107 protein-coding genes, 1 pseudogene and 1 riboswitch (2 of these 109 cut by a window edge) are annotated in these 115,343 nt (G+C 37.7%); of the genes and pseudogenes, 15 read left to right on the top strand and 93 right to left on the bottom strand.

The window, feature by feature from the left end:
- The 22 genes from ACMW72_RS04270 to ACMW72_RS04165 all read right to left on the bottom strand — a co-directional run.
- Positions 1-870, bottom strand: the 5' portion of a protein-coding gene (locus tag ACMW72_RS04270) for an aldo/keto reductase (RefSeq protein ID WP_418367596.1). The gene continues 51 nt to the left of window position 1, outside the view; only the first 870 of its 921 coding nucleotides appear in the window; it begins with the start codon at positions 868-870; its stop codon lies off the left edge, out of view.
- A gap of 16 nt (positions 871-886) precedes the next feature.
- Positions 887-2,713: a DEAD/DEAH box helicase gene (locus tag ACMW72_RS04265; RefSeq protein WP_418367595.1), complete on the bottom strand. Its 1,827-nt coding sequence runs from the start codon at positions 2,711-2,713 to the stop codon at positions 887-889.
- 265 nt (positions 2,714-2,978) lie between these two features.
- Positions 2,979-3,824, bottom strand: coding sequence for a DegV family protein (locus tag ACMW72_RS04260; protein WP_418367594.1), 846 nt, complete (start codon positions 3,822-3,824; stop codon positions 2,979-2,981).
- 78 nt (positions 3,825-3,902) lie between these two features.
- Entirely contained in the window at positions 3,903-4,286 is a 384-nt protein-coding gene (locus ACMW72_RS04255; protein WP_418367593.1) for a DUF192 domain-containing protein, read from the bottom strand.
- Positions 4,287-4,296: 10 nt separating this feature from the next.
- The gene (locus ACMW72_RS04250; protein WP_418367592.1) at positions 4,297-5,223 is read right to left on the bottom strand and encodes a type II secretion system F family protein; all 927 of its coding nucleotides are present in this window, start codon (positions 5,221-5,223) and stop codon (positions 4,297-4,299) included.
- A 3-nt stretch (positions 5,224-5,226) separates the two neighbouring features.
- Positions 5,227-6,207, bottom strand: a complete 981-nt coding sequence (locus ACMW72_RS04245; RefSeq protein WP_418367591.1) for a type II secretion system F family protein — start codon at positions 6,205-6,207, stop codon at positions 5,227-5,229.
- Positions 6,208-6,250: 43 nt separating this feature from the next.
- Positions 6,251-7,630: a CpaF family protein gene (locus ACMW72_RS04240; protein ID WP_418367590.1), complete on the bottom strand. Its 1,380-nt coding sequence runs from the start codon at positions 7,628-7,630 to the stop codon at positions 6,251-6,253.
- A gap of 15 nt (positions 7,631-7,645) precedes the next feature.
- Positions 7,646-8,857 carry a response regulator gene (locus tag ACMW72_RS04235; protein ID WP_418367589.1) on the bottom strand — a complete coding sequence of 404 codons (1,212 nt, stop codon included), beginning with the start codon at positions 8,855-8,857 and terminating at the stop codon, positions 7,646-7,648.
- Between the two features lie 11 nt (positions 8,858-8,868).
- On the bottom strand, positions 8,869-9,603 hold the full coding sequence (gene cpaB / locus ACMW72_RS04230; protein ID WP_418367588.1) for a Flp pilus assembly protein CpaB: 735 nt from the start codon (positions 9,601-9,603) through the stop codon (positions 8,869-8,871).
- A 13-nt stretch (positions 9,604-9,616) separates the two neighbouring features.
- Entirely contained in the window at positions 9,617-10,531 is a 915-nt protein-coding gene (locus ACMW72_RS04225) for a pilus assembly protein TadG-related protein (RefSeq protein ID WP_418367587.1), read from the bottom strand.
- Positions 10,524-10,928 (bottom strand): TadE/TadG family type IV pilus assembly protein, encoded by a 405-nt coding sequence (locus ACMW72_RS04220; RefSeq protein WP_418367586.1) that lies wholly within the window; start codon positions 10,926-10,928, stop codon positions 10,524-10,526. The genes ACMW72_RS04225 and ACMW72_RS04220 overlap by 8 nt, the downstream gene beginning before the upstream one ends.
- A 101-nt stretch (positions 10,929-11,029) precedes the next feature.
- Positions 11,030-11,245 (bottom strand): Flp family type IVb pilin, encoded by a 216-nt coding sequence (locus ACMW72_RS04215; protein WP_418367585.1) that lies wholly within the window; start codon positions 11,243-11,245, stop codon positions 11,030-11,032.
- 132 nt (positions 11,246-11,377) lie between these two features.
- Positions 11,378-11,465: riboswitch (cyclic di-GMP riboswitch) on the bottom strand.
- 129 nt (positions 11,466-11,594) lie between these two features.
- Entirely contained in the window at positions 11,595-12,074 is a 480-nt protein-coding gene (locus tag ACMW72_RS04210; RefSeq protein WP_418367584.1) for a hypothetical protein, read from the bottom strand.
- A 70-nt stretch (positions 12,075-12,144) separates the two neighbouring features.
- Positions 12,145-12,849, bottom strand: a complete 705-nt coding sequence (locus tag ACMW72_RS04205) for a response regulator (RefSeq protein WP_418367583.1) — start codon at positions 12,847-12,849, stop codon at positions 12,145-12,147.
- A complete protein-coding gene (locus tag ACMW72_RS04200; protein ID WP_418367582.1) occupies positions 12,846-14,009 on the bottom strand; it encodes a sensor histidine kinase in 1,164 nt (387 codons plus the stop codon). The genes ACMW72_RS04205 and ACMW72_RS04200 overlap by 4 nt, the downstream gene beginning before the upstream one ends.
- Positions 14,010-14,231: 222 nt before the next feature.
- Positions 14,232-16,742: a S8 family serine peptidase gene (locus tag ACMW72_RS04195; protein ID WP_418367581.1), complete on the bottom strand. Its 2,511-nt coding sequence runs from the start codon at positions 16,740-16,742 to the stop codon at positions 14,232-14,234.
- Positions 16,743-16,835: 93 nt separating this feature from the next.
- Positions 16,836-17,012: a ribbon-helix-helix protein, CopG family gene (locus ACMW72_RS04190; RefSeq protein ID WP_418367580.1), complete on the bottom strand. Its 177-nt coding sequence runs from the start codon at positions 17,010-17,012 to the stop codon at positions 16,836-16,838.
- A 122-nt stretch (positions 17,013-17,134) separates the two neighbouring features.
- Complete coding sequence (locus ACMW72_RS04185) at positions 17,135-18,463, bottom strand: methyl-accepting chemotaxis protein (protein ID WP_418367579.1); 1,329 nt, start codon at positions 18,461-18,463, stop codon at positions 17,135-17,137.
- Between the two features lie 212 nt (positions 18,464-18,675).
- Positions 18,676-20,391, bottom strand: a complete 1,716-nt coding sequence (locus ACMW72_RS04180) for a cell wall-binding repeat-containing protein (RefSeq protein WP_418367578.1) — start codon at positions 20,389-20,391, stop codon at positions 18,676-18,678.
- 206 nt (positions 20,392-20,597) lie between these two features.
- Positions 20,598-22,811 carry a cell wall-binding repeat-containing protein gene (locus tag ACMW72_RS04175; RefSeq protein WP_418367577.1) on the bottom strand — a complete coding sequence of 738 codons (2,214 nt, stop codon included), beginning with the start codon at positions 22,809-22,811 and terminating at the stop codon, positions 20,598-20,600.
- A 250-nt stretch (positions 22,812-23,061) separates the two neighbouring features.
- Positions 23,062-24,273, bottom strand: coding sequence for a methionine adenosyltransferase (gene metK / locus ACMW72_RS04170; protein ID WP_418367576.1), 1,212 nt, complete (start codon positions 24,271-24,273; stop codon positions 23,062-23,064).
- Between the two features lie 222 nt (positions 24,274-24,495).
- Positions 24,496-24,723 (bottom strand): small, acid-soluble spore protein, alpha/beta type, encoded by a 228-nt coding sequence (locus ACMW72_RS04165; RefSeq protein ID WP_418367575.1) that lies wholly within the window; start codon positions 24,721-24,723, stop codon positions 24,496-24,498.
- Positions 24,724-24,913: 190 nt separating this feature from the next.
- Between ACMW72_RS04165 and ACMW72_RS04160 the strand changes: the two genes are divergently transcribed.
- Both ACMW72_RS04160 and ACMW72_RS04155 read left to right on the top strand, forming a co-directional pair.
- A complete protein-coding gene (locus ACMW72_RS04160) occupies positions 24,914-25,228 on the top strand; it encodes a DivIVA domain-containing protein (RefSeq protein ID WP_418367574.1) in 315 nt (104 codons plus the stop codon).
- An 82-nt stretch (positions 25,229-25,310) separates the two neighbouring features.
- Positions 25,311-25,958: a YigZ family protein gene (locus tag ACMW72_RS04155; protein WP_418367573.1), complete on the top strand. Its 648-nt coding sequence runs from the start codon at positions 25,311-25,313 to the stop codon at positions 25,956-25,958.
- A 30-nt stretch (positions 25,959-25,988) separates the two neighbouring features.
- On the opposite strand, the gene ACMW72_RS04150 is transcribed toward ACMW72_RS04155, so the two are convergent.
- From ACMW72_RS04150 to ACMW72_RS04085, 14 genes are all read right to left on the bottom strand, one after another.
- Positions 25,989-27,026 carry an LCP family protein gene (locus tag ACMW72_RS04150; RefSeq protein WP_418367572.1) on the bottom strand — a complete coding sequence of 346 codons (1,038 nt, stop codon included), beginning with the start codon at positions 27,024-27,026 and terminating at the stop codon, positions 25,989-25,991.
- Between the two features lie 103 nt (positions 27,027-27,129).
- Positions 27,130-29,007 carry a polysaccharide biosynthesis protein gene (locus ACMW72_RS04145; RefSeq protein ID WP_418367571.1) on the bottom strand — a complete coding sequence of 626 codons (1,878 nt, stop codon included), beginning with the start codon at positions 29,005-29,007 and terminating at the stop codon, positions 27,130-27,132.
- A 21-nt stretch (positions 29,008-29,028) separates the two neighbouring features.
- Entirely contained in the window at positions 29,029-29,742 is a 714-nt protein-coding gene (locus ACMW72_RS04140; protein WP_418367570.1) for a DapH/DapD/GlmU-related protein, read from the bottom strand.
- Between the two features lie 16 nt (positions 29,743-29,758).
- Positions 29,759-30,826, bottom strand: coding sequence for a non-hydrolyzing UDP-N-acetylglucosamine 2-epimerase (wecB, locus tag ACMW72_RS04135; protein ID WP_418367569.1), 1,068 nt, complete (start codon positions 30,824-30,826; stop codon positions 29,759-29,761).
- 14 nt (positions 30,827-30,840) lie between these two features.
- A complete protein-coding gene (locus ACMW72_RS04130) occupies positions 30,841-31,956 on the bottom strand; it encodes a DegT/DnrJ/EryC1/StrS family aminotransferase (RefSeq protein WP_418367568.1) in 1,116 nt (371 codons plus the stop codon).
- A 34-nt stretch (positions 31,957-31,990) separates the two neighbouring features.
- Complete coding sequence (locus tag ACMW72_RS04125; protein WP_418367567.1) at positions 31,991-32,620, bottom strand: sugar transferase; 630 nt, start codon at positions 32,618-32,620, stop codon at positions 31,991-31,993.
- A gap of 11 nt (positions 32,621-32,631) precedes the next feature.
- Entirely contained in the window at positions 32,632-33,786 is a 1,155-nt protein-coding gene (pseC, locus tag ACMW72_RS04120; RefSeq protein WP_418367566.1) for a UDP-4-amino-4,6-dideoxy-N-acetyl-beta-L-altrosamine transaminase, read from the bottom strand.
- Position 33,787: 1 nt separating this feature from the next.
- On the bottom strand, positions 33,788-35,014 hold the full coding sequence (locus ACMW72_RS04115; protein WP_418367565.1) for a glycosyltransferase family 4 protein: 1,227 nt from the start codon (positions 35,012-35,014) through the stop codon (positions 33,788-33,790).
- A gap of 74 nt (positions 35,015-35,088) precedes the next feature.
- Complete coding sequence (locus ACMW72_RS04110; RefSeq protein WP_418367564.1) at positions 35,089-36,435, bottom strand: nucleotide sugar dehydrogenase; 1,347 nt, start codon at positions 36,433-36,435, stop codon at positions 35,089-35,091.
- Between the two features lie 25 nt (positions 36,436-36,460).
- Positions 36,461-37,486 (bottom strand): Gfo/Idh/MocA family protein, encoded by a 1,026-nt coding sequence (locus ACMW72_RS04105; protein WP_418367563.1) that lies wholly within the window; start codon positions 37,484-37,486, stop codon positions 36,461-36,463.
- Between the two features lie 505 nt (positions 37,487-37,991).
- On the bottom strand, positions 37,992-38,864 hold the full coding sequence (locus tag ACMW72_RS04100) for an ROK family protein (protein WP_418367562.1): 873 nt from the start codon (positions 38,862-38,864) through the stop codon (positions 37,992-37,994).
- A 13-nt stretch (positions 38,865-38,877) separates the two neighbouring features.
- On the bottom strand, positions 38,878-40,308 hold the full coding sequence (locus ACMW72_RS04095; protein ID WP_418367561.1) for a glycoside hydrolase family 32 protein: 1,431 nt from the start codon (positions 40,306-40,308) through the stop codon (positions 38,878-38,880).
- Positions 40,309-40,348: 40 nt separating this feature from the next.
- The gene (locus tag ACMW72_RS04090; protein ID WP_418367560.1) at positions 40,349-41,752 is read right to left on the bottom strand and encodes a sucrose-specific PTS transporter subunit IIBC; all 1,404 of its coding nucleotides are present in this window, start codon (positions 41,750-41,752) and stop codon (positions 40,349-40,351) included.
- 144 nt (positions 41,753-41,896) lie between these two features.
- Complete coding sequence (locus tag ACMW72_RS04085) at positions 41,897-42,886, bottom strand: LacI family DNA-binding transcriptional regulator (RefSeq protein ID WP_418367720.1); 990 nt, start codon at positions 42,884-42,886, stop codon at positions 41,897-41,899.
- Between the two features lie 388 nt (positions 42,887-43,274).
- On the opposite strand from ACMW72_RS04085, the gene ACMW72_RS04080 reads away from it, so the two are divergent.
- The 6 genes from ACMW72_RS04080 to pdxA all read left to right on the top strand — a co-directional run bounded on the left by ACMW72_RS04080 (position 43,275) and on the right by pdxA (position 49,869).
- Complete coding sequence (locus ACMW72_RS04080) at positions 43,275-43,508, top strand: type II toxin-antitoxin system Phd/YefM family antitoxin (RefSeq protein WP_418367559.1); 234 nt, start codon at positions 43,275-43,277, stop codon at positions 43,506-43,508.
- Positions 43,492-43,914 (top strand): PIN domain-containing protein, encoded by a 423-nt coding sequence (locus tag ACMW72_RS04075; RefSeq protein WP_418367558.1) that lies wholly within the window; start codon positions 43,492-43,494, stop codon positions 43,912-43,914. Before ACMW72_RS04080 ends, ACMW72_RS04075 begins: the two co-directional genes overlap by 17 nt.
- Positions 43,915-44,596: 682 nt before the next feature.
- Complete coding sequence (locus ACMW72_RS04070; RefSeq protein ID WP_418367719.1) at positions 44,597-46,387, top strand: PrpR N-terminal domain-containing protein; 1,791 nt, start codon at positions 44,597-44,599, stop codon at positions 46,385-46,387.
- Positions 46,388-46,547: 160 nt separating this feature from the next.
- On the top strand, positions 46,548-47,531 hold the full coding sequence (locus ACMW72_RS04065; RefSeq protein WP_418367557.1) for a 2-keto-3-deoxygluconate permease: 984 nt from the start codon (positions 46,548-46,550) through the stop codon (positions 47,529-47,531).
- A gap of 56 nt (positions 47,532-47,587) precedes the next feature.
- Positions 47,588-48,877 (top strand): four-carbon acid sugar kinase family protein, encoded by a 1,290-nt coding sequence (locus ACMW72_RS04060; RefSeq protein ID WP_418367556.1) that lies wholly within the window; start codon positions 47,588-47,590, stop codon positions 48,875-48,877.
- Positions 48,874-49,869 (top strand): 4-hydroxythreonine-4-phosphate dehydrogenase PdxA, encoded by a 996-nt coding sequence (gene pdxA / locus ACMW72_RS04055; RefSeq protein WP_418367555.1) that lies wholly within the window; start codon positions 48,874-48,876, stop codon positions 49,867-49,869. Before ACMW72_RS04060 ends, pdxA begins: the two co-directional genes overlap by 4 nt.
- A gap of 556 nt (positions 49,870-50,425) precedes the next feature.
- On the opposite strand, the gene rfbD is transcribed toward pdxA, so the two are convergent.
- The 21 genes and pseudogenes from rfbD to ACMW72_RS03950 all read right to left on the bottom strand — a co-directional run bounded on the left by rfbD (position 50,426) and on the right by ACMW72_RS03950 (position 72,628).
- A complete protein-coding gene (rfbD, locus tag ACMW72_RS04050; protein ID WP_418367554.1) occupies positions 50,426-51,268 on the bottom strand; it encodes a dTDP-4-dehydrorhamnose reductase in 843 nt (280 codons plus the stop codon).
- A complete protein-coding gene (rfbB, locus tag ACMW72_RS04045; protein ID WP_418367553.1) occupies positions 51,265-52,278 on the bottom strand; it encodes a dTDP-glucose 4,6-dehydratase in 1,014 nt (337 codons plus the stop codon). Before rfbB ends, rfbD begins: the two co-directional genes overlap by 4 nt.
- Positions 52,275-52,829, bottom strand: a complete 555-nt coding sequence (rfbC, locus tag ACMW72_RS04040) for a dTDP-4-dehydrorhamnose 3,5-epimerase (RefSeq protein ID WP_418367718.1) — start codon at positions 52,827-52,829, stop codon at positions 52,275-52,277. The genes rfbB and rfbC overlap by 4 nt, the downstream gene beginning before the upstream one ends.
- A gap of 27 nt (positions 52,830-52,856) precedes the next feature.
- Positions 52,857-53,744 carry a glucose-1-phosphate thymidylyltransferase RfbA gene (gene rfbA / locus ACMW72_RS04035; RefSeq protein ID WP_418367552.1) on the bottom strand — a complete coding sequence of 296 codons (888 nt, stop codon included), beginning with the start codon at positions 53,742-53,744 and terminating at the stop codon, positions 52,857-52,859.
- A gap of 65 nt (positions 53,745-53,809) precedes the next feature.
- Complete coding sequence (locus ACMW72_RS04030; protein ID WP_418367551.1) at positions 53,810-55,186, bottom strand: sugar phosphate nucleotidyltransferase; 1,377 nt, start codon at positions 55,184-55,186, stop codon at positions 53,810-53,812.
- A 21-nt stretch (positions 55,187-55,207) separates the two neighbouring features.
- Positions 55,208-56,329: a glycosyltransferase family 4 protein gene (locus tag ACMW72_RS04025; RefSeq protein ID WP_418367550.1), complete on the bottom strand. Its 1,122-nt coding sequence runs from the start codon at positions 56,327-56,329 to the stop codon at positions 55,208-55,210.
- Entirely contained in the window at positions 56,326-57,417 is a 1,092-nt protein-coding gene (locus tag ACMW72_RS04020) for a glycosyltransferase family 4 protein (RefSeq protein ID WP_418367549.1), read from the bottom strand. Before ACMW72_RS04020 ends, ACMW72_RS04025 begins: the two co-directional genes overlap by 4 nt.
- Before the next feature lie 210 nt (positions 57,418-57,627).
- Positions 57,628-58,743, bottom strand: a pseudogene (locus tag ACMW72_RS04015) (IS4 family transposase).
- 172 nt (positions 58,744-58,915) lie between these two features.
- Positions 58,916-60,226: a hypothetical protein gene (locus tag ACMW72_RS04010; protein ID WP_418367548.1), complete on the bottom strand. Its 1,311-nt coding sequence runs from the start codon at positions 60,224-60,226 to the stop codon at positions 58,916-58,918.
- Between the two features lie 9 nt (positions 60,227-60,235).
- The gene (locus tag ACMW72_RS04005) at positions 60,236-61,192 is read right to left on the bottom strand and encodes a GDP-mannose 4,6-dehydratase (RefSeq protein ID WP_418367547.1); all 957 of its coding nucleotides are present in this window, start codon (positions 61,190-61,192) and stop codon (positions 60,236-60,238) included.
- An 8-nt stretch (positions 61,193-61,200) separates the two neighbouring features.
- Positions 61,201-62,559 (bottom strand): UDP-glucose dehydrogenase family protein, encoded by a 1,359-nt coding sequence (locus ACMW72_RS04000; RefSeq protein WP_418367546.1) that lies wholly within the window; start codon positions 62,557-62,559, stop codon positions 61,201-61,203.
- A 7-nt stretch (positions 62,560-62,566) separates the two neighbouring features.
- Positions 62,567-63,778, bottom strand: coding sequence for a glycosyltransferase family 4 protein (locus ACMW72_RS03995; protein WP_418367545.1), 1,212 nt, complete (start codon positions 63,776-63,778; stop codon positions 62,567-62,569).
- Positions 63,759-64,781, bottom strand: a complete 1,023-nt coding sequence (locus ACMW72_RS03990; protein WP_418367544.1) for a glycosyltransferase — start codon at positions 64,779-64,781, stop codon at positions 63,759-63,761. The genes ACMW72_RS03995 and ACMW72_RS03990 overlap by 20 nt, the downstream gene beginning before the upstream one ends.
- Positions 64,782-65,072: 291 nt before the next feature.
- Entirely contained in the window at positions 65,073-65,558 is a 486-nt protein-coding gene (locus tag ACMW72_RS03985; RefSeq protein WP_418367717.1) for a glycosyltransferase, read from the bottom strand.
- 144 nt (positions 65,559-65,702) lie between these two features.
- On the bottom strand, positions 65,703-66,767 hold the full coding sequence (locus ACMW72_RS03980; RefSeq protein ID WP_418367543.1) for a hypothetical protein: 1,065 nt from the start codon (positions 66,765-66,767) through the stop codon (positions 65,703-65,705).
- Between the two features lies 1 nt (position 66,768).
- Complete coding sequence (gene glf, locus ACMW72_RS03975) at positions 66,769-67,914, bottom strand: UDP-galactopyranose mutase (protein WP_418367542.1); 1,146 nt, start codon at positions 67,912-67,914, stop codon at positions 66,769-66,771.
- Entirely contained in the window at positions 67,907-69,202 is a 1,296-nt protein-coding gene (locus ACMW72_RS03970) for a flippase (RefSeq protein WP_418367541.1), read from the bottom strand. The genes glf and ACMW72_RS03970 overlap by 8 nt, the downstream gene beginning before the upstream one ends.
- Before the next feature lie 2 nt (positions 69,203-69,204).
- A complete protein-coding gene (locus ACMW72_RS03965) occupies positions 69,205-69,855 on the bottom strand; it encodes a sugar transferase (RefSeq protein WP_418367716.1) in 651 nt (216 codons plus the stop codon).
- Positions 69,856-69,911: 56 nt separating this feature from the next.
- Positions 69,912-70,799: a UTP--glucose-1-phosphate uridylyltransferase GalU gene (gene galU / locus ACMW72_RS03960; protein ID WP_418367540.1), complete on the bottom strand. Its 888-nt coding sequence runs from the start codon at positions 70,797-70,799 to the stop codon at positions 69,912-69,914.
- Positions 70,800-71,229: 430 nt separating this feature from the next.
- Positions 71,230-71,949 (bottom strand): CpsD/CapB family tyrosine-protein kinase, encoded by a 720-nt coding sequence (locus tag ACMW72_RS03955; protein ID WP_418367539.1) that lies wholly within the window; start codon positions 71,947-71,949, stop codon positions 71,230-71,232.
- Positions 71,939-72,628: a YveK family protein gene (locus tag ACMW72_RS03950; RefSeq protein WP_418367538.1), complete on the bottom strand. Its 690-nt coding sequence runs from the start codon at positions 72,626-72,628 to the stop codon at positions 71,939-71,941. Before ACMW72_RS03950 ends, ACMW72_RS03955 begins: the two co-directional genes overlap by 11 nt.
- 203 nt (positions 72,629-72,831) lie before the next feature.
- On the opposite strand from ACMW72_RS03950, the gene ACMW72_RS03945 reads away from it, so the two are divergent.
- From ACMW72_RS03945 to ACMW72_RS03925, 5 genes are read left to right on the top strand one after another with little or no spacing between them, the layout of a single operon-like run.
- Complete coding sequence (locus ACMW72_RS03945) at positions 72,832-73,818, top strand: Wzz/FepE/Etk N-terminal domain-containing protein (protein ID WP_418367537.1); 987 nt, start codon at positions 72,832-72,834, stop codon at positions 73,816-73,818.
- Positions 73,819-73,853: 35 nt separating this feature from the next.
- A complete protein-coding gene (locus tag ACMW72_RS03940) occupies positions 73,854-75,158 on the top strand; it encodes a lipopolysaccharide biosynthesis protein (RefSeq protein ID WP_418367536.1) in 1,305 nt (434 codons plus the stop codon).
- The gene (locus tag ACMW72_RS03935) at positions 75,136-76,443 is read left to right on the top strand and encodes an O-antigen ligase family protein (RefSeq protein ID WP_418367535.1); all 1,308 of its coding nucleotides are present in this window, start codon (positions 75,136-75,138) and stop codon (positions 76,441-76,443) included. Before ACMW72_RS03940 ends, ACMW72_RS03935 begins: the two co-directional genes overlap by 23 nt.
- The gene (locus tag ACMW72_RS03930; RefSeq protein ID WP_418367534.1) at positions 76,440-77,642 is read left to right on the top strand and encodes a glycosyltransferase; all 1,203 of its coding nucleotides are present in this window, start codon (positions 76,440-76,442) and stop codon (positions 77,640-77,642) included. Before ACMW72_RS03935 ends, ACMW72_RS03930 begins: the two co-directional genes overlap by 4 nt.
- Positions 77,629-78,741, top strand: coding sequence for a glycosyltransferase family 4 protein (locus ACMW72_RS03925; protein ID WP_418367533.1), 1,113 nt, complete (start codon positions 77,629-77,631; stop codon positions 78,739-78,741). The genes ACMW72_RS03930 and ACMW72_RS03925 overlap by 14 nt, the downstream gene beginning before the upstream one ends.
- 82 nt (positions 78,742-78,823) lie before the next feature.
- On the opposite strand, the gene ACMW72_RS03920 is transcribed toward ACMW72_RS03925, so the two are convergent.
- The 8 genes from ACMW72_RS03920 to spoIIID form a co-directional block, all read right to left on the bottom strand.
- A complete protein-coding gene (locus tag ACMW72_RS03920; RefSeq protein ID WP_418367532.1) occupies positions 78,824-79,780 on the bottom strand; it encodes an LCP family protein in 957 nt (318 codons plus the stop codon).
- Positions 79,781-79,968: 188 nt separating this feature from the next.
- On the bottom strand, positions 79,969-80,394 hold the full coding sequence (gene fabZ / locus ACMW72_RS03915; protein ID WP_418367715.1) for a 3-hydroxyacyl-ACP dehydratase FabZ: 426 nt from the start codon (positions 80,392-80,394) through the stop codon (positions 79,969-79,971).
- 391 nt (positions 80,395-80,785) lie between these two features.
- On the bottom strand, positions 80,786-81,289 hold the full coding sequence (locus tag ACMW72_RS03910) for a CDP-alcohol phosphatidyltransferase family protein (RefSeq protein ID WP_418367531.1): 504 nt from the start codon (positions 81,287-81,289) through the stop codon (positions 80,786-80,788).
- Positions 81,290-81,378: 89 nt separating this feature from the next.
- Positions 81,379-81,630 (bottom strand): DNA-directed RNA polymerase subunit beta, encoded by a 252-nt coding sequence (locus ACMW72_RS03905; RefSeq protein ID WP_418367714.1) that lies wholly within the window; start codon positions 81,628-81,630, stop codon positions 81,379-81,381.
- 25 nt (positions 81,631-81,655) lie between these two features.
- Positions 81,656-82,477: a flagellar hook-basal body protein gene (locus ACMW72_RS03900; protein WP_418367530.1), complete on the bottom strand. Its 822-nt coding sequence runs from the start codon at positions 82,475-82,477 to the stop codon at positions 81,656-81,658.
- Between the two features lie 31 nt (positions 82,478-82,508).
- The gene (locus ACMW72_RS03895) at positions 82,509-83,315 is read right to left on the bottom strand and encodes a flagellar hook-basal body protein (protein WP_418367529.1); all 807 of its coding nucleotides are present in this window, start codon (positions 83,313-83,315) and stop codon (positions 82,509-82,511) included.
- 4 nt (positions 83,316-83,319) lie between these two features.
- The gene (locus tag ACMW72_RS03890; protein ID WP_418367713.1) at positions 83,320-84,333 is read right to left on the bottom strand and encodes a rod shape-determining protein; all 1,014 of its coding nucleotides are present in this window, start codon (positions 84,331-84,333) and stop codon (positions 83,320-83,322) included.
- 117 nt (positions 84,334-84,450) lie between these two features.
- Positions 84,451-84,711 carry a sporulation transcriptional regulator SpoIIID gene (spoIIID, locus tag ACMW72_RS03885; protein WP_418367528.1) on the bottom strand — a complete coding sequence of 87 codons (261 nt, stop codon included), beginning with the start codon at positions 84,709-84,711 and terminating at the stop codon, positions 84,451-84,453.
- Positions 84,712-84,957: 246 nt separating this feature from the next.
- Here spoIIID and ACMW72_RS03880 point away from each other — a divergent pair, with 246 nt between their 5' ends.
- Entirely contained in the window at positions 84,958-85,896 is a 939-nt protein-coding gene (locus ACMW72_RS03880; protein ID WP_418367527.1) for an RluA family pseudouridine synthase, read from the top strand.
- A gap of 40 nt (positions 85,897-85,936) precedes the next feature.
- Positions 85,937-87,265 (top strand): radical SAM protein, encoded by a 1,329-nt coding sequence (locus tag ACMW72_RS03875; RefSeq protein WP_418367526.1) that lies wholly within the window; start codon positions 85,937-85,939, stop codon positions 87,263-87,265.
- A 172-nt stretch (positions 87,266-87,437) separates the two neighbouring features.
- Here the strand turns inward: ACMW72_RS03875 and ACMW72_RS03870 are convergent, their stop codons facing one another.
- The 28 genes from ACMW72_RS03870 to atpB form a co-directional block, all read right to left on the bottom strand.
- Positions 87,438-88,316 carry a peptidoglycan DD-metalloendopeptidase family protein gene (locus tag ACMW72_RS03870; RefSeq protein WP_418367525.1) on the bottom strand — a complete coding sequence of 293 codons (879 nt, stop codon included), beginning with the start codon at positions 88,314-88,316 and terminating at the stop codon, positions 87,438-87,440.
- A gap of 82 nt (positions 88,317-88,398) precedes the next feature.
- Positions 88,399-89,400, bottom strand: a complete 1,002-nt coding sequence (gene spoIID / locus ACMW72_RS03865; RefSeq protein ID WP_418367524.1) for a stage II sporulation protein D — start codon at positions 89,398-89,400, stop codon at positions 88,399-88,401.
- A gap of 120 nt (positions 89,401-89,520) precedes the next feature.
- Entirely contained in the window at positions 89,521-90,093 is a 573-nt protein-coding gene (locus ACMW72_RS03860) for a TetR/AcrR family transcriptional regulator (RefSeq protein ID WP_418367523.1), read from the bottom strand.
- Between the two features lie 10 nt (positions 90,094-90,103).
- Positions 90,104-93,223, bottom strand: a complete 3,120-nt coding sequence (locus tag ACMW72_RS03855; protein WP_418367522.1) for an efflux RND transporter permease subunit — start codon at positions 93,221-93,223, stop codon at positions 90,104-90,106.
- A complete protein-coding gene (locus tag ACMW72_RS03850; RefSeq protein WP_418367521.1) occupies positions 93,220-94,353 on the bottom strand; it encodes an efflux RND transporter periplasmic adaptor subunit in 1,134 nt (377 codons plus the stop codon). The genes ACMW72_RS03855 and ACMW72_RS03850 overlap by 4 nt, the downstream gene beginning before the upstream one ends.
- Positions 94,354-94,511: 158 nt before the next feature.
- The gene (gene murA / locus ACMW72_RS03845; protein ID WP_418367520.1) at positions 94,512-95,813 is read right to left on the bottom strand and encodes a UDP-N-acetylglucosamine 1-carboxyvinyltransferase; all 1,302 of its coding nucleotides are present in this window, start codon (positions 95,811-95,813) and stop codon (positions 94,512-94,514) included.
- Positions 95,814-95,853: 40 nt separating this feature from the next.
- Positions 95,854-96,579 carry a YwmB family TATA-box binding protein gene (locus ACMW72_RS03840; protein WP_418367519.1) on the bottom strand — a complete coding sequence of 242 codons (726 nt, stop codon included), beginning with the start codon at positions 96,577-96,579 and terminating at the stop codon, positions 95,854-95,856.
- A 126-nt stretch (positions 96,580-96,705) separates the two neighbouring features.
- Positions 96,706-96,942 carry a DUF1146 family protein gene (locus ACMW72_RS03835; RefSeq protein ID WP_418367518.1) on the bottom strand — a complete coding sequence of 79 codons (237 nt, stop codon included), beginning with the start codon at positions 96,940-96,942 and terminating at the stop codon, positions 96,706-96,708.
- A gap of 33 nt (positions 96,943-96,975) precedes the next feature.
- A complete protein-coding gene (locus ACMW72_RS03830; RefSeq protein WP_418367517.1) occupies positions 96,976-99,255 on the bottom strand; it encodes a S8 family peptidase in 2,280 nt (759 codons plus the stop codon).
- A gap of 193 nt (positions 99,256-99,448) precedes the next feature.
- Positions 99,449-100,984: an NADH-quinone oxidoreductase subunit NuoN gene (gene nuoN, locus ACMW72_RS03825; protein WP_418367516.1), complete on the bottom strand. Its 1,536-nt coding sequence runs from the start codon at positions 100,982-100,984 to the stop codon at positions 99,449-99,451.
- A 3-nt stretch (positions 100,985-100,987) separates the two neighbouring features.
- Positions 100,988-102,532, bottom strand: a complete 1,545-nt coding sequence (locus tag ACMW72_RS03820; RefSeq protein ID WP_418367515.1) for a complex I subunit 4 family protein — start codon at positions 102,530-102,532, stop codon at positions 100,988-100,990.
- Entirely contained in the window at positions 102,532-104,376 is a 1,845-nt protein-coding gene (nuoL, locus tag ACMW72_RS03815; RefSeq protein ID WP_418367514.1) for an NADH-quinone oxidoreductase subunit L, read from the bottom strand. The genes ACMW72_RS03820 and nuoL overlap by 1 nt, the downstream gene beginning before the upstream one ends.
- A 23-nt stretch (positions 104,377-104,399) precedes the next feature.
- Complete coding sequence (nuoK, locus tag ACMW72_RS03810) at positions 104,400-104,708, bottom strand: NADH-quinone oxidoreductase subunit NuoK (RefSeq protein WP_418367513.1); 309 nt, start codon at positions 104,706-104,708, stop codon at positions 104,400-104,402.
- Positions 104,708-105,214, bottom strand: a complete 507-nt coding sequence (locus tag ACMW72_RS03805) for an NADH-quinone oxidoreductase subunit J (protein WP_418367512.1) — start codon at positions 105,212-105,214, stop codon at positions 104,708-104,710. Before ACMW72_RS03805 ends, nuoK begins: the two co-directional genes overlap by 1 nt.
- A complete protein-coding gene (gene nuoI, locus ACMW72_RS03800; protein WP_418367511.1) occupies positions 105,214-105,636 on the bottom strand; it encodes an NADH-quinone oxidoreductase subunit NuoI in 423 nt (140 codons plus the stop codon). The genes ACMW72_RS03805 and nuoI overlap by 1 nt, the downstream gene beginning before the upstream one ends.
- Positions 105,637-105,654: 18 nt before the next feature.
- On the bottom strand, positions 105,655-106,656 hold the full coding sequence (gene nuoH / locus ACMW72_RS03795) for an NADH-quinone oxidoreductase subunit NuoH (RefSeq protein ID WP_418367712.1): 1,002 nt from the start codon (positions 106,654-106,656) through the stop codon (positions 105,655-105,657).
- Positions 106,653-107,756, bottom strand: a complete 1,104-nt coding sequence (locus ACMW72_RS03790) for an NADH-quinone oxidoreductase subunit D (RefSeq protein ID WP_418367510.1) — start codon at positions 107,754-107,756, stop codon at positions 106,653-106,655. The genes nuoH and ACMW72_RS03790 overlap by 4 nt, the downstream gene beginning before the upstream one ends.
- A 4-nt stretch (positions 107,757-107,760) precedes the next feature.
- A complete protein-coding gene (locus tag ACMW72_RS03785; RefSeq protein WP_418367509.1) occupies positions 107,761-108,261 on the bottom strand; it encodes an NADH-quinone oxidoreductase subunit C in 501 nt (166 codons plus the stop codon).
- Positions 108,254-108,778: a NuoB/complex I 20 kDa subunit family protein gene (locus ACMW72_RS03780; RefSeq protein ID WP_418367508.1), complete on the bottom strand. Its 525-nt coding sequence runs from the start codon at positions 108,776-108,778 to the stop codon at positions 108,254-108,256. Before ACMW72_RS03780 ends, ACMW72_RS03785 begins: the two co-directional genes overlap by 8 nt.
- Positions 108,769-109,140, bottom strand: a complete 372-nt coding sequence (locus ACMW72_RS03775) for an NADH-quinone oxidoreductase subunit A (protein ID WP_418367507.1) — start codon at positions 109,138-109,140, stop codon at positions 108,769-108,771. The genes ACMW72_RS03780 and ACMW72_RS03775 overlap by 10 nt, the downstream gene beginning before the upstream one ends.
- A 329-nt stretch (positions 109,141-109,469) precedes the next feature.
- Positions 109,470-109,874 carry a F0F1 ATP synthase subunit epsilon gene (locus ACMW72_RS03770; RefSeq protein WP_418367506.1) on the bottom strand — a complete coding sequence of 135 codons (405 nt, stop codon included), beginning with the start codon at positions 109,872-109,874 and terminating at the stop codon, positions 109,470-109,472.
- 29 nt (positions 109,875-109,903) lie between these two features.
- On the bottom strand, positions 109,904-111,316 hold the full coding sequence (atpD, locus tag ACMW72_RS03765) for a F0F1 ATP synthase subunit beta (protein ID WP_418367505.1): 1,413 nt from the start codon (positions 111,314-111,316) through the stop codon (positions 109,904-109,906).
- Between the two features lie 27 nt (positions 111,317-111,343).
- Positions 111,344-112,204: an ATP synthase F1 subunit gamma gene (gene atpG, locus ACMW72_RS03760; RefSeq protein WP_418367504.1), complete on the bottom strand. Its 861-nt coding sequence runs from the start codon at positions 112,202-112,204 to the stop codon at positions 111,344-111,346.
- A 45-nt stretch (positions 112,205-112,249) separates the two neighbouring features.
- The gene (gene atpA / locus ACMW72_RS03755; RefSeq protein WP_418367503.1) at positions 112,250-113,764 is read right to left on the bottom strand and encodes a F0F1 ATP synthase subunit alpha; all 1,515 of its coding nucleotides are present in this window, start codon (positions 113,762-113,764) and stop codon (positions 112,250-112,252) included.
- 18 nt (positions 113,765-113,782) lie between these two features.
- Positions 113,783-114,328 carry a F0F1 ATP synthase subunit delta gene (locus ACMW72_RS03750; protein WP_418367502.1) on the bottom strand — a complete coding sequence of 182 codons (546 nt, stop codon included), beginning with the start codon at positions 114,326-114,328 and terminating at the stop codon, positions 113,783-113,785.
- Positions 114,325-114,810, bottom strand: a complete 486-nt coding sequence (atpF, locus tag ACMW72_RS03745) for a F0F1 ATP synthase subunit B (protein WP_418367501.1) — start codon at positions 114,808-114,810, stop codon at positions 114,325-114,327. The genes ACMW72_RS03750 and atpF overlap by 4 nt, the downstream gene beginning before the upstream one ends.
- 102 nt (positions 114,811-114,912) lie before the next feature.
- A complete protein-coding gene (gene atpE / locus ACMW72_RS03740) occupies positions 114,913-115,128 on the bottom strand; it encodes a F0F1 ATP synthase subunit C (RefSeq protein ID WP_418367500.1) in 216 nt (71 codons plus the stop codon).
- A gap of 114 nt (positions 115,129-115,242) precedes the next feature.
- On the bottom strand, positions 115,243-115,343 hold the 3' end of the coding sequence (atpB, locus tag ACMW72_RS03735; protein ID WP_418367711.1) for a F0F1 ATP synthase subunit A. Its footprint extends 688 nt past the window's final position; the window shows 101 of its 789 coding nt (coding positions 689-789); its start codon lies off the right edge, out of view; the stop codon is at positions 115,243-115,245.

The raw sequence follows: 115,343 nt of genomic DNA, 5'->3' as shown, positions 1-115,343 counted from the left end.
AGGATTAATTTCTCGCTCAAGCAACTCCATATTTTGCTTAAAACGCTCAATGCTCTTCGTTCCAATAAGGACTGAACTGATTCCCTCTTCTTGATAAAGAAAATGTAAAGCAAGGGCGTGTAAAAGTTCTCCATCATGATTTACCAATTGTAATAAACGTTGAACTTTCTCCTTTTCAGGGAATTCAGTATCCATTAAGCCCAAGACTTTTGACGTTAATAATCCCCGTCCAATCCCTGTACGGATCAAAACACCGATGCCTTTTTCTTTTGCCAATTCGATGTTCTTCTTATTGACTTGATTAAGCAGATGATATTCCATTTGCATCACATCAAAATCACCAGATTGGATTAATCGGGTCGCTAATTCTCCATCAATGGATGCACCTAGGAAACGAACTTTCCCTTCCTTTTGCGCATCTTTCATTGCTGCTAATGTTTCTCCCTCTTGAATCACCTTTTCTGGATCCGGGCCAAAATGGATCTGGACTAGATCGATCACATCAGTATTTAATAAGCGCAAACTGCGGTCAATCGATTCTTTTACCGCCTTGTAAGAAAAATCATAATAAGTATAAGGTTCGTTACTATGTTCACCACATTTGGTTGCTAGAATATATTCGTTCCTCCGGTGGGAGATGTACTTACCAATTCGCTCTTCGCTCCGATGATAAGCCCTTGCCGTATCGATTAAGTTCACACCTAAATCTAAAATCGCATTTAACACTCGTCCCGCTTCTTCTTCATCTGGACGTTTTTTTTCTTCTGCACTTCCATATCCCCAATCACGTCCTATGGATAATGCTCCAAAGCCAAAAAAAGTAACTTCTGTATTCATGCGTTCGATTCTACGTTTCTCTAGTGCTTTCATTCGCACGACTCCTCCTTCAATACTTATTGTTTTCATCAAAATTATACCATTTTTTGTTGCTTATCTGATTTTTTGCCAACTGATTCATTCTTTCTATATGACGTTTGGCTTTGACCATCTCTTTTGTTTTTGTTTCAGCAAGAAACCAGACAAGCCCATCTGGATAACTCCCAGACCTGCCAACTCGACCAGCGATTTGCACCAATGTGGCTTCATTAAATACTGCCGAATCAGCACCTAAAACAAGAACATGGACATTTGGCACCGTAACTCCCCGTTCCATAATCGTCGTGGTTACAAGGAACTGAATCTCTCCTTTACGAAACCGTTCCACTTTTTGCTCCCGCATAGGATCACTTGCATAAACACCCTCGATCTTTTCTTCAGAAAACCAGTCGCGTAACTGCTTCATCCAGATCTTAACTAATCGAACTTCGGGAACAAAAAGAAATGCTTGTCCTTTTCTTTTCTTTACTTCTGCAATAAATTCCTCCATGATTTGAAATGGCTTCTTTTGTTTTAATCGTTTCCACAAATCATTGATATATTTCAACTCTGGAACAGGAAGGGGATTCTCATGATAACGAATAGGAAGCACAGCTACATCAATTTCATGATGTTGAATACGATCGAGCCAATCTTTTGAAGGTGTCGCTGTTAAATAGATGAGTTTGCCATCGTTTTTTCGTGCCCGACGGACAACACGCTGTAAGATAGGATCCCCATGATAGGGGAAAGCATCCATTTCATCAATGATTACCAAATCAAAAAACTCAACAAATCTCATCGTCTGATGTGTTGTGGCTAAGTACAATTGACCATGATTCCAACGCTCGGAACTTCCTCCATAAAGACTTACAATCGGGAGTTGAGGAAAGGCTTGACGAAACCTCGGGGTTAATTCTCGAATCACATCTTTCCGTGGTGAAGCAAGTAGTATTTTGTAACCTTGAATTATTCCCTCTTGAATCGTCGGGAAAATCATTTCTGTTTTCCCCGCACCGGTTACTGCCCAGATTAACAGTTCTTGAAAATTTTGTTGACGAATAAAGTGAACCGCATGTTGCGCTACTCGTTCTTGATGTGACGTTAACTGAAAGTGGGAGGTGATGGCAACGGTGGAAATCCCTCGCTGGCAATGATCTTTCCTTAATTCCATCTTCTGCATCCCAAAAGCTGTAAATTGAAGCAAAGGTGTACAAGTTTTGCTCCTGCCCATCGCAATACATTCTTCACAAGTGGCACAAGCTTCACCACAACTGGCACAAGGTTGAACGTGCACCTTTTCTATCGAACCACAGCGATGACAAATCGGTCTTGCCGAATGAAGGGGTGAAGAAACACCAGGCGTAACCTTTACTTCTCCTACTAAAATCCCATATTGCAATATCTGATAAAAAGAATCATCGAGATTAATCCCTGGAATTCCTTTTAACTCATCCAGTAGCAATTGTTTCCCCGTGACAAAAGGGGTAATTTCTTCTTTCCATTTTTCATAAGAAATAGCAAGGTCAGTAATCTTCTCGAGTAAGTTCTCCTTCAAAAAGAGAACATCATAAACTTTTGGTATACCAAGTTTTTCATGACACCGCCTGATTTGACTACGTTCCACTCCTTCTCTCCGCTCTCTTCTACCAAAAACAAAGAATCTCTTCTTTTTCATCCCATCCTTGAGACATCGAATCAATGCCTGAGCTGTTCCTATGGAAAGGGGAGGGGAAATGACGATGATTTCTTTCACCTGTTGGCTGGCAAAATAAAACTGGTCCACATCTAGATCAAAACTAAATCTGAAGTTGTAGGTTTTACTTTCTTCAACCAAATAAACGATACATTTTCTCATTCAAATCCCCCATTACCGTCGTGCTATTTCTCCGCTTATGGAATATATAAACCTAACAGTTGGTAGGAAACATGTGGGTTAGTATCTTCCTATAAATAAAGGTTTGTATATTCCATCGCGCTCCTTCATCCGTGCCCTTCTATGAATAAAGATGAAGGAGAGAAGGGCACTTCTGAAAGTCGCAACTTATGGAATATACAAACCTCCTAAATGATAAATGGAGAAAGTTATTCCAATGTTAAACGTAGAAACGGTTTCTTAATGACTACTTCTTATACCAAGCAATACCAATTGTGCCTGGACCTGTATGGGCACCGATGACTGGCCCAAAATCAGAAATATTTCCCTCAATATTAGGATAGGTACGTTCGATTCTTTCTAATAGTTCTTTTGCCTCATCGCTCACATCTGCATGAACAACAGAGAGTCGAATTGGGGCTCCATCCCCAGCATCTTGATCCAATAACTGTAAAATACGGGCAATCGCCTTTTTCTTTGTGCGAATTTTTTCAAAGGGGACAAGCTTTTTGTTCTCAAAGTGAATAATCGGTTTAATCTTTAACATACTGCCTATTAAGAATTGAGCTGCATTTAAACGGCCTCCACGGTGAAGATAAGATAGATCATCTACCACAAAATAAGCCTTTAAATTCCCAACCATCCATTCAATTCGTTCAACGATTTCTTCAAGTTTTTTCCCTTCCGCAACCATTTTGGCCGCTTCAATTACCATAAAACCTAAACCATAACAAGCACTTTCCGAATCGAGGACAACTACTTCAATTCCCTCTACCATTTGTGCAGCGGTTTGTGATGTATTCATCGTACCACTAATTCCACTAGATAGATGAATCGCTATGGCTTGATCATAATCTTTCGCTAGGCGTTCATAAAGGGCAATAAAGTCACCAATTGCTGGTTGGGAAGTAGTGGGTAATTGGTCACTTTCCCTTAAGCGCTGATAGAATTCCTCAGTGGTTATCTCTTTTCCTTCTTTAAATGATTGATTTCCAAAATTCACAGATAATGGCACAACATGAATCCCATAACGGTCAATGATATCTTGGCTCAAGTAAGCGGTACTATCGGTAACAACAGCGATCTTTGACACGTTTTTCACCTCTATTCTGTTTTACACCATCATAACATCGGCTACAATTCATTATATCATGTTCATGAAAAAAGAAAATTAGAACAATTTCTTTGCAAGAAATAGATCCCCCTTACTGATTTTCTGCTCACGAATCCATCCTGCTTTTACCTCCAATACATCAGTAGCTTGCAAAACCCATTTCCCTATGGTCCATGGTTTCATCTCTTCATAAAGATCCACAACTCGAAACAACAAGCCGTTTTCTTTTTTCCCTACCCTCCGCAAATAAACCACATCAATGGAAAAACGCATCCAAAACATATGAATTTGTTTTGTTTTCGTTAAAAGTAACCCATCATATTCACCGAGAGATTTTTGAAACATCAATCCTTTCAATCGTCGAAAAAAAGAGTTGGCCACTAAGATTTTCTGACCAACTACTTCCTTTGTTTCATCGTTCATCATTGTCCATACTTCCATTTTCGTTCACCTATTTCATAAAGGTATGAATGATTTGAATCACTGCGGGTCCTAAAACGATGATAAAAATCGCAGGAAAAATAAAAAAGACAAGGGGAAACAAAATTTTAATCGGTGCTTTCATTGCTTTTTCCTCAGCCCGTTGCCGCCTTTTTTGCCGCATATCTTCAGCTTGAATCCGTAAAACATTACCAATCCGAATTCCTAATTGGTCCGCTTGAATCATCGCCCCGACAAATTGCTTCATATCATCGGTGCCTGTACGATTGCCAAGATTACGCAGTGCTTCCCGGCGGCTTTTTCCCATCTTCATCTCTTGCAGCATTTTATGAAATTCATCGGCCAAAACCCCATTGGTTTTCTCCACGACTTTGACAATCGCCGCATCAAAACCAAGGCCTGCTTCCACACTAACGGTTAAAATATCTAAGACATCAGGTAATCCTTTCTCAATAGCATCAATTCGTTGATCTCGTTTTCGTTTTAAATAAAAAATTGGAGCAAGATAACCAATGATCCAACCGATAATGTTCATGATGATCTTTAGACTCCATTGATTTTGAAAAAAAGATAAGAAGGTAAATAAACTGCCAAACCCAAGCCAAAACACCATTCGCCATGTCATCCATTCTTGCAGGGTAAAATGATGAGGGTGTCCAGCAGCAGATAATAATTGTTGTTCCCTCAATTTTAACGCATAGGGGGTCCATTTCATCACCGACTTCTCGATTTTATGAAAAAGGGGTTTTACAAGCCGCTCTTGAAAAGGCAAAGAATACGGGTCTTTTTCCCCTTTTTCTTCTTGCAAAGGTGCATGAATCTCTTCAATTCGCTTGACGATCTTTAAGCGAGTTTGAAATAATAATTTCAAGAGCAGATAAAAAAAGAAACTGGTCAACATCCCGATCATGAAGAAAAATAAAAGGGGTTGATTCATCGCTCACACCTCAATTCTCGTAATCTTTTGAATCATCCATGCACCAATGATTTGTCCTAAAACAGCGATGATTAGCATCGCCCATCCTAGAGGGTTAACAAATAAAGGCTTAATGTATTCAGGATTGGATAATCCAAGAAAGATCCCAAGCCCAACGGGTAAGACCATAAAAATGATCATCGACATTCTTCCTTGAGCAGTTAGCGATTTGATCTCTCCTTGGATGCGAATCCGTTCTCGGATGGTTTCCCCGATCGTATCTAAGATCTCAGAAAGGTTGCCGCCAACCTGTCTTTGAATTAACATTGCTGTAACGATGAGATCTAAATCTTGACTATTCACCCGTTGATTGAAATGGATGAGCGCCTCTTCCGTTGGTACCCCTAAACGCATTTCTTGCAACATTCGCTGTATCTCTTCTGATAAAGGGGGAGCCATTTCTTGGGACAACAGCTCTAAAGCTTGGATCAAGGAATACCCTGCTTTTAGGGAGTTGGAAGTCATATTCACCATTTCGGGAAGTTGACTTTCTAATAAGCGTTTTCGTTTTTTGATCACACGTTTTAGCCAAATCGTTGGAATAATCCAAGTAACTCCTCCAAGCCAAATTCCCCGTTCGATATGCCAGCCAGCGATGACCGTACCTACAATCGCACCAAGAGCTATAAATAAAAAGATAAAAACCATAAATTCCGATGATTTCATTAAAAGATTAGCCCGTTTTAATTCAGTTTGCAGCTTCGCATCGAACATCCGCAGCCATTTCATCTTCAGAAAGACACGCTCAACAAAAAGAAAAAGAAAAGAATGCTTTTCTTTCTCTTTTTTCTTTGGAATGGTTTCTTCTGTTAATTGCCATTCCTTTTTCTCAATTTCAAGAACCCGTTTACGGATGCGATTTCGACGAAAATCAAGATATTGGATCAACCAAAGGAAGAAAACAAAACTAAAGAGAAAAAAGGTAAGAAGGACGACCCAGATCATCTTTTCCCCTCCTTAAATTTTCGAAATTTACTTGATTTACTTGTCAAAGACGATATTGAAATAACTCGGGATGAATGGGAATACCTAGGGATTGGATCTTTTCTAATGATTTTGGAACGATACCTGTTGGCTGGAATCGACCGATCAATCTTTCGTTTTCATCCTTTCCTAGTTGTTTATAGACAAAGATATCTTGCAAGGTAATAATATCCCCTTCCATCCCTAATACTTCGGTAATATGTGTAATCTTTCTTGAGCCATCCTTCATGCGGTTTTGGTGAACAATCAGATCAAGGGCAGAAGCAATCTGCTCACGGATCGCACGAACAGGCAAATCCATCCCTGCCATCAAAACCATGGTTTCTAGACGCGCCAACATATCCCGAGGGGAATTGGCATGTCCTGTGGTTAGTGAACCATCATGCCCCGTATTCATCGCTTGTAACATATCTAATGCCTCTCCGCTTCGCACTTCGCCAACAACAATGCGATCCGGTCTCATCCGCAAACTGTTTCGAACCAGATCTCTCATCGTAATTGCACCTTTCCCTTCAATGTTTGCAGGGCGAGTCTCCAATGTCACCACATGATCTTGCCGTAATTGCAGCTCGGCAGCGTCTTCAATGGTAACGATTCGTTCATCTGCAGGGATAAAAGAAGACAATACATTGAGAGTCGTCGTTTTTCCGCTTCCTGTTCCTCCAGAGACAATGATGTTCAATCTCGCTTTTACGGCTGCTTCAAGAAATTTTGCCATTTCTTCCGTTAAGGTACCAAAGCGAATCAAGTCTTCGATTTGCAATGGGTCTTTGGAGAACTTCCGAATCGTGATACAAGGACCTTTGATCGCAAGAGGCGGAATGATCGCATTGACCCTTGAACCATCTGGTAATCTCGCATCAACCATTGGCGAACTCTCATCAATTCTTCGCCCAAGGGGTGACACGATTTTTTCAATCACTCGCATGACATGGGCATCGTCACGAAATTGAACAGGAGCTAATTCTAGTTTTCCTCTCCGCTCCACATAGACCTGTTTTGCATGATTGACCATGATTTCCGAGATCTCATCATCCTTAAGTAAGGCATCAATGGGGCCAAATCCGCGAATCTCTGCAATCAGATCGTGAATGATTGATTCTTTTTGCTGCCTTGTTAGGGGTTCTTCGATTCCAGCAAGAATTGATTCGATCAGTTTGCGAATCTCATCTTCATTTTCAGCTGATTCATCGGACATAGGTTCACTCCCTAATTCTTCAAGCAATTGATCATGAATTTTTTGTTTTAATTCTTTAAATGGATCTTCCATTATCATCTCTTTTGCTGCGATGGTCTTTTGATTTGCCCCTATCTTTTGCTTTTTTGGCTGTGACAGGAGTTCTTGTTTCTCTTCTTTTCCTTGCAGCCGTTTAAGTAAAGACATTGTTTTCACCCCCTGTTATGCCCGTTTTTTCTTCCAAGCAAATCGACTAAGCCAAGACTCCGATTTCTTCCGTTCATCTTCTGCCAGAATCATCTGAACCAATTTGTTCATTTGTTTTGCCCATTTGCTTCCTGGTTTCATCTCCAGTAAAGGTTCGCCCCGATTGATGGAAAGATCTGCATATTTATCTTCTGGAAGCAAGATATATGGTTCCATGCCAAGCGCTGTCTTCATATCTTTTGGTTTTATCCCAGTATCTAGATCAGCGCGATTAATGATAAGTCTTACTCGATCGGTCGGATAATTTAACGTATCCATCACTTCTAAAACGGTACGATTGTGTCGTAACACAGGGACATTTAAGGTATTCACTAATAGGGTCAGATCGGATGAATCTAAAGCCAAAACAGGGTCGGTTAATTGAGCAGGGGTATCCACAATGATATAATCATGGGTTTCTTTTAAGAGGCGTAAGATTTTTTCCACATGTTTGCCTGTAATGATCTCGCTTTGTTCTGGACGAAGAGGAGCGGCTAGTACCCGAACCCCTGATTTCGTTTCCAATAGATAAGGGAGTAAAGATTCTCCATCCAACTTCTCAATCTCTTGTACCACGTGGTAAATGGTTTCTTTTACTTTCAAATTAAACATGGAAGCGATATCACCAAACATCAGATCAAGATCAAGAACAACGACCTTTTTATTCAGTTGGCTTAATCCTGATGCAAGATTCGCAGCAATGAGACTCTTGCCGACTCCCCCTTTGCCACTGAACACCGTAATGATCTTTGGGCTCCTGACATAGCCTTGATCTAAAATCTGATAAGCATAAACCTGCACCGCTCTTTGTTTATTTTTCTCATAAACGGTAATGACCGTTTGAATTAATTCATCAGGGGAAAAGGGTTTGATAAGATATTCCTTCGCTCCTGATAGCATCGCTTTACGTAGATAGTCTTGTTCTCCTTGAACCGAAATCACAATCACATTGGCTGATGGACATTTCAAACTGATTCTTTCTGTGGCCTGAATCCCATCCATATCAGGCATATTAATATCCATCAAGATCACATCTGGCTTATATTTACAAGCAAGGTCAATCGCTTGATAACCATTTTCTGCTTCTCCTACTACATCAATCCGATTTTCAAAAGATAAAGCCCTGCGAATATTCATTCTTGTCTCTTGAATATCATCAACAATTAACACCCGTATCCAATCCGTCATATTAATCACTCCTAAGGTGTAAAAAGATTTTGATTCGTGACGCCACCAGTTGCTGGCTGATCGTTCTCATTGATAGGGCGTAAAATCAGCCGAATACTACCCCTTTCTTCCGTAAAGGTTAGTTTTTCTGCATCGTGGGGTTTCACCGCTAATGTAATCGTGTCGATCTGTTGTTTTTTCTCTTTTTCTTCTTCTTGCTTTTCATCTCTTTGACTTCCTACTGCTAACACAAGTACATTTTGTAAAATCATTCTTGATACATCTTTTTCAGGTATGGCTCCTTGCATGATTTTTTGATCAAAGGTTCCAATCACATCCACATAATCACCTGCGTGTATAAATCCGCCAACACCCATCACAGAATTGTATTGCAATGTAATCGCTCGATACCCTTTAGGAATCGAGTAAGCAAGGTGAGACTTTTGATACTTTTCATCAGCTAGACGCTGGTGAACAATAGGTTCCCCGGAATAGATCGTCTCTTTCGCTATCTTGCCAATGATCTCTTTAATATTGGTATATGTAGATTGAGGGATTGCACTCCCTTTCATTTCTTTTACTTCCACCATTTCATTGGTAATTTCCGTTTTTGGTGCAATGGTAACCTTGGCAACGACCACTTTTTTCGTCGGTTCAAGGGATTGACTTACTGTTTCAACTCGTGATAAATAGAGATAAATAAAAAAAGTCGTTACGATCCCAAGAAATAATGCCAGTAAGAATAAGCGCCGGTTGGTTATTTCCATTTCTTTCTCTCCCTTACTCCACTAATTTCACCGCATATAAGCCAATATCATGTTGATTCTCATCATTCCAATCACCTGAATAAATCGTTTTTAAGAATCTTCCTGTGACATATGATTGATTACCATTACCCCCAACTTCCTCCAAGTAAAACGCTGCAAAGCCAATGATCGTTACCTTATCTCTCCCCTTTAGATTGACGTCATCAATAACAGGCAGATAGATCACTCGTTTACAGTTTCGATTCTTTTTCGCTAGTTCATAGGTTTGACAATCTGAACTAAGTTTGATTCTCTCTGAGATGGCCCTTTCTGTAGGCCCAGACATATTTCCCGGCTCGGTATCGACCACATCGCCAATACTCAACACCCCTTCGTAACCATTTAAAAGATTCTCCTCATAATTAGAAGCACCTCTTCCGCCAAGAGCAAGGGGGCCAAAGTTGCCATTTGCTGCATGTTGGGGATCGTATTTTAACGTATAAAGAGAACCATAAGTAAATCCGTAGTTTTCTTCTTCTGGGTTCGGTGCTTTTACGGCGAGAGGAACAATTCCTCTTGCGCTCGACAATGGCTTCATTTGGGCTGAGGCTTTGGCCTCCACCACTGTATGGTTGAAACCAAAAATTTTAGCGAAGAAAAAAGGAACCTCTTTCTTCCCTGTCACTGTGATCTTATAATCCCCTTCAAAGGTAATCGCAGGGTTATTAACTCCATTTTCCATGGCATATTGGATTGCTGTTTCCTTTGCTTGAGTGGTTCCATTTACCAATTCTTGTGCTCCAGATAAAGCTGCCGCATCTACCCCATCGGAAAGTCTTTGTCTTTCTAACATGACATATCCTAAGTCGATGACCATAGCTGCCATGCCTAGGATGACAGCCATAGCAAACAGAATGATCACCGAAATATTCCCTTTTTGGTTATTCAACTCGCATCACCGTCTTTGCGGATATGGGAAAAGGGTTAGGTAAAATCTCTCCCCATACGGGCGCCCATAAAGGAACTTCATAATCGATACTCACTTCAATCTTTCCCCCTCTTTGCCGGTATTCGTATGAAGGGGAAATGATGATGGTGAGATTATTTGGCTCTAAAGAATAAGTCTTTTCTTCGATAATTTGTTTAATTTCCATATCTGTTGCCCAAACGGAGCCATATCTTGCTCCATCTCTTGAGGCATTTTCGATCATGAGATATGAGTAAAAGATATGTCCAAATTCGATGATTCCTAATAATAGCAAAAGAAGGATAGGAGTAACTAAGGCAAACTCAACTAAGGATTGGCCTTGTTCTCCTTTTAATCGGGATATAATCAACCTTTTCAATTACCTAACCCCCCCTCGACACTTTCCATAAGGAGCAACTTTTGGTTTATTCAGTATAAATAAGGCCCTACTCGGAGGAGGTAGGGCCTTTATAGGGTTAATTAGTTTGTACCAATGATTTTATCTTTTACTGAATTAAACATATTACCAAGATTTGTACCCATCGCTGCTAAAGCACCAATGACAACGACTGCAATAAGGGCGATGATTAAACCATACTCTACCATCCCTTGCCCTTCTTCATTTTTTAGTGCTTCCTTTGCTCTTAACTTCCAATCCAACTGTTTTACCCATAATTTTGTGAAAAACTTTTTCATTTGACCATTCCTCCTTTTCATATCGGCTCACTGGTATTCGGAGTAGCACGAATGGTGCATAAATGGTCTGACTGCTTAGTCTACGAAAAAAACTCCTCACGTTGCTGAGGAGTTCGTATATGTAACGAAGCAATCAGCAACCTGGCGATCATCGTTCATTTTGAACTTTAGACCCATGGCTTTGCGTCCTACCCTTTCGAGTAGTTTGCCTTTATTGATTGTTCTGTTTTGAGCCTTTCTTTTCTTTCATTGTATGAAGAAGTATAAGATTTGTTATCTTTCTAACCTCCTATTTTTTGCTAGGTTGAAATACTTGTTTTTATTCGTTTTTCCAAAAGATTTACGCAATTTAATCCCTTTTTCCTCCTCTAATGAACCTACCGGCATATTCGAATCGCTGAATTTCCCCTTGTTTGCTCCTTTTATCATAGTCCATTAGATCAATAATTTGTACTTGTTCACCGTTTCCTCTTATTTCTTCCACAATTCTCCCTATGTTCATCTCCATTTCTGTCATTTCTTTTACTTGAATAACTCTTACTTGAAACGATTTATAGGTCAAACGGTGGATGATCTCCAGCGTGTCATCGCTGGAACCAAAATCCATAATCGTGATCTTGATTGGCTTTCCATCTGTGCATTCATTAAACCAAAGGGAACGAATCACCCATTCAATAATCGATTGATTATCTTTTGCCAATATCAGATAATGAAGGTTTTCCTTCTCTATCTCCTTCGCTAACTTCATGCAAAAATGGGAATATAAAAATCGAAAGCCAAGGAGAACGATTCCATAGAGGCATATGATCCATAAAACTAAAGAAAGCATAGCGGCCCCCTCCTTACTAGAGTATATGCCTCTATGCTTTCTCTGGTTCGAGAAACGCCTTCACGTTCCATTAGGAAATATGTACCCAACCATTTTTGATCGCAGTAATCACTGCTTGCGTGCGGTCTTGGACATCCATTTTTTGCAAAATATTGCTTACATGATTTTTTACTGTTTTTTCACTGATAAACAATTTCTCACCAATCTGGCGATTACTGTTTCCTTCCGCTAAGAGTTGAAGAACCTCCATCTCTCGTTGAGTCAATATTTGACGCCAATCTGGTGCTTTATTGACAAAAACGGGTTCATGTTCACGATCATGAAGAAGTTCTTTGTTGCTCAATCGCCGATATTCATCAACCACTTTTCCCGCCACTTGCGGATGAATATAGGCATTTCCTTTGGCTACAGAACGAATCGCTTCAATTAAAGCCATTGCTTCCATGTCTTTTAACAAATAGCCAGAAGCTCCTGCTCTTAATGTCTCAAAAACATACCCTTCATCATCATGAATCGATAAAATAATCACTTGAGATTCAGGAAAGAATTCTTTCACTTTTTTTGTTGCCTCAACTCCATTCATAGCCGGCATATTGATATCCATCAGAATCACATCAGGAAGATCTTTGTCATATTGTTCCAGAATCTCTTCTCCATTGGAACATTCAGCAATAACTTCCATATCTTCTTCTAAATTAATAATCCTTTTGATCCCCTCTCGAAAAAGCTGATGATCATCCGCAATTAAAACGCGGATCTTACGCTTTGAGTTCATTTGTCTTTCCTCCTACTTTCCTTTATTTGAATGACAAATGTCACAGTGGTTCCTTTATTTTTCTCTGATTGGATATCCATTTTCCCTTCTAAGAGTTGCACTCTTTCTTTCATCCCCATAAGCCCAAAATGTCCATGTTCTTTATTCACTTCATCTTTAGTAAAACCTACCCCATCATCTTTTACCATTACCTTAATGTAATCATCCTGTAAGTCAACAGCAACAAGAACGTTAGCAGCATTCGCATGTTTGACGACATTGTTTAAAGCTTCTTGAATTAAACGAAAAATAGCGACCTCCATCATCGATGGCAACCGACGTTCTCTTCCTTTTAACTGTAAATCTAAATGAAAATTCTCCCTGGATGCCAGCTCCTGAGTGTATTTCCGCAGGGTTGGAAATAAGCCTAAGTCGTCTAAAGCCATCGGCCGCAAGTCAAAAATAATTTTGCGAACATCGGCTAAACTCTGACGAACCATCCCTTTTAAGTCCCGTAATTCTTTTATCGCTTGCTCCAGTTGCTGATGAAGAAGAAAACGTTCAGCAATTTCCGTACGCAAAACCACATTGGCCATCGATTGCGCTGGACCATCATGAATCTCTCTTGCTACTCTTTTTCTTTCTTCCTCTTGTGCTTGAATAATTTTTAACCCATATAATTGACGATATTGTGCCGATTCGATCACTTCTGATACTTTAAACAAATCACCAGACAAATAGTCATTAACGACACTAATCTGAGTCATTAACATTTCTGCACGCTCAATCATTAATTCAATATTTCGCAAACTTAGTTGCAACTCATTGCGACGGGCTTTTAGATTGCCTTCTCGTTCTCTTGCGATATATAAGCTAACTTGCAATTCATTCGCTTCTTCATATGCCTTTTGAATGTCTTCTTCCGTAAACTTTTTAAAATTCCGACTCATATGAGCTAAGTTCATTCGCGCACGGCGGTATTTTTCTTCTAAAGCATCAACATCTTCAATTACTTTTTTTATTTCTATATCCAACATCTCTAAGTTTTGTAGTATTTTTTCCCTTTCTTCCCTTGAATTCTCAGTAATTTCGAAGATTAATTTTTTGCTGTTTTCGATCGCTTCTATCGTTTTTTTAAAGACGCTTTCTAAAGTTTGACTATCAAATTCTTTCTCTGTCAAAGATATTACACCCCATCCGAGCTTATATAATTTCATTGTAACACATCATTCACTTCTTAGACACGCCTGCAATCTGGCCTATGATTCACTATTTTCTAGTCCATTAGACCTAAATTAATTTGATTATAATAAAAATTCGTGTTATTCCATCGTATTCTTGGGGTAGGAAAGAAAAAACCGCTGGTTAAAATTTAACCAACGGTGATCTATGAAATCGAATGTTCACTTTAACATTTCTAATACAACCTTATCAGAAACAGCTCCCTTTCCGCCCAAAATATCAAAATTTAAAATATTCCTCTCATCAATCAATTCACGAGTACTATTAGGAAGCTGATTCGGCATGGTAAGAATCATAGGGGATAAATTCTTTGCAGCTAATACTGCTCCTGTTAATGCATCTGCAAATTGAGTTTCAGCTCCAGTTGCTACATATACACTTTCAGTAGATGCATCTACCTTTCGTATAATTTCTACTGCTGTTTGATAACGATCTTGTCCAGCAATTCGATATGGTGAAGGCAATTGTTTGAAAACCGTATCACTGATTACCCCTGTTCCACCAACCACAATCGTTTTTTTCCTACCTTGAAGAGCTTGAAAAGTAGAAGCAGGTATCTTTTTCGTTTCAACAAGTAAGATTGGATATCCATTTATTGCTGCATATGGTGCGATTGCCAAGGCATCGGGAAAATTTAAACCATATGCAATGATGGCGATATCGGCAGGCCCAACAGCCTCAGCTATTTTTCTTGCAGTATCAAAGCGATCTGTCCCGCCCAATCTTGATACGTTCAGTCCCATATCCCTTAATTCATTTTCAATATTCGTGGATACTACACCAATGCCGCCGACAATAATTACATTTTTTGCTTTTAAGCGAACAATTTCATTTTTCGTTACTGGCGTTATTCTATTGCTTTCTGTCAAAAGTACGGGGCCGTTATATTTAAACGCTAAGGGGACTCCGGCTAAAGCATCTGCAAACCCATTATAATAGGCTAAAACGACTGTATCTGCCTTTTCCCAACCTTTTTGTGAAACTTTCACTGCTGTTTCAAAACGGTCTTTTCCAGCTAAGCGTTCATAAACCGGATAAAAAGTGGATAAAGTGTAAGGGCGGAATTGGGCACTTCCATTCGCATCTACGACTTTCAGATAATAAAACCCCGGGTCAAGGGTTAAATTAAATTCTTCTATTCCCCCTTCATAATATTCATCCCCGATATCCAAATTGTTTTTATTCTTTAATGAAATTTTATTTCTATTTCCATCAAAAACTTCTAATACGATATCTTCATCCATTGGCGGAATTACACGAAATCTTATTCTTTGCCTTTTATCAATGGATAACTTAAAAAAGTCTAAATCGCCTGGAGATGAAAGCTGTGCTGTAATTGAACTTCCCAGAGAAATTGTCTTCGCTGATTCAAAAGAATTGTTCCCTTCATAGGCATCTAAATCATATTGAACATTTTCACTGATCGCATGATTTGCATTAATGATTCCATAACCGTATGTATCATCTGCTCCAATATCCCCAATATCTCTAGCAGAATGAAGTAATATTGTTGTAACCTCATCTACCGTTAAATTTGGGTTTTTTGATAATAATAAAGCAGCAGTTGCGGCAACAATGGGACTTGCCATCGATGTACCGCTGGCGATTGCATATTGCCCATTTGGAGCCGTTGAAAGAATATTGGTTCCTGGTGCAACGACATCAATCGTAGATCCATAATTTGAAAACTGAGCCTTTTGATCATTTTCGTCTGTTGCTCCAACCGAAATCACATTCGCAAAAGAAGCTGGATACGATGGTAGATCCGTATTGTCATTTCCAGCAGCTGCTACAACTACAACTCCTTTTGCATACGCATAATCAATGGCCTCTTTTAATGCAAACCCATAATCATAAGTTCCTAAACTTAAATTAATCACCTTGGCATGATGATTAACAGCATAATAAATGCCATTTGCTATATCTTCCTCATAAGCTTCTTCTCCTGTAAAAACATTGATAGGCATAATCTTAACATTTGGTGAAATTCCAGAAATTCCCTCAGCATTATTTATGGTTGCTCCAATAATTCCAGCAACAATGGTTCCATGTCCATTTGTCTGACTTATATCAATAGGAACAGTTGGATTTACCGCATTATAATTGTCAAATAATATATTATTTCTTAAATCTGGATGGTTTATATCGACACCATTATCTATCACAGCAACATAAGTGACCGTTCCATTTTGCGGAAGTTTATCCCAAGCTTCAGGCACTTGAACTTTGGGTAAATACCATTGTTTTGAATATCCCGGATCATTGGGAATAAAAAAGGGTTTGTAAGAATAATTGGGTTGTGCATAATCTACATCAGGATCCCTGATTAATTCATTAATAAATTCTTCTATTTTTTTTCCTTTTGGAATGGATATGATCCTAGCATTTAATGGGGTCTTTTTTAGCTGATATGATTGATAGGTATTTAATTTTTTCAAAATAGATTTGCTTGGTATATTGTCCTTAAACTTAACAATCACTTCTCCTGGTTTGTATTTTGCATTTGTTCTTAAATGGAAAATCTTTTTTTCTACTAATAATCTATTATTCTCTGTTTCTATCTTCTCTTTAAGAGTTTTATTATTTTGTAAATAGGCATTTGCTTGTAAGAAGTTAAAAGGTAAGAATAACAAACATATTGAAACGAAAAAAATAATACTGTTTCTTTTCAAATATGTGATCTCCTCTCAATATTGAAGTTAAGAAAATGAGGCTGACCAGAAGGAAAAGATCAGCCATCACAAATCCAAAATAGATTGGATCAGTTAAATCACTCGAATCTTAGGCACAACTTTTTCTAATATCTCTGTAATTACAGCGGTTCGGTTGCTATTACTCTCCATCGCTAATGCATCGATTTGTTTTAGAAGTTCAGGATCAAGGCGAATACTAATGAGCTGCTTTGGAGATGGTTGGTCTGTTTTTCTAGTAAGAACAAGCATCATGATCTCTCCTCTTTTTCATATTTTCATATTTTCACTTGTATTGTAACTGTATCACGGTAAAAATACTGTCAATTTAAGTCAGAGGAGAGATTCTATTTTTGTCGATTTTACACTATTTTTTACACATCAAATCTTTTAATCAATTGTTGCAAAGAAAATGCCATTTGATTCAAGGTATTGGCTGATGCAGTAATTTCCTCCATTGAAGCACCTGTTTCTTGTGTAGCTGCTGCAATTTGTTGTGCATAAGTAGATGTTTCATCGGCTACATGTTTCACCATTTGACTGGAATGAGACATTTTTTCAATTCCTTGGACCATATCTTCTGATTTTCCTCTTGTTTCCTGAATCAACCTCGACATCTCTAAATTTGCATCATAAATCGCTTTAAATGCTTGTTGAGCCTGGGTTACATAGTCCAATCCTTGTTGAACTTCTTGTTCTCCTTTTTCCATTGATGTAATGACCTGCTCAGTTTCTTGTTGCAATCCACGGATCATTTGTACAATCTCTTCACCAGCCCTCGAAGATTGTTCGGCTAACTTACGAATTTCTGTGGCTACAACAGCAAAACCACGACCAGCATCTCCTGCTCTTGATGCTTCGATAGCAGCATTTAAGGCTAAGAGATTCGTCTGTTCAGAAACCGATTGGATAATCTCAATCACTTTTTCAATTTGTCCACTTTTTTGACCTAAAATATCAACATAACGCCCTTCTTCTTGAATCGTTTGGTTTATTTTGTTCATTTGTTCGATGGTTTCTTTTATGACATAATCTCCTTGTTCTGTGATTTCCATTGTTTGGTAAGAAGCTTGCTCAATTGATTTCGTTTTTTCATTGACATCATGAATCATTTCCATGACACGATGAAGAATGTCCTCATTTTCTTGTAAGAGCTGAACCTGTTTAGTTGTTCCTTCTGCTACGCTATTTGTCGTTTCCGCCACTTGTTCTGCTGCTTTCGCTACTTCATCGGAGCTTGTTGACAATTGTTCGGCGGACAATGTGACATTCATCGAACTTTCTTGAATATGTTGGATCAAATCCCGCAATGAACCCACCATGATATTAAACTGGGTAGCAAGTTCTCCAATTTCATCCTTATTCTTGACTTGAATCTGGCCTAATTTTAGGTTTCCTTTCGCTACTTCCGATACATGTGCTGTCACACTTCGAACAGGTCTTGAGATACTGACAGTGATGAAATAAGCAATAGTACCTGAACCAACAATTCCTAAGGGGATAATGATCCAAATCAAACCTTTGATCATACCAATTTTATCATGGACAATTGAGAGGACTTGGTTAAAATCCTTTCCTTCTGATACCCATGTTTGAATAGACACTCCTAAACCATGAATTTGATAATAAATAAATAGGACTGCAATAAAAAACATCACCATAATTGATAAAAAACCCAACCCCAGCTTCTTACCAACCGTCATAAATCGTCCCCCTTAACCCCCTAATTCATTTTCAAACCAAGAATGATATTCCAATCGTCTTTTATTCAATCATACAAGATAATGTAGAAAATTTAAACAATTATGTTTACGTATTCATAAAAGTGACAAAATGTAAAGACTGGAGTTTCAACACCAAGTTGTTTAACCATTCGACGCAAACAAAAAAGATTGCCCATGTGAGCAATCTTTCTTTATGAATTATTTTTGAAAAAATCGAGAATATTATTGACGATTACTTGAGCAATTTTATCTTGCATCGTAGGATCAGTCACTTTTTTTGCTTCATCAGGGTTAGAGATAAACCCATTTTCAATTAAGACAGATGGCATATTCGTCCATCTAGTTACATAGAGATTATGGTCTCTAGCCCCCGAAACCGTATATGCCTTTTTGAAACCTAAAGCCGAGATATCTTGAGCTAATCTCTCCGCTAAAATTTTACTCTTTTGTGCTGCTTCTGTTGGGGTTGGATCATAAACAATGACATTATTGATACTTGCACTTTTAATCGTACCATGATCGTTAAAGTAAATGATTCCATCTTCTTCCTTTACAAATGGATATTGTTTACCAGAATAGATGACATAAGCATCGTCAGTGCTCCCAGCAATCCCTGGCCGATAACTACTATAGTGAGTACTAATCCCTTGTGCATTTGGATTGGTTGAAGAATCATGATGAATACTGATAAATAAATCTGCATTTTTAGAGTTAGCAAAATCTACACGATCCTTCAATGATTGCTTCGAATCCCTACTTGTATCACGGGGTGCAATATAGAGAGTAGGTTTATACTCTTTTAGCTTCTCTGCAATACGATTCACCAATTGAAGATTAAAATCGCGTTCATCATACCCTGGAATCACTCCATCAGCTCCAGGGTCAAAAGGTCCATGTCCAGCATCCAATACGATAATTTTGCCTGCTAAAGTGAAGCTGTTCTCTGAACTCGATAACGAGATTTTAGATAGCAAGGTCTCGCTTACAACCCCTGTACCACCAAGGATTGTAAATGACGTTACCTTTTTTTCTTTAATCAAATTTAAGGTTTCTGTAGGCAACTTATCCTTGTAAGTTAAAAGCAATGGCGCATTTTCTTTTGCGGCAAGGACGGAACCCGTTAATGCATCTGCAAAGTAGTGCTCCATTCCTGTTGCAATATATATTTTAGCCGTTGACATATTTAAACTTTTTACAATAGCTACCGCTGTTCCAAAACGATCCTTTCCATAAATGCGCCTTGGTGGCGGCAACTTATTATAGACATTAGAACTAATTACCCCAGGTCCTCCAACGACGATCGTTTGCTTAATATTCTTTTCCCTTAAAGCCTCTACCGTTTTTTGAGGAATCGTATCCTTTTCAACAAGGAGAATCGGATAACCATTTTGAGCAGCATATGAACCGATTGCTAAAGCGTCAGGAAAATCAAGACCATAAGCAATAATAGAGGTATCAACGGTTCCTAATTGTTTCGCGATTCGAAGGGCAGTTTCAAAGCGGTCCTTCCCTCCTAATCTTTTTACATTTATATTCATATTTTCCAATTCTTCGGCAACTGTTGATGATACTACACCATCACCACCAACGATAATTACATTCTTTGCATGTAATCGCTGGATTTCGGACTTTGTTACTGGGGTTAATCTATTTGTTTCTGTTAATAGAATAGGTCCATTCTGCTTGTAAGCTAGTGGGGTTGCCGTTAAAGCGTCAGCATATCCATTATAATATGCAAGTATCACTGTATCAGCTGATGACCAGCCTTTTTTAGAAACTTCAACTGCTGTTTCAAACCGATCCTTTCCATCCAATCGATCTACAGTCAATTCTTGAGCAAATGAATAAGTGGAAAATAAAATGAAAAATAAAGGTAATAAGAAAATAATAACTTTTGATTTACACAACTGACGATCTCTCCCATTCCTTTGAAAATCGTCTCTATCTTTTAATCGGTGCATTTTTTAATTTACCACAATTTTCCATTTGAAAGATTTAGAAAGCACATTATCCCGTTTTAGAAAAAATAGAAACATGAAATTGCTTATTTATAAAAAAGCCCTCTAGTAACTAGAAGGCTATTAGAAATCAAAGAAATAAGCAAATGCTCAAATTAGTTAATTAAGTCCCATTTTACTTGATCAGAAACTGCACCTGTTCCACCCAAAATGGTAAAATTAAGAATATTTTTCTCAATTACTATTTTCCGTATAACTTCAGGTAATTGATTTTGATAGGTTAAAAGAAGAGGAGCATTATTCTTAGCTGCTAAAACGGATCCAGTTAGAGCATCTGCATATTTCAGTCCATTAGCTACATAAACCTGATCCGTGTTTTGATTCAATTGTTTTATAATTTGGGTTGCTGTTTCGAATCGATCGTTGCCTGCAATTCGTTCAGGAGGAGGAAGTTGATTTTTAACTCGATCACTGACAACTCCTGTTCCACCAACGATAATTGTTTTCTGAATATTTATTGCCTTTAGTGCTTCATATGTTTTTACTGGAATTTTATCCTTTTCTACTAATAAGATAGGGTACCCTTTTGACGCTGCATAAGGAGCAATAGCTAAAGCATCGGGAAATTTTGAGCCGTTCGCAATAATCGCTGTGTCAGTGTTTCCAAGTTGCCTTGCTATCTGATATGCCGTATCATAGCGGTCAATTCCTCCCCATCTAGTAACTTGTAGCCCCATTGCTTCTAGTTGATCCTTTACATCGGTTGAAATAACACCAGTACCGCCAACGATAATTGCTTTTTTCGCCTTTAAGCGTTGAATCTCTGTTTTCGTGGTAGGAGTTAAAGTTTCCGATTCGGTTAATAGAATCGGTCCATTCACTTTATAGGCTAATGGAGCAGCAGCTAGAGCGTCAGCCTCCTTGATATAGTTAGCCAATACAACGGTATCAGAAGTTACCCAACCCTTTTTTGAAATATTTACAGCTGTTTCAAAGCGATCCTTTCCAGCTAATCGAACAGGCGTATTAATAGAGGAGAATATTTTCGATCCAGGATAGTAGAAGCTAAGAATCTCTCGATAATTCTTTCCTTGTGAGGCCATTACATTTGCCCCATACTGACTCATTCCGATTCCATGACCCCAGCCGCCACCGTTAACTCGGAAGTAAGCCTTTCCCTGAGAATCTACTTTCGTTTCAATACTCTTTATATATGGGCTACGCATAAAAGTACTGCCAATCATTGAACGAATATCATATGCTCTTTTCGTATACGTTACGGAATGTTTCAGTATTTCACCGTTTACATCTTTAACGAATCCCGTTTGCGTCTTTAAATAATATTCAATCGTGATTTTTCCCATTATTGTTTCGTCTTGATTAAAAGAAGTAGTAAACCAAATAGATGGAATCCCAATAATTTTGATTTCAGCATCAGCAGGAATGGAAGAATCATATTTTTTCATCCATGCCTTAATGTTGTTCATTCGATCTAGCTGCTTTTCTTGAATGCTTCCCCACCATTCTTCTGGCTTCGTTAAATCCTTCCCATTCATGTCAATTTGAGTTTTGTAAAGATCAAAAGACCATGTTCGATATGGATTGCTAGTTGCAGCAACATCATAAGGATCTTCTTTCATAACGAGATAAGGTAGTCTTGTTGATCCCCAAGAGTTTGTATTAGAAAGGACTTTCCCACCGTTGCTTGATGAAAAATAAGCCTCTACCAATTTTCCATCATATTTTAAAACTTGTGTTCGTGTAGATTCAACCGCTTCATTTGTCCTAGGATCCCAATAATATCCACCATATACCTGATAGCTTTGCCCATCAGCAACCGTCTTGCCAACATCATCGATCGCATAAGTTCTAGCAGCGATGGCTTGAGCCTTCAGCGCTTCAAGATTCCAACCAGCTGGCATCTCACGAGGAACAACACCTTTCAAATAATCTTCAAACGGTATATTTTGGTTCACCGGACGGATATATTGTCCTCCTTCTACATGAAATTCCATTGTTCCTAAATACTTACGGCCATTAATTGTAATAATCGATTCTTCTCCATATTTCATAGGAGCTAAAGTAAGAGAAGTCCCAAAATCTTTGATTCGTTGTGCACCTTGATAAAGAACAACGTGACCATTCTCTGCTTTTACGGTATAAGTTGTATTTGGCGCTAGTTTAATGCTACTATCATTCTGAACTAGGTACGTCCCAACGTAAGAAATATTTACTTGCGTTTGATTGCCTAAATAGTTTACTAACCTTACAGAGATCGTTTGCTCAGCCGCAACAACAGCACCTGATATTGGAATTAGCGTAATCATCAGCGCTAAAACCACAATAACCGACAAAATCTTTCTCCTCAAAAAGTTTCTCCCCCCTCTTCCTCCCATTACTTAAAAATAAAAGACCCCATTTATCTGTTGAGGTCTTTAAAGTTGTCTTTTAATCTACCAATCTATTTTCATATTGAATTATAACAATCTATCGATTTGTAAGTAAAGGGACAAATGTCATATTTTTATTATTTTACTTTCCAGGATGATCTTCAACTGGGTAGAATAAATAGCAGAAAAAAAACTTGCCAATCATACTTGATGGCAAGTTAGTATAAAACTATTTCGAATATGCTAATGCTTCTTGCTTTAAGATTTCCGCTTTATCTGTACGTTCCCAAGGAAGATCAAGATCACTACGGCCAAAGTGGCCATAAGCAGCGGTTTGGCGATAGATTGGACGGCGAAGGTCAAGGGACTTAATAATACCTGCGGGACGTAAATCAAAATGCTTACGCACTAGCTCAACAAGAACACTTTCATCCACCTTACCTGTACCAAAGGTATCGATGCTAATGGAAACAGGTTGTGCTACACCAATCGCATAAGCAAGCTGAACTTCACATTTATCCGCTAAACCAGCAGCAACGATATTTTTCGCGACATAGCGAGCGGCATATGCTGCGGAACGGTCTACTTTCGTCGGATCTTTTCCAGAGAATGCTCCTCCGCCATGGCGGGCATATCCACCATAAGTATCCACAATAATCTTGCGTCCTGTCAATCCTGCATCTCCTTGAGGACCGCCAATCACAAAACGTCCTGTAGGATTAATAAAATACTTAGTGTTTTCATCCAGAAGTTCGGCTGGTACTACTGGTTGAATCACATGTTTATGCATATCTTCAACAATCTGCTCATAAGGTATATCTGGGTGATGTTGCGTTGAGATAACAATGGTATCAATTCGAACCGGTTTATCTCCTTCGTATTCAACTGTCACTTGGGTTTTCCCATCGGGACGTAAATAAGGTAATGTCTCATTCTTACGTACCTCAGATAAACGGCGAGCCAATTTATGGGCTAATGAAATGGGCAAGGGCATAAGTTCTGGTGTTTCATTTACGGCAAAACCAAACATTAAGCCTTGATCCCCTGCACCGATAGCTTCAATTTCTTCATCGGTCATTTGTCCCTCACGAGCTTCTAATGCTCGATTAACCCCTTGAGCAATATCTGGTGATTGTTCATCGATGGAAGTTAAAACAGCACATGTATCTGCATCAAAGCCATACTTAGCTCTGGTATAACCAATTTCACGAATGGTATTACGGACCACTTTTGGAATATCTACATAGCAAGATGTGGTGATTTCACCTGCGACAAGTACCAAACCAGTGGTTACCGATGTTTCGCAAGCCACTCTTGCATTTGGGTCTTTTTCCAAAATCGCGTCGAGAATCGCATCAGAGATTTGGTCACAAATCTTATCTGGATGGCCTTCTGTTACAGATTCGGATGTAAATAGGCGACGCCCTTTTTGTAATGCCATTAAGATACCTCCTTTAGATTTAGTATGTATCATCTATAATATGAGAACTCAATAATGAAAAAAACCTTTCCAGAGGAAAGGCTTTATTTCGTCTCAACCTATCAAACCTCTTTTTTAACTAAGCTATGAATATCTTTTACCAATAATTCATATTATAAGAAATGTGGGAAAGTGTCAATAGGGTTACCGGTATAACACCGATAACCCAATTTCGACCAGTATTTAATTGTTAATCCATGTTTCCATATATTTTTCTGAATGTTGGACGAGTCTACGTGTCATTGTGCCACCGACGGCTCCGCAATCCCTAGCTGAAATAAACCCCCAATAATCTTCGCTTCCTTGATAAACAGGTATCTCTAACTCAGCAGCAATTTCATATTTCATATTATCTAAGGCTTGATGTGCTTCAGGTACTAATGGCTGTCTACCCCATTGTCCCCTTGCCATAAATCTCACCACCTTTGCTTTTGAGTTATTTTTAGTATTTCATCTCTCTGTGTTTCTACCCTATTGTTTTCATGGAATACATGTTATTTTCATCCTTTATGTTTTCAATTCGGGATACTTATGCTATTCTAATAAGTAAAGCTTCAATTCTTGTCGAATTTTGCAAAACCAGTGGTTAAAAGGGGTTTTGATGATGTTAACACCTGATGACATCTTTGAAAAGGAATTTAAACGCTCTATCCGTGGATATGACATCGATGAAGTGAATGAGTTCTTGGATCAAGTCATTCAAGATTACGCGAAACTGATGGAAGAAAATCAAAACCTAAAAAGAGAAAACCAACAATTAAGAGCTCAATTAAGCCGTCAACAATACCATACGACTAATACTCCTTCTCAGATGGCAGCTAACCCGATCTCAGAAGATAAAAAAATCCTCGAAGACATAATTCGTCGGATAGAAAAATTAGAACGAAAAACCAAATACCTTACCGAACCTCTGTAAAAAGCAGAGGTTTTTTAAATCGCGAATTACATGGTTTGTATGAGTAATTAAATACAATAGAATGGGAAGCGAGGTGGATATTGTGTTAAAACGATATTTAACCACCCGTGATTATGGGGAGACATCATTGACTATAAGGAAGTCTGAATTCATTGGCTATGTGAAACATGTGGAAACAGAAGAAGAAGCGATTGCATTTATTGACTCTATAAAAAAGAAGCATTGGGACGCCACTCATAATTGTTCCGCTTATATCATCGGTGAACATGATCAAATCCAAAAAGCAAATGATGATGGGGAGCCAAGTGGTACGGCGGGAAAACCCATTTTAGAAGTGATCAAGAAACAGCAACTAAAAGACACCTGTATCGTGGTTACTCGCTACTTTGGTGGAATTTTGTTAGGTGCTGGTGGTCTAATTCGGGCATATGGTCAAACAGCAAGTGAAGCGATTAAAGCAACAGGAGTTATCGAAAGAGTTCTTCATACGATGATCGAGATTACGATCGATTATACATGGTTAGGAAAGATTGAGAATGAACTTCATCATCGTGAATATAGAATAAAAGATATCGATTATCTCGATAAAGTCATCCTTCACGTATTGGTTGAAGCAGGAAACGAAGAAAATTTTATCAATTGGATGATTGATTTCACTAATGGACAAGCGAAAATGGAACAAAAAGAACAGATGTATGTGGATATCCCCTATAAAAAGAATGAAGCTTAGAAAAGCCTCATTCTTTTTTCTTTTCTGTAGTTATTTTTCTTCTTCTTGCCTTTTGATGTCTTCCATTTCTTCCTTTGAAAATTCTTTATTAAAACCTTCAGAAGGGTCTGTTAAAACTGTATTTTCATCCGCATTTAATCGTTCTTTCAGTAATGCTGAGACTCTTTCTCTTTCTTGTTCAGGAATTAAGACATACCAAAGGTTTTGCGAACCAAAACGGTCAGGATACGCTCTGTAATGAATCGATTCAATATTATCACTCGTGTAATTCTTTAATTGACTTGCTAAGGAAATAATCTCCCCTTTAGTTAAATCGGTAGAAATCCCATTGCCAATTGCATCGAGAAACTTGTCTATTTTTAAAGGAGATCTTACTTCGGTACTTTGATCAATAAAGGCCTTTATAAATTGTTGTTGACGATCATTCCGGCCAAAATCTCCTTTAGTGTCATGACGGAAACGTGCAAAGTATAAAGCTTGATCCGCATTTAACAGATGATAGCCTTCATCAGGAAAATGCAAATAAGGTAATTTTTTTTGTGTATAATCAGATAATTCCTTATCTACATATAGTCGAATACCGCCGATGGCTTTTATTGCTCGATAAATCCCATCATAATTTGTTAAAATATAATTATCGATATGAATATCCGTGAAGTTTTCAACGGTTGCTATTGTGGTAGCGATACCATACTGATATGCTGCATTAATTTTGTCTTTGTAATTTTGCCCTGCGATTTCAACATAGGTATCCCGAGGAATGGATGTTAATGTAATCTTTTTCGTCTTTTCATTCACAATCGCAATCATAATGACGTCTGTTCGGCCAATATCATTTCGCTTTTTTGAATCTTTATCGATACCAAGAAGCAAAAATGCCCTAGACTCTAAATTTTTATCATCACTAACCCCTGTTTCGATTCTTTCTACAGGATTATACATTTTGTCCATTATATTGTTTAACTTATAAAATGTGTACCCAACGATACTAATCATCAAAAAAACGATCACAAAAACCGATCGAATCATCCATTTTCTATATCGATGTTTGTGTTTTCTAGATCTCAATTTTACAATAACCCTCCTTAAAGACGGACAAACACTTCCTCAACTATTCTAACAAATTTGCATAAACAAAAAAGCCCCTTTTTAAGGGGAAAAAGAAACTTCCTTAAATTTTAACCGGTTCATATTTTTCTTTTTGTTTATCTATCAAAGGGTTATACTGATACGTTGGTACGATTTCCTTTAGTTTTTGCTTTATCGTATCATCATCATTGTCCAAGACATCAACTAATTGCGTTATTTTTTCATTCATTTGTGCATAATCAATATCCGTTGGTTTCGCAATAAAGATTCGATCGTGTTTTGTATTTCTTGCCCCTTCTTCTTTCGTTAAAATCTCCTCATATAACTTTTCGCCAGGCCTGATACCTGTATATTTAATTTTAATATCTTCATCAACCCTAAGACCAGATAAACGAATCAAATCTTTTGCTAAATCCACAATTTTTACAGGGTTCCCCATATCAAGGATAAAAATCTCCCCGCCTTTTGCCATCGCTCCCGCTTGAATGACTAACTGCACCGCTTCCGGGATCGTCATAAAGAAACGAACCATTTCGGGATGAGTGACGGTTACAGGTCCCCCTTGTTCGATTTGCTTCTTAAATAAAGGAACAACGCTTCCCCGGCTTCCTAACACATTACCAAAGCGTACAGCAGCAAATTTCGTTTGACTCACTTTATCTAATGATTGAATGAACATCTCTGCAATCCGTTTGGTAGTCCCCATCACACTTGTAGGATTTACAGCCTTATCTGTAGAAATTAAGACAAAGCGCTCTGCACCGAAGTCATGAGCCGCTTCGGCGATATTCTTGGTTCCAAAGACATTATTTTTAATGGCTTCAGAAGGGTTTTTCTCCATTAATGGAACATGCTTATGGGCAGCAGCATGGAATACCACTTGCGGACGATACTTGCGAAAAATCATTTCAATCCGGGACTTATCTTGAATATCTGCAATGATCGGTTCAAGTTCTAAATCTGGATACTTATTTCTCAGCTCCATCTCAATGCTATAGATACTATTTTCCCCATGACCTAATAGCAACAATTGTTTAGGGTGAAAACGCGCAATTTGTCTGGACAACTCTGAGCCGATGGATCCTCCTGCACCAGTAACTAATACTACGCGCCCCTTTAAATAATCGGATATCTCTTCTAGATCCACTTTTACCGGATCTCTCCCTAATAAGTCCTCGACACTGACATCGCGAATTTTAACAGACAGTTTCCCTTCCAGTATATCTTTAACACTAGCAGGCAAGATCTTAACCTGTGCACCTGTCGTTTTACAAATATCAATGATTTTACGCAGTTCCTGTCTAGAGACAGAAGGCATCGCGATAATAATATCTTGAACCTTAAGTTGTTTCACAATTCGAGGAATATCATTGCGATTACCAACAATCGGCACCCCGAGAATTTCTAAACCTAATTTTTCTGGATCATCATCAATCATCGCGACTGGGTAGAAATGCGTGGTGTTCCGTAATTCTTTAATCACCAACGCTCCCGCATCCCCAGCACCCACAACAAGTGTTCTCCGATCTCCTTCCTTCAAATCCCCTAAGAAAAAGCGGTCGTGGAAAAGACGCCATGCTAAACGACTGCCGCCAATTGCAAGAGTCATAATAAAGAAACTGATTAAAAAAATCGATCGAGGAATAATATTTTTCCCAACAGAGATTTGGACAATATGATTCGTGATTAATAAAACCGCAGTAGAGATCACATTGGCTTTAATTAATGTATATAATTCTCCTACACTGACATAAGCCCAGATTTTTTTGTACAAATGATACCAATGATAAATCAATACCGTTAATAAGGCATAAGATAACGCAGCATAAGGAACAAATTGCCAATAAAATGAAGGAACAGAATACTCAAAACGCAGCAAATATGCCCATAATACAGACAATGAGATGAGGGCAATATCGATTAATATTAAAATGATTGTTCTTTTTTGCTTTGAGTTCATTCGAATCACTCTTTTTCTGATTTATTGATTTTTTAATAATTGATCTTCGGGTACGTCCCTTAATTTCTTTGCTGGATTTCCGACGACAAGGGCTCTAGCTTCAACATCCTTTGTAACAACACTGCCTGCCCCGACGGCACCATCTTCATCAATCACTTTCCCTGGCAGAACGGTAACATTTGCCCCAATTCTTCCTCCATCTTTAACCGTAACCCCTTTAAAGTGAGCAAAACGTTCTTTGCTTCTAGCCATATAGTTATCATTGGTGGTAACAACGCCAGGGGCAATAAAGACATGATTCCCTAACTCAGAATAAGCCGTAATGTAAGCGTTGGTTTCTAATTTGCAATAATCACCAATCGTACAATCATTTTCAATGGCCACGCCGCGGCCAATAATGGTTCGTTCCCCGATTGTAACACGTTCCCGAATCGTAGCTAAATCAGCCACAAATACTCCATTTGCTAACCTCGCATTGGCATAGATGATCGAATTGGTTCCGATGGTACATTCATCGCCAATAATCGTTGGTGGTTCTACTTTTGATTCTTTTAACGCCGAATTTTTGGCTCTCATGGGTTGTTTGCCAATCACAACATTATCATGAATGATGACATTATTACCAATTCTCGTTCCGTCATAGATAATAACGTTATGACCAATGATGACGTTTTCGCCAAATTCTACCTTTTTTCCAATGACGACGTTTTTCCCTATTTGTACAGGTTGACCCATGGTCGATCCCTCGTTTCTATAGAAATAAATTGATATGATTTACAATTTTTCTCGATGCATCCCCATTCCCATAAAGGTGTTCATTATAGGAAGCAGGGACCCATGCCTCAATGATTTGCGTCAGATTTTCCTTGATTGGATTAACTAAGCGGTTCCAACCTATTTCCACCGTCTCCACCCATTCTGTTTGCTCACGTAGAGTAAAACAAGGAACTTTCGCAAAGTAAGCTTCTTTTTGTACTCCACCAGAGTCTGTCACGATGGCTTTTGCATGGTTTTCTAGATAAACCATTTCTAAATAGGAAACCGGGGGAACCACTTTGATATTGGCAGCTTGTAAAAGATGTTTTAGTCCTGCTTCTTTTAATTTATTTTCTGTTCTTGGGTGAAGGGGAAGCAATACCGTATCCTTTAAACGAGCCAATGCTTCAAAAATCGCCTTTAAGCGAGTGATATCATCGGTATTTTCGGCACGGTGAATCGTGGCTAATATGTATTTCTTTTCCTCTACGCCAAAATCCCCTAATTGATATTTTTCTGCTGCCATTTTTGCGTAATACAGCACTGCATCATACATCACATCGCCCACATTGAACACATTTTTGGTAATTCCTTCATTTTTTAGGTTTAGAACCGCTGTTTCTGTGGGGGCAAAAAGAATTTCGGATACATGATCAGTGAGAATACGGTTGATTTCTTCCGGCATTCGTTTGTTAAAGCTTCTTAAACCCGCTTCTACGTGAAATAAAGGGATATGGAGCTTACTTGCAGCCAAAGCACCAGCTAATGTGGAATTGGTATCCCCATAGACAAGTACCCCATCTGGTTTTTCCATTAGCAAGACTTCTTCAATTTTGGCCAGCATTTCACCTGTTTGTTTGCCATGACTTGCTGAACCAACTCCTAGATCATAATCGGGTTTTGGGATATTTAACTCCTCAAAAAAGATCCCTGACATTTTATAGTCATAATGTTGTCCTGTATTGACCAAGATTTCTTGATAGGATTTCCGCAGTTCCCTTGAAACGGGAGCCACCTTGATAAATTGGGGTCTCGCTCCCACAACGGTTACGATTTTACGCACATCTCTCACCTATTTCACGATGATTTCCGATAAAACTCTTTGATTTTTGCAACGACATATTCTTGTTGTTCTTGCTTTAGTTCTGGATACATAGGCAAAGAAAGAACCTCTTTTGCTGCTTTTTCACTTTCTGGGAAATCCCCTTCTTTGTATCCTAAATCAGCAAAGACTGGTTGCAAATGTAATGGTAATGGGTAATAGATCATCGTTGAAATCCCTTGTTCTTTTAAATACGTTTGTAGCGCATCCCGATCTTTCACCCGAATCGTATATTGATGATAAATATGATAGCGATTTTCTTCCTCATAGGGTGTAACGACAACATCATCTAATTCAGCAAGCAACTCGTTATAATATGCCGCCTTTTTTCTTCTCAATTCGTTCCATTCATCGATATGAGGGAACTTTACGTTCAGGATGGCTGCTTGCATTTCATCTAAACGGCTATTGTAGCCAAGAACATGGTGATAATATTTGGGCTTACTTCCATGGACACGAATCACCCGCATTTTTTCCGCCAATTCATCATTATTGGTTATGATCATTCCCGCATCGCCAAATGCCCCAAGGTTCTTTGTTGGGAAGAAACTAAAACAAGCGGTATCGCCAAATTGACCAATTTTTCTCCCTTTATATTCGGCGCCGATTGCCTGTGCTGCATCTTCAACAATCGCTAAGTGATATTTCTTCGCAATCTCAAGAATGGGATCCATATCTGCTGCTTGTCCATAAAGATGGACAGGGATGATGGCTTTGGTTTTATCTGTAATTTTTTCCTCGATCAAACCTGGGTTGATATTAAACGTTTTCGGATCAATATCGACAAATACGGGTTTCGCGCCAATTCTTGCGATAGAGCCCGCTGTGGCAAAAAAGGTAAAAGGAGTGGTAATGACTTCATCCCCTGGCTGAATTCCACAAGCTAATAAAGAGATATGTAAGGCATCACTGCCATTGGCCACGCCGATGCCATGAGCAACATGACTGTATTTGGCAATATCTTTTTCTAATTTTTTTACATTTTCACCTAAGATAAAACGGGAAGAACTCATCACTTGTTCCAAAGCTTCATAAATTTCCCCTTTTAAATGTTGATATTGTTCAGATAAATCTAACATTGGTATATTCATTGTAAAATCCCCCATAATACCTAATATGTAGTGGTTATTCCACAATCTTCAATAAGGTGCGAAAGATAATCTTGATATCATTCCAAAAAGACATTTCTTCAATATATTGCAAGTTTAACTTTAATTTATCCACCATGATCTGTTCAATATAAGTTTTCTCTGGATCATCACTTTGGGCGAGGATTTCATTTTCATCCCGGTATTTGATGGAAGCATAATCGGTGATACCTGGGCGGATGGTTAATACCTTTTTTTGCTCCGCATTATACAATGCGGTATAGCGCGGGACTTCGGGTCTTGGCCCGACAAAACTCATATCTCCCTTCAAGACATTCAATAACTGGGGCAATTCATCCAACTTGTATTTACGCAAAAACCGACCGCTCCGGGTAATTCGTTTGTCATTGCTCACAGTGATTTGTTTCCCTAGTTTTTCTGCGTCCACCACCATGGTACGAAACTTATAGATCTGAAATTCCCGGCCATTTTTGCCAATTCTCGTTTGTTTGAAAATCGCCGGACCTTTCGAATCCAACTTAATCCAGAGATAAATCACAAGGAAAAGAGGGGATAAGATTATCATCCCCATTGAAGAGAAAACAATATCAAATAACCGTTTAAAAAATAGCGTGGTTAGGGATGGTGAAAGATCTCGTGATGTCATCAAATCACACCCTATCTTTTGTAGGTTTTGGCTATATCAAAGATCGCCTCGATCACTCTTTGGACTTCTTCTTTGGTCATCTTTGGATATAACGGGATCGAAATCGCTGCCTCATACGCTTTTTCGGCTAAAGGATAATCACCATATTTGAACCCTAATTTTTGATAATAGGGATGTAAATGTACAGGAATAAAGTGGACACTTGTTCCGATTCCCCGTTCTTTTAATTCTTCAATAAACTGCGCACGGTCGATGGTGAAATAGTTCTCCTTTAAACGGATCACATACAAATGCCATGCATGACGGTTCACATCATCAAAGTAAGGCAGAATGATTCCTTCAATCTCTTTCAATGCTTCATTGTACATCATAGCATATTGCTCACGAATCTGTTGCAGCTTCTCTAATTTTTTTAGCTGAACTAAACCTAATGCTGCTTGGATATCGGTCATATTGTATTTAAAGCCAGGGTACTCTACTTCATAGAACCAAGATCCCTTATCTGAATAGCGGTTCCATGCATTCTTGCTCATGCCATGAAGGCTCATGACACGAATTTTATCAGCTAATTCTTCGTTGTTGGTTGTCACCATGCCGCCTTCACCGGTGACCAAATTCTTCGTGGCGTAGAAACTAAAGTTGGTTAAATCACCAATACTGCCAACCATCCGCCCTTTGTACATGGAATAAACGGCATGGGCAGCGTCTTCAATCACATATAGGTTATATTTGCGAGCAATTTCCATCACAAGGTCCATATCGACAGGATATCCGGCAAAATGGACAGGAATAATGGCCTTGGTTTTATTCGTAATCTTGCTTTCGATAAGTGAAGGATCCATATTCATCGTCACAGGATCAATATCGACAAATACAGGTTTCGCCCCTGTGTGTAATATAGTATTGGCTGTGGCTACAAAAGTATACGGCGTGGTAATGACCTCATCCCCTGGACCAATACCTGCCGCTAACTGGGATAAATGTAAACCTGCTGTTGCTGAATTCAATGCCACAGCAAACTTGGTCCCAACATAATTGGCAAATTGTTTCTCAAATTCCACGGTTCTTGGCCCTTTGCTTAACCAATTGGAACGAAGGGCTGCAACAACCTCTTCAATCTCTTCTTCCTCAATCCATGGAAGTGCATAAGGAATCTTCTTCTCCATCTTAAACGCCTCTTTTCACAAGATCAATCAATTTCTTTTCAAGTCTTTCAACAATCACTTCACGGTCATAATATTCTTTCACAAAACGGCGGCCATTCTTGCCTAGTTGTTTTTTCAACTCAGGATTTTTCGCTAATCTTAAAACGGCTTCTGCGACTTCTTTTGCATTCTCCGGCTCGACACAAATCCCTCCGCCCGATCGTTCAATTAGTCTTTGTGCCTCACCTTCAACCGCAAGAATAATCGGAAGCTCGCTTGCTAAGGCCTCAAACATTTTCGATGGCAATGCCCCCTTAAATAATTCTAATCGTTTTAAGGGAACAATGGTAGCATCCATCGATGCAATAATTTTCGGCATATTCTTCTTTTCTTGAAGCGGGATAAAGGAAATATTGGTTAATCCCATCTTATCCGCCTTTTCCATTAACCTTTTCTTTTCTGGACCTTCACCAATGAGCAAAAAATGGATGTTGTGATGTTCCCTCAATCGATCAGCCGCTTCAAGAATAATATCTAAACCTTGGGCAATACCAATGATTCCTGCATAGACAACGGCGAATTTATCGGAAATGTTCCATTCTTTTCGTAATTCTTCACTTCGATTCTCTGGGGTGAAGAACTTAGTATCAGTTCCGTTTGTGAGGAGAAACGTATTCTTAAAGCCTCTTCGCTCGATATCATCAATAATTCCTTGGGTTTGCCCCGTAATTAAGTGGCTCTTTCGATAGGAAAACTCCTCCAGCCAAGTGGATAATTTGATTAAAAATGGATTCTTTAACACACCCAACTTAATGGCAGACTCTGGCCATAAATCTGAGACATTAAAAATAAATTTTGCCCGTTTTAGTTTACTTAAGATATAACCTGATGCTCCTAAAAATAAAGGGGGCGATTCCGTAATCACGATATCTTGTCTACCAACAAGAAAACTTCCCAATAATACCGATGAAAAGGTAAAGGAAAAATAGTTCATCAACCGGGGAATAAACCCTGTATTCTTCGTGACATAAAGCCATGTTCGGACAACTTTCATTCCTTCCATTTCTTCTTGATGAATGATTTTTCCTTTGTAGCCATCAAAAATCTCATACGCTGGATAATTGGGCATCCCCGTTAAGATCGTGATTTCATGACCACGTTTCACCAACAACTTAGCCAGCTCATAGATTCGATTCTGAGGAGCGCCCACTTCCGGAGGAAAATATTGTGTTAGAAACAAAATCTTCACCGATGCTCACCATCCAATTGGAATAAACAAGAGGCACCGAAACCGAAAAAGAGGCGGTGCCTGAAAGTACTCGCTTATAACTTATAATACTTCCCCTTAAGCTCTTTTACCCTTGAAAAACCATTTCGCGTATCAAAAATTATCTTTGCTGATTCTGCAATCATTTCATAATTGAAATCACTATGATCGGTGGTTAGGAGCACAATGTCCATTTCCTCTAAGAGCTCAGGAGTAACATCAACCGATTGATATTCCTTCCCTTTATGGTTGAACTTGGGAATATAGGGATCACTATAATAAACTTGAGCTCCATATTTCTCTAAAAACTCAATAATATCTAATACAGGGGATTCCCTTAAGTCATCGATATCCTTCTTATAGGCTGCGCCTAATAACAAGACTTTCGAACCGTTTAGCGATTTTTTCTCCTCATTTAATATCTTCATCGTTCGTTCGATGACAAACTCTGGCATGTAGTTATTAATTTCAGCTGCCGTCTCAATCAAACGTGTATGGTACTTATATTCTCTTGCCTTCCAAGTTAAATAGAATGGGTCAATGGGAATACAATGACCACCTAAGCCAGGGCCTGGATAGAACGCCATAAAGCCATAAGGTTTGGTCTTTGCTGCATTGATCACTTCCCATACATCAATTCCCATCTTATTACAGAGAATGGCCATCTCATTAACCAAGGCAATGTTGATGTTGCGGAAGGTATTTTCTAAGATCTTCTCCATCTCAGCAACTTTTGGACTGGAAACCTCATGTACTTCTCCTTCAAGGACATTCCGATACATTGTACTTGCCAGTTTCGTACAAACAGGAGTTACCCCGCCCACGACTTTAGGTGTGTTTTTCGTATTAAATTGCTTGTTACCAGGATCGACACGCTCTGGAGAATAAGCAACAAAGAAGTCTTCCCCACATTTTAATCCTGTTTGCTCTAAAATGGGTTTTACCACTTCTTCTGTAGTTCCAGGATAAGTCGTACTTTCTAAGACGACAAGCATTCCCTGATGTAAATACTCAGCGATTGCTTTTGTCGAATTTTCAACATAAGAGATATCTGGTTGTTGATGTTCATCAAGAGGTGTAGGAACACAGATGGCTACCGCATCCACTTCTTGAATTCTCGAATAATCCGTGGTTGCTGTAAGTTTCCCACTTTTCACAAGGTCGGTCAAGTCTTCATCAACCACATCCCCAATATAGTTTTCCCCGCGGTTCACCATATCGACACGTTTTTGTTGAACATCAAAACCGATCACCTGATAACCTGCTTTTGCCTTTTCCACCGCTAAAGGTAAACCCACATAACCAAGTCCAACAACACCGATGGTTGCTGTTTTATTTTCAATTTTGTCATATAGCTCTTTAGCTATCGGATTCATTTCTAATTCTTTTTCGGTTAGAGCCATGTGTATGATATCCTCCTAAATTAAGTTATTTTTGATTCAAATAAACCGGTTGATCCTTTTCAGCTGATTCATAAATCGCTAGAACAATCTCCAAAGCATTTCTACCATCTTCAAGGGTAACATAAGGATCACGGTCTTCTTTGATAGCCTCAATGAAGTCTTTAATGATCAATTGATGGCCATAGCCATAAACGGTTGGCGGATTTTCTGCTTGCGCTTTGACAATGGCTTCTTCCTCTTCTTTAAAATTCTCGCTAAAACGCCATTTCTCAATTCGATTGACGGCAATGCCGCCAACAACCACAGTCCCAGTTTCACCAAAAAGATTTAACGTCTCTTCTAAATTGGTTGGATAGACAGTAGCTGCTCCTTCAATAATCCCAAGGGCACCACTCTCAAATTCAAGAACAGCTACCCCTACATCTTCCATTTCAATGCGGCGGAAACGGGTTGCTGTATTGCCATAGACTTTTTTCACAGGTCCCATCATCCAACGTAACAGGTCGATATTATGAATACATTGGTTCATTAATGTACCGCCATCCATCTCTTTGGTTCCACGCCATGAGGCTTGATCATAGTATGCCTGATTCCGATTCCAACGGATGCTGGCAACCCCATGAGACATTTTACCAAAACGTCCTGCCTCTAGAGCTTGTCTTGTTTTTTGGATAGCATCGTTGAAACGATTTTGATGGACAGCTGCTGCTTTTACCCCTTTTCTTTTTGCTGCTTCGATGATTCGATCTGCATCTTCAAGAGTCATGGCGATTGGCTTTTCAATCATCACATGTTTTCCTTTTTCAATCGCCTTAATCGCCATTTCGGCATGCAAACCGCTTGGTGTGCAAATATTTATAACCTCAATCTCAGGATCCTCTAACATTTCATCGTAATCTAAGTATTTCTTCGCATTATATTTCTTCGCAAACTCTTCAGCTTTTTCGTCAATAATATCGCAAACCGCTACTAAATTTGCTTCTTCTAACGCCATAATCGATTCTGCATGTTTTGGCGCAATGCGACCACAACCAACGATCGCGAAGTTCATATGTAATCCTCCTTGTTTTATCACTTTATTATCACAAATACACCAATACATTATACACTTGTTATCATTTTTTGGGTATATTGTTTCATCGTTGAATCTTGACGTTTTCTAGAAAATTAGCTTCTTTTACTTATTAAAATACCCTTAATATATAAGCTTAGGGGTCTACGATCTATCGTTCTTGCATTCTTTCTTTTATATTTCACCTGTTCTACGTCTGCACTGGAATAGTCATTCAATTGTATGGCAAGGGAATAGAGATCTTTCTTTGTTAAATCTGTTTTTACATCATCCCCAAGGATTTCATACATGGCGTCAAGTGTAACACAACTCCACCTTCTTTTGAAAAATTTTCACAAGTATTATACTACTACTAACCTACAATTTAAAGTGATCGCTTATTCATTACAGTTAATACGAAAAAAAGGTTTGTACATTCCATCGCTTATGGAATAACAAACCCCTAAATGCCCCCTAACATTCAAGATGGGCTATGAATAAAAAATCAACTATGCGAACTACGATGTGCCTCATGCGCCAAAACAAGCCCGCCGATAATTCCAGCCTGATCTCCTAATCCGGGAGGCACAATATATGAATCTATTTCTGGTAAATCCACATAACCGTTTAATAGTTCTTGTACATTTTGACGAATAAGCGGGAAAAGTTGGGATTGCTTCATCACCCCGCCACCTAAAATGATCTTTTTGGGTGAAAGAATGAGTATATATTGAACAAGTGCTTGCGCCAAATAGTAGGCTTCTAATTCCCAAACTTCTTTTCTCTCTGCCAGCTCAATCCCTTTTTTCCCCCATCGTTCTTCAATGGCTGGCCCAGCAGCAAGCCCTTCTAAACAATCCTTATGATAGGGGCACTTCCCTTGATATGGATCATTTGGATGTCGTCGTACGATAATATGCCCCATTTCTGGATGGGTTAATCCTTGAATAACTTGTCCGTTTACGATGGCTCCTCCACCGATTCCTGTGCCAACGGTTAAATAGAGACAACTGTCTAATCCTTTGGCGGCACCATAATGAAGCTCTCCAAGAGCAGCAGCATTAACATCTGTTTGAAAGCCGACGGGAAGGGAAAGGGTTTCTTGAACTGTTTTTAATAATGGATAATTCCGCCACTCCAGTTTCGGTGTTGTGGTAATCGAACCATAGGTTGGACTTTCTCTATTTAGATCAACAGGCCCAAATGAACCTATTCCAATGGCTTGAAGGTTATATTGCCGGAAAAATTCCAATACTTGAGGCATTGTTTCCTCTGGTGTGAGGGTAGGAATGGTCACTTTGGCAAGGATCTCTCCTGTTTCATTGCCCACTGCGCAAACAAATTTCGTTCCCCCTGCTTCAATTGCACCATAAAACATGTTTTCTTCTCCCCTATCTTGATTTACAGGAATTTTTCATTCTCAATGAATACAATTGCAAATGCATAGAAGCTTCCGCTTTCGATGAAATGCGAAACGTATGATCTTCCGGATTGGCGAAAAACCGCGCTGTAAAAACTTCTTGCCCGTCATTTATGAAAATTTCGATGGATGACGAATCTAGATAAATTTGTAATTTGCGCAGCTGATTTACCTTGCATTGCCTGCTTTCCAATCCGCTGCCGTCAAATTTTTTTCTCTCCATGGTGAATAAATTTTCATTTTTGTCGTATTTTAATTTAATATTGTTCCGAATCGTTATTTCTAACCGTCCATTTGTTAATGAATGCACATTCATAATGATTTCTGATTGGGGATTGATCATCATAGAGTATTCATCGTTTTCATTGTTTAAAACAAGATTTACCATGATCGGTTTGCCACTTCTTAATTTTTTCAGCTCTTTAATAGGCATTTGGTATAAATGATCACCAATGACTTTAATTTCTCTAGGAATGGTTAACGCATGAATCCAGCCTTTTTCAATGGTTGGGTGATATCGTTCATTATCATCCCCCATTCCCATCCAGGCGATCATTATTCTTCTATTATTATGGTGATCTACGAAGGTTTGCGGTGCATAAAAATCAAAGCCGCGGTCCAATTCCATGAATTCTCCATGTTCATAATGGTTTGTATCAGGGATCCAATGGCCGACAAAATAACCTGATTGATACAGATTTTTATAATTCAATCCTTTAGGTTCTAATCCTTGAGGGCAAAACAAAAGGATATCTTTCCCTTGTAGGGAGAAAAGATCCGGACATTCCCACATATAACCAAATTCACCTAAACCATTCCAATTACTTCCTGCAATAGGACCCAACATTTCCCAATGGTATAAATCCGTTGAGGAAAATAAAACCGCCCTTCCATCTAAAGAATTGCTTTGTGCACCAAGAACCATGTACCAACGCCCGTTCTGTTTCCAAACTTTTGGGTCGCGGAAATGAGGAGTATATCCTTTTGGTACATGGAGGATCGGGCCTTTTTTTTCAAAATGGATTCCATCTTCGGATACAGCCAAACATTGATATGATTCTCGTTCACCGTTTTGATTTTTTACATTTCCTGTGTAAAAAAGGTACATCTTATCATTATGTTCGATGGCAGAACCTGAATAACAGCCGTTTTTATCGTACCATTCACTTGGAACTAAAGCGGGAGGATGTTCTTCCCAATGCAATAAATCCGTTGAGGAAAAATGCCCCCAAAACTTTATTCCATGATTCGTTTCGAACGGATTCCATTGATAGAAAACGTGAAACCGCCCATGAAAATATATAAGGCCATTTGGGTCATTCATCAGCCCAAATGGAGGCGATAAATGATAACATGGGCGATAGGGATCATGGTTAATATATGCTTCATTTTTGCTTTTCATTGACATACTCCTGTTCCGATCGTTCAACACTCATGTAAATTTATTTCTTGTTTTCCGCAAGCATTTTGTCTGAAAATCCAAATAACCAAGTTAGTATAAAGGCTGTTCCTATTGCGGTTAAATTAACGAAAATATATGGGAGAATTTGCCCGTTTAAATAAAGCAATGTTCCCGGAATAACGGTAATAGCCATCCCAGTAGCTTTTAAACCAAGTATTGATGCTAAAAATCCTCCGACTCCACCGCCGATTAACCCCATTATAAAAGGTTTGACATAACGAAGATTGATACCAAAAATCGCCGGTTCTGTTATTCCCAAAAAAGCGGATAATGAAGAAGATAATGACAAGGCTTTCAATTTAGACGATTTCGTTTTCAATCCTACTGCCAAAGCTGCACCGCCTTGTGCCGCTATTGAACTAGTAATGATGGCATTAAAAGGATTACTTTTAAATTGTTCCAATAATTGAATTTCCAGCATATTAAATATATGATGTACACCTGTCACAACGATGACCTGATCCAAGGTGCCAATAATTAATCCGCTAAGACCGAATGGAAGTGATAAAAGGAAGACCGTTGCATGCAAAATATATTCTTCCGCAATATGAAAAATAGGACCAATAACAAACAGCGCCAAAGTAATCATGATTAATAGCGTTAAAAATGGAGTCACAATCAAATCTAACACTTCTGGAACGCGTTTACGGATGTTCTGTTCTAATTTCGCACCGATAATGCCGGCAATAAAAGCAGGAAGAATCGATCCTTGATAACCGACTACCGGAATAAAACCAAAATATTTAATTGGTTCGATATCGCCGCCAGCAACTCCCCATGCGTTAGGAAGGGAAGGACTGACCAACATAAGGCCTAAAACAAGACCAATCAAAGGGGTACCGCCAAATACGCGGAATGTTGACCAAGCAACTAATGCCGGCAAGAAGATAAATGCTGTATCTGTTAGAACTTGTGTAAATAAAATGAAATTTTCTGAAATATCAGCTGGGGATAACCCAAATAAAGCCAATATTTGTTTTTGCATGACTAAACCACGCAGTCCCATAAACAATCCAGTTGCAACAAGTGCCGGGATAATTGGCACAAAAACATCCCCAAATGTTCGAATAGCCCGTTGAAGCGCGTTTCCGCTTTTTGCAGCCTCGCTGCTTTGTTCAGATTTCGTTTTGCCGCTGACACCTAATCTGACCACTTCATCATAGATTCGATTGACAGTTCCAGTCCCTAAAATAATTTGGTATTGGCCGGAATTAAAAAATGCTCCCTTCACTTTGGAAATATTCTCTACTTTCTTTTGATCAATTTTTCCTTTGTCTTTAATCATCAGTCTTAAACGTGTGGCGCAATGGGCGGCAGAAATAACATTTTCGTTTCCGCCAACTGCCTCAAGAATTTCTTTAGCAATTTGTTTATTATCCGACATCGTTTTTCACGCTCCCACATCATCATTTAGCAAATATTTTGGTTTAGACATCTTGGCAAAAAATTGAGGAATCGATTCCACATCGAGCATTTTATAGATGGAATCGTTTTCAAGTTTATATGAAATCGATTCCATCTACTTTAATTATATACTATCTCTTTCAATCAGTCTATAACCTAAGGTAATTTTTTGTTCATGATTATTTTTTTCTTCAATCTGCTGGAGAAGAATTTCTGCTGCCTTTCTCCCTGCTTCTTCATATTCATAATCGATCGTTGTTAATGCAGGGGAATAGATTTTCGATATATCCGAATCACCGATGCTTGCCACACCAATTTCATCAGGGATTTTCATGTTTTTTTCTTTTAAATATTGCATGGCGCCGATTGCTAAACGATGGGTTGCCGCAAACACCCCATCAGGAAAAACATGATTATTTTTGGCAATTTCTTCCATCGCCTTATACCCTGATTCAAGCTTAAAATCACGAATAGCAATATAAGAAGACTGGATAGGCAAGCCGTTTTCTTTTAATGCATCATAATAGCCTTGTTTTCTTAAAACACCAACTGCATAGTCTGATTCATAAACCCCGATAAAAGCAATATTTTTTCGCCCTTTTTCAATCAATTTCTTTGTGATCGTTTTAGCAGCGTGATAGTCATCATGAACAACATAGGAGCAATGAGGAATTTCTTGGCCGACTGCAACAAATGGAATATCGATATTTTTGATTTCTTTTACCAAATTTTCATGAATATTGGTGGCTAGTAAAATAATTCCATCGACACGTCTGCTTTTTAACAAATTTAAATATTCGATTTCTTTTTCCCTTTTTAAATTAGTATTCGCTAATAATATTTGATAGCCTCTTTCTGAAAAAACTTCATCCATCCCCATGACGACGCGGCTGGAAGTTTCTGTACTGATTTTTGGCAAAATGACGCCGATGACTTTTGTTTGCTTCGTTCTCAATGATTTTGCTTGGTGGCTGGGAATGTAGCCGGTTTCTTTAATCACTTTTAGAACTCTTGCTCTCGCTTCATCGCTTACATAACCTGAATTATTTAACACTCGGGAAACAGTGGTTCGGGAAACATTGGCCAATTTAGCAATTTCATTGATCGTAACCAATTTATTCATCCTTTTCTTCTCGTCTAATAAAAAACTCCTTATAATTAGGAATGGCTGCCACATAACCCTAATTACAAGGAGAACTTTTATAAGGATTATACCATATTTCAATCATCAACGGAATACCCACACCATAATTATTGGAATGCCATATGACCACTTCTTCGATTTTCCGTCCTTCCACAACCCCCTGTGCTTCAATCCGGCATTGTCCATAATCGTGTCTGATATCAATTTGATGGATATAACAATCATGTCAGACAAAACTATCAAGTCATAACCTAAGATGGAAAATGTACGATATTTAATTTCCACATTCTAATTTCGTACAATTCGTGGTATAATATAGTCAAAAAAGTACTTATCATATTAGAAAAGAGGTGATCTTGTGCTACAAATAACATCAACCGAGTTCAAGAAAAACCTAGGTAAGTATCTTGCATTAGTCAATAAAGAAGATATCATCATTACCCGTAATGGGATCCCTATTGCACAACTTTCTCCCCCTAAAAGCGAGAAAGTAAGTTTAGTGAATCAACTTATGGGGGTAATTCCTGATGATGGTTATACGGTTGAGGATGCACGAAAAGAGCGATTGATGAAAAATGAAGATAATCATTGATAACAATGTTATCTTGGACGTTTTTCATAACAGAGAACCCTTTGTCCAATTTTCTGCTAACGTTTTACGTTTAGTCGAAACAAAACAATTAAAAGGGTATATCACTGCAAATTCTGTTACTGATATCCACTATATCCTAAACCGTTCCATCAAAGATAAACAAAAATTATTTACAGTACTTGACACTCTTTTTAAGTTAGTTGAGATCATTGATGTTACGTCAAAAGATATCAAAAAAGCCTTTCGCCCAGAAGTCGATGACTTTGAAGACGAATTGATAATTGTTTGTGCTGAACGTGCAAACATAGATTTTATCGTCACCCGCAACCCCAAAGATTTTAAGAACTCGCCCATCCCGGCAATAACACCAGAAGATTTTCTAACAAAGTATTTTGAGGCGCTTTAACTGTCTTGAGTTCATAAGACGGTTTTTCTTTTTTGGGGCTATTAAAGCCTAACCGATGATTTCGACTTTCCAGATAGCAAGCTAATGTTATTACGATAGATTCCTCGTAGTATACCTTCTGAAATTAGGAAGTTGTGTTCTACAGTCTTTGATATTTTTAAGTAAATCTAAATAAGCTCTCTACCGTACCGTTTCCTTTTCCCTCCACATTTCGTTGATGCCATTTCCATGCGCTTTCGATTTGTTCCAACGAATATTGCGTTCCAGCCAAGTTCTTCATAAATTTTTCGCAAAGAAGCGACAAGGCGCACCGGGTCGAAATGGCGGCAGCCAGTGTATTCCATGACGGCTGTGCGGCCGGTTACTTTTTTTACATATTTTCATCGCTAGCCTAAGCCGTTGCCGAGATTGCAAACGGCGGTTTTCTTTGTGCTGTTTTTCCGACAAGTGAAAGTGGATCGAGACTAAGACACAGTTTTTTTCCATTGTCCCAAATCGATGATCGGGGTGTTACTCTTCGATATCCCCATGATTGCCTCCCAAAAATACCGGTTCACACGGCCATAAAACATAATTTCAGCACCCCCTTTAAGCTAAAATAACATTCAAAAACTTACCTCAAAGCGAAAGTAGGCTATAATGAATGGTAGCCAAATACACATGAGATGGGTGATTGATAAACATGAAAATAAAAACATTATTTATTGCTCCCTACCCTGGTTTAAAAGAATTAGCCTTAACCCTTGCCAAAGAGCAACAATCATTGGACATTACAGTTGTACAAGGAGATTTGCAAGAGGCTATTCCTATTGCGAAACAATACGAAAAAGAAGATTACGATATCATTATCAGCCGTGGAGGCACCGCACAGCTACTGCGCCTACATACATCGTTGCCAGTCATTGAAATAAAAGTATCAGGCTACGACATATTACGTATATTGACATTAGTCAAAGCCAATAGCGCACACCTCCGTATTATTGGATTTCCTAGCATATGCCAAGGATTTGTTTCTGTATCCAATCTTTTAGGTGTTCATATTCCTTATACTATTATCCATGATCAAAAAGAGGTAGCTGAGGCAGTTCAACAAGCTAAAACCGAAGGCGCCCAGACTATTATCGGGGACACGATCACCTGCAAGACGGCGGAAGCGCACGGGCTTCAAAGCATACTGATTACTTCAGGCAGAGAGTCTGTAATTGAAGCGTTTGAACAAGCAAAACAAACTTATCGAATCATTGAAAACACTGCTAGACAAACAAAGTTATATAAAGAACTACTGCAAAAAACGAAAGAACCTATTGCTGTTTATGACGAAAATGGCATTATACAATTTGCTAGTTCATCTTTTCAAAAAGTATTGCAATTAATCAAAAACGATTCGGATGAATCCTCTATTTATGCGTATTTTCCGTTTCTCAACAATACGTGTGCGCAATTATGTAAAAAAATAGAACCCCTAGAAGTATCGTACACTTTCGTAACCGATGATGAACTTATGCAGTTTCGGCAAGGATATCTTAAAGCGGATAAAGACGAAAACCAGTATTACCTGCGGTTTTCTGCCGAAGAGGAGGAAGATCAAGAAGAATACAGCCTATCCGTTACTGCCATACAACCAATAATGACTTCCTTTTCACAGATTCTTGGGAATAGCCAACTGATTCAAACTGTCATTAAGCAAGGAAGAAAGGCTGCGACACATAATGCGCCAGTAGCGTTATATGGCGAAAAAGGAACTGGAAAAAAAACACTAGCTGGAATCATTCATTGTGAGAGCGAGCAGAAAGACGGTTTTCTGTTGCTAATCCGCATCTTCGAAGATCATCGCGAGATAATAGACTATTTCAAGCGCATCTTCGCTCACCTAGAGATGGGGACATGTGTCTTACAAGGCGTAGAACGTTTGCGGTTGGAACATCAAGATCATCTAGTCCGGCTCATCCATCAGACGAAAGCACGCATTATTTTTTTATTTCATGATAATCCGATTAATTTGTTACGGCAAAAGAAATTATCGGCCCACATTTTTAAACAATTTAAACAAAGCCAAATTCGATTGCCGTCCCTAAAAGAATATATGGAAGATTTAGATGAGTATGTTCGGAATTTTATCGCGAAATATAATGTCAAATATGGAAAGCAAATCGTAGGTGTACAGGAAGAAGCGCTAAAGTGGCTGTACAGCCGTACTTGGAAAAATAATTTACAAGAATTAAGCAGTGTGATTGAACAAGCCATTAAGTTTACGAATAATGAGTATATTAGTAAAGATGATTTAAATAACATTTTTAAAAGCTCAGATGATCACGCTCAACCAGGCTATTCCGTGATTGATTTAAATAAACCGCTAGCCGAAATTGAAAAAGACATTATATGGAAAATATTGCAAGAAGAAGAAATGAATCAGACAAGGGCAGCAAAAAGATTAGGGATTAATCGCAGTACGTTATGGAGAAAACTGAAATAATGTTGCATAATACAATATTATTTCAGTTTTTTGTTTTTTTAATAAAAATAGCGTTGATAAATTAAACATTTTCTAATAAAATCAAAATGAAAACGATTTATTGTAAGATAATTTATAAAATTGTTTCATTTCAAAACAATGATAAAGGGGAGAAGAAGGGATGAAAATTAAAGCAACATTAGATCGCATTCCTGGTGGAATGATGGTGGTGCCATTGCTGTTGGCCGCGACGATCAATACGTTCGCACCGAATCTGCTTCGAATCGGAAACTTTACAGAAGCACTATTTGTCAATAGTGCAAGCGCTTTAATTGCTTTGTTTTTACTTTGTGCAGGAGCGCAAATTAATGTAAAAAGCGCAGGCGTTGCGCTTGGTAAAGGGTTTACGTTGCTACTCGTTAAGTGGCTTGTAGGAGCACTTGTAGGATTAATCGCCTATATAGCAGCTGGTCCAAACGGTTTTTTTTTGGGTTTAACACCACTAGCTATTATTGCGGCAATGACCAACAGCAACGGCGGTCTTTATATGGCGATTGTCGGCCAGTATGGAAAAGAAGATGACAAAGCGGCATATTCTCTATTGGCATTAAATGATGGACCGTTCTTAACAATGGTAGCGTTATCTATTTTCGGCGCAATGGGGTTTGTCGACGGAATGTTTTCCATTGTCTCCTTTATTTCCGTTTTACTTCCAATTGCAATCGGCATGATTCTTGGAAACTTAGACGATGAAATGAGAGAATTTTTAGCGAAAGGCAGCGATATGTTAATCCCATTTTTTGCGTTTGCCTTAGGAATGGGGATCGACTTCGAAGCGATCATCAAAGGGGGATTAAGCGGCGTATTGTTGGGCGTTGCTACAGTATTGTTAACCGGAACTGCCGGATACTTAGTCTTTAAAGCATTCGGCTGGAACCCGATTGTTGGAGCTGCTGAAGGCTCTACCGCAGGCAACGCAGTAGCCACCCCTGCAGCGATCGCAGCAGCTAACGCTTCTTTCGCCAGCGTGGCTGATTTAGCGACAGTACAAGTAGCGGCAAGTACGGTCACGACAGCGATTTTACTGCCAATTTATATCGCCTTTTTAGCGAAACGATTGGAAAAGAAAAATGAATTACAACAATACTACCAATTACCAAATTAATCCATAAAGCCCATGTCTATAACTTGGGCTTCTCCATTTAAGGAAGGAGATGCACCATGAAGATCGCAATCATTGCAGATGATTTAACAGGAGCCAACGACAGCGGCGTGCAGCTTGCTCATTACGGATTAAAAACATCTGTTCTATTTCAACTGAATTCGAGCCAACTAGATGAAAACGATGCGGTTGTCATTGATGCCGACAGCCGCTCTTTATCTAAGAAAGAAGCCTATGAGAAAGTAAAGGCCCTATCGGAAACACTAAAAGCTCGTTTCCCGATTATCTACAAAAAAATCGATTCCACCCTTAGAGGAAATATCGGAGCGGAAATCGATGCGGTTTACGATGCGATAAAGCCGACATTTATGATTATAGCGCCAGGGTATCCCAAAAACGGAAGAACCATTTACAAAGGATATCATTTTTTACATGATACATTGCTACATGAGACGGAAATATCAAGAGACCCTAAATGTCCAGTAAAAGAATCATATGTTCCTAATTTAATTGCCAAGCAGACGAAGCGCCCCATAGGACTGATTGACTATCAAACACTTCGTCTTGGATTTGACAAAGTAAAAGAAAGGCTAAACGATTATCGTGAGAATCACATTCCTTACATTGTCTTTGACTCTTTAACTGAGGAAGATTTACGTTGTATCGCGCAATACGTGTGCCGCATCAACGAAAAAGTTGTATGGGTCGGGTCGGCAGGTCTTGCCAATTACCTTCCCGAAGTATATCAGCTTCAAAAGTCAAAAAGAACGATCACGATCAATCAAAGTCATCCCATCCTGCTAGTCGTAGGCAGTGTGAGCCAAATATCTCGCAAACAGTTAGATCTTGCCCTTTCTTTAAAAAACGTGAAAGGTGTACAGCTTGATTCCGTAAGACTGGTTAGCAATGACCAGTCCCGCTGCGAAGAAATTGAAAAAGCCTTTCACCAAGCAGAAGACTGGGCCAAACAAGGTTATCATGTAGCCCTATATTCTTCCGCTTCACCAAATGAAATAAAGCAGGTGCAGGAAATAGGCGAATCGAAAGGATTAAGCGCAATAGAAATAAGCAATTTCATCGCTCAAAATTTAGGCGAGGTTGCCTCTACATTAATCAACAAGGGCTATTTTAGAGGGATGATATTAACAGGCGGCGATACTGCAAAAAATGTATGCGACAAAGTTGGGGCTACAGGTTTTGAATTGCTAGATGAAGTTGAAACAGGAGTGCCAATAGCGAAATTAATTCATGACTCAGGGATGTATGTAGTGACAAAGGCGGGAGCCTTTGGTTCGGAAAATACATTTATTCAAGCAATTCACCAATTACAAGGAGTAGATGTCAAATGAAACCTGTTATCGGAATAACGATGGGAGACGCTGCCGGTATAGGACCAGAGATTATCGTAAAAGCTCTCCAAAACACCTCCATCTATGAACAATGCAACCCTTTAGTGATAGGAGATGCAAAAATATTAGAACGGGCAACTCGAATTACGAATTCTAGACTGACCATTAACCCTATTTCAAACGTAAAGGAAGCAACTTACCAATACGGTACGATTGATTGCATCGATTTAGACTTGCTTCCCGCCGATTTGCCTTTTGGCCAAGTATCAGCAGCAGCTGGAGATGCCGCATTCCAATTCTTAAAACGTGCAATCGAATTAGCGAAAAACGGGGATATTCAGGCAATTTGTACAGCTCCTTTGAATAAAGAAGCACTGCAAAAAGGCGGACATCTATACCCAGGGCACACAGAGATTTTGGCCGATTTAACAGGCACTAAAGATTATGCGATGATGTTATCTTCTCCAAAACTTAAAGTCATTCATATTACTACACATGTCGGGTTAATTAAAGCAATTGAAATGATTAATCCCGATCGAACCTACAAAGTCATTAAACTGGCTCACGAAACGTTAACAAGAGCAGGGAAAGAAAATCCAAGTATTGCTGTGTGCGGTATTAATCCTCACGCTGGAGAAAACGGACTGTTTGGCAATGGAGAGGAAGAGGAAAAACTCATTCCTGGCATCCGTAAAGCACAATTAGAAGGAATCAATGTAACTGGACCATATCCGGCAGATACGTTATTTTACCGTGCGGTACAAGGAGATTTTGATATTGTTGTAGCTTGTTACCATGACCAAGGACATGCCCCTATTAAAGTGTTAGGATTAGAAGCCGGAGTAAACATTACAGTCGGTCTAAAAGGCGGCATCATCCGCACATCTGTCGACCATGGAACAGCCTTTGATATTGCAGGGAAAAATTTGGCGGACGAACGAAGCATGATCGAAGCCATTCGTGTCGCTGTTGAACTGGCGCCAAAAGTTTGAACACCAACCTTTGGCATCATCTAGCATCATTCATCAAAACCTGTTACTTTCTATTTCCAAATCGAACAACGACCAAATCGTCGCTGTCCTACTTAAATATACACAGAATATTTAGTCATTAATATTTACAAACAAACAACCGCCCCGGCAATGATATGAGCCCCTTAAACGACAGGAGTGTCCATATGCAAAGCAGTTGGAAGATGAAAAAAATAAGAAAAAAATCCTAGAATGTCATAAGAAATTAAAAGGGATCTACAGTGGGTAACGGACATCACTTACTTAATTTTTTATCGGCCATTAAAGACCTAACAACAACGAGATTGTGGCTTACCACATTAGCCGAAGAAATGACCTAAAACCGGTGATGGATGTTACCTACTTTATAACCGCATAAGTATGCTTTTTTATTCCTATCTACTTGAAAGGGGGCATTTCATAGACAGGAGGCTTTCTAATAGTTTACAATTTATGCCATTTCTAAGTAGAAGAAATAATCTTTTCAAGCGAATATTTCACTTTATTGGGGAGGCACCATCCCCAAAGAATACACAACTTATTTAATCATTTCTAAAAAACTTTTTAACGATTCTCTCCAATGAGGCATTTCTTTAAACCCATTCAATCGAAGAGCCATATGCTCAAACACCGAGTAAGCCGGCCTTGGTGCTGGTCTCGGGAAGTCTTTTGTTGTACACGGATTTACCTTAACTTTTATCCCAGCTTCCTCAAAAATTGCTTTCGCAAACTCATACCAAGAACAATGCCCTGAATTGGAAACATGGTAAACGCCGTATTTTTCCGTTTGAATCAGTTCCATAATGCAATTGGCTAAATCTACTGTATACGTCGGACAGCCAACTTGATCGTGGACAACCATCAATTCATCCCGTTCTTCGGCCAGCTTTAACATTGTTTTCACAAAATTATTCCCATGCCGTCCATACACCCAAGAAGTTCTGACGATAAAAAACTTAGAGTGTAAATCGCGAACAAACTGTTCCCCCGCTAATTTACTTTTGCCGTATACACTAATTGGATTGGTTGGAGCAAACTCATTATATGGCGTATTCGCCGTTCCATCAAAGACATAATCGGTACTGATATAGACAAGTTTAGCTCCCACTGCTTCTGATGCTACTGCAACATTCCTTGTTCCAAATGCATTAATTAAAAATGCTTGATCCGGCTCAGATTCCGCTAAATCGACTTTTGTATACGCTGCAGCATGAATGACAACATCAGGGCAAGCTTTCGTAATAACCTGTTTTACTTGGTCAAATTTTGTTATATCTAACTCTTCCCGTCCATACCCATACACTTCAAACCCTCTATCAGCGAGCACATGGACTAAATCGGTGCCGAGCTGGCCTTTTGCGCCTGTTACAACCACTTTCATAGCTTGTCACCATACTGTTTTTGGTAGTAGTTCATATATTCACCCGATTTAATATTTTTCCACCATTCTTGGTTATCGATATACCATTGAATCGTTTCAGCGATACCCTTTTCAAAGGTATATTGCGGCTTCCAACCAAGCTCGGTCATAATTTTTGTTGGATCAATCGCATAACGACGGTCGTGGCCCGGTCGATCGGCAACATATTTAATTAAGTCTTTTGAAACACCTAGTTTTTCAACAATAAAATGTACGATTTCATTATTCGTCCGTTCATTATGACCACCAATATTGTATACCTCACCAGGTCTACCTTTATGAATCACTAAATCAATCGCCGCACAATGGTCTTTAACATGCAACCAATCACGAATATTTTGACCGTCACCGTAAATCGGAAGTTCTTTCCCTTCCAACACATTCGTGATCATTAACGGAATGAGTTTTTCAGGGAAGTGATATGGTCCATAGTTATTGGAACATCTCGTAATATTCACATTTAGCCCATACGTTTCATGATACGCTCTTACAAGTAGATCTCCGCCAGCTTTACTTGCTGAATAAGGGCTGTTTGGTGCTAATGGTGTTTCTTCTGTAAAATATCCCGTTTCTCCAAGTGTACCGTACACTTCATCCGTTGAAATTTGCACATATTTTTTAATATTATTGGCTTTCGCCACATCTAATAACGCTTGCGTACCTAATACATTTGTTTTCACAAATATATCTGGGTCTGTAATACTGCGGTCAACATGAGATTCCGCCGCAAAGTTCACAATAACGTCAATCTTATGGGTTTTCACAAGATAATCGACTAGCTCACGGTTATTGATATCACCTTTGACAAATGTATAGTTCGGATGATTTTCAACATCTTTTAAGTTTTCAAGATTGCCGGCATAGGTTAATAAATCATAATTCACTACTTTATAATTTGGATATTTCTCAAGCATGTAACGAACAAAGTTGCTGCCAATAAAACCTGCTCCACCTGTGACTAAAAGATTCATGACTGTCCCTCCCATTCAAAGTTGATTTCGGCATCTGCTAATAACGGATGTTTCGTATCTTTGTCAGAAAGAATTGGATTCGCTGTCGGCCAATCAATTCCTAACGCCGGATCATTCCAAAGAATGCCGCGATCATGCTCTGGAGAATAGTATTCATCCACTTTATATTGCACTTCCGTATTTTCCACTAACGTACAAAAACCGTGCGCAAAACCTTTCGGCACAAGCAATTGCCGTTTATTATCCGCGCTTAAAATAAAACCTTGCCATTTGCCAAAAGTAGGTGAACCTTTACGAATATCGACAACTACATCGTAAATAGCACCTCTAGTAACACGAACTAATTTCGTTTGCGCCTTCGGATTTAGCTGATAATGAAAGCCACGTATTGTCCCTGCTTGTTGGGATAACGAATGGTTATCTTGAATAAATTCAAAATCAAGCCCATATTCTACAAAAAGCTTTTTATTATAGCTTTCCATAAAAAAACCCCGATGGTCGCCGAACACTTTTGGTTCAATTAACAATACACCGGGTAAAGATGTCTCCATAATTTTCACAACGAACACCTCAGCATTTTAATAATAGATTGGTCGTTTTTTCTGGTTAGCAATCTCAATTAAATATTGACCATATTGGTTTTTCTTTAACGGCTCAGCTAACTTTAATAATTGTTCCCGATCAATATATCCTTTCACATAAGCAATCTCTTCAATACAAGCCACTTTCAAACTTTGCCGTTTTTCAATTGTTTCGATAAATTGCGAAGCCTCAAGTAATGATTCATGCGTACCGGAATCTAACCATGAAAAACCACGACCTAAAATTTCGACATGCAATTCGCCAAGCTCTAAATATTTTTTATTTACATCTGTAATCTCTAGTTCTCCACGTGCAGAAGGTTTAATGCTTTTGGCAATTTCAACAACACGATTGTCATAAAAATACAAACCTGTTACCGCATAATTGGACTTAGGATTTTGCGGTTTTTCTTCAATGGAAATTGCTTTTCCGTTTTCATCAAACTCTACTACGCCAAAGCGCTCCGGATCATTTACATAGTAACCAAAGATAGTAGCACCTGTTTTACGCGCTACAGCTTTATGTAACAACTCTGTTAAACCATGACCATAAAAAATGTTATCTCCTAATATAAGAGAAACATTATCTTTACCAATAAACTCTTCCCCAATTATAAATGCTTGTGCTAATCCATCGGGCGAAGGCTGCATGGCATAGGATAGTGAGATGCCAAGATGCGCACCATCACCAAGCAGTTCTTGAAAACGTGGTGTGTTTGTAGGGGTAGAGATGATAAGAATTTCACGGATACCCGCCAACATTAATACGGATAAAGGATAATAAATCATCGGTTTATCATAGATAGGCAATAGTTGTTTAGATACCGCTTTTGTTAAAGGATAAAGGCGGGTACCACTCCCGCCGGCTAAAACAATCCCTTTCATAAGCTATATGTAAGCTCCTTTCGGAATAAATACAATACTTTGTCCTATATAATTATTTTCTCAGTTTAATAAACGATATTTTTGCTACGCTGTTCTACTTCTTCCCATGTCATGTAAATACGGACGATATCTTCTTCCACCAACTCACTGCCCTGTTGTACCTCGATAAACTCTAAATCTGTGAGGGCTTTTACTCCATGCTTTGCTCCCATAGGAATATGTAATACATCTCCAGCTTTTACTTTACGTATCTTATCATTAAGGGCAAATAGTCCCTCTCCTTTAATGATCGTCCAAATTTCAGTTCGTTTGTGATGTATCTGATAACTTAAATTCTTACCTGCTCTAATCCCAATTCGTTTTGTTAATACTTCTCGTCCATCTTCAAACTTTGTATAATCTAATACCCGGTACCAACCCCAACGACGTTCTTCATACATGGGACGCTGTTCAAAACCTTTCACTATTTCTTTAATTTTTGGGGTTTTCGCTTTATCCGCAACAAGAATTCCATCTGGACTAACAGCAACAATTGCATTAGAAATACCTAACACTGTTACAGGAATCTCAAGCTCATTAATTAAATGTGTATTTTCGCTATCATTGCTTACAATTCCTTTACCAATTTTATTGGTTCCCATTTCTTCTGTTAACGTATTCCATGTGCCAAGGTCTTTCCAATATCCATTATAAGTTATTGCTACAATATGCTTTGTTTTTTCCACCACTTCGTAATCAAAACTAATCTTAGGAAGTCGATCATATTGTTTTAGCAATTCATCATACTGTATTGGATATCCTTTTTCACTTAATAGAGAAATCATATAATTCAACTTAAAAGCAAATACACCACTATTCCAAAGCGCGCCTTGTGTTATTAATTCTTTTGCTTTTTCTTCATTTGGTTTTTCCACAAAATGACTAACATTAATGGGAGCAATGTCTCTTAATTTAGAAGTTGGAACAATATAACCGTACTTTTCAGATGGATAGGTCGGTTGAATTCCAATTAAAGCCAAGTCTGCTCCACTCATGAGTACGGTTTTCTCTAAATCTTTCACTCGATGAAAAAAGCGATCCTCCACATAAGGATCGACAGGCAACACCGCAATGACTTCATCTAAACGAATTCCTTCCACACTATACAAGTAAACCGATGCAAGAGCGATCGCTGGAAACGTATCACGCCGCATCGGTTCTATTATAATAGGTATATCTTGTCCTAATTGACTTTGAATTATATCGACTTGGGATTTACTAGTAGCAATCACAGCGGACTCAGCTAGACCAACATTATTCAACTGTCCCCAAACACGTTGCACCATCGATTGCAATTCGCCATTTCCATTCTCTAATACTTTTAAAAATTGCTTTGAACGAGAATCATTTGATAGCGGCCAAAGGCGTTTGCCGGAACCGCCAGAAAGTAATACAAGTTTCATCGGAAACCTCCTAATTTTTATCTACATATTTTCAAGTTTACTATTCACATAGTCTTCAAACTCTTTTCTAAATCTTTCTGGTGAAAAACGTAATGCATTTTCACGACAATCTTGGTATTTAATTTCACCTGAAATATTCTCAAATGATTTAATAGAATCAACTAACGATTTTACTGTCTGTTCATCAAAAAATAAGCCTGTAGGATTCTCAGTTTGTCCGTATCCTCGAACAGTTTCTAATGCCCCGCCTTTCCCATAGGCAATAACTGGAGTACCACAAGCCTGTGCCTCAACAGGTGTGATTCCGAAATCTTCTTCTGCGGCAAATACAAATGCTTTTGCCCGTTGCATATAATCCCTTAATATTTCAAAAGACTGATATCCAAGCAACTCTACATTAGAAGCAGCCTTTGCCTTAATTTTATGAAAATCCGGTCCATCACCTATAACCACTAATTTTTTATCTGGCATCTGTGAGAAAGCTTCAACGATTAAATCAATTTTTTTATATGGAACCATTCGTGACGCTGTAAGATAAAAATCCTCTTTTTGGTCATGAAAAGAAAAAGTGGTCACATCTACCGGTGGATAGATGACATCCGCTTCCCTTCGATACACTTTCCAAATTCTCCGAGCGATAAATTTTGAATTCGCAACGAAATAATCGACACCATTTGCCGTACGATAATCCCAATTTCTTATGTAATGAAGGATTGTCTTCGCGATCCAGCCTTTCATTCCGCGTTCTAGTCCCGCTTCTTTTAAATATTGATACTGCAAATCCCATGCGTAACGAATTGGTGAATGAACATAAGAAATATGCAGTTGGTCAGGGCCCGTAATGACTCCTTTCGCAACTGCATGGGAACTAGAAATAACAATATCGTACTTTGATACATCCAATTGCTCGATAGCCAATGGCATAAAAGGAAGATAGCTGCGATATTTTTTCCGAGCAAACGGCAACTTTTGAATAAAAGAGGCAGTAACCTGTTTATTTAAAATGAAACCTCTCTGATCTTCATCTATAAAGTCTACGAGGCTAAACAAATCAGCATCAGGGTAAATCATTAATAACTGTTCTAACACCTTCTCAGCGCCTGCATAGGTGACTAGCCAGTCGTGAATAATTGCGACTTTCACTTTGCTAGCACCTCCTCAATAACTTTTATTGTTTCCTCCGCACATTTTTCCCATGAAAACAGCTTGGCTCTTTCTAGACCTTTTCTTCGTAATTCTTCTCTTAATTTATCATCAGACAATAACAATTTGATTTTTTCAGCAATATCCTCTGGACTATACGGGTCAACATATAACGCAGCTTCGCCACAAACCTCTGGCAAAGAAGCTACATTTGAAACAATTACAGGGCAGCCGCAAGCCATGGCTTCTAGAGGAGGGAGGCCGAATCCTTCGTAGAAGGACGGAAAAACTAGAGCATCTGCATTTACAATATACTGCTTTAATGTTTCATCATCAACAAATCCTGTAAATTGAATTCTATCTTTTAGTTTTTCAGCATATTTAATAACTTCTTGATCCCCAGTAATAAAACCCTCTTTTTTCCCAATGATAACTAATTTATGAGGAATTTGATTTTTTATTTTTTCAAATGCTTTTACTAAAGATATTAAATTTTTATGTGGTTTAACATTGCCTACATAGACAATATAAGGTTTTGAATCATTTGAATCTATATCTCTATCTCTACATTCTCTCCAAAAATTATTTACCCCATTATATACTGTATATATATTATCTTGATTTCCATTAACAAACTTTAGAAAATCTTTTTTTGTAAAGTCAGATACTGAAATAATAGCATCTGCCTTTTTGCTAACAGCTTTAAACATTAATTTAGCATATAGCTTTTTATGAAAACCGCCTATAAATTCAGGTTTAGCGAGATGAAACACATCATGTACTGTTACAAGCATTTTCCCTTTATAGAATAAAGGAATAACATAATGGGGTGACCAAAATAAAGAACTGTTTTTAGGTATTAAATTTAATAGTTCAAATTGTTCTTTTAATGAATATAACCCTGACGTTGTAGATATATAATTAACACAATTATTTTTTTCATCAATATATTCTTTTATTTTTGAAATATCTCCTAAAAGATAATAGTTTGCTTGATATTGTTTTATTATCTTAGGAATAAGATTTTGAATATATGTTCCTATACCTGATGAATCTATCATACGTAAATCTATCGTGATATTTTTCATTTAATATTCACTTCTTCTTTTCTTTTTTTTTTGGTTTTATAAATAAATTTAATATAATCGGTCACTAGCGTTGCATAAATATAGCCGAAATTTTCAGTAAATATGTTTTCGAGAATTAGAGCCAAAAGGACAAAACCTAAAGAAAAGGTGACTCTGTCCATTTGGTAAATATATACATTTAGTGCAAGAGTGACAGCAACAATTCTTTAATTATGTGCTAGATCGTTCGTCAAACCGACGTAACCAAATATATGCTGGCTTCCAAATCGCAGCCTTTAACCAGCGAGTGATTTGAAGTAATGATTTCTTACTCTTCATCTCAAGTTGCACGAGAACATTTAAGCAATAAGTGATTAGTGCTAAGTAGATTTGATTTTGTATTGCCGTTTCACTCATTCCATAAAAATGTTTGATCTCAACATGCTGCTTGAGCCATTTAAAAAATAGTTCAATTGCCCAGCGTGATCGGTAAATTTCACTGATTTCTTCGGCGCTCAAATCAAATCGGTTCGTGATTAACCGAAGGTTATTCCCCTTTATATCGATCACCTCAAGAAGGCGAAAGATATTTTCTGCCCGTTTTTATGGTGTCCCGATGTAGACCATTTTATCAGCTAAAACCTTGCTACCTTCGGGAAGAGTAAAACTTTCGATTTCTCGTATGACGGCATTTTTCTTTAGCCTTGATACAAAGAAGTAACCATCATCTGTCATTCGATCAAAACGTTCATAGTCAACATACCCGCGCTCAAACACATACATGACTTCCTTGTCATCGACAAGGACTTCATGTTGATTTCTGTCATGTTCTTTTGCTGTTGTCATCACTGCTTTTTCAGGATAGACAGTGTCCTTGTCCATGAACAGAAGTCGTAAATGCAGTTTTACACCCGCTTTTGTTTTACGAAATTTTGCCCATTTGTAATGGGTTAAGTTAAGCAGTAGTGTACTTGAATCAATGATCTTTAATGGCATGTTCTTTCTATTTTTAAAGTGGATTTGTTGAATTTGATAAACAAGATCCAAGAATATAGTTGAAAGAATAGCCGGATCGATCTCATTTTTTTTTCGTGATAACTGAGAAGCACTAATCGATTCAAATCCAAGTGTTTTTTGAAGATCTTCATCAATTAGTGCATCACTCATGGCTTGTAAGCTTTCGGTTTCGTGCAACTGAGCAAAAAGTAAAAGCTTGATGTAAGCATAAGTCGTAAGTTTTTTTGTGTAGTAGTCTTGTTTATGTTTTACAACCTGTTCAGAAAGTTTTTGAATATTAATAGGTGAAACCCATTTACCAAATGATGAAATTAGTGTATTCTTGTCCATATTGGTTGTCCTTTACATTGGATTTGGACAGGAATCACCTGTACTTCCATTGTAAAGGATTTTTTGTTGTATGGACATATAATTTTTGAAGATTGCTATTATTTCGAATCATCAGATTTAATTAATGCAACGCTAGTGATGTCTGATATTTTATGGAATTATTCTATACATATCAGACATGAAATCCTAATCTTCTGTCATTCTCATTATTATGAAAAGGTATTTCATAATAATTTGATAAAAGCATACCTATACTTAAAGCAAAGGTTGAAGATTCCAAACCATTCAATGTAGCTCCAATAGAAAACACTGATAATAAAAAGAAGATTAACGAAATATCTTTAGAATGATTCATATTAATCTTTATGAGATGTATAATAATCCAAAAAATAAGAAACAATAATACAATCCATCCAAAAGTTAGATTTAAATATACAAAAATGTTATCACCTGGATTATATAAATTAGATTCGAAATATTTTTGTGGAGCTCCAATTGCCCCTATACCTCTTCCAAATAATGAAAAATACGTGTAATTATTTAATGAGTAGGCATCAGGCCACGTTGATACCATACGATCAATATAGGATGTAAAGAGAAGTTTAGTAAAATAGTTGTCTGAAAGAATAATATCATTTATATAATCTGGTAACACAAATGATATCACTGGTGGAATTACAGCGAATAATAATAAAAAGAATAGTATCAATTTTACTGTCACTAAAATCAATCTTCTAAACACCTTATCATTTACTTTAGACCAAAGAATTAGTATAACAGATATTATGATTAATGTTCCTTCAGCCAAATATATTGTCTTTGATGTTGTATATATTATACCAATAATAGATAAAACAAATAATAACGCATCATAGAGTACCCATTTAATTTTTATTTTTGTTTTTCGTATATATATATTTAACAAATAAAACATATCTAAAAAGAATAGAATAATAGCTGTCTCAAAAGATGCTCGCTGAAAACCAGATAATCGAGGGATACCAAATGTTGTCCACGCACGATTTCCTTCAATGGTAAACCCTCCTAAATTATAACTAAATCCTTTCCAAGGAATCACTTGGATATGTTCTAACACTAATCCAATTATTATGATTGGAATGAAGATACGGTATATACTAATAAAATGCTTATGTTGTATTATATTGTATTTCGTAACCACTAAACCCGCTAATAAAGGTAAAAACACCTTTATACCAAAAAGGATCTGTAAAAATCTAAGTTGATTCACAAAACCAATAAACGTACTAAATAAAATGATAACAATGATGAATAAAAAAAGTCGGCTAATTCTCATTGACCTTATTATCATTAAGAGACCATAACCTATCATAACAATTAAAATAACATCGCTTATATATATTAGCCAACTTATTCCAAATTTATAAAGATAATAACGGATTGGAGCATTAAATATATTTAAAATAAACCAAATAAAAAGTAACCACTTTAATATTCTTTTCATTATTTACTCCTACTTAGCTTCAATAGTTTTTAACCAATCAATAAACAGTTCAAGCCCTTCATTAAGCTCTATCTTTGGATGATACCCTAATTCCTTTCTGCTCTTATTTAAATCAGCCCAAGTAATCGGTAAATCACCCGTCTGCATAGGAAGCCAGTTTATTATTGCTTTCCTATTTGTCTTTTCCTCAATCAGTCGAACGAGGTCAATAAGTTTTGTCGGTTTATCATTACCTAGATTATAAACTTCATATTGAGATACTTCTTTTTTAAGGGCAGCTTTTATTCCATTTACAATATCTTCTACATAAGTATAATCGCGGCTAGTCGTACCGTCCCCAAATAATGGAATAGGTTGTTGATTTAATATCATTTTTGTAAATTTGTGAATAGCTAGATCTGGCCGTTGGCGTGGGCCATATACAGTAAAAAAGCGTAAAGATACGATTGGGAGCCCATAACAATTGGAATAACTGCGTGCTATTGCCTCTCCAGATATCTTTGTTGCAGCATATGGAGAAGCCGGGAGTAGAATCGGATCTTCTTCGGAAAAAGGAATGTTTGTATTTAACCCGTATACTGAACTGGAAGATCCAAAGATAAACTTTGATACTTTTACGTCTCTTGATGCATCAAGAATATTGATGGTCCCATTTATATTTACATCGACATAACCATAAGGATCAGAAATAGAAGGTCTTACACCTGCTTTTGCAGCCAAATGTATAACCACTTCAGGTTGATATTTATGAAAAATAGAAAATATAGCATCACGATTGCGAATATCTAATTCCATAAAATTAAAAGTATTAAAATCAAAATGTCTTTCGATATTTCGCAACTTTATGTTTTTATCATAAAAAGGATCAAAATTGTCTATTGATATAATTTCATGCCCCTCTTGTAGCAAATGATCAATAAGATGACTACCAATAAATCCAGCACCACCGGTTACTAATATACGCATTTATATCACTACCTTCCAATTCCTAGATATTTTATTCCTGCTTCTTCTATAATATTTTTATCTAATGCATTTCTACCATCAATTAATAATTTATTCTTCATTATTTTCGCTAATTTGTAATATGGAAGGTGTTTGTATTCATCCCATTCTGTAACAAGCAATACTGCGTCTGCCTCGATAAATACTTCATCAATAGTACCAGCATATTCGATATTAATATATGGATATTGTTTTTTAAAATTGGGTATAGCAATCGGATCATGCACGATAACATGAGCACCCAATTCTAGAAGTTTTTCTATGATATCTATTGATGGAGCATCTCTCAAGTCATCAGTATTTGGCTTAAATGAAAGTCCTAGAATACCAATTTTCATTCCACGAATGACATGTAGGGTATTTTGAAGTTTCTTAACAATTTCCATTCGTTGTCTATAATTTACCTCTATGCTACTCTCTACTAAATGTAGTTGCGCATCATATTGCCGAGCAAAAAAACTAATTGCTTTGGTATCTTTACCAAAACAACTTCCTCCCCAACCAATGCCAGCATTTAAATATGCTCTTCCAATGCGAGAATCAAGCCCAATTCCTTGAGCAATTTCATTAATGTCTGCACCAACTTTATCGGCTAAATTCGCAAATTCATTAATAAATGAAATCTTCATTGCTAAATAAGCATTGGCTGCATATTTAATCATCTCCGCACTTGTTGGATTGGTAACGATCAATGCGGGAAGAGGAATTCTTTCAGGACGCTGGAGTGAAGGTGGAGGGGTGAATGATTGTTCTAAAATGGGTAAATATAATTTTTGAAGAAGAAAACGAGAGTCCTCTTCTTCCACACCAATTACAATGCGGTCAGGGAAAAAAGTATCATATAAAGCCTGTCCCTCTCTTAAAAATTCAGGGTTAGATGCAACCTTTACACTTTTAGAAATACCACGTTTATGTAATATCGATTGAATTACCATTTTTAAACGTTTTTGTGTACCAACCGGAACAGTGGACTTCGTTACAATTAAAGGAATATTATCTTTGCTGATCCTCTCCCCTATACTAATTGCTACATCTTCTACAAAGGATAAATCAGCATCCCCATTTTTTTTAGAGGGTGTTCCTACTGCTACAATAATAATGTCAGTATCTGCATCTAACATATCCCAATCGTCGATAAATTGTAATCTAATCAATGAATCTACTAACAATTCTTCTATCCCTTTTTCATGAATAGGGGAAACACCATTTTTTAATTTTTTGATAACCTCTTTGTTTTTATCTAATAGTGTAACGTGATGTCCTATATATGCTAAAGCCACGCCAGTAGTTAATCCAACATAACCACTACCTATAATTGTTACTCTCATTTATTCTTCACCCTTTTTTATTTTTATCTATCGTTTTTGTATAAACCTCGATATATTGATTAACTGTACGATCAATATCAAATTCATTCATAAATTTAGGTATTTTTTTAGCCATCTCTGATATGATACTTGGATTTAATATGAATTTATTAATTTTTTCCCTTAAGTCACCTTCGATATCCGGGTTAAAAATATATCCTGTTACTCCATCTTCTACTACCTCAGGAATTCCTCCTCGATTCGATGCAATTACTGGTTTCCCAAACTGAAATGCTTCGATTAATATTCTCCCAAAAGGTTCATGCCATAAAGAAGGAGCAATCAATATGTCCATTTCAGGTAATACATCCTTTGGGTCAACGTATCCAATAAAATGAATATTACCCTTATAAAAATTTTTTTCAATGTTAACTTTTATGATTGGATCAATGATTCTTCCAGCTAAATATAATTCAGCATTCGTTATATGTTCAAATTCCTTTAAGAGTAAATTAACCCCTTTCGTTTTTTCTATACGTCCCATATAGAAAAACTTAAGAGGTTTGGATACATTCTTATTATTACTCGATCCCTCGATTTGAGGTAATCTAATCCCATTAAATATTCGCTTAGAAGGTACATCGGTAAAATAACCAAATAATTTATGTTTCTGAATCATAAAATCAGAAATTCCTATAAGATAATGAACATATTGTTTGTTCGAAAGATATTTCTTAAAGCTTGTATATAGCGAACACAACCCACATTGACGATTTTCACAATTCTTTTCACGATGATACATAGTACTTTTAACACACATCAAATAGTAATCCCTTAACGTGTGAACGACTGGAATCTTAAATTCTTTTGCTATCACCCATGGTATGACTGAAAAACCAGCAAGATTGTTTGTATGTATAACATCTGGTTGCTCTGTCTTAATAATGTTGGTTAAAACTTTTTTAAAAAAAGGATTAAATATGTCTAGAGCATGCCAAATAGGTTTTAATAATTTATTTTTCTTATTGGATTCAATGCCCCAATACAGATTTCGGGGATGAAGGTAATATACCTTAATACCATTCACCCAATCAACCCGATCATGATCATTTTTCTCAGTTGAAACAATAACTGGTTCGTGCCCTCTTTCAACAAGACCTTCCGCAAGAAGTTGCACTGATTTTTCTGCTCCCCCTACTATATTCGGATAATATACGGTATTAAAAATTAAAATTTTCATTTCTTCCAAGTTCTCCTTGTTTAGCATCATGAATTGCTTTTTTTATCAAATTAAATCTTTCATTTTTTTTATAATAGATAGAGAGCATTTTCAAGATCAATTGAAATAATGATAAATTTATTAAATATATAACTTTATTTTTCACCAGATCTTTCATCTCAAAATAAATTCGATTACGAATAGTATAATAAACACGAAATGACGATTCAGAAAACAATAAAGTTTTAAATAAATTATATTTCTCTTTGATATGCCATGATGTATCTATATCTTTTAATTTGCTATAGGGAATAAGAAAGATATTCCCATTATTCTTAGTTATTCTATAAGTATATTCATGGTCGTCTGAATAAAGATAAAAATTCTCATCAGGAAACAAAATATTATCAATTATACTTTTATGGAAAAAAAGCCCACCATATGGTGCATAAGGTATTATGACAGGGAAATTAACATAATTCTCTTTCAGGGGAACTTCTTCTTTAAATCTGTGAACTACTTTCTTCGATATTTTAAAAGGAAATTGTTTAATATGAAATCCAAGTACACTATTTTTAACTGGGAAATAAGGAGTTGAATCACCCATTATTGCGGATTTTACATAATTTAAACGATCTTCTCTTAACGATAATAGCGCTAGTTTTGATCTATCATTTGACTGTTCTAATTGGAGGTAGTTCTCTCTTAATTTATCCAACGCCTCATTCAATGGTTTATTATCATCATCTAATAACCAAATAAAGTCACACTCTGGATCTTTATACGCTTCTTCAATACCTCTTTTATAACCACCTGCCGAACCAGTGTTATCTTCTAGATAAATAACTTTTATTCTATTAAGATTTTTTAATTCATAGTTTCTTAGTTTTTCTTTGCTTTCCGAATGGGAATTATTATCTACAATTATGACTTTATTTACACCTTGCATAAGTGCTGCTTCTACAACTTGTTTTAATAAATGGAAACGGTTTGCATAAGTTACTATAACTGTGCATATTTTCATATTAGTTCCTCTTTACCTTTATCATATTTCTTTTTAATAATGCTTTTATCACTTTAAATAGAGTTACTCCTTATATTTTACCCATTCTTCCGATACAAAAATGATATATTCCTTTTAAAATATAAATCAATCTCGTAAATCTTTCTTTACCATAGATAAGCGCAAATAGAAGTTTTTTTGTAACAAAATATAGTCGAGCATTTGCATATTTGGGCAATTGATTGTGGTATCTAGTGTATATATACAAACAATTTCTAGCAGCATAATAATGCCTTATTGGAGAGTGTATATTTACATATTTATATTTTCCCACCGTTTTATAAGGTCTAAATTTCCTAATTTATGGTGCATAAAAATATTCTCCAACTCAACGACCCCATAATTTTTTAGATTTGCTCTCAAACAATAATCATGATCAACTTCATCGATAAATAATTTTTCATTAAATCCACCAATATTAGTATATAATAAAAGATTTAGCAAACTACCAGATGTTATCGTAGTTAGTTTTTCTTTAAATGAACATGATGTTTCTATTTTAGTATTTGTCAAATAATTCGGGGAAATAATAGCTATCTCTTTAGAATTTGAAATCATATTTAAACAATTTATATACTTTTTGAACATATCAGGATCAAACCTACTATCCTGATCCATTGTTAAAAGCCATTCATATCCCTCTTCATTGGCTCTCTTTGCACCAACATTGAGTGCATGAGCAATCCCTTGGTTGCCGTTGTTGTCAATATAGAGGATTTTGGGATTGCTTTTAAGTATGGCAATGATCTCATGATCTTTATGTTCAGAAAATTATCCACAACATATAGAATTGATAGACTATCTATATATTTTTAATGACTGAATGATCAGGATGATATAATACGATAACACCTGCGATTTTAAGAATGATATTTACAGCTCCTACGGAGAAAATATTTTTTGAACATCTTGTTTAAATTTTTCTTCCTCATTTATGATAAACTGTCTATATTCTTCAAAATCTTTCTTTCTTTGATCATAGTTATCTAAACAATCTCTAATACAATCAATTATCTTATATAAATTTTCTTCTGTATCAGCAAATTTATATTTTTCAGGTATGGGTACATCTTCATAATAATTCGCCGAACCTCTTTTACCAGTAATTACACAACAACCACATATTGCAGCTTCTCTCGGAAACCTGTCTTTCCCAGGATGATTGCCAAAATCAATATATACTTTAGATTTTTGTAGATAATTAATTACTTCAGATCTACTTAGATTTACTAGTGGAACCCATTTTAAATCCGGAGCTATTTTCATAAGCTTCTCTGTAAAAGAATAACCTTTTTTAGGATTATAAAGTACAATATCTTCTCGTTTATCATTATGATTGTTATTCTGTGAAATTATAAAATCCTTATTAATATAATCGGATAAATAATAAATTTGATCAGGTTTTATTTTATGTTGTAATAGATGCTGCTTAGCATATTCAGATTGCACAAAATGGATTATATTATTTCCAAAGATGTAATCTTTAAATCGAAATTTATTAATATAATTAGTACTTAACTCAAAATTTCTCATATCAATAATTATTGGAAATTTAAATGTATGTGCAATTTTATTAATTATACGAATAAATAAGAACTTCCACGATTTAAAATATTGCTTTTTATAAAAATTATCAACACTCAACCACCAAATAACTTTTTGAATGTTTTTATATTTTTTATGTAATTCTGTATAAACTTCTGGAACAATTAAAATATTTTTTGAATTATCACTGATATTTGTAGCTATAGGTGTATTATATCTCGAATAATCTTGGGGTTTTGGATTTACCACATTGTTAGGATAATAATACATACGTGCATCTATTCCCAATTTTATAAGTTTATCACATAGTTGATGTAAAAGTTCTGGTCCTCCTGTTATACTTTGAGCTGGACATGCTATATATACAATACTATCTTTCTTAATTTCTAATTGCTTTATCATTTTAACCTCCTATTATAGAGGAATATACCTCCAACGCTCTCTCCACAATATCGTCCATATCATAGTATCGATATTCAGCTAATCTACCAAGCAGGATAATATTCTTGAAATTAGCAGCGTACTCTTTATATCTATCATATTTTTCTTTTTCTTCATCTGTAAATACCGGATAGTAAGGAGTGTTCTTACCAATAATAAATTCTTCAGGATATTCTTTAAGTATAACGGTTTTATTATTCTTTACAGGATGTAACTTTTTAAATTCTGTTATTCTTGTAAAATCATAGTTATTTGGATAATTAACAGTTGCCACTTCTTGAAAAGATTCCGTTTCTAATGTTTCAAACTTTATTTGAAGTGACCTGTATTTTAACTCACCAAATTTATAGTTGAATAATTCATCTATCATCCCTGTAAAAATAATCTTTCCTTTAAACTCGTTACCAAACAAATAGAATTTGTCATCTCTTAATTCGGCAACTTCTTTGTAATCTGTATTTAAAAGTAACTTAATATTAGGATGATTTAACATCCTTTCAAAGATTTTAGTATAGCCTTCTTTTGGCATAGCTTGATAGATATCATTAAAATAGCGATCATCCCTACCAATAAATACCGGGACTCTTGCAGTAACTGCCTCATCAATCTCTTCTGGATTTTTTTTCCATTGTTTAGCGGTATAGTGTAAAAAGATCTTTTCATAAATATATTGAGCCAGAAATTGCAAATCACTATCTGTAGATTTTTTTAATTCAAGAATTGGTACTTTTGCATTGTACTCGAACTTTTCTAAAAGTTTATTTTCTAACTTATTTGCCAGAGTTGTTGGAAATACTTCATATAGCGTATTAAGATTAAATGGTATGGTAACTTTTTTCCCGTCGACCATTGCTCTAACTCTATGATGATATATTTCCCAATCTGTAAATTGAGATAAATAATCCCATACACTTTTGCTATTGGTATGAAAGATATGCGGGCCATATTTATGAATTAATATATTATTTTCATCTTTATAATCATAACAATTACCACCAATATGATTTCTTTTTTCGATAACGAGGACTTTTTTATTCAGTTGTGTAGCGATTCGTTCAGCCATTACTGATCCAGCAAATCCTGCCCCTACAATAATATAATCAAACATCTCTTAATTCTCCTTTGATAAGATTAATTCCGGATTTCTGTAAATCTCTTAACATAGTTAATGTTATAAACAATTCGATAAATAAAACAGTTATTGACGATCCAATATACTGATACAACGGAACTAAAACCAAAGATAGAATTATATTTAATATACTTCCTGTTATAAGAATACGACTAAATGCAGTTTTACGACCAAAATTCAACATCGTCTGTATACCAAAAATATTACTAAGATAAATAATAAATGGCAGAAAAGAAAGTATTTTTACTACAATTGATGAATGATAGTATTCATTTCCAAGTAAAATTATTACGATAGGTTCTGCAAACATAAAGATTAATAAAGAAATAGTAAACATTATAAGACCTAGAATAATAGTAATTTTTCTAATTAAGATTAAACCTTCTATTTTTGACTGATGAACTTTTTTACTGATATATGGGTATATTGCTTGAGTAATTGGACTATATAAACCTTGCACCGCTTTAATTATTTTTTCACCTGCTGCATAGTATCCAACTACCGTATTATTTGTAAATAATCCAAGAATAAACGATGTAGAAATTGTATATAAACTAATAGCTATATTTGAAACAAATACATACCATCCCTCTTTTAGGTGGTGTTTGATCATCTCTAATGATTGAATCTCATAACTTATACCAAACGTCTTTTTCACAATTACTAACGACCAAATTCCGACAATAATGAATCCAAGCGAGTTAAGCAACGGAACAAAATAATAATTACTTTTTTCCCTTACTAATACAAATATAGCTACTGTAAATATGGTTTTTGCTAAGATGTTTAAATAAGTGATGTATTTCATCCTCTCCATCCCTTGAAAAAACCAAACAGGAAAAAGCACTTGGCCAATTACCATTCCAAAGGTGAGATAATAGACCAACCAATCTTTTGCAAACTTATCAAAGCTAAATACTAGAATAGATAATAGAATTATACTTAGGACCATTAGCAATACTTTTATCGTCATCACAGAACTAAAGATCTCCGTGAGTTTAGCTTTATTATCTCGATTGATTGAGACTTCTCTTGTAGCTGTTAAATTAAAGCCATAATCGGTTATAATCTGAAAATAAGCTATTGTAGCAGTAGCAAATGACAATAGACCAAAATATTCAACACCTAATACTCTTACAAGATAAGGAAATGTTATAAGCGGTAAAATATAGTTTAGACCTTGCAATATTGATAAGGAAAAAATGTTTGATACCAATCTCTTCTTTTCTTCTGTATTAACTAAGCTCTGTAGTTTACTTAACAAATCTAATACGCCCCATCTCTTTTTAAAACAGAAGTAATCGTTTTAAGCAATATTTTTATATCTAAACTTAATGATTGATTATAAACATAAAACAACTCCAAGTCCACTCTCTCCGGATAATCCACACTACTCCTCCCACTCACTGCCCAATAACCAGTCATCCCTGGTTTTACAGAAAGAAATTCGTTTACTCTGTTCCCATATTCTTTTAATTCCTCAACAACAACTGGCCTCGGTCCGACTAAACTCATATCCCCTTTTAATACATTAATCAATTGAGGAATTTCATCTAAGCTTGTCTTGCGCAAAAATTGGCCTATGTTTGTAATACGCGGGTCTTCATGCGGTTCAAGTTTGTAATTATTTCTTAAATATTTTTGATAAAGCTCTTTATCTGCTTTCAGTTTTTCCTCTGCATTGACAATCATCGAGCGAAATTTATAAATATAAAATCTTTTTCCATCTTTCCCCACTCTAACTTGTTTAAATAAAACAGGACCCTTAGGGTCTTCTAGTTTTATGATGATAGCAATAACTAGTAATAAAGGACTAAGAAGGATTAAACCGATGATAGAACCAAATATATCTATGATTCGTTTCGTCAATAAATAGAATTGTTGATTACGATCCACTCCAATTGCAGTATGATAGATCGTTTGACTATCAGACCGCCTGGTTTCTACCGTCTCCACTTATCTCACCTGCCTATTTATATATCTACTTTTACTTTTTCTTTTTCTAATATCCGTTCCATATAGTTCAAAAGTTCATTTCTTAAATCGTCTCGTTGCAGGGCAAATTCAATTGTCGTTTGAATAAAGCCTAATTTTTCACCCACATCATATCTTTTGCCTTCGAATTCATAAGCATAAATAACTTCATTTTCTTCTAACTTCTTAATGGCATCTGTTAATTGTATTTCTCCACCTGCACCCGTCTTAAGATTCCCTAAAATATCGAAAATTTGTGGAGTTAATATATATCTTCCCATAATTGCTAAATTGGAGGGGGCTTCTTCTTTTTTTGGTTTTTCAATCAAATCATGTATTTTATATAGTCTATCATCCATTTTTGTGCCAGCTACGATTCCATAACGGGAAACTTCTTCACGATCAACTTCTTTTACACCAATCACCGAAGCGTGGTAGCGATCATACATCTCCATCATCTGTTTGAGACAAGGTTTCTCTGATTTGACAATATCATCACCTAGTAATACGGCAAATGGTTCATTGCCAATAAATTTACGCGCGGACCATACCGCATGTCCTAACCCTTTAGGCTCCTTTTGTCTGATGTAATGGATATCGACCATGTCAGAGATTCTTCTGATCTCTTCTAACAATTCATACTTTTCTTTGGACATTAAATTCAGTTCTAGTTCTAGAGCATAATCAAAATGGTCTTCAATAGCTCTTTTTCCTTTACCCGTTACAATAATGATATCTTCAATCCCTGAGGCGATCGCTTCTTCTACGATGTATTGAATGGTCGGTTTATCAACGATTGGCAGCATTTCTTTTGGCATCGCTTTGGTCGCGGGAAGAAAGCGGGTTCCTAATCCGGCAGCAGGGATAATCGCTTTTCGAACTCTCATTTCAACACCCCTTACTTTATAAAACCTTAAATTTCAAAATCAAGATCTTTCTAAAAGATCCTCATTTTGAAATTTAGCATATGGAAAAAAGGGGCATCGAACCCCACCTCACACCACACCATCGACGACAAGCGTCTAAGGTCACAGCTATCGCCGCACCCACAGCATGGCCGAGTGCCTCCATTGATAATGGTAAGGAGACATTACCAATATCGAGTAAATTAGAAACAATCATATATGATAAAATTATAATGTTTTAGGAAAATTATAACAGTGCAAATTTACCTAAGATATACTTCTTTTTACAAAAATCAATAATATTATACTGCTTCTGACATCCTATTTAAAGGAATTTCGTCTAATTTGTGAGAAAAAATAGAAAAAAGAACCATTTTGGTAATCATGGTTCATGCAACTCATCCCACATATCTTAATTATAGTAATAGTAATAATAGCTATGGCCTTCTATTGACTTGTTATTCAATATCGTACCAATGATATTGGCATGGACTTGATCTAATTGCCGCTTTGCCTTGATTAAAACATCCCGATTGGTTGTTCCAGCATTCACTACCAAAAGGACTCCATCCACAAGATTGGATAAAATCTGTGCATCAGTTACAGCCAAAACAGAAGGCGCATCAAAAAGGATAAGATCATAATGAGATAATAATTCCTCTATTAACCTTTTCATTTTCTTCGAATTTAATAGTTCAGCAGGATTAAGAGGAATAGGTCCAGATGTTAATATAGACAGATTCGGAATGTTTGTCGCTTGTATGACTTCTGTTAGTTCTCTGTTTTCCACTAATAGATTAGTAAGCCCTAACCTATTAGGTAATCGAAAAGTATGATGAACCGTAGGTTTACGTAGATCTGCATCCACTAATAATACTTGTTTATCTGCTTGAGCCATCACCACCGCCAAGTTCGAAGCCGTAATCGTCTTCCCTTCTAAAGGAGCAGAACTGGTAACCATAATGGTCTGTAATGGATGGTCGATGCTTGCAAACTGAATATTAGTCCGAAGCATACGGTAAGCTTCTGCAACAAAATGTTTGGGATCATGGTGGGTAATCAATTTGGCATAACGTTCATCTGATCGTTCATCTGATGTGATTTTTTTCTTTTCAAGGAATTTAAGCTTCATAACTTCTCCCCCTTGCCATGACCGACGTTGATTCTCTTTTTGTTCTTTTTGTCTCTTCAATCGTTGCAATGCTTCCTAAGACGGGTAACCCTAACAATTGCTCTAATTGTTCTTCTGTCTTAACACTAGTATCAAGATACTCTAATAAGAAAACTACTCCGATAGAGGTCATCAGCCCAACAACAAAAGCAATGGCGATATTTAAAAATGGTTTTGGCTTAACGGGTATGGGATCATCTTGAACTTTTGCTTGAGATAAGATTTGTACATTACCTGCTTTCGTAATTTTGGTAATTTCTTTAAATGTTTCGGCGATGGCATTGGCAATTTTCACTGCTTCTGCTTGACTTGAATCAGTAACTTTGATTGATATCACCTTTGAATCTTTGGCTGCAGTAACATCAATTTTTTCGGTTAATTCTTGGGGAGTTAGATTCAGATTATATTTCTCAATCACTAAATTGATGATTCTCGGACTTTTGATGATGGCACTATCCGTTCGATCCACCAATATTTCTGTTGTAGCCTCATAAATTGGTGTTAAAACAAAAAAACTGAGAATAGCACTGGTTAATGTTGCAATTAACGTAATGGTAACGATTAAAGAAAGACGCTTTCTTAAAATTTGCAACAATTCCCTTAAGTCAATGGTTAGTTCATCTTGTTCGAGCTGTTCCATTTTTCTCCTCCAGTACAGAAAATCTCTTAATCCTTTGTCTTTTTCTAGTATAATTTGTTTTTATTTGAATTTCCATATCTTTAGGCAATATCTATCCTTTTTCATACAATAGTCCTATATACAATAACCAGGTTGCAAAGAAAAAAATAAAACGCTATGATATCATAAGGCAATAATATTGTAAACATTAAAAGGTGGTTATTATGGTCAGCTCAAATATGGAACAAATATCCCTAAGAGATATGATTGAGACGCTTTTAAAGAACAAAAAGTTCATTTTATCTTCAATTCTCATCTTTGTTATTATAGCAGCAGCTTATAGTTTTCTTTTTGCAGAACCGATTGTAACGGTAACAACAGAAGTTACAGTGAAACAAGCAGAAGGAGCAGAGAGCAGTTTTAGTATTGATCCGTTACTTAATGCAGTCGTCGTTCCTTCATATAATCTACCAACCCCTCAAATTTCAAGTGTGGTGGCTAGACCCGAATCTTCTAAATATCCCGATTTAAAATTAGATACCTTGATTATGAAATATACGAATGAGTTAACAAATAATACAAAACTAGTCGAGGAAGTAAGAAAGATATCTCCAAGATTTAAACAAGTCACGGGATCTTCATTAAAATCGATGATCACATTTGACATGGTTCCCGATTCAGATATGCTAACGATTAAAGTTACGGCAAGTACGAAAGAAGAAGCAGTAATGTTTGCAGAAATCGTGAATCAAGATTTTCAAAACTTTGTTCAAAAACAAAACTTCGAGATGATTCATAATAAATTATCTTCCATTAAAAACCAATTAGAATTTAATATTGGCCTTTTAGAAACGAAAATTAATCGACTGCAAAAGGAAATGGCTGCTTTAGATAAAACGATTGCCTACCAATCTTCGATCGTAGAACCAAATCCAGCTTACATTATGTATGTTCAAAATCTGGCAAGTAATCAAATTGCCTTGAATAATGCGAAGTCCCAATATGAGGAAATCAAAAAAGTTGAAAATAAATTGCCGCAGATTGCGAAAGAAACCGGTGTAACAGTATCGATCGAAGAGCCAGTCATTCAAAAAAGCTCCTCGTTATTTAGAATCTTAGCGAAAAATATGGTTTTAGCTGGAATGGTCGGATTGGTTGTTGGCGGATTTATTTCCTTTTTAAGGGAATATTGGCGAAGAACAAATCATTAAGTTTGTAAATGAGATGAAAAGGGTGCAGAAATTTGTTGTTACAAAAATTACAAAAAGTCCTCTCTCAAGGTGGGTTTGTTCGCAATGTTTTAACATTAATGACGGGAACCACGATTGCACAGGCAATCCCGATTGCCATATCCCCGATTTTGACTCGTCTATATACTCCTAAGGACTTTGGCGTATTAGCCGTTTTCCTTTCTGTAACGGCAATGATCGGGGTTATCTCAACAGGAAGATATGAACTTGCCATTATGTTACCCAATGATGATAAGGATGGAGCCAATTTAGTTGTTCTATCCTTAATTGTTGATGGTTTTGTCAGTTTCTTTGCTTTTTTTATTCTTTGGTTTTTTCATGCTCCGATCACTCGCTTGCTCAATACACCAGAGATCTCTCATTGGTTGTATATGATACCCATTTCCGTTTTTTTGACAGGGCTTTATCAATCATTCAATTATTGGTCCAATCGAAGGAAGCAATATAAGAGGTTAGCTCGATCAAGGGTCTCAAAATCATTTGGAACGGGAATCTTTAATATTGGTGCTGGTTTGACGACAACAGGAAGCTTTGGCTTAATTGGCGGAGAGATCTTTGGCCAAATGTTATCTTCCTTTGTATTAGGGTACCAAATTTATCGTGAAGATAAAGAATTGGCAAAATGGATTTCTAAGGAAAAAATAAAGGAAAACGCTCGAAGATATCAGGATTTCCCGAAAATTAATTCCCTGCACGCATTTTCCGACTATTTTCAACAGACGTTAATCATTACATTGATCACTTCCTTTTTTGGCAATACCGTCTTGGGATTTTATTCGTTCACGATGAGAATACTAAGAGCTCCCTTAGGTTTGATTGGCGCTTCCGTTGCTCAGGTTTTTTTCCAAAAGGCCTCAGAAACCTACAATCGTGGGGAAAGTTTGCAACCGCTGGTTAAAAAAACAATGATCCAGTTGTCGATGATTGCTTTACCTATTTTTGCAATCATTCTTTTATTTGCTCCCCATCTTTTTGGAGTTCTTTTTGGCATGGAGTGGAAAGAAGCAGGGAGATATGCTCAACTCTTATCGCCGTGGCTTTTTTTAAGTTTTGTTACTTCACCCATTTCTCAGGTACCGATTATCGTCAATAAACAAAAGTCATTCTTTTTGATCAGTTTGTTTGGCAATTCGTTAATGGTGTTGTCCATTTTGCTTGTCGGTTATCTTAAGTATTCGATCTATGTCTGGTTCTATTTCCTCATTTTTTTACAAACCCTTTATATGGGATTCGTCATTTTCTGGATATTAAAGGTATCGAAAACGAGAGTGGTTATCGATGGAGAAGATTCTACAACTTAAAGTTTGGTCAATGATAAAGCTCTTACTTTTTTTTGCTTTAGGTGCTGCAATTATAGGACCTGCTTTTTTTAATGTGAATATTGGTCCAGTTTCTTTATCTTTATTTCGAATGACATTATATGGTCTATGGGTCATCTTCGTTCTATTATTGTTAAAAAATGATGGGGAGATATCCATTACTAATTTAAAAGTAAGACCCTTTATCTGGTTTTTCATGATTTGGTTTGTTTATGCCATCTTATCTTTGCTTTGGGCAGATTCAACCATTGATGCCATAAAACATATTAACCATTTATTTGTCGGCTTTTCTCTTATTATTTTTGTTGTTTTCTTTTTTATTGAGAAAGGGGACTATATCCGTTTTTACTATTTATGGCTATTCGTATTAACGGTATTGATTTTAGTGGGATTATGGAATGTATTAACTGGACAGCAATTAAGCGTCTCAGCACTTGCCAACGCAACCAATGAACAACGGTTTATACCAACCGCTGTTTTTCATAACCAAAATGATTTTGCAACCTATTTAGCGTTAAGTCTACCGTTTACGTTGACTTTAATTCGCTATGGACGAAATCAATGGGTTTCTTTATTTGGCATGATCTTATCCTTACTCAGTTTATATTTAGTCTTCCTGACCTATTCTCGTTCCAATTATCTTGCAATTGCCATGGGAGTGGCCTATTGGTTCTTTTTCTTTATGACCAGAAAAGAAAAACTAGTATTAATCGCTCTCGCTATAGCTGGAGCTTTTATCCTCTATTTCTTATTTCCTGATCTGGTTCATTCAGTTCTAGAAACCCTTAAAGTGCAAATTGACAGTTTATTTGTTCATGATCATGGAGAAGAATCAGTAAATGTCCGCACCAATCTGATCAAAAATTCCCTACTCTTTTTATATGACCATTACGGTTTTGGAGTAGGAGCTGGAAACGCAGAATACCATATGGCTCACTTTGGCGTGTATGACACCGCTAAAATCGTCAATGTTCATAACTGGTGGTTTGAGCTTTTAGTCAATTATGGCATCCTCATCTTTTCGGGGTACGTGTTTTTCTATATTGCTCTTATCTTCTTATTAAAGAAACAATACCATAAACTTATGGATCAAAACGAGAAGATGATTGCAGAGTCTTTATTAACAGGATTGGTCATCTTTTTCTTAGCAAGTACAAGTCCGAGCTCTATCATTGCTTTTGGACCCCAATGGCTCTTTTTTGCCTTTGCAGTCGGCTATTTAAATTATTTATATCTAAAAGATGAAAGGAATGCCTTGGCGGAATGAAGATTTTAGTGATTTCTCATATGTATCCTTCCGAATTGAATGTTACTTCTGGGATTTTCGTACATGAACAAGTAAAATCCATAGTGAGTCAAGGTCATGAAGTTAAAGTGATTTCTCCGATTCCTTGGGCACCATTTCCTTTAAATAAGCTTAATGAAAAGTGGGATCAATACTCGAAGATACCAAGGAAAAGCAAGATCGACGGGATTGAGGTATTTTATACGCGATATTTAAATTTCCCTAAGTCCTATTTATTGGAATACTACGGCGATTTTTTTTATTTGGGAATGAAGAAGGTCATCGCTGATCTCTATCAGACATTTCCATTTGAGATCATTCATGCTCATGTGGCGCTGCCCGATGGTGCCGCAGGTGTCAAACTGAAAGAAAAATATCATGTTCCTTTAGTGATCACCATCCACGGCCAAGATTTGCAACATACCATCTATCGGAATCAAAAATGTAAAGCGAAAATCGCAGAAACCTTTGAAAAAGCCGATAAAATCATTCTCGTCAGCTCCAAATTAAAGCGAATTGCGGATCAAGAAATTGGTTATGCCAATAAATCGGTGGTGATTCACAATGGAATAAATTTAGAGAAAATCACTTCAACTCGTTTAAAAATAAAAAAATTAAAGGCAAATGAACGAATGATCTTAAGTGTATCGAATCTCTATCCGAGCAAAGGAATTGATTACAATTTATATGCGGTAAGCAAACTGAAAAATAAATACCCCAATCTAAAATATTATATCGTCGGCGGCGGTCCAGAAAGAGATCGTTTGGAAAGATTAGCAAAAGATCTTCAGATTGAGGAACAAGTAAAATTTCTTGGCCGATTGCCTCATGAAAAAGCATTAGAATATATGCAACAATGTGAGATTTTTTCCCTGCCAAGCTGGAAAGAAGGCTTTGGTATTGCTTATATCGAAGCCATGGCTTTTGGCAAACCGGTGATTGGTGTTCATGGGGAAGGAATCGAAGATGTCATTCAACAGGGAAAATCCGGAATGTTAGTTAAACCAAAAGATGTAGATAGTTTAGTCGCGGCACTTGATGAACTCCTCTCTTCCCCAACGAAAAGAGAAGAAATAGGCCAAAATGCCAAAAAAATAGTTTATGATCAACTGACTTGGCAAGAAAATGTCAAACAAACCATCGATCTCTATAAGGCGGTGATCCATCATGGCAAAGGATAGAATCTGTCATCTTTCCTCTGTACACCATTATCTAGATACACGGATTTTTATGAAGGAATGCAGCTCATTAGCTTCAGCCAATTACGAGACTCATTTTGTCGTACCTAAAGCAGAAGAAAAGATCATCAATGGCGTCCATATCCATAATGTTGAGAAAAGTCATGGTGGCCGGTTGGCTCGGATGACCAAAACGGTTTGGCGTGTTTTTCAAAAGGCCCGTTCCCTTGATGCGAAGCTCTATCATTTTCATGATCCAGAACTTATTCCTATTGGCCTCATTCTTAAAATATTAGGGAAAAAAGTAATCTATGATGTGCATGAGGATGTTCCCAGACAGATTTTAAGTAAATACTGGATTAAGAAACCTCTAAGAAGACTCATATCCTGGGTATTTGAGAAATTTGAAAATTTCGCTGCCAAACGTTTTGATGCTGTAGTTACTGCCACTCCCCATATTAATGAGCGTTTTAAAAAATTAGGCTGTAAAGCGGTGAATGTCAACAATTATCCCATCTTGGAAGAATTCCTGGACAATCCCATCGATTGGTCGACAAAGGAAAATGCGGTATGTTATGTTGGGGGAATTACTGGCGTAAGAGGATTGTTTGAAATGGTAGATGCCATCAAGCAAACAAATAGTGTCTTATACCTAGCAGGGAAATTTTTCACTGAAGATGAGCATCAAAAGGCGAAAAAGATGGATGGATGGAAGAACGTAAAAGAATTAGGACAACTTAACCGTAAAGAAGTAGCTCAGACTTTAGCTAAATCAAAAGCGGGGTTAGTTGTCCTTCATCCTATTGAGAATTTCATTGATTCCCTTCCCATTAAAATGTTTGAATATATGACCGCGGGCATTCCTGTTATTGCGTCTAACTTTCCTTTATGGGAGGAAATTGTTCTAAAACATCATTGCGGCATATGTGTGAACCCAATGGATCCAAAGGAAATTGCCAATGCCATCAATTGGTTAATCGAACATCCGGAAGAAGCAGAACATATGGGAAGAAATGGTAGAAATGCCGCAATTCATGAATATAATTGGAATTCGGAAAAAGAGAAGTTATTAAATTTATATGAAGAGATACTAAACAGATAGATAAAGAGAATAGGATAATAGCCGAAAAATAACTATTATCCTTTATTTTATCTTTTTTTAATTCTAAACCTATGTTTAAACTTCATTTCATTCTCTCTTTTAAGATTTCGGTGACACGGTTTCTTTCTTCATCAGAAATAAATACATAGGAGACGCCATTTACTGTTCCTGTAGTTGCTTTATATTTGACTTGTTCTACTTGGTTACTCGAGTAATCATTTAAGTCCATTGCAAGAGAATAGATTTCTGATTTTGGAATATCCATGCGAACATCATTACTAAAGGCATCTAAGATTCCGTTGATTTTTATCGGTGAACGGATATTTTTACTTTGGTCTAAAAATGCTTTTAAGACTTCTTGTTGGCGATCATTGCGACCAAAGTCACCTTTGCTATCATAACGAAAACGTGAGAAAACTAATGCTTGATCTCCATTTAGCAACACGTTTTTCCCTTCTGGTAATGGAGCATGGCCAAACTGCTTCGTTACCCCAACAGCTACGTTATGGTCTACATCAACCCTTATCCCACCAATTGCGTCAATTGCTTTTTTAAATCCTTCCATATTAAACCAGATATAATGATCAATGGGAATATTTGTAAAGTTTTCTACTGTCGCTATGCTTCCTGGTATTCCCTTTAGCGGGTAAGCCGCATTAATTTTTGTTTTCTTCCCTGTTCCTGCTATTTCTACATAGGTATCGCGAGGGATCGAAGTCAATGTTATTTTTTTTGACTTATCATTCATGATTAATAGAATTATTCCGTCTGTTCTACCCTTATCCCCTGGACGTTGGTCTGTACCTAATATGAGAAATGTTTTAACATACTCAGGTTTATCGGAAGCATTTACGTTAGACCTTTCTCTTTTAATTGGCTGGTACATTTTGTTCATTGTATGACTAATTTTGTAATATGCATATCCTATAATACTACCTACTATTATTAATAAGCCAACTAAACCCCATAACATCTTTTTTTTTATATTAGATTTTCTTTTATTTTTTCTAGACTTATTTTCTCCTAGGTTATTAGTCATCTGTTATATCCCCTTATTAATAAAATTCGTAATTATCCCTTTAATATTGTTATGCGTCTGCTTATCTCCTGACAAAATATTTTATTCTCTATAAAATTATTTCTAAAAAATCTATCACAATTATATAACTATATCTTACTACAAAATCCTACCTAATATAAGAATATGTTACCAAAAAAAATTCTACATCAAAATTGTATCGCAAACATAATCTCGCCCTCGGCCACAACCTTTTCTCCAACTTGGGCGGTTGCTTTTCCTTTGCCCATGGGTCCTTTCACCCGTATAACTTCCACTGTTAGTGTTAAAGTGTCTCCCGGTTTTACTTGCTCACGAAAACGGAAGTTATCGATTCCTGTGAAGAAGGCGAGTTTACCTTTGTTCTCCTCTTTTACCAACATGGCCACTGCACCCACTTGGGCTAATGCCTCTACAATCAATACTCCTGGCATTACAGGGTATTCAGGAAAATGGCCTTGAAAAAATGGTTCATTTACCGTTACATTCTTGATTCCTACCGCTTTCTTTCCTTCTTCTAGTTCAATGATTTTATCCACTAATAAGAATGGGTAACGATGGGGGATAATTTCTTTAATTTGGTTAATATCTAACATTTGCATTTTCAACTCCTACCATAATATAAATTTATATAAATTTTCTATATTATTTTCCCATATATTGTCATTTCTAAAAACTTGACTTTTCGCATATTTTTGTAGTAAGCGAATTAGAATAAATAGTGCCCCCTCTACCGGCCCTGGTTGGTGGAGGGTTCACATAAAGGAGTGCGACACCTTATATGTCGTACTCCCTTACCTTATCATTCCTAACAGTTACAATATACAATCCCATATCTTCGTATCTTAGGCTTATATGTTCTAACGCTGCTCCTAACCTTACGGTTTTCCTTGAATAAACGGACGGTAGGAAAACTCGCTCGCTAAAGTCGCAGCTTTTAGAACATATAAGCCCTATATCATTGTACAGCCGCTATTTTGATTGGTTCTATTTATTCATTTTCCGAAACTCAAAAATATAAATAACCGATGTAAAGACCGCAAAAATGGCAACAAACCATAAGAACTTCATATAAAAAGGAAACTTAAAAATAATGAATAAGATCGCTATATAAAACAAAACGGTTGTTAATTTACCCAAAGCATTGGCGGGGACGGTTTTTTTTCCGCGAAAATGAAAAAAAATAGAGCTTACGATCATTCCAACATCGCGAACAAAGATCAGGATTGCAACAAAAATCGAGATCTTTCCCGAAATGAGTAAAGATATGATTACCGTTAACATCATTAATTTATCTGCTAACGGATCAAGGAGAATTCCAATTTCTGTTACTTGATTATGTTTCCTTGCGAGATATCCATCAATAATATCCGTAATACCCGCAAGAAGTAAAACACCAAAGGCAACGATTTCGTACCCGGAGAAGAAAATAATCACGAATATGGGTATTAAGAAAAAGCGAATCGTTGTTAGTAAATTGGGCAGATTCACTCCATCCCCTCCTACAAATTACCAAAATTCAGCGAACGAAAAAAGCCATCTTCTGATAAACATGATCGGAAGATGACTAAGGAAAGTGTTTAACCAAAAACTAAACGAATGATATGAATCCAAGTACCTGGGTTTAGCACCTGTAACGGATTACCTTTTCCTAGAACACCATAGCCGATCATAGATCCAACAAAAAGTGCAATGATGGCTACGACCATAAGAAACAATGCTAACTGATGGGTCTTCGCCTGACTTCTAGGTGTGGTTTCTTTTTTTTGCTTTTCTCTTTGATGCCTTTGAGATCTAGAGCGTACTTTGTATTGTCCTTGTCCTGATTGCATCTTCTTCACTACCTTTATCCAAGAGTTATCCCCGTAAACGAGTTGCCATACCCAGCATTTGATCGGAAAAAGATAATGCTTTTGCTTGAAGCTGATAAGCCCTTTGAGCTTCCATTAATTGAACCATTTCTTTTGCAAGGTCTACATTAGAACCTTCCAGTTTTCCCTGTTCAATGGAGTAAAGGGTTTGGTTATTGGGATTTTGCATATCCAAATTCTCTACTATCGTATTCCCTTGATTCATCAATTCATTAGGAACTTGATATAAATTGTCCCCAACCTTTTCCAATGATTGAGGAGAACTCGCTTTTGCGATTTGTAAATAACCGAGATTCATGATGTTCCCATTCTTATCTTCAGCTATTAATTTACCCGTCAAGTCCACTTTTAATGAACTTCCATTGGGAATTTGAATAGGAGTTTGATTGGTATTCAAAACATAATCTCCTTGTGCAGTAACTAGATAGCCTTGTCCATCGATGGAAAAGTGCCCATCTCGGGTATAGTAAATCTGATTATTATTAGATAAAACGGTAAAAAACACATTTTCTCCAGAAAGCATGAAATCAGTAGCTACACCTGTATCAATCACTTGTCCTTGATCAAAATGGATCGCAGACAAGGCCAATCTCGCACCTGCCCCCTCATCAATCCCTAACGGGGTTAATCTGCCTTCTAACTGAAATTCTTCTGGTTGTTCCATGCGAGCAGAGAAAATATCTTGAAAAAAGACTTCCCTACTCTTGTACCCATTGGTATTTAAATTGGCGATATTGTTGGCAATGGTATCGACCTTTTGTTGTATAGCTTGCATTCCCGTAAGAGAGTTAAAAATGGATAAGTTCATAAATGGCACCCCATTTACCTTCATTATAGGACTAAACGCGTCCTATTTCATTCACAGCTTTTTCCAAGGTCTTGTCCAAAAACTGCACCACTTGTTGGTTTGCTTCATAGATCCTTAGCGCAGCCATCATGTTAACGATGGTTTCAGCAGGATCCACATTGGATCGTTCTAATTTCCCTTGAAAGATTTTATAGTTCTCATTTTCATTCACAAAGGGAAGATTCCCTTGACCACCTTGTAAACGATAGATTTGTTCCCCTTGTTTCAATAATTGATTAGGATTATCAATTTTGGTTAAACCAAGGCGAAGGGTTTGTCCATCAGAAAAACGGATATTTCCTTTTTGATCGACGGTAAACGTCCGACCATTGATATGTATTGGCTTCCCTTGGTCATCTAAAACGAGATAACCTTCAGGAGTAACTAATTGCCCCGCTGCATCTTCCGTAAATAATCCGCTGCGAGTAAAAAGTCGTTCTCCATTTTGATCTTGTACAGTAAATAGAAGAATGGGTCTTCTTTGGCCATTCTGGGTCAACTCTAATTCTGAATCCCAAATCGCTAGATGGGTATTGATGCCCGTCTCCATTAAATCCCCTTGCTTAAAAATCGGTACATTTTCTTCAACAAACACACCTTGATGAATACTTCCGATCGGTTGCTTATCTTTTATTGGAACGCGAATCGTTTGCAGGAGCACCTCTGGAAAAGAGCGAATGATAGCTTGATCTTGTTTATACCCTGGAGTGTTGATATTAGCTAGATTATTCGTAAGCAGATCTTGTCTTTTTTGTTGTGTGAGCATCCCTGCTGTAGCAGTATAAATCCCTCGAATCATCATTTCACATCCTTGAGAAAAATCCTCTTTTCTTCACGACTTTATCTAAATTCTCTAACATAATTCCTGTTCCTTTAACCACGCAAGACATTGGATCTTCTGCGACTAATACGGGTACTTTTAATTCTTCGGTTAATAAGGTATCGAGGCCATGTAAGTATGCTCCGCCACCAGTGATAATAATTCCTTTATCAATAATATCTGCAGCTAATTCTGGCGGAGTTTTTTCCAGAACAGATTTTGACGCAGCTACGATTGCAGAAATGGATTCTTCCAATGCTTCACGAATCTCTTCCGAATGAACAGTGATCGAAATGGGAAGGCCTGTAACTAAATCCCGTCCGCGAATATCCATTGAATCATCACGTGCACCGGGAAAAACCGTTCCAATTGACTTCTTCAATTCTTCTGCTGTTCTTTCACCAATCAATAAGTTGTATTTCTTTTTTATGTATGACATGATTGCTTGGTCGAACTTGTCCCCTGCAATCTTAATAGAAGAGGCGGTTACGACATCTCCCATCGATAATACAGCAATGTCGGTCGTACCTCCGCCAATATCAATGACCATATTCCCGCTTGGTTGAAAGATATCTAATCCAGCTCCAATCGCTGCAGCTTTTGGTTCATGTTCCATAAATACTTCTCCAGCACCACTCTTTTGCGCTGCTTCACGGATTGCCTTTTGTTCTACCGATGTAATACCTGTCGGAGCACAAATGAGAATACGAGGCTTGCCAAATCGCCTTTTTACCCCTGCTTTATCTAAAAAATGCTTTAGCATTGCTTCAGTAATCTCAAAATCGGCAATAACCCCATCCTTTAATGGGCGCATCGCGATAATATTCCCAGGCGTTCTTCCTACCATTCGTCTTGCTTCTTCGCCAACGGCTTTTACTTTACGAGTTGTGGTGTCAATGGCTACAACGGAGGGTTCGTTGATAACAACACCTTTTCCTTTAAGATAAATCAATACATTGGCCGTTCCAAGATCAATTCCAATATCCCTACTCCACATCAAAAATTTTCCTCCCTGCAACATACTATACAAGATTCGTTATACGTACATAGTATACCTTAAAAATTATATATTCGATATAGATTGGGAAAAATCCTTTTTATTTTTTACCAAAATTCACTTTTCGTTTGCCTGGTTTTTGTATTTTTCTCTTGTGGCTTCCCCCCCTCTGATGTGGCGAATCGATTTGTGATATTCTAAAATCTCCTTAACCTGGTTGGCTAAATCCGGGTTTATCTCTGGTAATCGTTCGGTTAAGTCTTTGTGCACTGTGCTTTTAGAAACACCAAATTCTTTCGCAATGGTACGAACCGTGTTTTTCGTCTCTATTATATAGCGACCTATTTTAAGGGTTCGTTCTTTGATGTAATCGTGCACTCCCCTCGCCTCCCCATTTCGAAATCGTCTGTTACATTATATGAGATGGTTTGGCATATATTCTTTTGTTACAAGCCTTGACAAGCTAATTTCCAAATTTTTTTAAGTCTCGCTGCCGCCAAAATCGTCTTTTACTCCCTTAAAGAGGTATGACGATTTGAATAACAAGGCGTAAGTTTGTATAATTCACAATAAAGACCATATCATGGCCGATTGAAAATGAAGAATTAGAGGAAGTAGAGATAAATGGCAAATTTTATCCGTAAAGGTGAATGGTTAGAATACCATGTTTCAAGTACAGACCAGGGAAAAACCATCGAAGAGGTTTGTAAAACCAAATTGCAACTTTCGGGAAGGATGATCCAAAAATTAACGAGGCATAGGGGGATCCAAATTAACGGCAAAAAGAGCTATTTAGCTTATCCATTAAAAAAAGGAGACCGATTGCAAATCAAAATTTTTGAACGGGAAGATTATGGCGTAGAACCAGAGCCAATTCCATTAGAAGTTCTTTATGAGGATGATCATGTATTGGTGGCGAACAAACCAGCTGGGATTTCGGTTCATCCGACAGAAAAAAATCAAAGGGGAACGTTAGCCCATGCCATCGCTTTTTATTACCAAACAAAAGGGCTGCAAACAAAAGTAAGGCATATCCATCGTTTGGATAAAGATACCACAGGGGCGATTTTAATCGCCAAACACTCTCTTGCTCAAAGCATCTTAGATAAAGATTTAAGGGAAAGAAAAATAAGCAGAGAATACCTAGCCATCGTCTCAGGAATCCCAGAGCCAAAACAAGGGACTATTGATGAACCCATTGGCCGCGATCGGCATCATCCCACTCGCAGAAGAGTTTCAAAAACAGGGGATCGGGCTGTTACCCATTATCAAGTCCTTGAAACCATGAACAATGAGGCTGCTTTAGTGAAACTCTATTTAGATACGGGCAGAACCCACCAAATTCGTGTTCATATGAGTTATATTGGCCATCCCTTATTTGGCGATTCCCTCTATGGCGGTCCGTTGAAGGGGATTCAAAGACAAGCCTTACATGCAGCAAAGTTAATCTTTTTTCATCCTTTTACAAAGGAGAAAGTTGAAGTAGAAGCTCCGATGCCAGAAGATATGGTACAACTACTATCTCTTATCCAACCCATGGCAACCCATGGCCGAGTAAAATAATGGTTAATTTAAGAGTGATGAAGGGAGAGGAGAAAAAGTTATGGATTCAATGAAACGATATGTTCCATCACGTTTTAATGCAATCGCACATACCGATAACAATGGACTTGTCTTGTATAACAGTTATACAGGAGCAATTGCCTCTTTCTCTGAGGAAGAAAAAGGTGAGATTCTTCTGGCATTAAAAAGAGAAGGGATTAAGGGAGAACTTTCTGATCCATTGAAACGATTGGTCGAATCAGGGTTTCTTGTTCCAGATCACGTAAATGAAGACATGCGTGCAAAATTTTTACACCAGTCTTTACACCGTACGGATCAGATGCATCTTGTTCTTTTCCCTACAGAAGAATGTAATTTTCGATGTACCTATTGTTATGAGACCTTTCCTAGGGGGAAAATGGATGACGATACGATCGAAGGATTGAAAAAGTATGTAGAACAAAATGCCTCTCGTTTAAACCTTCTTTCGATCAGCTGGTTAGGAGGGGAACCTTTATTAGCAATTGATGTGATTGAAGAATTATCTAAATCCTTTTTAGATACAGTAGAAAAATATGGCATTGACTATACGGCCGATATCTCAACAAATGGATATTTTCTTACGGATGATGTATTTAAAAAATTATTAAATTGGAAGATTAGAAGATTTATGATTACGATTGATGGTTTAGAACCGATCCACGATCAAAGAAGGCATTTGCTTGGCGGAGGCAAAACCTTTTCGCGAATTATTGACCATTTGAAAAATATAAAAGATAGCAATGAAGAATTCGAAATTACGATTCGGGTGAATTTTGATGAAAATAATCTTCCTGCTATGCCAGAACTTATCTCATTCTTAAGCGAGCATTTTTCCGAAGATAAAAGATTTGGAATATTCTTCCGACCAGTTGGTCGTTGGGGCGGTGTAAATGACGACCAAATTCCTGTGTGTATGAATGGAAGAAGAGATGAAAAAATATGGGAGCTAACCAAATTAAGTTTGGAAAAAGGACTTAAAATGAGTTCAATCATTGAAAATTCATTATTGCCAACTGGCTCTGTTTGCTATGCGGCAAAACCCTATTCTCTAGTTGTAGGTTCGAATGGTAAACTATATAAATGTAGCATTGCTTTTGAAGACGAAAAAAATCAAATTGGCCAAATTTACCGGGATGGCTCAATCAAAATAGATTATGATAAATTCGCATTTTGGGTGACATCAGGAGAAGAAAATGATTCTGTATGTCAATCTTGCTTTTATCGTCCTGCTTGTCAAGGCAATCACTGTCCTTTGTATCGAATGAGAACAGGACTTAGACCTTGTTCTTATGAAAAAAGGCGGATCAAGAAAGTCTTGAATTTAATATGGAAAAGCTATATTTCTTAATTTGTTGAAGGAGGTGATTTCAATGCGTATTCTCCGTCCTGCAACAAATCCAGTAAAAACAACTAATACTAGTACCATTGTTAAATCTGTACCTGGTAATTTAAAGTAATGACATAGGTTAAACAAAAAAGTCCCGTTATGGGACTTTTTTGTTGGGATTGACTGATTGCTTTTAGTTAAGATTTTCTTTTAAGCTGCTTGGTGATTTGTTTTCCTCTGTCTTTGGTTGTTCATCTGTTTTGCTGTCGGTTGTTTTGTCTTTTGTATCCTTTTTTGTATCTGCTTTTTGTTCAGATTTTTGTTCTGGTTGTTTTTGATTGGTATTTGCTGGTTGCTTTGATTGATTTTGGTTTTGCTGTTCTAGTTGTTTCAAAACTTGGCTTGCATCTTGGCCAATAAAGGCTTGTGGTGATAGTGCCACATCATCTTTTCTCACTTCAAAATGCAAGTGAACACCTTGGTCTTTTTCAAAGATGTTGCGGCCAGCAGTACCTAGAACTTGTCCTTGAGTGACTTTGTCACCTTTTGCTACTTTCAGTTCATTTAAACTGGAATAGTTGGTGACTAATCCATTTTCATGGCGGATATCAACCAAGAAACCTACCACTGGATCTTTTTCTGCACGGATGACTTCCCCACTTAATGCAGCAACGACAATGAGTGGTGACTTGTCTTTCGAGACAATATCAATCCCCGTATGTGGCCAAATTTCATCTTGGAATCTTACAATCGCATCTTTCATTTCACTATCAGATTGGGACAAATCAAAGAATTCCATTTTGACTTCTGCTTTTTCCGGATTTTGAACCGGCCAGATCATTTGCTCTTGATTTGCGGTAACTGGAATAGCTTGGTTATTGTCCGCTAAATTCCCATTTGATGTTTCATTTGTGGTTTGCTCAATTCCAAGATCCTCTTGATTTAATGGAGTATTGTGGCCATCCTGGTACCACCACATTAATGTTAGAATGAGTGCTGCAACTGTCATGTAAATGGCAGGGAATGCCCATTTTTTGGCTAATAATTTTTTCCATTTTGAATTTGGACTCATTTATACATCACCTCAGCAATCATTTTGTCCAGAATTTTCCGCTTTTAAACTCGGTGATGTATAAATTTTTAATAGAAAATGTTTATTTTACCCATTTTGTGTAATCTTCTATCTGAACACCTTGATAATAATACTTGACAATCTCCTCTGCCTTTTTCCCCTCTTGTGCCATCCCATTGGCTCCGTATTGGCTCATCCCTACTCCATGACCATAGCCAACCATATGGAAAACAAGTTGATCTTCCTTTACTGCGATATTGAAATCTGAAGATCGTAAATTGAACAAGTCGCGCATTTCGCGGCCTGTTAATAACTTATCTCCCACTCTTATCTTCTTCACTCGTCCAGTTGAGGTTTTTTCAAGGATTTTGATCCATTCTTGTCCTGTTGAAGCAAGCACAGCAGCATCCACTTTCAACTTCTCTTTGATCTCTGAAAAGGGTACGACCATGGTAGATTGATATTTTGGCGATGCTTTATCCCATGGGCTTGCCACGCTTCTTAAATAAGGAACCTCTTTTGACCAATAATCTTCTGAATTCTCGGTATAGCCATTGCTCGTTGAGAAGTATACAGCGCTAATCGGTTTTCCATTATAAGTAATTACTTTACCCATCGTTTCGTTAATCGCTTGGTTTAATTTTGAGATGTTCGTTGGGTAATTTAGTCCCCAGCGCATTTGCAGTTCTTTATCGGAAACAAAAACTTGATGTTGAACGGTATCAGTTACCATTGCCCCTTGGGGTACACCGGAAAAATCTTTTTCTAGTATTCTTTTGATAATATATGTTCTAGCAGAAAGAGCCTGGGCTTTTAATGCTTCTAGCTCAAATTCAATCGGCATTTCTGCTGCTACGACTCCCCGTACATATTCTTCTAATGGATAAGTCTCTATTTTTCCTAATGCACTTCGATAGACGGTGACTTTGATCGAATGGTTTGGGTCAACCTTTAGTTCTACTATTTTGTTATTTTGTAAATCTAGTTGTTTGTTTGAGCCAAATAGTGTAAATAGAGCAGGTATGATTACCATTGCTGCACCTAGCACAACTAAAAAGACGAAAATCAGTAGTCGAATTCTCATAAAATTAGCTCCTCCATCTCTTGTCCTATTATCTATCTTTAGTACAAGATATGAAGAAGCTACTTTTTTCAGAACAAAAATATAGAACATACAAGCCCAATATTTTCAGGTGTAGCTAAATTAAAGAAGCAGTCCTTGTTCTATTGTTGCAATCATTTCATCAATCGCCTCATCGCTAAGACATTGATCTTCACAATGAATCGCGATCATCATCCCCAAGATCATTCTCGCCCCAAGTTCAAGAGAGATGGGTTTGATTTGACCTAGTTCAATCCCTTCTTTGAGGATGTTTTGAATTATTTGCATGATCCCTTGCCGTTGTTCTATTAAAAATTGATGGAACTCTTTAGTCATCACCCCAAAGTTCTCAAACATGAGTTGGGAAAAGTTTTGGCCGCTTCTTAACATTTCCCCATGTTTCTTGATTATTTTTCTAATCTTTTCCCAGGGAGATACGGAATCTTTTACTTGCTCATTTAGTTTTTGAATATAATATTTGATTCCTGCTTCAATTACACCGCGAAGAAGATCTTCTTTACTGGCAAAATATTCATATACTGTACCTTTTCCTACTTTTGCCAGCTCTGCTACATCACTCACTTTTGCACTGTGAAACCCTTTTTCCGTAAAAACTTGAAAAGCGCTTTTAAGGATGATTTCTCTTTTGCTCATTGAATCTGTATGATCAGCCATGAACATCCCCCTATTGAATCATAGAATCCATATTTTTTGTCCATTTTCGTTTTAACCAGTTTTCTAAATCATCGATGTAAAGATAAACAACAGGAACCAATACAAGGGTTACAAGTGTAGAGAAACTGAGACCAAACACGAGAACCGTTGCTAGTGGTGCTTGGGTTTCTGCTCCTTCGCCGATTCCTAACATTAAGGGAATCAATCCTAAAATCGTCGTTAAAGTTGTCATCAAAATGGGACGCAGACGGTTCGGCCCTGCGGTTAAGATGGCTTCGGTTCGCTCCATTCCTCTTCGCCGTAAGATATTCACATAATCAACAAGAACAATAGCATTGTTAACCACAATTCCCGCCAACATGATGATTCCGATAAATGCGGGGATACTAAGGGGCCAACCGGTGACAACTAAACCAACGACAATGCCAACAAAGGTAGCAGGCATCGAGAACATGATAATAAATGGATAAGTAATGGCTTCAAATTGAACAGCCATGACCATATAAACAAGGAAGATGGCTAAGATCAAGGCATATTGCAAATCACCAAAAGCTTCCATCATATCTTTGACTTGGCCGCCTATTTCAATCATGTATCCATCTGGTAATTGCAGTTGATCTAACTTCCCTTGAATATCCTTCGTGATGCTTCCTAAATCTCGATTAACAATGTCACTTGTGACTTGCACTTGCCTTCGCTGGTCTTCATGTTGAATTTTGGCTGGGCCATTCTCCTGAATCAGTGTGGCTACCTCTTTTAATGGAACTTGTATACCAAGGGGAGATTGGAGCAAAATATCTCCTACTTGCTTCATATCTTGTTTGTATTCATCAGGCAGAGTGACACGAACATCAATCTCTTGCCCATCCATGCGAAATCTTGTTGCCACTTGACCATTAAACCCTGTTCGTACTGTATTCATGATTTGGGCAAACGTTAATCCATAGCGAGAGGCTTTCTCCCGATTGACGATAATCTGCATCTCTGGCCGGCCTTTGTCAATAGAACTTTCCACGTTTCTTGTGCCTTCAACTGATTGTACAATGGATTTTACTTGCTCAGCAATATCTGCTAATGCGTTCAGATCATCGCCTGAGATCATAATGGTAATGGGAGCTTGGCTGCCAAAACCACCGCTTTGAATCTGGGATACTTTGATCTCTACATTTGGAATATCCTTGGTTTTGTTACGAATCTCCTCCATCACTTCATCGGTACTGCGTTCCCTTTGATCAAGGGGAACTAATCTTACATAAAGGTTTCCTTTACTTGAATTCGCTAGGTCCATTTGAAAAGCTCCAGCGCCGCCAGCGGTTGTAAAAACCGTTTTGACTTCGGGGATTTGGGTTAATTTCTCTTCAATGATCCCAATGGTTTTATCGGTCTCTTCTAGCAAGGTCCCTTCTGGCAGCTTCACATCGATATTGATTTCCCCTTGGTCCATTGCGGGAATAAATTCTGTCCCTACAAAGGGTATAAGGGCAAAGGCTGCTATCACTAATGCCAGGGTACCAAACACGACCGTTTTCCGATGAGTTAATGCAAAGCTTAATAGAGAACGATATTTGCGATATACTTTCTCCATGAAATCATGAAAAGCGAATAATACCTTATAGGTCCATTTTTTCAGTCCTTTTAATGCTTTTTGATCTGGATCTTCATGTTTTAACATCCTTGCAGCTAACATGGGAACCAAAGTTAAGGATGCAACTAATGATGCGAGTAACGAAAAACTAACGGTTAAAGCAAGGGGACGGAATAATTCGGCAGCTAAACCTTTAACAAAGACAATGGGCAAGAACACGGCTACCGTTGTTAGGGCTGAAGCGATAACGGCTGGTCCCACTTCTTTTGTTCCTACTGATGCAGCTTCCAATAAATTGTAACCTTGTTCCCGATAGCGAAAGATATTCTCTAAAATCACGATGGCACTATCCACCATCATACCGATACCAAGGGCAAGTCCACCTAGGGTTAAGAGATTTAAGCTTTCCCCTGTAAAGTAGATGAGGTTAAACGTCGAAATCACCGCAATGGGCATCGTCAAGCTAATGATCAAGGTGGTGCGTAAGTTGCGTAAAAACAAATAGAGAATGGCAATGGCTAAAGTACCGCCAACGATCAGGTTTTGGATCACATTATCGATCGATTGACGGATAAATATGGATAAATCGTAGACCGTGTCGATGTGAACTCCTTCAGGCAACACTTTTTTAATCTCATTGAGAGATTTATAGAGTTCATTGGTAACCTGAATGGTATTCCCATCTGATTTTTTCGAAATATCAAAACTGAGGCTTGGTTTACCTAAAACTCTAGTGATCTCTGTAACCTCTTTATTTACCTCAGTTACTTTGGCAATATCTTTTAGTTTAACGGTTCCGCCTTTTGGCAAAGGAATGAGGACGTTTTTGATCTGATCCACATTGGCAAATTCACCATTAATCCGGAGTAAAAGTTCTTGATCCCCTTTGTTTACATTTCCCGCAGTGGCAGCTAAGTTTTCTGAAGATAGGATTTGAATGATTTGATTTATGGATAATCCATAGCCACTAAGATAAACGGGAGAAACTTCCACTTTCACTTCTTTTTCTTTTGCTCCTAATAAGCTGACATTTGCAACACCTGGGGTTCTTTCAAGGCGCGGTTTAATGATATCCTCCGCAATTTGGGTAAGACGGTTCCCATCCATATCTCCAGAAACGGATAAGCGGACGATGGGTATTGCGGTTGGATCTAATTTTAAAACTAAGGGTTTCCCTGCTTCTTCCGGTAAGAAGCTCGTTACGAGATCTAATTTATCCCGCATACTGTTTACTTTTTCATCCATATTGGCGCCCCAATCAAATTGGAGAATTATCAGGGATTGTCCCGGTGAAGAGGTAGATTGTAATCGCTTGATTCCTTCGATGGTTCCTAAGGTCCCTTCTAAAGGTTTGGTGACCAATTTCTCTACTTCTTGGGGTGCAGCCCCTTTATAATCGGTAACGACAATTGCAATGGGCAGATTTAATTTTGGATAAAGGTCAATCGCCAGATTTTTTAGAGAAATGGTTCCCATCAAAAGAATGGCGATCACGATCATCAATACCCCAATTGGCCGACGAATGGAAAGATCGACTAGTTTCATGAAGACTTCCCTTCTTCCGTGGTAATTCTTACTGATGCTCCATCTGTTAATAGATATTGACCCTTAATCACCACTTGATCATTTTCCGTTAAACCTTCAATCACTGTATCTTCAGTCGACATTTCTTTTATTTTTACTGGTTTTTTTACCGCTTTCCCATTTTGAATGATAAAAACGTAAGTTTCTTCGCCTGTGCCTAAGATGGCTTTTGTGGGAATGACCAGTTGATTTTCTGCCTTTTGCGTAAGAATGACTTCTGCTAACATTCCCGGTTTGAGTCCTTGGTCTTTATTTTCGATTTGGATCTCAATAGGATAAGTGAAGGTTTGGGGATTTGCAGCTAATGCAACAGAGGTTACTGTACCTGTTACCGTTTTATTTAAACTGGGTATAACTGCTTGTACTTTTTGGCCAACAGCGAACTTTTTGACTGAGCTTTCGGTGATACTATTTAAAGAAACGATTACCGTATCCGTATTGATAATCTGAATCACCGGGGTTTGGGGTGTTGCCATCTCTCCTTTTTCCACCATTACTGCTGAGATGGTTCCTGAAATAGGTGCCTTAATATTCGCTTGAGAAATGGTATGATTGGCTTGATCGACGGCAACCTTAGCCTGATTCACCTGTGCTTGAGCCGCTTTTACATTTGCTTCTGCGGCTTGCAATGCGTTTTTTGCTGCATCAAGGGCTTTTTGGGTTTCTGGGATCAGAGGATTTACTGCTTTTTCTGCTTGTTTTACTTGCTCTTCTGCTTGTTTTTTGCCATCTTCTGCTCGCTCTAAATTGTCTAAAGCAGCTTGATAGGAGATATTGGCTTGACGAACAGAATAAGAAAGGTCGCTAGAATCCACTTTTAACAGAACTTGTCCTTCCTTTACTTTGTCTCCTATTTTTACATTGACTTGTTCCACTTTTCCCGTAATTTTGGAAAAGACCATTACATCTTGTATGGCTTTGATAGAACCAATGTAACGATCTTGGTTTTCAATGGTTTTTCGTTCTACTTTTGCAACGAGAACTGGGATAGATTGATTTCCCTCTTCTTTTCCATTCTTGGTTGAACAACCTACTGCAAATATAACCGTACTAAGAAGGATGGCGATAAACTTTTGCCAATGTTTGTGCATAAAAGATTCCTCCCAAATTGATAAATGCAATTTTATTCATCTCCGCCTCTTAGAACCGACTGGTCGGTTCTGAACAATTTCTATTATACTCTTTTTCGTATTAAAAATAAATTCTATTAAAAAAAACTAGGGATTGTAACCCTAGTTTCAATTTATTGCTATTTCACCCATAGTGGCTTTAACTCTTGGACGGTATTTTCTTTTTCGTCTATCCTTTCAATGTCTGCACCTAGACTTCTTAGTTTGCCAACAAGATCAACATACCCTCGGTCAATATGGTGAATTCCTGTCACTTCTGTTTCACCTTCGGAAACAAGTCCCGCTAAAACCAGTGCAGCTCCCGCTCTTAAGTCGGTTGCTTCAACACGCGTTCCGATTAACTTGGCATTTCCTTCAATAATCGCCGACCGACTTTCAATCTTAATATTGGCATTCATTCGTTTAAATTCTTCAACATGCATAAAACGATTTTCAAAAACCGTTTCTGTAATAATACTTGTACCTTGCGCCGTTAATAATAAGGCCATCATCTGCGCTTGCATATCAGTTGGGAATCCAGGATGAGGAAGGGTCTTAATATCGATTGCCTTTAGTGGATGAGTGGCACGAACCCTTAATCCTTCCTCTTCTTCTTCGATGATAACACCCATCTCTTCCAATTTCGCAATGACTGGTTTTAAGTGATCGATGATGGCATTTTCGATCAGAACATCTCCATCTGTAATTGCTGCTGCCACCATATAGGTGCCAATTTCAATTCGATCAGGAATGACCGTATGTGCTGTTGATGTTAATGTATCTACTCCATCAATACGAATGGTTCCTGTCCCAGCTCCCCTTACTTTTGCTCCCATGGAGTTGAGGAAGTTGGCTAGATCGACAATTTCTGGTTCTTGCGCTGCATTCTCGATCACCGTTGTACCTTCTGCTAAGACAGCAGCCATCATGATATTCTCAGTAGCTCCAACGCTTGCATAATCGAGATAGATTTTGGCTCCTTTAAGCCTTCCATCCGCTTTTGCATCAATATACCCTTGACCGATATTGATTTTTGCCCCTAATGCTTCAAAGCCCTTTAAATGTAAATCAACGGGCCGGCTACCAATTGCACATCCACCAGGTAGTGCCACACGTGCATGGCCTTCTCTGGCTAAGAGAGGTCCCATCACTAAAAAGGATGCTCTCATTTTGCGCACAAGATCATAAGGAGCTTCTGTGCGCTGGATATTCGCTGCATTGGTTGTTACGATTCCATCTTGATAACGGATATCTACTCCAATAAAAGATAATACATCGATGATGGTGTATACATCATCTAGAGCAGGAACTTCGTAAATTGTACTTACTCCTTTTTGCCCTAGAATTGATGCAGCAAGTATCGGTAGGACAGCATTTTTCGCACCGCTAGCTTTTACCTTGCCCGATAATTGCCTTCCACCGCGGACGATGATTTTTCCCAAGGCGCTTCCCTCCGCGTCTATTTATTGCTGATACAGAATATTAATATTCAATCGTGATGATTGGGGTTCCTATTGTAAGGATTGTTTGATTATGTAATGAATCATAATGAGTCGCCACCTGTATGTTCATCTGTCCTCCTCTTGTTTGAATAACTTGTCCAAACCTCAAAGAGTAGGCAGAAACACTCGTGACCAAATCGGTTTTTAATTCTTCAATCATTTTGGCATCAAACTTATTAAGTAAATTCTGAATCAAACGATACTGACCAACATTATCAAGTTTATCATTGATCTTTCCTTGGATACAAGTGTTTATTTTAGAATTTATATGGGCTTTTTGCAACTTTTTGTAAAATGTTTGATAATCCGCTTCTAAATTTTTTAAAGAATGATTGCCTGTTACTTTAATGACAAGGTAAGTGCCCGTATTCTCATTGATCTTCTTCAACTGTAATTCGACTTCCGTATTATTTCTCCATTTGCCTTTGCTTATATAAAAAGGCTCTTTATTCACTCGTTCAATTCTACCAAAAGGAATATGAAAAATTTCGCTTAGTTCATTTCCTTTTGCTAATAATTGCTCTTCTTTTATCTGTTGATAAGGAATCCCAACATGAAGATAATATGCGCTTAGTTCTGCTTGTGCCTCTTGAAATCCTTTGATCAATAATTGCAGGTCATTGGTATGGTTGTTGGGTATGGTCATTCCAAATATAAATAATATACTAACCAATAAGAAGAGTCCTAAATATTTTTTGTTGATCATTTTTCTCCCTCCCATAATGTTCGTTTCCTGTATCTTTTTTCTGTCCTTACTCACCATTTTTCACACTTATGGGAGGAGATATACCTTATTCTCAAAAGTCGCGCTTATACAAAATACCAATACTAATTATTGAATTAGGTTTCTTAAATGATAAGACCAGCCTAAATAATCTAAGAAGAATTGGGATAGTTGATAACCGATTATTATCGACAGAATGATTTGTAAGGCAATGGCCTGGGGGCTTTTGGGACGAAAAGTAAAAACGTCAAAACGTAAGGCTTGCAAAGCCCACCATGAAATTCCTATACAAATAATCGTTATAGTGATTCCAACAATACTGGAATAGACGAAATAGGACTCCATTCTTTCGCTCCTTTCAATCCTTTGATGAATGACTTATTGCTCGGCTTTCTGGCTCATTTGATCGTTGAAAATGATTTGATAGCTTGTTAATGGACTTTGTGCATCTACTCGCAGATAGTAGTTTCCTTTATCTAAACTTACCGTTTGGTTGATAGAAGTTCCTTGACTCTCTAAGAGCACGTCCAATTTGCTGTTATATAGCACCGCTCTTATCTTTTTATTTTGTGTATTTGTTACTTGAATCTGAATAGCTGATGGTTGAGTCAAAAAGAATTGATACCAATCTTGATCTTTTTCATTCAGTATTACACCTTTTGTCATCAGGTGATCCCCATTTAAAGGAGTTGCCTCTAAAGGAAAATCATTGGGTTCATGTGTGTCTCCATCAGATGTAGTCAATTGAAAATACAATTGATATTCCCCTATTACTTCATAGCCATTATAATCCGCTAATCGTACATAATAAGTCCCAGGAGAAACGGGTATTGTCTTTTCTTCTTTTTCTCCTGATCCTTTCTCATCGATCTCTATATTATGTTTCCCTTTTGCTTGAAACCAGATTACAGGATCTAAGCGATTTGTATCAACCGATACACTTACCGTTAGTTCCCCGCTTTGATTCACTTCGATCTGATACCAATCCCAATCATGTTCCTTATGAAAGGTTCCTTTGATTATTTGCTGTAAATTTTCAAGGAGATAAGCATCTCTAAGATTGTCGTTATTCTCAAACTGATCTTGATTGATGCGGTACTGATTTGTGAGTGAATATCGGATCTGATCCGTTTTCATTCCTTTTTGATTTAGATCTGAATATTCCAGTTTGATGTATGAGAGTCCTTGAGGCAGGTTAAGGGTTATTTTTGTACTATTTTTTATCTTGTAGATAAAATTTCTGTTCGTGCCATTAGGAAACACCGTTATCTGAATAGGAGACGTTAATGACTTTTCTAAATTTAACTGAAAATCGACGACTCCATGATAAGGAAGATTCAATTTGTACCAATCCACATCCTGATTTAACGTAAGTTGGGCAAAAAAGGTGTCGTTATATGGAAAAGGTGTGGCTGTTTCTTTTGTATTATTGGGTTCAAACCCATCTTTTAATCGTTCTAAGGGAAAATTGAGTGCCCGTATGGCATTGATTTTGCCATAACCCGTTTTCTCATCCCATCCTGGTTGATCCACATCATCGGCAGAGAATTTAATGATATTTTCTACTTCTTTTGGTGTAAGATCAGGATACTTCTGGTAAAGTAAAGCAGCTAGCCCTGCTACTTGCGGTGCAGCCATTGATGTCCCAGAATTGGCCGTATATTGCCCGCCTAATTGGGTGGTATAAATGCCATCTCCAGGAGCCACCACATCCAATTGTTGGCCGTAATTCGAGTACCTCGCATATTCGTCGTCTTGATCGACTGCACCAACGGAAAGAACACTTGAAAAAGCGGCAGGATAATTTAATTGATTCCCTTCATTGCCAGACGCAGCAACAATGAGGACATTTTTTGCTACGGCATAGTCTACAGCTTCTTTCATAAAGGGAGTAAATACGGGTTCTCCTAATGATAATAGAATGATGTCTGCTCCATGGTCTACCGCATAGCGAATCCCTTGGCCAACAAGGAAAGAGTCTCCCTCTCCCTTTTTGTCCAGTACTTTGACTGGCATTAATTTGGCTCTCCATAAAATCCCAGCTATACCGATGCTATTATTGCCAACTGCAGCAACAATCCCTGCCACATTGGTACCATGGCCATTATCGTCTTGTGGTTTTGCTTTTTTATCTAATAAATTGATTCCATCTACGAGATTCGGTTTTAAGTCTGGATGTTCAAGATCAACCCCTGTATCTAAGATGGCAATGGTGATATTGGAATTCTTCGTTACTTGCTCCCATGCTTTTTCCATATGGATCCTTTTTAAATAGGTTTGCTTAGGATAAAAAAGATCATTGGGAACTTGTGAGATGCGAACGGTTAGATTAGGTTGCATATATTCGATATTTGGATCATCTATCCACTTTTTAAGCCATTCACTTACATTGACATTTTCTTTTAATTGCAGTCTTGTCACTTTTAATTCAGGCAGCCAATTGATGAGCCTTGTATCCTTTAAGATTTCTTTCGGATATTCTTTTTTCCATTTAATGATCCATTCGTTTTGCTTTGTAATGGGTTGCGATGTCATTGAAGATATCATTGAAATCGTTTGGTTTGGTTGAAGAGATATATTTCGATTTCCAAGATGGATGAGGACAATTCCGATTAAAAACAAATTCCATATTAAAATTTGCTGTTTCTTCATTCTCATTGCTTCACTCCGCATATAAGAGTCTATGTTACCTTAGTTTAAATTTTATCTTATCATACATTACCATTCATTTTACAGTTAAAAATCCAAATAGGTTTGTATATTCCAACGCTTATGGAAACTTATCCAGAAAAAAAGACACTTAAAGGTAAATTTCCTTTAAGTGTCCTTTTGCTAATTATATACAAAGGATTTATTTCCCCATTGTGAACAAATCTACGAAGTTAAAATGGGTGCCAATATAATCATACATTACATTTGGTACTAAACCAAAAGCAAATGTACCTACAAATGCGAGAACAATAACAAGCTGTAGACCAATTGGTACGGTAAGTTTACTTTCACTACCTACTCGCATGTACATTTGACGTCCAATATTGAAATAGTAGAAGTAAGAGATAACGCTTGTTACCATCATGATTCCAGCCAACCAATAAGATGAAGATTGATTATTAATCGTCAAGGCACTAATAAAAATGTTAAATTTACCAATAAACCCTGCGGTTACAGGCAATCCTGCCAAAGATAACAGGAAGAAAGTCATCGCAATCCCAAGTAGTGGGTTCCGATGATAAAGACCTGCAAACGCACTTAACTCTTCTGTACCAGTATCCTTTGTCACGATGGTGATGACTGCAAATGCGCCTAAGTTCATGAGCAAATATGCCATGAGATAGAAAATCATGTTGGAGATATTTGCTTGGACTAATTCGACACTAGCCAGTTTCATCGATGCTAATGGGACTAAAATATATCCAGCTTGGGCCACGCTCGATAATGCCATCATGCGCTTTACGTTTCTTTGGCGAATCGCCATCGTATTTCCAATGATCATCGTGAGCGCAGCAATGACTGCAAGATAGAGCGCCATCTGATCAAAGAAGAAATACTTATTGGTTGTTGTATTAATGAGTGAAGTAAATACCGTCATAAACATCCGTAAGATGATGGCAAAACCTGCAGCCTTGGAAATAACTGATAGAAATGCGGTTATCGGTGTTGGCGCACCTTCATAGACATCTGGTGCCCACATATATGCAGGAACTACCGAAATCTTATAGCCTAAGCCTACTAGCATCATAAAGAAACCTAAATAGATGAAGAAGTTATATCCTCCTGTAGCAAAAGTTTCTGGCAAACGATTCGCTAGTTCAAGTAAATTGGTTGTACCGGTAATTCCATAGATATACGATGTTCCGTATAGGAAGATCGCAGAAGAGACACCCCCGATAATCACGTATTTAAATCCTGCTTCGTTTGACTTGAGATTCTTTCTCCGAATGCCGGTCAACACATATGAAGATAAACTTAATAATTCTAGACCGATATAAAGGGTGATGATATCGGCGGAAGAAGCCATGATCATGGAACCAAGTAGAGCCGTTAATAAAAGGTAATAATATTCACCATCATATTCAATTTCTTTTTTGTCAATATAATGGATGGACATCAGGAATACAAATGCCGTACCGATTAAAAAGATGAGTTTAAACAAATTCCCAAAACTGTCGATACGATACGACTCATTCAGTAATTGTTGGACAGGTTCGCCTAGATCTTGAATCACAAAGTAAATCGCTAGAATGATTCCTGCGATACTGAGATAAGCAAATACTTTTCGGTCTCCCTTGTCTTTCATCATGAGATCGGCTAGGGTAATGACCGCTGCTAAAATGACAATGGTTAGTTCTGGAGCAAGTAATCCCCAATTTAAATCAAATAGATTCATGGTCTACCCTCCTATCTTAGACAATAAGGATTGCAACGTCGTTTGAATTGGATCACCAAGTATAGCTGGATATACACCAATTAAGATTACAAAGGCAACAAGAACTACCATTGGTACAAGCTCGATTGCTGTGGCATCAGACAGTCCTTGTACTTTTTCTCTTGTTGGACCATAGGTAACATTCAATACGGCACGTAAAAGGTATGCTGATGTGAAAACTATACCTAATGTACCAATCGCTGCAAGAACAGGCATCGTTTTAAATACCCCGAGATAACTTAAGAATTCACTCACGAATCCAGACATCCCGGGTAGACCAAGTGAAGCCATTGCCCCAGTTAATAAAAGTCCACTTGTAATCGGCATCGTCTTTGCCATTCCGCCAAGCTCTTCCATGTTGGCTGTATGGGTACGTTTGTAGATCAAACCAACGATAAAGAAGAAGAGAGCGGATAATAATCCATGGGATACCATTTGGAAGATGGCACCTTGAAAACCGTAACCATTCATAGCAGCTAATCCTAGTAAGATGATCCCCATATGGCTAATACTAGAATAAACAACGACCATTTTGAAATCTTTTTGGACAAATGCCAAGATTGCACCATAGAGCAAGTTAATGATTCCAAGAATCGCTAAGAATGTTGCTAAGTCTTTTGCAATTCCTGGGAAGAAGGAATACTCCATTCGGAATAATCCGTATGCACCAATTTTTAAGAGTACACCTGAAAGAATCATACTCATCGTTGCCGGAGCTTGATAGTGTACTTTAAGAATCCAGGAATGGAATGGGAACAATGGAACCTTGATCCCAAAAGCAACAAGTAAAGCAGCAAATACACCATATTTGAATGCATTACTAAATCCATCTTGTGCATAAGGAGAGTCAGGGCTGGTTAAATTATGAATGATTGTTGGGATATCGGTTGTAAATGTAGGTCCATTTGGCCCTTCATAGAAACCGGCATTGATTAAAAGAACAATGAAGGTAACGAGCATAATCGCAGAACCTAATCCATTATAAATCAAGAAAGTAAAGGCAGCATCTTCTCTTGCTTCGTTCCCCCATATCCCGACTAAGAAGAACATGGTGATTAGGGTTAATTCGAAGAAGATGAAGAACAGGAATAGGTTTTGAGCGACGAATACTCCGTATAAACCTATTTGCATCAAGAAGAATAAGATAAAATATTCTTTTTCCCTTTTTTCAATGATGTTCGCTGCTCCTAATGCTGACATTGCAGCAACAATCGCAGCAAGCAGTACTAGTGGCATTGATAATCCATCCACACTTAAACTGTAGTTGAATTCGATGGTATTATCTCCAACCATAAATTGGATCCATTTATAGTTTTCTACAAACTGCATACCACTAGCGTTAGGGTCAAATTTTAGAAACAAGTAAATAGCCAATACTAATGGAATGAGAGTTACCAAGACACCGATAAAGCGAATGGTGCTTACCTTTTCTTTAGGCACAAATGCGAGTAATAAAACTCCTAGTAATGGCGAGAAGGTGATGAGGGTAAGTAAACCAATCGAATTCATCAGAACAACCTCCCTGCCGTCAAGCTAACAAATAACAGGACTAATCCAATAACCATGATTAGACCGTATGTTTGAACCTGACCGTTTTGTAATCTAGAACCAAGATAACCAAAGCACTTAGAAATGGATACTGCCAGTTGAACCAAACCACCGATAATAAAGCGATCAAAGAACTTTAAGAAATAGCCAAATAACGTATATGGCCGAATGATCGCAGCAGCATAAATTTCATCCACATAATATTTGTTGAAAAGAAGCTTATGTAACCCTTTGGGTTCTGTATTTCTCACCTTATGATCACGACCATATACAAGGTATGCAAGACCAATCCCTGCCAATGCAGCAATAATCGATGCGACCATGATCCATATTGGTCCTTCTACGTGCGCATGGGCAATCGTTCCTTCTGCAGTAATCCATTCACCAAACCCAGCATACTCGATGTAACCTGCAAACACTGCTAAGACCGCTAAGACCATCATTGGGAAGGTCATATTTAGTGGTGATTCATGAACATGGTGATTATTATGTCTTGGTGTTCCACTAAACGTTAAGAAATAAAGTCTAAACATATAGAATGCGGTCATGATGGCTGCGATCAATGCCAAAGTAAAGAGTACATAATGTCCCCTTGCATAGGTTGACATGAGAATCATATCTTTTGAGAAGAATCCAGAAAGAAATGGAAAACCAGCAATTGCAAGAGCACCGATTAAAAATACGGCTCTTGTGATCTTCATGTCTTTACCTACGCCACCCATTTCTTTGATGTTCTGTGTGCCAACAGAGTGGATGACACTACCTGCTGCAAGGAATAATAAGGCTTTAAAGAATGCATGGGTAAATAAATGGAATACCCCAGCTACATATCCAGCTGAACCTAATGCTAACATCATGTAACCAAGCTGACTGACGGTTGAGTAAGCAAGTACGCGTTTGATATCGTTTTGTACTAAACCGATAGATGCAGCGAAAATTGCTGTAAATCCACCAATTATGGCAACAACCATTAGTGCTGTCTCTGATGCTTCAAATAATGGGAACATCCTTGCGACTAAGTATACCCCTGCAGCAACCATCGTTGCAGCATGGATTAATGCTGAAACAGGTGTAGGACCTTCCATCGCATCAGGTAACCAAACATGTAATGGAAACTGACCCGATTTACCAACAGCACCAATAAAGATTAAGATAGCCGTTAATGTAATGAAACTTGGAGCAAGATGGCCTGATTCTACAGCCTCAAAAATCCCCGAATATTCAAAGGTACCTGTCTTCCAGAACAATAAAGAAAGGCCAATAAAGATCCCTAAGTCACCAATCCTTGTCGTAATAAACGCTTTTTTCGCTGCCGCTCTAGCAGATGGTTTGTAATAATAGAATCCGATAAGTAAGAAGGAGGTAGCACCTACTAACTCCCAAAAGATATACGCCTGTAATAAATTTGGCGAAATGACAAGGCTTAACATGGAGAACGTAAAGAGAGAAAGATAGGAATAAAATACTGGGAAACGTTCATCCCCATGCATATATCCTTTGGAATAAATATGAACCATAAAACTAACCAATGTAACGACAAATAGCATCAATGCATTTAATTCATTGACCTCAAAACCAACTGTGATGACTTTATCTCCAACCGTTAGCCAAGGAATGTTCTTGAGATAATTTTCCGCTCCTTCGCCCAGTCGTTCGATCAAAACAAGAACAGCTAAAATAAACGAGACGAAAAGAGCAACGATCCCTACATAGGCTGCGCCTTCCTTGAGCTTGCGACCAAAAAACACTAACAGTATGAAGGAGATAAGCGGAAATAGCGGTATGAGCCATGCATTTTCTAACATTTGATCACCATTCCTTCCACTTTTTATCGCTTCATAATATCCATTTCTTTAACATTGATGGTCGCCTTGTTGCGGAAGACTGCCATCAATAATGCAAGTCCGATTGCAGCTTCAGCAGCTGCTACAGTGATAGTAAATACAGTGAAGATTTGGCCAGTAATATTCGCGTTTACACCAAGCTTAGAGAAAGCCACAAGATTCACGTTCACTGCATTTAACATCAATTCTGTTGAAAGCAAGACAATAACCCCGTTTTTCTTCGTTAATAAACCATAAATTCCGATGGAAAATAAAATGGCTCCAACAGCTAAATACGCCCCTAAAGGTACCATTATTTATCCCCCTCTCTTTTTGCGATCACAATCGCCCCTACTAAAGCGACAAGCAGAAGCACAGAAGCGACCTCAAAAGGAATTACATATTTGGTAAAGAGGGTTTCACCGATGACTTTTACGTTATTCTCACCAAGATCAGCTGGTGCTGTTGGCCAAGCTGTCTTATAAATTCCATACAAGAAAAATCCGCCCACACCAATAGCACTTAACAACGCTAAGATGGTATGAGTAAGACTCCTTGGTTTGGTATCTTTTTCCTTATGTTGTGTCATCATCGTTCCTAGGGCCATCATAATCGTAATCGCACCGGCATAAATGAGTACTTGCACAAATGCTAAATATTCTGCTTGCAAAATCACAAACAAACCTGCTACACCCATAAAAGATAAACCGATGGAGAGTACCATATGTATGACCTTATTCAGGTTCAACATAAGAACTCCACCCGTGATTGCCATTAGGGCAAAGACGAAAAACGCGATAGATTGGCCGGTAAGTGCCATCAATGATTCGCCCCTCTCACGTTGGTATTGTTGTTATCCAACCATTTGATATCCTTCAATAAATCGTCCCGACTGTAAGTTGCAAGTTCAAAGTTATTGGTCATAACGATCGCTTCAGTTGGACAAACCTCTGTACATAAATCACATAAAATACAAATTTCAAAGTTAATATCGTAAGTGTCAATCACTTTTCCTTTTTTCGTAGGATCGGGATTGGGTTTTCCAACTAGGGTGATACAACCGGTTGGACAAATCCTAGCGCATTGATTACATACGATGCATTTTTCAGGTTCAAAATGTTGAATCCCACGAAAACGTTCTGGGAAAACATATGGTTCATCGGGATAGTTGCTGGTTACTTTTGGTTTCGTTAATTGCTTCAGCGTAAAACCTAATCCCTTTAAAAATCCTGTTCCCCACATGATGATTTCACCCCGCTTTTAGAATAATGTCTTGAACAAGGCTGTAACTAATACATTTAACAATGCTAATGGGATTAATACTTTCCATGCAAATCCCATGAGTTGATCCGTTTTGACACGTGGGAACGTGGAACGTGCCCAGAATAAATAGAAGACTAAGAGTAAAAACTTAAGCATAAACCAAACAATTCCAGGGATAAACGTGAGACCAAATGGTGCATCCCATCCGCCTAAGAATAATACAGTCATTAAACTCGCCATAGCGAACATGTAGACATATTCAGTCAACATGAAGAAGGCAAAGCGGAAACCACTGTACTCTACAAAGTAACCTGCTACAAGTTCGTTCTCTGCTTCTGGCAGGTCAAATGGTGTACGGTTTAACTCTGCATTTCCTGCAATCAAGAAGATGATGAATCCTAAGAATTGGGGGAATATATTCCATACACCTGTTTCTTGTTGATGTTTGACGATATCAATCAAGTTCAGACTTCCTGTCATTAATACGATTCCTAAAAAGGACATGATTAATGGGACTTCATAACTGATCATTTGTGCGACAGAGCGCATACCACCCATAATCGCATACTTGTTGTTGGATGCCCATCCACCAAGCAGTATTCCAGAGATCGTAATACTGGATAATGCACCGTAGTAAAGAAGACCAACGTTTACATCGGCAAAATATAATTTTTCTGAGTAAGGTAATACGGCAATGATTGCAAATGCTGGCGTATATGCAATAACTGGAGCGATTAAAAAGAGAAAACGGTCTACCTTTGCGGGTACGATGTCCTCTTTAATCATTAACTTCAACACGTCTGCAACCGTTTGAAAAAGTCCCCAAGGACCTACACGGTTTGGACCTTTTCTAAGTTGCATCCAACCGATTATCTTACGCTCAAAATAGATGGCATACATAACAAAGAAAAGCACAATACCCAAGAGGATAACTGCGGCGACTACCATCCAGAAAAAATTCGTCCATGAAAAAGGTTGGGACAAAATATCTGCCATTATGCGTCAACCTCCCCTAACACAATATCGATCGCTCCTAGGATTGCTGGAACATCAGCCATGGTTCTGCCAATGAGGAGCTTAGGTAATAGCTGTAAATTGACAAAGGAAGGTCTTCTTAGTTTCATACGGTAAGGTTTATCTTTTCCCTTGCTTACAATATAAACACCAAGTTCACCTTTTGAAGATTCCATTCTCGTATAAACTTCCCCTTGTGGCGGGCGAATCACTTTAGGTACTTTGGCTTGGATTTCACCAGATTCGGGGAACTGTTCCACAGCTTGCTCTATAATCCGCAAAGATTGAACCATCTCTTCCATACGGACCATGTAACGATCATATACATCCCCATTTTCACCGACTGGGACATCAAATTCAAAACGGTCATAAATGGAATAGGGTTGGTTCTTACGAATATCGTATTTTACATTTGATCCGCGCAATACTGGACCTGTCAAACCATAATTGATTGCTGTTTCAGCATCATATACTCCAATATTTTTGACACGGGCAAGGAAAATCTCATTCCCTGTAACAAGCGTATGATACTCTTTGATTTTCTCCCTCATATAGGGAACGAATTTACGAACTTTTTCGATCCAACCTTCTGGAGCATCCCATTTTACTCCACCAATCCGCATGTAGTTAAAGGTCAGACGAGCACCGGAAATTTCGTTTAGCATATTGATAATCATTTCACGGTCTCTAAAAGCATAGAGGAATGGGGAAAGGGCTCCTAAGTCGAGAAGGTTTGTACCCCACCAAACTAAGTGGCTTGCGATTCGGTTTAATTCCATAACAATAACCCTTAAATACTCAGCCCGTTCGGGTACTTCAATCCCCATTAATTTTTCTACTGCTTGAACGAAAGCATAGTTATTTGCCATCGAGGTTAGGTAATCCAAGCGGTCTGTGTAAGGGATAATCTGTGTATAGGTGAGATCTTCAGCTAATTTTTCCGTGCCACGATGTAAATAGCCAATGACAGGAATGGCATCAGTGATCTTTTCACCATCAACTTTGACGACAAGACGAAATACTCCGTGGGTACTGGGATGTTGAGGACCTACGTTTAATAGCATTTCTTCTGTACGTTCTGCCATCGTTCTACACCTCCTCATCATAAGGCTTATAATCTTTGCGTAATGGATGTCCTACCCAATCGTCGGGTAAAAGAATACGGCTAATTTCACGTCCAGTAAAACCAATTCCAAGGAGGTCATAGGCTTCTCTTTCATGCCAATCTGCGGTAGCCCAAATATCCATTACCGATGGCACTGAGCCGCCATCTCGTTCGGTTTGTACTTTTACTCCTAGAAATTCGTTTCTTTTGTAAGAATAAAAATGATAGACCACTTCCATATAGGTCTCGTAATCGACACCGGCTAGATTCATGAGATAATCAAATTGCATCTCAGGATGATCTTTGATCAATTTCGCAACGTCATGCCATTTGTCTTTATTCACGATCAATATTGGCATATGGTCATTCACTTCGTTGATAAAGGCTTCTTTTATTGTGTCTTCGCCAATTTGCTCTTTAATGATCTTCACATAGTTATCAAGTAATGGTTGTTTAGGGGAAGATGCTTTTACTTCTTCACTCATTGCTTGGAGGCACCTTCTTTCCAGTTTTAGCTTCGTACATAATCTTTTCTTGCAGCTTATTCACACCATAAATAATCGCAACTGGGCTTGGAGGACAACCTGGAATGTAGACATCAACAGGAACGATTTGGTCAACTCCTTTTACGACGGAATAGGAGTTCACATAAGGGCCACCTGCTGTTGCACATGCGCCTATTGCAATCACCCATTTTGGGTCAGGCATTTGGTCATATAAACGGCGTACAAGGGGCGCCATTTTCTTCGTTACAGTTCCAGCTACCATCATCACATCAGCTTGTCTTGGTGACGCGCGGAAAATGACTCCAAAACGGTCGAAGTCATAATGGGAAGCACCAGTACCCATCATCTCAATGGCACAACAAGCAAGACCAAATGTTAAGGGCCATAAGGAGTTACTACGAGCCCATCCTTTGATTTGTTCAAGTGTTGTCAAGAGCACATTACGTTCTAATTCTTGTTGTTCTTCTGGAGTGATATTCTCAAGATTTAATCCCATTTCAACACCTTCTTTTTCCAAGCATAAGCTAATCCAAGAACTAACATAAAGATAAAGATGGTCATTTCAATTAATGAAAAGAGTCCTAGTTTGTTAAATGCAACAGCCCATGGGTAAAGAAAAACGGTTTCAACATCAAATACTACGAACAAAAGTGCGAAAAGATAGTAACGTACGTTGAATTGAACCATTGCATCTCCTGTTGGCTCTAGACCGCTTTCATAAGTTGTCATCTTTTCCTTCGTCGGGTTATGAGGTCTTAAAATTGGACCTATTAACCAGATGGTAAGGAAAGGCAGAGCAATACCGAGCAACAGGAAAATGGACATAGATAGATAACTATTGCTATAAATATAATCCATATACACTTCCCCTCCTCAATTTTAATCTTTGAAATACATACATGCTCATAGATATATATATATATTTGAAAATTAACAAAATGACTGCTGCTGTATTTCATTTTCGCTATGTATGTATTTCAAGTTCGTTACTCTTTGCACAATACCCTATTCAAAAAAAACTGAATAGTACTAATATTAGCTAGAGTACTTCCCATATTCTATAATACTAAATTCTTTTATTTTTTCATAGGAAATTTTTCTAATTTCATTGTGTAGTGGATCACAAAAAAACAGAGAAAACAGTCCCTATCCTAATCGTTTAGGAACTGTTTTATGAAATTGTTATTTTATTTGTGCTGTGCAACTTTTAGCCGATTTAGTGCGCGCTTAAGAGCAAGCTGCGCCCGTTTAAAATCAAGTTCTTCTTTCCCTGATTGCGCTAAACGTCTTTCTGCTCTTTCCTTTGCAGCAAGCGCCCGGTTTACATCGATTTCTTCAGGTAATTCCGCAGCTTCTGCTAAAATCACGACCTTATTTTGGCTTACTTCGAGAAAGCCCCCGCTAATCGCTACGACTTTTTCTTCCTTTCCTTTCTTAATACGTAATGCAGAAACAACTAACGGTGTAACAAAGGGAGCATGTTTTGGCAAAATTCCTAGCTCTCCTTCAACTCCCCTTGCAATGACCATATTCACATCATCTTCAAATACTTTCCGCTCTGGTGTTACGATTTCTAAACGAATCGTACTCATTTTCATCCATCCCTTCTAATAAAGGGTCTTTACAACTTTTTGGCCTTTTCAACTGCTTCATCAATGGTTCCCACATATAAGAATGCAGCTTCAGGCAAATCATCGTGCTTTCCTTCAAGAATTTCTTTGAACCCACGAACCGTTTCTTTTACAGGAACATATTTTCCTGGTATTCCTGTAAATTGTTCTGCAACATGGAATGGTTGCGATAAGAAACGCTGGATCTTGCGGGCACGAGCAACCGTAAGCTTATCTTCATCGGATAACTCATCCATACCTAAAATGGCGATGATATCCTGTAATTCTTTATATCTTTGAAGGATTTGCTGTACGCCACGAGCAACTTGGTAATGCTCTTCACCTACAATTGCAGGGGAAAGCATACGCGATGTTGATGCTAGTGGATCCACAGCAGGGTAAATACCTAGCTCTGCAATTTTCCGATCAAGGTTGGTCGTTGCATCTAAGTGTGCAAATGTGGTAGCAGGAGCTGGGTCTGTGTAGTCATCCGCAGGCACATAAATCGCTTGAATCGAGGTAACAGATCCTCTCTTTGTAGATGTAATCCGCTCTTGCAATTGCCCCATTTCTGTAGCCAATGTAGGTTGATAACCAACCGCAGATGGCATTCGTCCTAATAGCGCAGATACCTCGGAACCTGCTTGTGTAAAGCGGAAAATGTTATCGATAAACAGTAGCACGTCTTGTCCTTCTGCATCACGGAAGTATTCAGCCATGGTTAAACCAGTTAAGGCAACACGCAAACGCGCTCCTGGCGGCTCGTTCATTTGACCGAATACCATCGCCGTTTTACTAATAACTCCCGATTCTTTCATTTCATAGTAGAGGTCGTTTCCTTCACGCGTACGTTCTCCAACACCGGCAAATACAGAAAGACCCCCATGTTCTTGAGCAATATTATTGATTAATTCTTGAATCAATACAGTTTTCCCTACTCCGGCACCGCCAAAGAGGCCAATTTTCCCACCCTTTGCGTAAGGTGCGAGTAAGTCAACAACCTTAATCCCTGTTTCAAGGATTTCATCTTGAGTGGATAATTCTACAAATGGTGGAGCTTTGCGATGGATTGGGTGTATCAAATCCTCTGGTACTTCAACAGGTCCTGCTTCATCAATTGGTTGTCCCAATACATTAAAAACCCGGCCAAGTGTTGCAGGTCCTACTGGAACGCTAATCGGCTTTCCTGTATCGATCGCTTGCATACCCCGTACTAAACCATCTGTAGAAGCCATAGCAACACAACGAACAACATTATCCCCAAGATGAAGAGCTGCTTCGACCACGAGATCGATATCGATTTCACCTGGCGAAGTTGCTTTATGTTCAATTTTGATTGCGTTATAGATCTCAGGTAATTGTCCCCGTTCAAATTCAATATCAACAACTGGACCCATAACCGCAACGACACGTCCAACGTTCATCGATGTACCTCCTTACTTTTTTCTATATTAGGATAACGCATTGGCTCCACCGACAATCTCAGAAATCTCTTGTGTAATCGATGCTTGTCTTGCTCGGTTATAGTTGAGTGTTAATGTTGCAATCATTTCTGTCGCATTGTCAGTTGCATTCCCCATTGCCGTCATCCGTGCACCATGTTCACTTGCTTTGGCATTTAATAAAGCATTATAGATCATTGTTTCTGCATAACGAGGGAGTAAATCATTTAACACCTCGATTGCTGATGGTTCAAACTCATATGATGAAAAATTTTCATCTTGATTAGAAAGGTCTGTTAATGGAAGAAGTTTTTCTACGACCGGTCTTTGGGAGATGGCACTCTTGAATCGGTTATAGACAATATATAATTCATCAAACACTTTGTCCGCATACATGGCTACAGCAGTCTTCGCAATCTGTTTAATATCCGCAAATTGGGGATTGTCTGATAATCCCACAATTTCACCGATTAATGGATAATTGCGTTTTTTTAGAAAATCTCTGCCCTTTCGACCGATTACAAAGATCGAGTACTCATCATTTGCGTGATGGCGCTCTTTCAGTGTATTCGTTAAAAGCCTTAAGATATTCGCATTATATCCGCCAGCTAATCCTCGATCTGATGTAATCACGATATAACCCGTTTTCTTAACTTCTCTTTTTTCAAGTAAGGGATGACTCACATCTTCTGTGTTGGCTGCAATCGCACCGATGACTTGACGAATCTTATCGGTATATGGGCGAGAAGCTTCTGCCCGTTCTTGGGCACGGCGAAGTTTTGCTGCTGCAACCATCTTCATTGCTTTAGTGATCTGTTGGGTATTTTGGACACTTCTAATCCGCCGTTTGATCTCTCGAGTCCCCTGCAATCATTTCACCACCTTTGTATCAAAAGACTTTCCTTCGTGGTTCATTTATTTTGATACGACGAATGTCTTTTTAAAGTTTTCGATTGCTTTTTGCAATTTCTCTTCCGTTTCTTTTCCTAGATCCTTCGTTTCACGAATCGATGCAAATACGTCAGCAGCATTTTCATCCATATAAGCCAGCAATTCTTTTTCAAAACGCTTCACATCATGAACTGGTATATCATCTAAGTATCCTTTAATTGCTGAATATATAGATACCACTTGTTTTTCAACGGGCATTGGTTGATATTGGTCTTGCTTCAAGATTTCCATGGTTCTTTCTCCACGGATTAATCTTGCTTGTGTTGCTTTATCTAAATCAGATCCAAACTGGGCAAATGCTGCTAATTCACGGTATTGTGCAAGGTCAAGGCGTAATGTACCTGCAACCTTTTTCATCGCTTTAATCTGTGCATTTCCACCTACACGGGATACAGACAAACCAACGCTAACTGCTGGACGCATCCCTGCATGGAATAAGTCGGACTCAAGAAAAATTTGTCCATCTGTAATGGAAATCACGTTTGTTGGAATGTAGGCTGATACGTCACCAGCTTGTGTTTCAATAAACGGAAGGGCCGTTAAAGAACCTCCGCCTAATTTGTCGCTTAATTTTGCTGCTCTTTCTAATAAACGTGAATGTAAATAGAATACATCCCCTGGATAAGCCTCGCGTCCTGGTGGACGGCGTAATAATAGTGAAAGTTCGCGATATGCTGCAGCCTGTTTGGACAGATCATCATAAACAACTAATACGTGTCGTCCTTTGTACATGAAGTATTCGCCCATTGCTACTCCAGCATAGGGTGCCAAGAAAAGCAACGGAGCTGGGTCTGATGCACTCGCTGTAACGACAATCGTATAATCCATTGCACCGTGTTTCCGTAATGTTTCAACAACACCTGCTACAGTGGATTGCTTTTGACCAATGGCAACATAAATACAAATCATGTCTTGATCCTTTTGGTTAATGATGGTATCAATCGCAATTGCTGTTTTCCCTGTTTGCCTATCACCAATGATTAATTCCCGCTGGCCACGTCCGATTGGCACTAACGAGTCAATGGCTTTGATTCCCGTTTGCATCGGTTCATGAACGGATTTACGATCAATAACCCCAGGTGCTTTTGATTCTACTGGACGAGTCTCTGTTGTTTCTATTGGTCCTAAACCATCTAATGGCTGACCTAGAGGGTTGACAACACGACCTAATAAAGCTTCCCCGACAGGAACTTCCATAATTCTTCCTGTGCGTTTTACTTGATCTCCCTCGCGAATTTCAGTATATGGCCCCAGAATAACAATACCTACGTTATGTTCTTCTAGGTTAAGAGCCATACCCATCACGCCATTGGAAAATTCTAATAATTCACCAGCCATTACCTTTTCTAGACCATGAACACGGGCGATACCATCCCCAACCTGTATAACAGTACCAACATCAGCTACTTCAACTTCTGATTCAAAAGCTTCAATTTGTTGTTTGATCAGTAAGCTGATTTCTTCTGGTTTGATACTCATTTTTCCACCCCTATCTCCTTAAACTCGAGATGCCATAAGGCTTCTTTGTACCTTTAATAACTTTTTCTTCAAACTTCCATCATATAAACGATCTCCAATTTGAATCATTATTCCACCAATGATACTTGGATCAACGATATTATGTAAGCGTACTGTCTTGCCGATTTTGAATTGGATTGATTGTGTAATCTTCTCTTTCTCTTCTTCCGTTAAAGCAATCGCTGTTGTCGCTGTAACATCGACAATCCCACGCACTTGGTTGGCAAGCTTTATATAAGCATCTCTAATCGCTTCTACATATTCTTCACGATTTGCCTCAATTAATTGAAAAAGTAGTTTTTTGCTAATCGGTAATATGGAATCACCAAAAGCAGAATCAATCATTTGTTTCTTCTTTTCCTTTTCTATAAGCGGGTGACGCAAAAAAGATAGGAAACCTTCTGTCCCTTTAAATACTTTGACGATCAATTGTAAGTCTGCTTCTACTTGATCAAGGATTCGATTGGCATACGCAACCTCAAATAATGCTTTTGCATAACGTCTAGCTACAAGACCATTTATCATAGGCTTTCCCCTACTTGTTTCATAAAATCATCGATCAATTTCGATTGTTCTTTTGCATCTAGTTCTTTTTCAAGAATCTTCGAAGCTAATAATACCGATAAAGAACCTACTTGTTCACGCAAAGCTTGGACGGCTTTTTCACGCTCATGTTGAATCTCTTGGATCGCTTGTTCTTTGATTCTTTCAGCTTCGCGTTTTGCCGACTCAATGATTTCGTCTGCTTGTTTGGTACTATTTACTCGAGCGCGTTCGACGATCTCTTGTGCTTCAACACGTGCTTTTTGTATCGCTTCATTCTGTTCTTTTAACAACCGCTCCGCTTCCTCACGATTCTTTACAGCCATGTTGATCTGTTCACGTATATTTTCTTGACGCTCTGTCATCACCTTTACTAAAGGGCCAAATGCGTATTTCTTTAATAGGATGTATAATAACGCAAAAGCTAGTATTTGAAAGAAAAAACTGCCCAATGCTATTTCCACAATGGTCACTCCCTTCTAGCAAAGAACAAAGTGATTACGAAAAGAAGGCAGGGATGCAAATCCCCCCTGCCATGCTTATCCAAATGTCACTTTCATGTCCCTTTACCTTGTAAATAGAATAATGAATGCAAAGACTGCAACAATGATTGGTAATGCCTCGATTAGACCTACACCGATAAACATCGTGGTTTGTAAGAAACCTCTAGATTCAGGTTGACGAGCAATCCCTTCTACAGTGCGCTGGATAACCCATGCGTTCCCTAAACTTGCTCCTAAAGCTGCTAAACCAATCGCAATTGCTGCTGCTAATAATTCCATTGAAAAAATCCTCCCTTATTAATGAAATTAAATTTTATAAATTTGAAAAAGTTCCTTAGAATAGATAACTTTTTCATGAAAGCAACGTTTAATCTAACAAACCATTTTTTATGATTAGTGGTGAATTTTTTGAGATATATACACCATGCTTAAAATGGTAAAAACATAAGCTTGGATTGCACCCACAAAGATACTAAATCCTTGCCAAATGGCTA

Source organism: Tepidibacillus sp. LV47 (assembly GCF_048381575.1).
In the GTDB taxonomy this organism is placed as follows: Bacteria; Bacillota; Bacilli; order Tepidibacillales; family Tepidibacillaceae; genus Tepidibacillus.
This window is presented reverse-complemented; position numbering and strand designations above follow the sequence as displayed.

Excerpts from the sequence above, each read along its gene's own strand:
- ACMW72_RS04265 (WP_418367595.1), bottom strand. The coding sequence starts at position 2,713 with ATGAGAAAATGTATCGTTTATTTGGTTGAAGAAAGTAAAACCTACAAC.
- ACMW72_RS04255 (WP_418367593.1), bottom strand. The coding sequence starts at position 4,286 with ATGGAAGTATGGACAATGATGAACGATGAAACAAAGGAAGTAGTTGGT.
- ACMW72_RS04250 (WP_418367592.1), bottom strand. The coding sequence starts at position 5,223 with ATGAATCAACCCCTTTTATTTTTCTTCATGATCGGGATGTTGACCAGT.
- ACMW72_RS04245 (WP_418367591.1), bottom strand. The coding sequence starts at position 6,207 with ATGATCTGGGTCGTCCTTCTTACCTTTTTTCTCTTTAGTTTTGTTTTC.
- ACMW72_RS04240 (WP_418367590.1), bottom strand. The coding sequence starts at position 7,630 with ATGTCTTTACTTAAACGGCTGCAAGGAAAAGAAGAGAAACAAGAACTC.
- ACMW72_RS04235 (WP_418367589.1), bottom strand. The coding sequence starts at position 8,857 with ATGACGGATTGGATACGGGTGTTAATTGTTGATGATATTCAAGAGACA.
- cpaB (WP_418367588.1), bottom strand. The coding sequence starts at position 9,603 with ATGGAAATAACCAACCGGCGCTTATTCTTACTGGCATTATTTCTTGGG.
- ACMW72_RS04215 (WP_418367585.1), bottom strand. The coding sequence starts at position 11,245 with ATGAAAAAGTTTTTCACAAAATTATGGGTAAAACAGTTGGATTGGAAG.
- ACMW72_RS04210 (WP_418367584.1), bottom strand. The coding sequence starts at position 12,074 with ATGCTTTCTTTAGTTTTATGGATCATATGCCTCTATGGAATCGTTCTC.
- ACMW72_RS04205 (WP_418367583.1), bottom strand. The coding sequence starts at position 12,849 with ATGAACTCAAAGCGTAAGATCCGCGTTTTAATTGCGGATGATCATCAG.
- ACMW72_RS04190 (WP_418367580.1), bottom strand. The coding sequence starts at position 17,012 with ATGCTTGTTCTTACTAGAAAAACAGACCAACCATCTCCAAAGCAGCTC.
- ACMW72_RS04185 (WP_418367579.1), bottom strand. The coding sequence starts at position 18,463 with ATGACGGTTGGTAAGAAGCTGGGGTTGGGTTTTTTATCAATTATGGTG.
- metK (WP_418367576.1), bottom strand. The coding sequence starts at position 24,273 with ATGGCATTACAAAAAGGGCGTCGCCTATTTACATCCGAATCTGTAACA.
- ACMW72_RS04165 (WP_418367575.1), bottom strand. The coding sequence starts at position 24,723 with ATGGCAAGGGGACAATGGGGTAGACAGCCATTAGTACCTGAAGCACAT.
- ACMW72_RS04160 (WP_418367574.1), top strand. The coding sequence starts at position 24,914 with ATGATGTTAACACCTGATGACATCTTTGAAAAGGAATTTAAACGCTCT.
- ACMW72_RS04145 (WP_418367571.1), bottom strand. The coding sequence starts at position 29,007 with ATGAACTCAAAGCAAAAAAGAACAATCATTTTAATATTAATCGATATT.
- ACMW72_RS04140 (WP_418367570.1), bottom strand. The coding sequence starts at position 29,742 with ATGGGTCAACCTGTACAAATAGGGAAAAACGTCGTCATTGGAAAAAAG.
- ACMW72_RS04130 (WP_418367568.1), bottom strand. The coding sequence starts at position 31,956 with ATGAATATACCAATGTTAGATTTATCTGAACAATATCAACATTTAAAA.
- ACMW72_RS04125 (WP_418367567.1), bottom strand. The coding sequence starts at position 32,620 with ATGACATCACGAGATCTTTCACCATCCCTAACCACGCTATTTTTTAAA.
- pseC (WP_418367566.1), bottom strand. The coding sequence starts at position 33,786 with ATGGAGAAGAAGATTCCTTATGCACTTCCATGGATTGAGGAAGAAGAG.
- ACMW72_RS04110 (WP_418367564.1), bottom strand. The coding sequence starts at position 36,435 with ATGGCTCTAACCGAAAAAGAATTAGAAATGAATCCGATAGCTAAAGAG.
- ACMW72_RS04105 (WP_418367563.1), bottom strand. The coding sequence starts at position 37,486 with ATGAACTTCGCGATCGTTGGTTGTGGTCGCATTGCGCCAAAACATGCA.
- ACMW72_RS04100 (WP_418367562.1), bottom strand. The coding sequence starts at position 38,864 with ATGTTTTATGGTGCAATTGAAGCAGGGGGAACGAAATTTGTTTGCGCA.
- ACMW72_RS04095 (WP_418367561.1), bottom strand. The coding sequence starts at position 40,308 with ATGAAAAGCAAAAATGAAGCATATATTAACCATGATCCCTATCGCCCA.
- ACMW72_RS04090 (WP_418367560.1), bottom strand. The coding sequence starts at position 41,752 with ATGTCGGATAATAAACAAATTGCTAAAGAAATTCTTGAGGCAGTTGGC.
- ACMW72_RS04075 (WP_418367558.1), top strand. The coding sequence starts at position 43,492 with ATGAAGATAATCATTGATAACAATGTTATCTTGGACGTTTTTCATAAC.
- ACMW72_RS04070 (WP_418367719.1), top strand. The coding sequence starts at position 44,597 with ATGAAAATAAAAACATTATTTATTGCTCCCTACCCTGGTTTAAAAGAA.
- ACMW72_RS04065 (WP_418367557.1), top strand. The coding sequence starts at position 46,548 with ATGAAAATTAAAGCAACATTAGATCGCATTCCTGGTGGAATGATGGTG.
- ACMW72_RS04060 (WP_418367556.1), top strand. The coding sequence starts at position 47,588 with ATGAAGATCGCAATCATTGCAGATGATTTAACAGGAGCCAACGACAGC.
- pdxA (WP_418367555.1), top strand. The coding sequence starts at position 48,874 with ATGAAACCTGTTATCGGAATAACGATGGGAGACGCTGCCGGTATAGGA.
- rfbD (WP_418367554.1), bottom strand. The coding sequence starts at position 51,268 with ATGAAAGTGGTTGTAACAGGCGCAAAAGGCCAGCTCGGCACCGATTTA.
- rfbB (WP_418367553.1), bottom strand. The coding sequence starts at position 52,278 with ATGAATCTTTTAGTCACAGGTGGAGCAGGTTTTATTGGCAGCAACTTT.
- rfbC (WP_418367718.1), bottom strand. The coding sequence starts at position 52,829 with ATGGAGACATCTTTACCCGGTGTATTGTTAATTGAACCAAAAGTGTTC.
- rfbA (WP_418367552.1), bottom strand. The coding sequence starts at position 53,744 with ATGAAAGGGATTGTTTTAGCCGGCGGGAGTGGTACCCGCCTTTATCCT.
- ACMW72_RS04030 (WP_418367551.1), bottom strand. The coding sequence starts at position 55,186 with ATGAAACTTGTATTACTTTCTGGCGGTTCCGGCAAACGCCTTTGGCCG.
- ACMW72_RS04020 (WP_418367549.1), bottom strand. The coding sequence starts at position 57,417 with ATGAAAAATATCACGATAGATTTACGTATGATAGATTCATCAGGTATA.
- ACMW72_RS04010 (WP_418367548.1), bottom strand. The coding sequence starts at position 60,226 with ATGAAAAGAATATTAAAGTGGTTACTTTTTATTTGGTTTATTTTAAAT.
- ACMW72_RS04005 (WP_418367547.1), bottom strand. The coding sequence starts at position 61,192 with ATGCGTATATTAGTAACCGGTGGTGCTGGATTTATTGGTAGTCATCTT.
- ACMW72_RS04000 (WP_418367546.1), bottom strand. The coding sequence starts at position 62,559 with ATGAGAGTAACAATTATAGGTAGTGGTTATGTTGGATTAACTACTGGC.
- ACMW72_RS03995 (WP_418367545.1), bottom strand. The coding sequence starts at position 63,778 with ATGAAAATTTTAATTTTTAATACCGTATATTATCCGAATATAGTAGGG.
- ACMW72_RS03990 (WP_418367544.1), bottom strand. The coding sequence starts at position 64,781 with ATGAAAATATGCACAGTTATAGTAACTTATGCAAACCGTTTCCATTTA.
- ACMW72_RS03980 (WP_418367543.1), bottom strand. The coding sequence starts at position 66,767 with ATGATAAAGCAATTAGAAATTAAGAAAGATAGTATTGTATATATAGCA.
- glf (WP_418367542.1), bottom strand. The coding sequence starts at position 67,914 with ATGTTTGATTATATTATTGTAGGGGCAGGATTTGCTGGATCAGTAATG.
- galU (WP_418367540.1), bottom strand. The coding sequence starts at position 70,799 with ATGAGAGTTCGAAAAGCGATTATCCCTGCTGCCGGATTAGGAACCCGC.
- ACMW72_RS03955 (WP_418367539.1), bottom strand. The coding sequence starts at position 71,949 with ATGAAGCTTAAATTCCTTGAAAAGAAAAAAATCACATCAGATGAACGA.
- ACMW72_RS03950 (WP_418367538.1), bottom strand. The coding sequence starts at position 72,628 with ATGGAACAGCTCGAACAAGATGAACTAACCATTGACTTAAGGGAATTG.
- ACMW72_RS03945 (WP_418367537.1), top strand. The coding sequence starts at position 72,832 with ATGGTCAGCTCAAATATGGAACAAATATCCCTAAGAGATATGATTGAG.
- ACMW72_RS03935 (WP_418367535.1), top strand. The coding sequence starts at position 75,136 with ATGGAGAAGATTCTACAACTTAAAGTTTGGTCAATGATAAAGCTCTTA.
- ACMW72_RS03930 (WP_418367534.1), top strand. The coding sequence starts at position 76,440 with ATGAAGATTTTAGTGATTTCTCATATGTATCCTTCCGAATTGAATGTT.
- ACMW72_RS03925 (WP_418367533.1), top strand. The coding sequence starts at position 77,629 with ATGGCAAAGGATAGAATCTGTCATCTTTCCTCTGTACACCATTATCTA.
- ACMW72_RS03920 (WP_418367532.1), bottom strand. The coding sequence starts at position 79,780 with ATGACTAATAACCTAGGAGAAAATAAGTCTAGAAAAAATAAAAGAAAA.
- fabZ (WP_418367715.1), bottom strand. The coding sequence starts at position 80,394 with ATGTTAGATATTAACCAAATTAAAGAAATTATCCCCCATCGTTACCCA.
- ACMW72_RS03905 (WP_418367714.1), bottom strand. The coding sequence starts at position 81,630 with ATGCAATCAGGACAAGGACAATACAAAGTACGCTCTAGATCTCAAAGG.
- ACMW72_RS03900 (WP_418367530.1), bottom strand. The coding sequence starts at position 82,477 with ATGAACTTATCCATTTTTAACTCTCTTACGGGAATGCAAGCTATACAA.
- ACMW72_RS03895 (WP_418367529.1), bottom strand. The coding sequence starts at position 83,315 with ATGATTCGAGGGATTTATACTGCTACAGCAGGGATGCTCACACAACAA.
- ACMW72_RS03890 (WP_418367713.1), bottom strand. The coding sequence starts at position 84,333 with ATGTGGAGTAGGGATATTGGAATTGATCTTGGAACGGCCAATGTATTG.
- ACMW72_RS03880 (WP_418367527.1), top strand. The coding sequence starts at position 84,958 with ATGGCAAATTTTATCCGTAAAGGTGAATGGTTAGAATACCATGTTTCA.
- ACMW72_RS03875 (WP_418367526.1), top strand. The coding sequence starts at position 85,937 with ATGGATTCAATGAAACGATATGTTCCATCACGTTTTAATGCAATCGCA.
- ACMW72_RS03870 (WP_418367525.1), bottom strand. The coding sequence starts at position 88,316 with ATGAGTCCAAATTCAAAATGGAAAAAATTATTAGCCAAAAAATGGGCA.
- spoIID (WP_418367524.1), bottom strand. The coding sequence starts at position 89,400 with ATGAGAATTCGACTACTGATTTTCGTCTTTTTAGTTGTGCTAGGTGCA.
- ACMW72_RS03860 (WP_418367523.1), bottom strand. The coding sequence starts at position 90,093 with ATGGCTGATCATACAGATTCAATGAGCAAAAGAGAAATCATCCTTAAA.
- ACMW72_RS03855 (WP_418367522.1), bottom strand. The coding sequence starts at position 93,223 with ATGAAACTAGTCGATCTTTCCATTCGTCGGCCAATTGGGGTATTGATG.
- ACMW72_RS03850 (WP_418367521.1), bottom strand. The coding sequence starts at position 94,353 with ATGCACAAACATTGGCAAAAGTTTATCGCCATCCTTCTTAGTACGGTT.
- ACMW72_RS03840 (WP_418367519.1), bottom strand. The coding sequence starts at position 96,579 with ATGATCAACAAAAAATATTTAGGACTCTTCTTATTGGTTAGTATATTA.
- ACMW72_RS03835 (WP_418367518.1), bottom strand. The coding sequence starts at position 96,942 with ATGGAGTCCTATTTCGTCTATTCCAGTATTGTTGGAATCACTATAACG.
- ACMW72_RS03830 (WP_418367517.1), bottom strand. The coding sequence starts at position 99,255 with ATGAGAATGAAGAAACAGCAAATTTTAATATGGAATTTGTTTTTAATC.
- nuoN (WP_418367516.1), bottom strand. The coding sequence starts at position 100,984 with ATGAATCTATTTGATTTAAATTGGGGATTACTTGCTCCAGAACTAACC.
- ACMW72_RS03820 (WP_418367515.1), bottom strand. The coding sequence starts at position 102,532 with ATGAATTCGATTGGTTTACTTACCCTCATCACCTTCTCGCCATTACTA.
- nuoL (WP_418367514.1), bottom strand. The coding sequence starts at position 104,376 with ATGTTAGAAAATGCATGGCTCATACCGCTATTTCCGCTTATCTCCTTC.
- nuoK (WP_418367513.1), bottom strand. The coding sequence starts at position 104,708 with ATGGTACCTTTAGGGGCGTATTTAGCTGTTGGAGCCATTTTATTTTCC.
- ACMW72_RS03805 (WP_418367512.1), bottom strand. The coding sequence starts at position 105,214 with ATGGCACTTACCGGCCAATCTATCGCGTTTTTCGTCTTTGCCCTAATG.
- nuoI (WP_418367511.1), bottom strand. The coding sequence starts at position 105,636 with ATGTGGGGAACAGGATTTTTAAAGGGATTAGGTTTTACGCTGAAGCAA.
- ACMW72_RS03790 (WP_418367510.1), bottom strand. The coding sequence starts at position 107,756 with ATGGCAGAACGTACAGAAGAAATGCTATTAAACGTAGGTCCTCAACAT.
- ACMW72_RS03785 (WP_418367509.1), bottom strand. The coding sequence starts at position 108,261 with ATGAGTGAAGAAGTAAAAGCATCTTCCCCTAAACAACCATTACTTGAT.
- ACMW72_RS03780 (WP_418367508.1), bottom strand. The coding sequence starts at position 108,778 with ATGGGATTAAATCTTGAGAATATCACTCCAGAAGAACAACAAGAATTA.
- ACMW72_RS03775 (WP_418367507.1), bottom strand. The coding sequence starts at position 109,140 with ATGGATTATATTTATAGCAATAGTTATCTATCTATGTCCATTTTCCTG.
- ACMW72_RS03770 (WP_418367506.1), bottom strand. The coding sequence starts at position 109,874 with ATGAGTACGATTCGTTTAGAAATCGTAACACCAGAGCGGAAAGTATTT.
- atpD (WP_418367505.1), bottom strand. The coding sequence starts at position 111,316 with ATGAACGTTGGACGTGTCGTTGCGGTTATGGGTCCAGTTGTTGATATT.
- atpA (WP_418367503.1), bottom strand. The coding sequence starts at position 113,764 with ATGAGTATCAAACCAGAAGAAATCAGCTTACTGATCAAACAACAAATT.
- ACMW72_RS03750 (WP_418367502.1), bottom strand. The coding sequence starts at position 114,328 with ATGATAAATGGTCTTGTAGCTAGACGTTATGCAAAAGCATTATTTGAG.
- atpE (WP_418367500.1), bottom strand. The coding sequence starts at position 115,128 with ATGGAATTATTAGCAGCAGCAATTGCGATTGGTTTAGCAGCTTTAGGA.